Below are 81,295 nucleotides of genomic sequence, written 5' to 3'. Positions count from 1 at the left end.
CTTGTCGTGGTGCAGCTGCATGATCTTGCCGCTGATGTGCGGCTCGAGGGCGGCGTAGTCGTAAGGGAGGTCGGGCAGCGTGTACTCAGTCATATGTCCAACGTAGAACCTCAACTACAGTCGAGGTCAAGGAGGATGCAGTCGATGCCCAGCGTGAACCCAGGCCGCAGTCTGCTGGCCATCGGCCAGCTCTCGGAACGCAGCGGGGTGAGCGTGTCGGCACTGCGCTTCTACGAGCAGAACGGCCTCATCGCGTCGGAGCGCACGGCGGGCAACCAGCGGCGGTACCGGCGCGACGTGCTGCGACGGGTGGCGTTCATCCGCACCTCGCAGCGGGTGGGCATCTCGCTCGCGCAGATCCGTGAGGCCCTCGACTCGCTGCCCGAGCGGCGTACGCCGACCCGTGCCGACTGGGTGCGCATCTCGGCGGAGTGGCGCGCCGAGCTCGACGCCCGCATCGCCGACCTGCAGCACCTGCGCGGCGAGCTCGACGGGTGCATCGGCTGCGGCTGCCTCAGTCTCACGGCGTGTGCGCTGCAGAACCCCGACGACGTGCTCGGCACGGAGGGGGAGGGGCCGGTGCGCTGGGGCGCGTGACGCTCCGGATGCGCGGGCCGGCTCACGAGGAGACGTAGGCTCCGGATGCGCGGGGCGGCGGTCGCGCGTAGAGTGCGGCCCATGGTGGTTCGGGTGGAGGATCTCGCGGAGGCGGAGCTCGGCGCGTTCATCGCGCGCAGCAATGCCGAGTACATCCGCGAGCGGGTCGAGGCCGGAGACTCCCTCGACTACGCCAGACAGCGTGCCCGGGAGGCCAACGAGCAGTACTTCCCCGGCGGTGCGCCGGCTCCTGGCCACCGTGTGCTGGCGGTGATCGATGATGATGGCGCCGCCGTCGGGTGGCTTTGGCTGGGGCCGTTCTCGGCCGAGCATCCGGCCGACTGGTGGGTGTTCGACATCGAGATCGAGGCCGAGCGCCGGGGTCGTGGGCTGGGCAGGGCGGCGATGCTGCTGGCGGAGGAGGTCGCCCGTGAGGGCGGCGCCACACGCCTGGGGCTCAACGTGTTCGGGCACAACACGGTGGCCCAGCACTTGTACTCCACACTCGGCTACGGGGTCACAGCCATCAACATGTCCAAACCGCTCTGACCCGTCGCCACGACCTCGTGGCTAGGGTGAGCCCATGAGCAAGCACACCAGCACCCCCACCCCGTGGAGCGACCGCCTTCGCGCGGTCACCCCTGTCGACCTCGCGTCCCTTTCCAGCGGCGCCACCCCGGGCGTGCTCGACAAGGAGGCCGCCGCGACCGAGTCGCCCGGCATCGCGAAGGCTCTCTCCACGTTGCAGGAGAAGCTCTTCGCCGACAGTCTGTTCGGTGGCCGGCGCCGCGTGCTGCTGGTGCTGCAGGGGATGGACACCGCGGGCAAGGGCGGGGTGGTGAAGCGCGTCGCCGGCACCATGGACCCGCAGGGCATCTCGCACCACGCGTTCAAGAAGCCGACCGAGGAGGAACTCGCGCATCCCTTTCTCTGGCGGGTCGAGAAGCGACTGCCGGGGCCCGGCTCGATCGGCATCTTCGACCGCTCCCATTACGAAGACGTGCTCGTTCCGCGGGTGCACGAGTCGGTGCCGTCGGTCGAGCTGGAGTCTCGCTACGAGCAGATCGTCGACTTCGAGAGGGCGCTGGTCGACGACGGGGTGGCCGTGCTCAAGGTCTTTCTGCACCTGGGCTTCGACGAGCAGAAGAAGCGTCTGCTGCGCCGCCTCGACCGCTCCGACAAGCACTGGAAGTTCAGCACCGCCGACGTCGACGACCGCGCCCTCTGGCCGTCGTTCCACGACGCCTACGAGGTCGCGATCGACCGCACCCACACCTCGGAGGCGCCCTGGCACATCGTGCCCGCCGACAACAAGTGGTACTCCGCGCTCGCGGTGCAGAACCTCCTGCTCGAGACCCTGCAGTCCCTCGACCTCACCTGGCCCACCGCCGACTACGACGTCGCCGCCCAACGCGCCCGCCTCCTGGCGACCTGACAGGCCCGGCTCGCATCGGAGCACAAAGTACTCATACCGGGCGGGCCGGGCGTGCTCGTATCGTCGTCTTCCGCAGTGGCATCCGCCAGTGCCGAGACAACGAGAGAAGAGACCCATGAAGACCCGTTCGCGCACCCTCGCGATGACCCTGTGCACCACTGCGGCTGTCGTCGCCCTCGTCGGCGGTGGTGCCGCCGCGGCTAACGCCGAGATGACCAGCCCACCGGCCCAGGCCTACACCGATTGGGATCCGGCTGGGGTGCCCAGCTTCAACACCTACGGTGGCGTGCCCGCAGACATGGTGGGGGTCTGGCAGATGTTCCAGGCCACCGGTGACGGCTTCTACTACGGTCCGATCGGCGGCGGCTACGTCTCCGGCGGCGCCGTCGACCATCTGAACGAGTACAAGGGTGGCACCTGCGTCGTGGTGAACGACGACACAGCCGTCTACTGCGGCTACTGATCGCTGGGTTGCCGACCTTCGACCCACTCAGCGGGGGTGCATCCAGAACGGAATCTCGTGAAGGATGCACCCGCCCCGTATCTACTAGGGGTGGACGGGGGTGGTGGCAGCGGCGCCGACGACGGTGGTCCACGGACGGGCGGTCCACGAGCGCACGACGCCGGCCGTGACGTAGGGGTCGGCCTCGGCGAAGCGGCGGGCCGCCTCGACGGGGTCATCGCCCTGGAAGACGAGCAGGCCGGTGAACCGGCTCGCCTCGGCCGGCGCGCCCGGCATGCCCGACTCGCGGGAGCCGGAACCGGAGCCGTGCCCGGAGCCGGAGCTCGAGTCGGAGCCGTGCTCGGAGTCGGAGCCGTGCTCGGAGTCGGAGCCGTGCCCGGAGTCGGAGCCGTGCCCGGAGTCGGAGCGGGTGGTGGCGTCATCGCCGCGGTTGGAGCCCGAGTCGCCGTCGAAGCTCGCCCCGGCCGCGGGGTCGCCGTCGACGGCGCCGCCGAGCAGCAGCTCCCCGCGCTCGACGGCTGCCCATGCCTTCACCAGGTGCGCCGACCGATGCGCCTGGCGCGCCTCGAGGTAGTCCGGGCCGTACACGTACTCCAGCACCGCGTGCATCCGCGTCACCGCCACCCGAGCGCCGGAGCCACGTGTGTGAGCAGCGACTGCAGCTGCGACGCCACGTAGTCCACGCCCAACTGGTTGGGCACCGTGAGCAGGAGCGTGTCGGCCACCTCGATCGCCTCGTCCTCCCGCAGCAGGTCGATGAGCACGTCGGGTTCCGCCGCGTAGTTGCGCCCGAACACCGCCTTGTAGTCGTCGATCACACCGAAGGTGTCGTCACCGTCCCGACCGCCGCGACCGAAGTAGGCGCGGTCCTGGTCGGAGACCAGCGCGAAGATCGACCGGCTCACCGAGGTGCGCGGCGTGCGCTCGTGACCGGCCTCCTTCCACGCCTCCAGATACTTCTCGATCTGCTTGCGCTGCTGCACGTGGAACGGCTCGCCGCTCTCGTCCTCCTTGAGGGTCGAGCTCTGCAGATTCATTCCCTTCTCGGCCGCCCACACCGCGGTGGCGTCCGACCCGGCGCCCCACCAGATGCGGTCGCGCAGCCCGGGCGACTGCGGTTGCAGCCCCAGCGGCCCCGGATGCGGGTTGGCGAACATCGGTCGCGGGTTGGGTTCGGCGAACCGTGCCCCGTCGATCACCTTGAGGAAAACGTCCGTGTTGCTGCGCGCCACGTCGGCCATGGTCGAGCCCTCGGGTGCGTCGTAGCCGAAGTACCGGTACCCGTCGATGACCTGCTCGGGTGACCCTCGGCTCACGCCGAGCTGCAGTCTCCCGCCGGCGATGAGGTCGGCGGCACCCGCGTCCTCCGCCATATAGAGCGGGTTCTCGTAGCGCATGTCGATCACGCCGGTGCCGAGCTCGATGCGGCTGGTCTTCGCGCCGGCCGCGGCGAGCAGCGGGAAGGGGCTCGCGAGCTGGTTCGCGAAGTGGTGCACGCGAAAGTACGCGCCGTCCATCCCGATCTCCTCCGCCGCCATGGCGAGGTCGATCGACTGGAGCAGCACGTCGGAGGCGCTGCGGGTCTGCGAGCCGACCGTGGCCGACCAGTGTCCGAACGAGAGAAAGCCGATGCGCTTCATGGCTCTAGTGAACCAAAGTATGCATGCGTATGTTCCCGGCCGGTCACCGGATGCGCGCCGCGGCCCCCTGCACCTGCTGCAGCACCGCATCCAGCCCCCGCATGCCCGACGACACCGCGATGTCGTCGCCGATGCGCCGGCTCGCCTCGCGATACCGCGGCGACGCCAGCACCGCGCGCACGCCGCGCTGCACGGCGGCCGCGCTCGGCGTGTTCGACGCGAGGTTGATGCCGGCCCCCGACCAGGCGACCCGAGCGGTGACCTCCACCTTGTCCTCGGTGGCGCCCGCCACCACGAGGGGTACGCCGTGCTCGAGCGCGTAGTGCACCCCGCCGTAGCCCCCGTTGGTCACCATCACATCGGTGAGCGGCAGCAGCTTGTCGTACGGCAGGTAGGCGGCGGCGCGAGCGTTCGTGGGTAGTGTCGGCAGCGTCTCCACCGGTCGCCCGCCCGTGCTCACGACCACGAGCACATCGTCGGCGGTGAGCCCGCGGAGCGTCGGCGCGACGAGCGACTCCCACTCGTCGTTGGCCACCGTGCCCTGGGTGACGTGCACCACGGGGCGCGAGCCGTCGAGCTCGCCCCACCACTCCGGCAGGGGTGTCGAAGAAGGGGTGGTGCGCGAGACCGGTCCGACGAAGTGCACCGTCGAGGGCAGATCGCGCCGCGGGTACTCGAACGACGGCACGGTGAACTGCACGATCGCGTCGGCGAGGCCCGCCGTGCTCATGAAGAAGCGGTCGAGAGGCCTGCCGGTCACCTCGAGCATCATGCGTTCCGCGCTCTGCTGCACCGGCTTGAACACGACCTTCTCGGCGAACGTCGCGAGCGCGCGGTTGCGAACGCGCCCGAGAGGCCCGCGCATCGGCGGGATGCCGAGCCCGAACGGCGCGGTGTCGACGCTCGCGAGCCCGAGCGGCACGATGCCGAGGTTCACGACGGGCGGCCGCTCGCCCAGCGGGCGGGCCAGCAGCAGCATCGCACCGAGGAAGAGGCTCTCCACCAGCACCGCGTCGGCGGGCTCGGCCGCTAGGGCCGCGTCGACGGCCTCGAGCTGTGCGGGGGCCGGCTTCAGGAAGATGGTGGAGAGGTCGTAGCGGATGCCGGCCGGGCCCGAGAGGCCGACCCGCTCGGGGAACGCGGCGGGCAGATCGCTGTCGTCGTAGTCGGCGGATGCAGGCAGCGGCAGGAACGTCGCGCCGCTCGCCTCCACGGCGGGCCGGTATCGCTCGCCGGTGAGGAACCGCACGCGGTGACCGCACGCGGCTAGGTGCCGCGCCACGGCGAGCAGCGGCATGACGTGGCCGTGCACGGGGGTGCTGCAGAGAAGGTAAGACGACATGACACGACCTCGGAGTTCTGTGCTCTAAACTTGAATATACCGAAGTAGTATTCACTACACCGGAAGGATAGTCAATATGCCCCCTCGCAGTTACACCTCCACCCTGCGCGCCGAGCAGGCCGCGAACACCCGCCAGCGCATCCTCGACGCCGCTGCCCTCTGTTTCACCCGCGGGGGATACGCGGGCACCTCGCTCGCCGACATCGCCACCGAGGCGGGGGTGTCGGTCGAGACCGTCAAGCTCAACGGGCCCAAGCGCGAGCTGCTCATGGGGGCGTTCGAGCAGGCGTTCTCGGGTTCGGAGGGCCGTGAGACCATCGCCGAGCGCGAAGTCGGCCGCGACATCCGTTCCGTCTCCGACCACGCCGAGTTCCTGCGCGGGTACATCCACTTCGTGGCCGAGGCCAACCGCCGCACCAGCGGTCTCTGGGCCTCCTTCCTCAGCGCGGCCTCCTCCGATCCCCTCGTGCAGGAGTCGCTCGACGACCTCCTCTCCCGGCGGCGGGTCGACTTCGCCGCCGCCATCTCCGAGCTCGAGCGCCGCAAGCTGGTGCCGGCAGGGCTGACGGATGCGCGCCGCCGCGAGCTCGCCGACGTGCTCTCCTTCATCGTCTCGCCCGAGAGCCACCAGCAACTGGTCGAGCAGTCCGGCTGGAGCATGGAGCGCTACGAGGAGTGGCTGCTCGCCGCGATGGAGCGCTTGGTCTTCGCCGGCTGAAGGCACAGCGCGAGCAGGGCGGCGCCCACGACGAGGCAGCCCACGTAGACGAAGCCGATCGGGGTCTGGGTGTCGTCGGGCAGGCTCGCGGCCGCCCCCATCGTGATGGCCACGAAGAGATAGCACACGGCGCTGGTGAGGCCCCCGATGAGACCCAGGTTGCGGTCGAAGAGCCCGAGGGCGAGGCCGTAGGCGAGCGGGCAGAGGGCGCCGCAGCCGAGCATGACGAACATCCCGCCCAGCGTGATGAGCACGAGGTCCGGGCCGACGGTGAGCCCGCTCACGAGAAGCACGGCGGTGCCGGCCGCGAAAGCCGCGAGGGCCGAGAAGCCCAGGGTGCGCGAGGAGATGCGGGTGGCGAGCGCCCCCGTGGCCAGCTCGCCCCCGAGGTTCGCGGCACCCACGAGCAGGGCGATGAGGCCGTAGGCCGCGGGCGGCACGCCGAGCCCGGTCTCGTAGAGCAGGGGCGCGACGACGCCGAACAGCAGCTGCGCGCTCGCGAATACCGCGAACACGAGGGTGAGCCCCACGAAGAGTTTGCGTCTGAACGCGCTCGCCAGCACTCCGGCGATCACGCGCGGCCGCACCGGAGTGGCCGCGGCCGGGGCGAGCGTCTCGGGCAGCAGCCGCCACACCACGAGGCCGGCCACGACGCCGAGCACCGCCACGAGCACGAAGATGCCCCGCCACGACACGAACTGCACCAGGATGCCCCCGATGGCCGGGGCGATCACGGGAGCCAGGCCCCAGGATGCGCCCAGCCAGCCCGAGAGCGAGGTGAGCTGAGGCCCGCGCGAGGTGTCGGCGGCGATGGCGTACACGACCACCATGCACGCGCATCCGCCCAGCCCCTGCGCGAAGCGGAGTGCGAGAAGCACGGCGATGTCGTTCGTGAATGCGATGCCGATGCTCGCCACCACGAGGAGCGCCAGGCACACCAAGAGGGTCGGCTTGCGGCCGCGCGCGTCGGCGATGACGCCGACCGGGAGCAGGCCGATCGCCATGCCCAGCACGTAGGCCGAGACCGAGTTCTGCACGAGCGTGCTGGTGGTGCCGAGCTCGCGCACCATCGTGGGGATAGCGGGGGAGTAGACGTCGATCGGGAACTGGCTGAGCGGGATGACGCCGAGCAGGATCGCCACCAGCAGGCGCCGGTTCGGCGCGGTCGTCGCAACCATGCGCCCCCCGATCGTCTGGCGTCAGTGTAGCGGCGTGCCCGCATCCGTTCGCTACCGCCCGTCAGGGGGTACTGGCGGAGCCTGGCGGAATTCCCGCGGGGATGGTTCGTTGAGGTGAGTGAAGGATTCGAAGGGAAACACTATGGCTCAGAAGGTGTGGTTCATCACGGGCACGTCGCGCGGCTTCGGCCGGGAATGGGCGATCGCGGCGCTCGAGCGGGGGGACAGCGTCGCGGCGACCGCGCGCGACACCGCTTCGCTGGGAGACCTCGTGGAGCGGTTCGGGGAGCGCATCCTGCCGCTTCAGCTCGACGTCACCGACCGCGAGGCCGACTTCGCGGCCGTGACCGAGGCCTACAACTACTTCGGGCGGCTCGACGTGGTGGTCAACAACGCCGGCTACGGGCAGTTCGGTTTCATCGAGGAGCTGAGCGAGAAGGAGGCCCGCGACCAGATCGAGACGAACGTGTTCGGGGCGCTCTGGATCACGCAGGCGGCGCTGCCGTACCTGCGCGCGCAGGGCAGCGGGCACATCGTGCAGGTGTCGTCGATCGGCGGCATCTCGGCGTTCCAGAACATCGGCATCTACAACGCCTCGAAGTGGGCGCTCGAGGGCTTCTCGCAGTCGCTCGCGCAGGAGGTCGCCTCGTTCGGCGTGAAGGTGACGCTCGTCGAGCCCGGCGGGTTCAGCACCGACTGGGCCGGCGACTCGGCGAAGACCGCGACGCCCCTGCCCGACTACGAGGCCGCGCACGCCGCAGCCGCCGAGCTGCGGCGGACGCGGGTCTCCGACCCGGGCGACCCGCACGCCTCGGCCGCGGCGATCCTGCGGATCGTCGACGCGGAGGAGCCGCCGCTGCGCGTGTTCTTCGGGGCGACTCCGCTGCAGACCGCGAAGGCCGACTACGCGAGCCGCATCGCCGAGTGGGAGAAGTGGAACGAGGTGTCCCTGCTCGCGCAGGGTTAGTCGAGCTCGACGTCCCGGCTGCGCGGGATGCACGGGTGCGGCGGGCAGGGGTCACACGGCGGCAGCGCTGAGGGCCAGCCGGGTGTCGTCGGCGACGAGGTCGGCGTTGACGACCGTCGCGGCGAGCACCCCGCTCCCCACCGCCACGGGCACGAGCGCGCCCGCGAACGCCGAGTTGCCCGCCACCCACACGCCGGGCACCGAGGTCAGTCCCGTGAAGTCGCTCGCCACCCACTCGCCCATCGGGCCGGTGCTGCGCTCGGCGCCGAGTCTGCGCAGCAGCTCGTCGTTGGGCACCATGTCGCCGCCCACGAAGAGCCGGTCGAACTCGCGCACCGAGCCGTCGCCGAGGCGCAGCCCGACCAGCGACCCGGTGGCGTCGGCGACCACCTCGGTCACCTCGGCCCGCTCCACCCGCACTCCTCGCGCATCCAGCCCGGCGAGGGCCTCGGGGTCGACCTCGCCGGCCGCGGGCCCGATGAGCGTCACGTCGTGCGACCACTGCCTCAGCAGCTGAGCCTGGTGCAGATTGCGCGCCGAGGTGCTGAGCACGCCGATACGCAGGTCGCGGGCCTCCCACCCGTCGCAGTAGGGGCAGGCGACGGCCCCGGTGCCCCACTGCTCCGCGAGCCCCGGGATGCGGGGCAGCACGTCGCGCAGGCCCGTCGCGATCACGAGGCGGCGGGCGGTGAGGCGCAGCGATCCGGATGCGCGGGGCGCGTCACCGTCGGCGCGCGCCGGCTCCACCGTCACCGTGAAGTTCCCGGCTTCGCCCGACACGTCGACCGCGCGCCCCTCGAGGATCTGCGCCCCGTACCCGGTCACCTCCGCCCGGCCGAGCTCGAGCAGTTCGAGGGGCGACAGTCCGTCGCGGGTGAGGAAGCCGTGCATGTGCGGGGCGAAACGGTTGCGGGGCTGTCCCGCGTCGACCACGAGCACGCGGCGGCGCGCACGGGCGAGCACGAGTGCCGCACTGAGTCCGGCCGAGCCGCCGCCGACGATCACGACGTCCCAGGGCTGTTCGGTGAAAGAGGTGAAAGAGTCGGAGAGTGTCATGCGTCCATGCTCGATGCTGACTACTCATTCGGCAAAGAAGTGTGCTGAAATAGCAACATGGAGTCGAGTCGTGCCCAGCGCATCGGCGCACGACTGCGTGCCGCCAGGTCGGAGCGCGGCCTCACCCTCGCCGAGCTGGGAGCGACGGCGGAGATTTCGCCGAGCACCGTGTCGCGCCTCGAGTCGGGTAAGCGGCAGCCCAACCTCGACCTCCTCATCCCGCTCGCCGCAGCCCTCGACGTCACGCTCGACCAGCTCGTGAGCGACTCCGTCCCCGACCCGAGGGTCGCACCGCGCATGACGCATCGGCCCGGCGCCTCCATCGAGGTGCTCTCGCGCGAAGACGCCCCCACGCAGACCGTGCGCATGGTGCTCACGCCCGTGGGTGAGACCCCTCAGCTGCGCACGCACGACGGCTTCGAGTGGCTGTACGTGCTGAGCGGCCGGTTGCGGCTGCTGCTCGGCGATCACGACCTGGTGCTGAAGCCGGGCGAGGCGGCCGAGTTCGCCACGCGCATTCCGCACTGGCTCGGCTGCGCCGACGACGAGCCGGTCGAGGCCATGTGCATCTTCAGCCAGTCGGGCGAGCGCATCCACGTGCGCGCGCAGACCGAACCCGATCGGAGGGTCGGGCGATGACGGCGCGGTCGCGGCGAGCCGAACGCTTCACCGGTCGCATCGGGGCGTTCGGAACCGGTTCGGGCACGAGAGTGGTGCTCGGGCTGTGGGAGCGGTCGCCGTTCGGGGCGTTCGCCGACGCCATGATCGAGGATGCGCGGGGGCACCGCACCCTGCTCGCGCCGCGCGCCGAGGTCGCCGACTTCGTCGCGGCGACGTACAGCTTCGACGAGGTGCGCATCGTGCCCCTGCGGGTGTGGCGGATCCGCGGCGGGCTCGCCGTGGGCGACGGGATGCACGATGCCGGTGGCGGGGCCGCGCCCGCGTTCCGCGCCCGCCTGCTGGCCGGGCGCCTCACGCCGCTCGGCCGCGTGCTGAGGGCGGTGCCCTCCCGGCTAGCCACCTCGCCGGCCTGGCTCACCGCGGTCGACCCGGTCGCGCGCATCCTGGTGCCCGGGGTGCGCACGGCCGGGACCGCGGGCGGTGGGCGCCGCGAGTACTACGGGGTCACCGCGGTGCGTTCGATCGTGTGGGCCGAGGCTCACCTCGACGGCCGCGACCTCGGCGCTTTCGGCCCGCTCGCGCCGCCCGTGCGCTTCGGCTTCGGCTCCGCCCCCGCGAGCCCCGCGCTGGTCGACCTCACCACGACCGTCACCCGGTGAGCCCCGGGGCCTGTGCCGGAGGTCAGCCGGCGAAGACGTAGACCCAGGCGCTCTCCCCGCTGTCGAGCTCGACCTCGATCCGGGTGTAGTCGTCGACCTCGTACTCGTCGGCCGCCGCGAGCTCCTCGGGGGTGATGCTGAACACGGTTCCGGCCACCGACGAGACCGTCTCTCCGGATTCGGCCGGCACGAGCAGGGGATGCCGGTCGCTGCCGCTGGTGGCGATGACGTGGGGGTCGGTGATGGTGAGCCACTCCAGCCGGTGGCCGGCGATGGCCGCGTCGCGTCCGTCGAGCAGCCGCCCGAAGGTGGCGAGCTGCACCTCGGGCTGGCGGAGGGTTCCGTAGGAGAAGAGCAGCACGTCCACCCGCCCAGCGTAGGGCAGCGATGGCCTCGTCAGAAGCCGTACAGGGCGCCGATCACCACCACGTAGAGGAGGTTGCCGAACACGCCCACGAGCGTGGCGGCGCCGAGCGCCAGTCCCGCGGCGGCGAGCACCTTCGAGGCGCCGCGGCGGGTCAGCGCCACGATGGCGAGCACGACGGCGGCGATGCCGAACAGCCCGGAGAGCACCGTGTTCGCCGTGCTCACGGAGCCGATGGTCGCAGGATCGCCGACCCCGAGCAGCGCGGCCTGCACGAGGAGGAACACGATGCCGAGCAGCGAGGGCACGGTGCCCATCACGAGCGAGACGAACCCCAGCGGGTTGGCCGCGGCCTTGCCGGAGGGCGGGGCCGGCGCCGCGGGCGTGACGAAGGGCTGTCCGGGGAAGGCGGGCTGGCTCACGAGGGTCCTTTCGAAGCGGATGTCTCCCTCCTGCCTACCGCGATCGGCGCCCTACCGCGATCGCCGCTCCACCGCGATCGCCCCGGTCGCCGGCAGCGGCTCGAGCTCCACCTCGTCGAGACCGGCCGCGGTCCCGCCGGCGGCCGGCTCCTTCTGCAGCTTCACGAGAACCACCCCGCCCACGATCAGCACTCCGCCCAACCCCTGCAGCCAGGTGGGCACCTGCCCGAGCAGCAGCCACGCGAACAGCACCGCGAAGAGCACCTCGACCAGCCCCACGAACGACGCCACGCGCGACCCCAGTCGCACCGCGCCCAGCAGGCTCAGCAGGTAGGCCGCGGCCGTCGCCACGACCACCACCACGCCCATCGGCACCCACCACGGCACCTCGCCCGCCATCGGCAGCACCACGTCATCGAAGCTCATCGCGAACGGCACAACCCCCACGGCTCCGAGCAGACCGAGAAAGACGCCGCCGACCACGAGCCCCGCGCTCACCACCGTCACCGGGGGCAGTTCGCCCGTGGGCATGGCGGCGATGATGTAGTACCCGGCGAGGCACACGGCGGCCAGCAGCGCGAACACGAGACCGAGCGCATCCAGCCCGGCCGCACCCGACGGGTTGATGACGAGCGCGAGACCCGCCACGCTCAGCACCGCGCCGGCGACCGTGAGGAGTGCGGGCGGGATGCGCGTGCGGGCCCAGGCGAGCAGCACCAGCAGCACCGGAGCGGTGTACTCGATGAGCAGCGCCACCCCGATCGGCATGCGCTCGATGGCGGCGAAGTAGAACACCTGCGCACCGATCACCGCGATGAGCCCGTACAGCACGATGAACAGCCACGACCGCGCCAACAGGCCGAAGCGCCCCCGCAGCGCGATGAGCGCCGGCACGAGCAGTACGAGCCCGCCGGCGGCGGCGCGCACGGCGACGGCGGCCGCGGGCGTCCAGCCCGCGTCGAGCAGGGGCTTCACGAAGGCGCCGCTGGTGCCGAAGGCGGCCGAGGCGGCGAGCGCGAAGACGAGTCCGGATGCGCGGCCAGGCACGGCGGGGGCGGTCGCGGCTGCCATGGGGCCACCTCTCGGCTGCGGGCGGGCGGTGAGCTGTTGTCAGGAGTCACGCGTGGTTACACTGATGACAGTATCCGCCGCTCGTGTCAGGAGTCAACATGGTTTTCGCCTATGACACCGAGGCGACCCTCGTGTTCACCGCCACCCTGGTCAACACCGCCGCGGGGGTGGCCGGCTCGCACGACGACGCCCTCGACGACGTCGCCGCGCTGGAACGTCTGCTCGACGAGCATGACTACTCCGGCCGGCGCGACCTCGACGCGGCAGAACTGGCCGAGGTGCAGGCCCTGCGTCCCGAGTTCCGGCGCTTCTGGGAGGTCGACCGCGACACCTCCGTCGACCTGGTGAACCGCATGCTGCGCGAGGCCCGCGCGTTGCCGAGACTCGAGCGGCACGGCGACTGGGACTGGCACCTGCACGCCACCGACGCCGACGCGCCGCTGGCCACCCGCATGCGCGTCGAGGTCGCGATGGCGTTCGTCGACCTGATCCGCGCCGACGAGGGCGAGCGTCTGCGGCACTGCGCCGCCGACGACTGCGACGGCGTGCTCATCGACCTCTCCCGCAACCGCTCGAAGCGCTACTGCGACGCCGGCAACTGCGGCAATCGCATGAACGTGATCGCCTACCGGGCCCGCCAGGCCGAGGGGGCCTGATGGCCTGGCTGCCCGAGGGCTTCGTGCATCCGGAGCGTGCCGAGATCGCCGTCGGCACCCGCGCCGGGGCTGTTCCGCTGTACCTGCACCTGAGGCCCATCCGCGCCGACGACGTCGAGCTCGACCTCATCGCCGTGAGCGGCTCGCGCGAGCGCTTGTTCGAGGTCTACGGCGCCTCGTGGGGCTGGCCTCCCGCCGTGCTGAGCGAAGCCGACGACCGGGCAGACCTCGAGTACCACGAAGACGAGATGCGGGCCGGCAGCTCGTTCAACTACGCGCTCTTCGACGAGGCCGAGACCGCCCTGCTCGGCTGCGTCTACATCGATCCGGCCGACGAGGGCGAGGCCCACGAGATCGATGCCGTGGTGTCGTGGTGGGTGGTCGACGAACTGCTCGGATCGGAGGCCGAAGCGGCGGTCGACGAGTTCGTGCCGAGGTGGCTCGCGAGCGTGTGGCCGTTGCCGCGCATCCGGTTCGGGGTCTCCGGCCCCGCGCAGTAACGCCCGGGGTCAGAGCAGCTTGCGCAGCGTGCGCAGATTGCGCGTGGTGGTCACCGCCTTGAACCGCGGTTTCGCCAGGAACTTCGAGAACGCCGTGTCGGTGCTCGACCCCTTCGGGCAGTCCCAGTACGCGACACCGGCTCCGGATGCGGCCCGCTCCACGGCGGCGTCGAGCCCCTCGGCCTCGGCCGACACCGCCTTCAGCGCCTCGGCGTCGGAGGCGAACACCACGTACGGCTGCCGGTCGACGTGCTCGGCGAAAGGGTAGTCCGCCACGATGCCGGCGAGCCGGTCGTGCTCGACCAGCACGATCCACGCGTCGTACCCGAAGCGCTCGCCGAGGGCCTTCTCGATGCGCGTCTTCAACGCGGCGTCTTTCGCCGGCGTGCCGCCCGAATCCGTCTCGAACAGCACGTTGCCCGAGGCGAGCACCGTCTTCACCGCCTCGAAGCCGAGCTCACCGAAGAGCTCGGCGAGCGGTGCGCTCTTCACCGTGATCCCGCCCACGTTCACTCCGCGCAGCAGCGCGATGTATCTGGCCATGCCCTCGATCAAACACCGAACCGCAGACACCCGGGAATCCCGATGCCTGCGGTGCGGTGGATATCAGGCGGCGAGGTGGTCGCGCTGGAGGCGGCAGCGCTCGTGCGAGAGCGCGAAGACCCGGTCGCCGGTGGCCGCCTGCGATCGCTCGGTGAAGCCGAGCCGTCGTGCGAGGGCAACCGAGCGGCGGTTGCGCGCATCCGTCACCGCGATCACCTCCTGGGCACCCACGGTCTCGAAGGCGAAGTCGATCATGGCCTGCGCCGCCTCGGTGGCGAATCCGCTGCCGCCGTGGGCGGGGTGCAGCACCCAGCCGATCTCGAGGGAGCGGTGTTCGGCGGCGACACGGCGCAGGTGCAGCGAGACGTCGCCGATGAGGGCGCCGTCGAGCTCGACCGCGAGGGCGAGGAAGTCATCGGCCTGCCAGAGCCGGGTGTGCCGCAGGCGGTCGCGCAGGTGCCGTTCGGACTGACGGCGGGTGCGCTCGGGCCAAGGCAGGAACTCGCGCACGGAGGCCTCGGACTGCAGGGCGAACCAGCCGGCGAGGTCGGCCTCGCTCACCCGGTGCGGGCGCAGACGGAGGCGCGAGGTGCGCAGCACGGGCGCGTCGAAGGGCTTCTCCGTGCGCGCACCTCGCATCGCCCGCGGCCGGTGGAGCCCCGCCGAGGCGGCGAGGTCGCGAGCGCTGCGCGCGGTGTTCCGCAGACGCTCGCTCAGCGGGTTGGCCGGTGAGCGGTCGGCGGATGCCGCGTTCCACCTGTCGGCCGGGAGGGAGGCTCTGATCTGAGTCATCCCGTGACCGTACGCAATCGGCACATGACGGCCGTGTGTGAAGATTTGTGGTTTCTATGAATCCGGATGAACTCCTGGCGGCGGCGCGGGGGCCCCGGAACAATGGCAGGATGGCGACTTCTCCGATCTCCGACGAGCTGGCCACCACCGGGCGGCGGAGGGCCGTGCTGGCGAAGCTGCCCCGCATGTACCGCCCCGACGGATCGGCCATCCGCGTGCTCCTCGTCGACGACGAGGTGGTGCTCACCAGCCTCGTGAGCCTCGCGCTGGCCTACGAGGGCTGGACCGTCGACGTCGCCCACGACGGTGCCTCCGCGCTGCAGAGCTACCGCGCCGAGCGCCCCGACGTCGTGGTTCTCGACATCATGCTGCCCGACACCGACGGGGTCTCGCTGCTGCGCCAGTTGCGCGAGCTCGAGGACTCCTCGCCCACGCTCTTCCTCACCGCGCGCGACTCGGTCGACGACCGCATCATCGGCCTCACCGCCGGCGGCGACGACTACATGACCAAGCCCTTCAGCCTCGAAGAACTCGTCGCCCGGCTGCGGGGCCTCCTCCGCCGTTCGATGATGACCACCTCCGACGAGGACTCCCGCATCATCGTGGGCGACCTGCTGCTCGACGAAGCGAGCTACGAGGTGAATCGCGGCGGCGACCCCATCCAGCTCACGACCACCGAGTTCGAGCTGCTGCGGTACTTCATGCGCAACCCGCGCCGGGTGCTCTCGCGCGCGCAGATCCTCGACCGGGTGTGGAACTACGACTTCGCCGGGAAGGCGTCGATCGTCGACCTCTACGTGTCGTACCTGCGCAAGAAGATCGATGCGAACCGCCCGTCGATGATCCACACCGTGCGTGGCGTGGGTTATGTGCTGAGGCCGGCGGAGTGAAGACCGCGCTCGGCCGCCGCCCCTGGACCCTCCGCAGCAGACTCGTCGTCGGCACCGCCGTCGTGGTGGCCGTGGTGCTCGGTCTCATCGGTGTGGCGAGCATCCTCACCCTCAACGCGACCGTCACCCGGGTGGTCGACTCGCAGCTCTCCGGCTCGATGGCCGGATTCAGCTTCTCGGTGGAGAAGTACCGCTACGGCAACTTCGAGACCCCCGAGGGGGTGAAGCAGATCGAGGCCCACCCTGAGAAGCCGTTCACGGAGTACACCGGCAACGGACCGGAGTCGGTCATCGCCCTGCTCGACGACGGTGTGGTGGTCGACTCCGCCTACTTCTCCGACGCCGATGCCGCCGCCCTCCGCCCCGGTGTGGTGGCGCAGCTCGAGTCGCTCCATCTGCAGCCGGGAACCCAGGAGACGGTGGCGCTCGACGGGCTGGGCAGCTACCGGCTCTCGGTGCAGTCCGACAGCGAGGGCGACCTGCTCGTCGCCGGGGTGTCGATGGCCGCCGCCGATGCCGCGGCCACGCGCCAGACGATCGTGATGGCGGTGCTCGCCCTGCTCGCGGTGCTCGTGGTGGTGGTCGGCGTCATCATCGTGGTGCGGCTGGCCCTCCGCCCGCTCGAGCGCGTGGCGGCCACGGCGGTCGACGTGGCGGCGATGCCCCTCGACCGCGGCGAGGTGGCCATCACCTCGCGCGTGCAGGCCGCCGACACCGACCCGCGCACCGAGGTGGGCAAGGTGGGTGAGGCCCTCAACCACCTGCTCGCCCATGTGAACGACGCCCTCGCGGTGCGCGCGGCCACCGACCGGCGGATGCGGCGCTTCGTCACCGACGCCAGCCACGAGCTGCGCACCCCGCTGGCCGCCATCCAGGGCTACGCCGAGCTCACCCGGCAGGAGAACGCCGACCTGCCCGACATCACCGAGTACTCCCTGGCGCGGATCGAGTCCGAGGCCAAGCGCATGAACTCGCTCGTGAGCGACCTGCTGCTGCTGGCCCGGCTCGACGAGGGCCAGGACCTCCACCTCGACGAGGTCGACCTCGGCGAGATCGTGCTCAACGCGGTCAGCGACGCCCGCGCCTCGGCCCCCGGGCACGAGTGGGCCGTCGAGGTGCCCGACTCGCCCGCGCTCGTCTCGGGCGACCGCGAGCGTCTGCACCAGGTGGTGCTCAACCTCCTCTCCAACGCGGCCGTGCACACGCCGGAGGGCACGCACGTGGCCGCGCGCGTCGCGTTCTCGGCCGACGAGCGCTCCGTCGTGCTCACCGTCGACGACGACGGCCCCGGCATCCCCGAGGCGTTCCAGCCCGAGCTCTTCGAGCGTTTCGCGCGAGGCGATTCGTCGCGCTCGCGGCGGTCGGGCAGCTCGGGCCTCGGGCTCGCCATCGTGGCGTCGATCGTGGAGGCGCACGACGGCACGATCGAGGTGGAGTCGACGGATGCGGGAACCCGCTTCACCGTCACGGTCGCCCGGGTGCGGGGTGCGGTCCCCGGTCCGCGGTCCGGCCGGCAGCAGGGCGGGGTGCGCGCGGCGCGCTAGCGTTGCAGCATGGTCTCGAACAGCATCGCGGTCGCGCGCAAGGTGGTGACGGGCCCCAACAAGCCCGCGCTCATCGTCTCCCTCCTGGTGTCGCTGTTCGCGGCCCTCTTCGTCACCTCCTACAGCCTCGCGATGGGCAACCCGCAGCCGCACGACATCCCGATCGGCGTGGTCTCCGAGACGGTCACGCCGGCTCAGCTCACCACGGGGCTCGAGAGCGCCACGTCGACCTCGTTCGTGGTGACGGAGTACGCCACCGCCGAGGCGGCGAAGACGGCCATCGACCAGCAGCAGATCTACGCGGCGCTGGTGACCGCATCCGGCACCGGCTCGGGTTCGGACCCGTCGGCCGAGCTCTACGTCTCCAGCGCATCGGGCGCGTCGATCGCCCGCATCATCGAGACCGACGCCACGAAGCTGGGCCAGGCGCTCGGGGTGACCCTCACCGTCACCGACCTCAACCCCCTGAACCCGACCGACCCGAGCGGGCTCGTGCTGTTCTACGTGGCGCTCGCCTCCACGATCATCGGTTTCGTCGGCGCCATCCAGACCCGCGTGAACGCGGGCGGGCTCACCCTCGCGGGGGAGCTGGGGTGGGATGCGGGCCGCGCGGCCCTGGTAGGGCTGGTGGTGGCGCTCACCACCGGGGTGCTGGGGTTCGAGACCTTCCCGTTCTTCCCGGTGTGGGGCGTGCTGGCCATGTCGGTGTTCATCGCGGGCGCGGTGTACAGCTTCTGGCGGGTGGCGATCGGGGGTCGCTGGGCGCTCGTGCCCACCTGGATCCTGTTCATCCTCATCAGCAATCCGTCGTCGGGCGGGGCGGTGGCGCCGCAGCTGCTGCCGCCGTTCTACGAGTTCATGGGGCGGTGGCTGCCGACCGGGGCGACGGTGAGCGCGTTGCGCGACCTCACGTACTTTCCGGAGGCGCTGCATCCGGAGCCCTACATCGTGCTGGGGGCGTGGCTGGTGGCGTCGACGGTGGCGTTCGCGGTGGTGCGGCGCATCAAGTTCGGGCCGGGGCGGCTCGATCGGGAGGTGCCTGCCGTGCCCGCCGCGCCTGCTGCGCCGCAGTCGGCCGGGGACGCTGCCGCGGGCTAGCGTCAGACGGCGATCGGCTCGATGAGGGTGGGGTCGTCTTTGGCCACAGAGGTGTCGCGCACGTTGTTCACCCGTCTCGACACCGGATAGGTGGTGATGGTGCTCGCCACGGCGAGCGAGGAGCGGTCGAGCATCGCGACCAGGGCGTCTTTGTCGCCGGTGCTCTCGAGCTTGACGGGCTCGATCCAGCTGTCCCAGGTGTCGGGCGTGAGGAAGACGGGCATGCGGTCGTGCACCTCGCCCGAGGCATCGGCCGCCTCGCGGGTGATGATCGTGAAGGTGAGCTCCCACTCGCCCGAGACCTTGCGCACCTCGAACAGGCCGGCCGCCGCGAGGATGCTCTCGGGGGCGTGGATGTAGTGCGGCTGCTTGCCGGTCGGGGTGGCCTCCCACTCGAAGTAGCCGTTCATCGGCACGAGGCACCGGCGCTGGGCGAAGGCACCCCGGAACAGGCCGTTCGTGGCGACGCTCTCCAGGCGGGCGTTGATGGGGGCGGGGCCGCCGGGTTTCGCCCAGGCGGGCTTGAGGCCCCAGGATGCTCCGTCGAGTTCACGCACCACCTCGCCCTCCACGACGCGGTCGCGCACGATGGGGGAGACCTCGGTGGGGGCGACGTTGTACGAGGGGCGCCAGTCTTCGAGGCGGCCACCGCGTGCGACGAACTCGGTGATGAGCTCGTCGGTCTCGGCGCTCATGGTGAATCGACCGCACATGGGGTTCCTCTCGGTCGGGGTGGGGCGGGATGCGGGCGGGCGCTCATGCGGGTTCCGCCATGCCGGGATGCGGGCCTGCGGCGCGGAGCCCCGGCAGGAGGACCTCCAGTACCTCGGGCGAGCGCGACGCGAGCACCACCACGTTGCCCGCCGTGCGCCCGTGCACGACGGAGGTGGGGCCGGTGATCGCGATCCGCCCGAACACGGGCCGGATGGCCTCGAGCTGGCTGCCGAGCGCCGGGAGTCCGTCGTCGTCGGCCACGTTCACCACGAGAACGCCCTCCGGCGCGAGGAGGGCCCCGACGCTCTCGTAGAACGCGCGTGATCGCACGTGTGCGGGCGTGCTGATGCCCACGTAGAGGTCGCACACCACCACGTCGGCCAGCCCCAGCAGGCGCGGTGCGAGGCGGGTCGCCTCGGCCGCGGCGTCTCCGAGGTGCACCGTCACGGAGCTGCCCGAGGGCAGGGGGAGGGTGCCGATCACGAACTCGGGCAGGTTCTCCTCGAGTTCCACGACGTGCTGCACCGAGCCCGGTCGGGTGGCCTGCACGTAGCGCGCCAGGGTCAGGGCGCCGCCCCCGAGGTGCAGCACGGTGAGCGGGATGCGCGGGGCCCGCAGCAGGTCGATGACGGTGCCGATGCGCCGTACGTAGTCGTGCCGGAGCGAGGTGGGGTCGGCGAGGTCGACGTGCGACTGCCCGACACCGTCGATGGCGAGCTCCCAGGCGCCGGGCACGAGCGGGTCGGGCCGCAGCTCGGCGAGTGAGCCGCTCGGCCGCAGCACCGCCTCGAGGCGGGCGCGGCCGCCCTCTCGCACCGTCATGCCGGCACCTCGTCGAGGCGCAGCTCGAGGCCGAGGAAGCGGGCGTATCGCCGGAGCGACCGTTCGAAACCGGCGCGTGCGGTGCCGCTGAGCGACTCGAACGGCTCGAGAGTGACGGTGACGGCGGTGGCGCCGGTGCGGCGCTTCCAGGTGCCCACGATGCGGCCGCGCGAGACGAGCATCGGCAGAAAGACGCCGTTGCCGCCGGGCACGATGCGCTCGGCGAACTCGGGCGCCAGCGCGGGGGAGCGGCTCTGGTACCCGAGGAGGTATTCGTCGAAGCCGGGAAGGGCGTGGTGGCCGGTGGCGCTTCTCGGCGGGGCGGGCGGCACGGGTTCGGGATGCGCGGGTCGCGTGGACTCCGCCACCAGGTACTCGGCTCCACCCACGTCGATGCGCGAGATCGCTTCGCCCGCGTGCACGAGGCCGGCGGTGGCCTCGGCCACGGTGAGCTTCGACCACCAGCAGAAGTCGCGCAGCGTCGCCGGGCCACGACCTCTCAGGTAGCGGGTGAGAAAGCCGCCGGCCAGTTCGCCCGATGCCGCCGCCTCGGAGAGCTCCGCCGGAGCGCGGAGAGCCGGTGCCCACTCGTCGAGCAGCACGAGCGCCTGCTGGGTGCCGGATCGAGGGCCCCAGCACACCAGTGCGTCGTGGGCGAGCCGCCAGATGAGGTGCATGCCGCGCTGGCCCGAGGTGTCGACGCCCGCGCCCTCCAGCAGGTCGAGGAACTCTTGGCGACCGGCTCTTCCGCCGCCGGCGAGCTCGGTACGGGCCACGTCGGAGGCGCGGGAGAAGTCGTCGTCGTGCAGTGCGAGGTCGCGGTGACGGGCGGCCATGCCCCGCACGGTGCGCGCCGAGGTGAGCGCGAGCAGCCCGCGGAGGTCGTCGGGCCCGGTGAAGTGCAGTGTTCCGCGCATCGGCCACGACCGCACCACCGACCGCGACTCCAGCGCGGCATCGACGTCGGCGGTGGTCGTTCCGGGTGCGCGCACCCCGAGGGCCCACAGTGCCTGCCCGAAGTCTTGGGCCTGCACGGCCAGCAGTCGTTCCACCACGGCGGTGATCGCCGCGGCGCGCGCCCGCGCATCCGGAGCCTGCCCACCCGCGCGCCCCCGCGCATTTGGGGTCGCCGCCGGCGTCTGCTCGCCCTCGCTGCGGATGAACGCAGGTTCGATGCCCTGTGCCGCGAGACGACGGCCCAGGAGTTCGCGCTCGGCCGCCGCCCGTGAACCCGGCATGCGCCCAGTATGCCCCCGGCCACCGACACCGCCGAGCGGGGCCGGGCTGCGACTCAGAGTCGCACGGCGCCGGGGGAGTGCAACTCGGTCCAGCGCCGGCCCGCGACCCTCAGTGGGGCGACGAACCGATCCGCAGCGACGAGCGAGCCGAGGTCGAGCCCGGTGTCGCGCGCGATGTCGGCGACCGGCACCTGGAACACCCGGACGTCGCCGCGCCGCGGGCTCGGGTCGGGTCTCCCGCCGTCGCCGAGGTCGAGCCGGCCGAGTCCGGCGGACTGGTCGAGCAGGAAGCCTGCGGACGCCGGCGCCTCCCGTGCGGGATCGAACCAGGCGGCGACCTTCCACAACCGGTCGGGCAGGCGGACTCCCCGGTAGAGGCGATCTGCGGTGCCGAACACCGCGCCCGTGAACACCGCGAACTTCAGCTGGTAGGCCACGGCGTGACCGATGAGGTGGTCTTCGAGCGTGTTCCAGAGGTGTTTCGAGGGGTCTGCCGCGGCCGCCACGGGCACCGCGTTCGTGAAGGCGGCGGTGTCGTGCGCGGCGGAGGCGGCCACCGCATCCGTTCCCCATGCCGCATCACGCCGCCGCACGAGCTCGCCGGGCTCGAGGTCGTGGAGGGCGTACGGCTCGGGGCCGGTCTGCTCGTCGGCGAGGACGCGGGGGTCGAGGTGCCAGCCGTCGTCTCGCGGAAGATCGCGCAGGAGCCGACCGTCGATCATCACCGCGGTCGCGGCGGCGAGCATCCGGCCGGGGTCGAGCACGACTGTGAAGTGCGTGTAGTGGAGTATGCGGAGGCGCCGAGCGGGGTCGGCCGCCCGGGGAAGGGGACAGCCGACCGGCAGGAACTCGGGGTCGAATCCGGTGCTCACGCCACCAGTCGACCACACTCAGCCCGCGCGTCACGCGCGAGAGCAAAAAAGATGCGGGGCCCGGCTCAGCCGAACCCCGCATCACTCCCCCCGCTCGATGAGCGAGACGCCGTTCGCGGTCCCGATTCCGCTTACGACGTGTCCCACCATCTTGCACGATTACCTGCCGAAACCCAAGCCATGACCAGGCATCTTCGACAGATGACGAGATATGACGCCGCTGGGTGTCTTCTCTGAACCCGGTTCCGGTGCGGAAAACCCCAGATGGGAGGCCCTCGCGGTGGCCGGCGAGGGGGTGTGGCACGCCCTCCCACGGGTCCGGCGTCGGTGGGATGCTGCCGTCAGCGTCGCCGGAACGGACCACGGCGAGGAGAGGAAGGCGACATGAGCGACTGGACGGCCGCGGAGCTGCGGCAGCTGAGCGACGTGGGCGAGGTGAGGGTGGCGGGGCGCCGGGCGGACGGGTCGTCGCGCACGCTGGTCATCGTGTGGCACGTGGTCGTGGGCGATGCGGTCTATCTGCGGTCGGTGAAAGGGCCGGCCGGCCAGTGGTACCGAGGGGTGGCGCACACCTTCGAGGGGTTCCTCGACTGGAGCGGCCCGTCGCGGCCGGTGTCGTTCATCCTCGACCCCTCGCCTGACGACGCGATCGACGCCGCCTACGCGGCGAAGTACGGCACAGGCTCTGCGGTGCGGGCCATCACGAGCGACCTCGCCAAGGAGACCACGCTGCGGGTGGAGCCGCGCTGAGGGGGTCTCGTGGTACCCCTCCCGGCAGACACTGCCGGGAGCGCGCGACCGGCGCTTGACTCGGAGTCATGAAAGCGACCTTCATGTACGCGGCGGGAGACGTCCGCGTCGAGTCCGTTCCCGACCCCGAGATCTTCTTTCCCACCGACGCCATCGTGCGCACCACCCGCAGCTGCATCTGCGGGTCCGACCTGCATCCCTATCACTCCCTTCCCGGCACCCCCGACGGCATCTCGATGGGCCATGAGCTCATCGGCGTGGTCGAGGAGATCGGCGCCGAGGTGCGCACCGTGAAGAAGGGCGACTTCGTCATCGTGCCGTTCGCCTTCAGCGACAACATCTGCGTGTTCTGCCGCGAGGGCTTCCACACCGCGTGCGTGCACGGCGGCTGGTACGGCACCGCCGCCGCGGCGGGGCTCCAGGCCGAGTACGGGCGCGTGCCGCTCGCCGACGGCAGCCTCGTCGTGGTGCCGGGTGTCGACCCCGCGACGGCCGACGAGTCGCTGCTGGCCTCGCTGCTCACCCTCTCCGACGTCTACCTCACCGGCTACCACGGCGCCCACATGGGCGAGGTCGCACCCGGCAAGACCGTCACCGTGGTCGGCGACGGCGCGGTCGGTCTCGGTGCCGTGCTCGCCTCGCGCCAGCTGGGCGCCGAGCGCATCATCCTCATGGGCCGCCACAAGGCCCGCACCGACCTCGGTGTGGAGTTCGGCGCCACCGACGTGGTCGCCGCCCGCGGCGAGGAGGGTGTCGCCGAGGTGATGGACCTCACGAACGGGGAGGGCTCGCACGTCGTGATCGAGGCCGTCGGGCATATGCCCGCCTACGAGCAGTCGTTCGGCATCGTGCGCCCCGGAGGCATCATCTCGCGCGTCGGCGTGCCCCAGTACGAGTCGGCGCCGATCGGCTTCGGCTCGCTCTTCGGCAAGAACGCGCGCCTCGCCGGAGGCCCGGCGCCCGTGCGCGCCTACCTCGAGGCCGCGGTGCAGCAGGTGCTCGACGGCGTCATCGACCCCGGACGCGTGTTCGACCGCACGGTCTCCTTCGACGACGTGGCGCTCGGCTACGCCGCCATGGACGAGCGCTCCGCGCTCAAGGTGATGCTCACCCCGTAGTGCTGCTGGCACTTTCCCCGCCGCTGCGCCCGCTGACGCCGCAGGAGGCATGGTCAGCGGGCGCAGTCGGCGAGCAGGTTCATGTAGCTCGTGGCGTCGTTGGTGGAGAAGAGCCGATCGAGGGCGACGTTCTGCTCGTACAGGCGGCTGTAGGGCACCGAGATCGCGTCGTAGCCCGCCGACATAAGAATGCCCGACGCCATGAGCTTCGCCGTGCGCTTGTTGCCGTCGAAGTAGAACTGATGCCGTGTCGCCGACGCGGCATAGACGAGGGCTCGACGCCGGGGGTCGTCGACGCTGTTGAGGTAGTCGACCAAGTCATGGAACGCCTCGACGAGGAGCGAACCCTCGTCGCCGTGCGCTCGTCCTTCCACCACTCCCCCCGACGACAGTCGTACCGACCCGCCGCCGCGTACCGACCCCTCGCCCCGGAAGCGACCGGACTCGATCGCCTCGTAGCGGGCGACAAGGCCGTGCAAGCTGTCCGAGACAGACTTGTTCAGCCTGAACTCGCCCGTCTGCACCAGGCGGTCGAGCTCGTTGTAGGCATCGTTCAGTGCGAGCACCTGCTGCTGCTCTTCGATCTTCTTCCCCTCCACGGTGACGCCGTCGAGGAGCGTCTGCACCTCAGGCAGCGTGAACGTGTTCCCCTCCAGTCGTGCAGCGTCCCAGATGATGACAGCGAGGCCGGCTCGGAAGCGGGTCAGGGCCCGCTCGACGGCGAGCTCGCCATCGCTTTCGCCCATGACGGTGATGTCGACTCCTGACCAGTCCCAGTCGATGCCGAGCAGGTCGAGTCTCTGCCGCCCGCTGAGGTCATCGCCCGGCGTTGCGGTTCGCTGCGAGTCCAGCCGGCCCGCACCCGTACCGCCGACGGGGCGTCGAACGTAGGCGGGGCCGGTGGGCTGGGCGGCTGCTCGCTCTGGCTCGAAGTCGTCGACGGGACCATCCGTTGTGGTACTCATCGGTCACCAGCTTCCCGCGAGTGTCATGGCGATCTCCCGGTCGACGCCGCCCGTGGCGATGGCGTCGATGACGCCCTGGACCGGCGTCACGAGATTCACGTCCTCGATCGTGGTGGAACCCGCGAACACGGTGGGGTGCGCCGGCGCGACGATGACATCGGCAGCCGTCGGGGTCTTGACCCGCCTGTGTGTGCCGGCCAGCAGTTCGGCGACGAGTTTCGCGTCCTGAGCCCAGAACACGACCGTCTTCCCTGGGTCGGCTCCGAGCGCTTCGAGCGATGCCGATCCCGACAGCGCCCACTCCACTCCGGATGCGCGCCCGGCGGAAACGAGGCGATCGGTGTCGTTGCGCCCGCTCAGGAGCACGGCGCCCGCGCGGTGGTGAGGGGCTGAGACGCCCGCCGCTTCGGTGAGGAGGTCGAGGGTGTCGAGGCGGCCGTCGGCATCCGCATCGACATAGCGTGTGAGGCGTGCGATCCACGCGTCGAGATCGCGGTCATCGACGGTGGCTCGGAGATCGGATTCTCCGAGCATGACGCGAGCCGCGGCTGCTGCGAGGGGATCGCTCGCGTGTTCGAGTTCGATCACCAGGTCGTAGCCCAGCGCGAGGGCGAGTTCTCGGAGGGTGTCCACGCGAGCGCGCGATTGATCGACCGTGACAGAGAGCACCGTCGTGCGGGAGACGTCGGCGCGGCGCGCCAGCTCCGACTTGGTCGCGGATGATCGGGCGATGACGTCGCCGAAGATGCTGCGACCCACGATTCCTCCCCGATGAATGATCAGTTAACTGCACATCATAGTGGGTGTGTTCAGAAAAGTGCACACACACAGTCCGAAAAACGCTGCGGCGGCTGGTGATGAAGCTCAGCGAGATCCACGACGAAGACACCGCGATCGGCTTCGGCTCGCTCTTCGGTAAGAACGCGCGCCGCGCTGCGGTCTGGCCCGGCTGCGTGGGGCGACTTGTCTGCCGCCCATGCAACCGGGCCGCAGGTTTCGCTGGCCGCCGCTCACTGGATTCGCGGCGGTCGCGAATCGATGCTCGCGGAGAGCGACTCGTTCGCCTCGACCCAGCGTCCTGCGGCGTCCGAGATCCACCGCGCCAGATCGAGTGCGAGGCTGAGATCGCGAGCGAGATCCCGTTCGTGTATCGGCTCATGGTGGGCGGCGCGGTTGCGGATGAACGTGAGCTACTGCATCCGGAAGGCGACATCCTGTCGGCGGGTGCGGAGGTCGGGCGCTCCGCCTGGGAATGCCGCGTGGAGTGCGGGAACCCAGAGCGCCGTCAGATAGCGGGTCTCCACCAGGTAGCGCCAGAATCCGAGTGGGAGCTCTGCGATCACACGGCCGCGCAGTTCGGCGCGCTTGTCCCGCCTCGTCGCCCTGTCGCGCGCTTTTCGCAGGTCGGCTGTGCCTTGATGATCGAGTGGAATCACATCGAGCCACGACGACCCCGGATGCCGCCGCCGTGCCCACGCGCCCAACTCGCGGTCGAGCGCGTTCCGGACGAGTACTTCGACCATCGAGGAGAGTTCCAGGATGCTCGATGCCGCGCGCATGTTCCACTCGTAGAGGTCGAACGTCGCGACCACGTCATCGCGACAGGCGCGAAGGTATGAGCTGAGACGTTGTGATGTGATCACACGCACGAGGTGTCGATGGAGATCGGCGTGTGCTCGGTGCTGCGGCATTGACATCGAGCCCTCATCAGTTATTGTGGCGGCGAAGACCCCGGAACGATCACTGGCCCAGCCACATCGCCGGGGTTTCGTCTTTCCGCAGGGCGGGTGTCGACGATTATGACTTTATCGAGAGTTGCTCGCTTTAGGCAAGAGCGGTCGGTGGCGGTGACCACCGGGAAACGAGAAGACCCCCGGCGGTGGGCCGGGGGTCTGGTGGTGGCTCCGACCGGCATCGATCCGGTGACCTTTCGATTTTCAGTCGAAGACGGGCGCCGCGCCAGCACGCGGCGATCGCCGTGGAACGGCGGGATCTCCACGATGCCACTTCTCGACCGATGCCCTCGGATTGCACCGTATTGCGGGGGTTTGTGGGCAAAATGTGGGCACACGTCAGGCTGGCCCAGGAGCTTCCTGCGCAGAACCCCCACTCATTTCGCCCTCGGCGGGGCGGACCAACTGGATCACTTCGGGCTCTCCGCCGTCGGGCGTGATGGTGAGCTCGGGCACGCCCTCCTTGAGCGGCGAGCGAATCCCAGTGCTCTGCGTCTCAGGGCTGAATTCCGCCCACGCCTCGCTCACGAGGGCACCGAGCTTCTCAAGGTACTCGGCCGTCAGGTCGTAGGCGTCCACGCGGCCATCAGGCAGGGGCGCTTTGTAGAACGCCATGTAGATGCTGCCATACACAATCGCGTCAGGGTCAGAACGATCGGTCAGCTCATGCTTGCTCACGATGTTGTAGAGCACGGATGCGCCGCGGTGAGCTAGATCGACGCGCATATCCCAGTAAAACTTGGCTAGTGGATCCGCGGCGAGTTCCGCGCTACGAGGTGCCCACCATTCGTCGAAACTGGGCTCCGTGGAACGCAGTGATTGGAGTGCGAGAGTCGTTGAAACTGCGAACACTGATGCGATTCGTAGCCCCATATACAGCCGACGGCCGATGGTTTGTCTGGTCATCGGGGGAACGTCCGTGAACCTGCCGGCTCGGAATTCGTCTATCCACAGTCGCTCGTCGATGATGAAGGGCTCGGGTTGCAGCAGCTCTAGTCCATGGGTGGCCGCCGCGAGCGTGTCGTCGGCATTGAAGAGACGCTGCTCTGTCGTTCGCTTCTTGAGCGTGAAGGTGTCAAGAGGGTCATCGTGGCTCACATGGTTGAGCCTACTGAGAGTGCCAGAGGCCGGATGTGAAGCACGTCCTTCCCGAAGTTCACCCCGCACGACCTGCAGCACACCGCGGCCAGCCTGGCGGTGTCGGCCGGCGCGAACGTGAAGGCCGTGCAGCGGATGCTCGGCCACGCCTCTGCGGCGATGACGCTCGACGTCTACGCCGACCTGTTTGACGACGACCTAGACGCCGTTGCGACGGCGCTCAATGACGGTGCTGCCGCTGCGAATGTGGGCAGAGCCGGCCGGCGAGGTTACCGAGCTCCGGAAATGAAGAAGCCCTCCCCGCGTAATTGCTGGGGAGGGCGGTGGTGGCTCCGACCGGCATCGATCCGGTGACCTTTCGATTTTCAGTCGAACGCTCTACCAACTGAGCTACAGAGCCGAGTGGCGTGGACATCTGACTGCACTCGCCGCTCTAGCGAAAAGCCCTTCCGAGTGGAAGGGCTTCGCGCCTGGCGACCCTGACGGGACTTGAACCCGCGACCTCCGCCGTGACAGGGCGGCACGCTAACCAACTGCGCTACAGGGCCTTACTGGTGTTCCTATTGTATCTGTTGCCGACCCCTGGTTCGCGACCGGAGGCCGTGACCCCAACGGGATTCGAACCCGTGCTACCGCCGTGAAAGGGCGGCGTCCTAGGCCGCTAAACGATGGGGCCGTTGCGACAACTCCACGAGTATGCCACATCCCCTGCACAGCCGCCAATCGAGAGCGAGTTACTCACATGCGAGGGAATGTCCGCGCATCTGGCCGGGGCCCTTGTTAGATTCTCGGCAGGCGCTGTGACAGATGTGACGGATGCGCATCCTGGCATGCGCGCGTTCCGCCGGCACACAGATCCGGCGTCCACGAGCACGGCAGGGGTCCATCATCAGCACGACGAACCGCGGCGCAGGGCGCGCACGCCGACGTCCACGCCCAGGGGCGACCGGGCGCAAGCCTGCATCGCTGCTCACCGCTCTGCTGAGCGTCGTAGCGGTCGTGCTCTCCTTCTCGCTCGGCGCCGGCCCGGCCTTCGCCGACGAGTACCCCACGTGGGACGACGTGAAGAACGCCCAGGCGAACGAGGAGTCGAAGCAGGCCGAGGTCACCCGCATCGAGGGCCTCATCGACGCCATGAACTCCGCCGTGGCCGAGGCGCAGGCGCTCTCGGAGCAACGGGGCACCGAATATCAGGCGGCACAAGAGAAGTACGACACCGCGGCCTACGTCGCCGGCGAGCTCGAGACCCAGGCCGCCGCCGCCGCGGAGGCCGCAGACGAGTCGAACCGCCAGGCTGGGCGGCTCGCCGCCCAGCTGGCCAGGGCCGGGGGCAACGACCTCACGCTCAACCTGTTCGTGGGGGCGGAGACCGTCACCGACGATCTGCTCTACCAGCTCGGCGCCATGTCGAAGCTCACCGAGAGAACGGCGCAGATCTACGCGCAGGCCGAGCAAGACCGCAACACCGCGGATGCGCTCACCGCGCAGGCGGCGGTGGCTCGCGATGCCCTCGGCGCACTCTCCGACGAGGCGGCGCGGCTGCTCGACGAAGCGGTGGCCGCCCAGCTCGCGGCCGAGGTCGCCTTGCAGGAGCAGGAAGACCACCAGGTCGAGCTCGCCGCCCAGCTGCAGGTGCTGAGGGAGAACCGCGCGGCCACCGAGGCCGACTACCAGAAGGGCGTCGACGCCCGCGCCGAGGCGGCACGCCAGGCGGCGGCAGCAGGCCTGCCCACTCTCCCCTTCATCGCGGCGAGCGGCTGGGCGAGCCCGTTCCCGGGGTCGCACTCCTCCGACGAGTACGGCATGCGTGTGAACCCCGTCTCGGGCGCCTACCTGCTCCACTCCGGCATCGACCTCGTCTACAACGGGGGCACCTGCGGTGCCTATGTCTACGCTGCCGCCGAGGGTCTCGTGAACTACGCCGGCTACAACGGCGGCTACGGCAACTTCATCCGCATCGACCACGGCGGGGGCATCGCCACCGCTTACGGTCACAACACGCAGCTGCTCGTCGGCAACGGCGACTACGTGCAGGTCGGGCAGCCCATCGCGCTGGCCGGCACCACCGGCAACTCCACGGGCTGCCACCTCCACTACGAGGTGCGGGTCAACGGCACGGCCGTGAACCCGCGCCCCTTCATGGCCAACGTCGGAATCGACTTCGGCTGACCCCGCACCGCCGCAGAGCATCGCGGCGCACCCACTCGGAAGGCACAGCGACATGCTCCGCGAGCTGACGACCACCCGCCCCGACACCAGACGCCCCGACACCCGGCGCGCGGGCGCCACCGCTCACGCCCGCCAGGCCCGCCTGAGGCGCATCTCGCCCACGCGGCTGCTCGCGGCGGCGGCGCTCGCCGTCGGGCTCGTGGCCGTCGACGTGCTGCGCGGTACGGGCGAGGCGGCGGCGGCCGCCGAGTACCCCACCTGGGAAGACGTGCTCGCCGCCCGCAGCAGCGAGAGCGCCAAGCAGGCCGAGGTCGACCGCATCCAGGGCCTCATCGCCCAGCTGGCCACCGAGGCCGAGGAGGCCGAGGCCTACGCCCTCCAGATGAGCGACGCCTTCATCGAAGCCCAGGATGCGTACGACACCGCCGCCTTCCGCGCCGGCGAGCTCGAGGTGCAGGCCGCCGAGGCCACCGAGGAGGCCGAGCTCACCAACCAGCGCGCGGGCCGCCTCATCACCCAGTTCACCCGAACCGGCGGGGGCGACCTCTCGATCAACCTGTTCGTCTCGGGTGACGACAGTGACGACCTGCTCTACCAGCTCGGTGCGATGAGCCAGCTCTCGCAGAAGGCCGCCCGCCTCTCCGAGCTCGCCGAGCAAGACCGTAACACCGCGTCGGCCCTCACGGCCCAGGCCGAGGTGGCCCGGGCCGAGCGCGAGGAGCTGCGTGCCGCCGCCGAGGCCGCGTTCGCCGCGGCCGAGGAGGCGCAGGCGGCCGCGGAGGCCGCGCTGGCCGAGCAGCAGGCCCAGGGCGTGGTGCTCGAAGAACAGCTCAAGGCGCTCACCGCGGCCACCGCGTCGACCGAGGCCGAGTACCAGAAGGGTGTTGAGGAGCGACGTCGCGCCGAGGAGGCGGCGCGGGCGGCCGCTGCCGCAGCGGCGGCGGCCGCGGCAGCCGCGGCGGCGGAGTCGGGTGGCTACGTGCCCCGCGGTCCGTCGGCCAGCGGCTGGTCGAGCCCGCTCTCCCCGGTGCGCGTGAACGGCGAGTTCGGCATGCGCTTCCACCCCATCCTCAAGATCAACCGGCTCCACGCCGGGATCGACCTCGGCCGTCCGGGTGGCACCTGCGGGGCCCCGGTGATGGCCGCGGCGGCGGGCACGGTCACCCAGTCCGGCTACAACGGCGGACTCGGCTACTCGGTCACCATCGCGCACGGCGGCGGCGTCACCACGGTCTACGGGCACAACAGCTCGCTCAACGTCAGCCGCGGTCAAGACGTCGCCGAGGGTCAGCTCATCGCGCTCGCCGGCACCACCGGCCTCTCCACCGGCTGCCACGTGCACTTCGAGACCCGGGTCAACGGCACCGCGCAGAACCCCCGCAACTGGGTCAACTTCTAACCCGCGGCCGGCCACCCGGCCACCCGGCCGCCCCGGGCCGCAGGGTCCGCACACGCAAGAATCGCCGCATCCGAGCCCCTCACAGGGCCGGATGCGGCGATTCTTGCGTGAACGAACGAACGAACGAACGAACGCGGTCGGTCGGTCGCGACCCGAGTCAGTGCCCCTCGGCCGCGAGCTTCGCGAAGCCCGCCTGCACGATGGCGTCGGCCTCGGCCGCGTCGCCCCAGCCCTCGATCTTCACGAACTTGCCCGGCTCGAGGTCTTTGTAGCGGGCGAAGAAGTGCTCGATCTCCTTGCGGGTCTGCTCCGGAACATCGGAGATGTCCTGGATGTGCGCCCAGCGCGGGTCTTTGAAGGGCACCACGACGACCTTGGCGTCGGAGCCCGCCTCGTCGCTCATGTTGAGCACGCCCACGGGCCGCACCTTCACGCCGACGCCCGGGAACACCGGGTACTCCAGCAGCACCAGCGCGTCGACGGGGTCGCCGTCGAGGCCGAGCGTGTTCTCGAAGTAGCCGTAGTCGGTGGGGTACACGAAGCTCGTGAACAGCACGCGGTCGAGGTACACCCGCCCGGTCTCGTGGTCGACCTCGTACTTGTTGCGGCTTCCCTTGGGGATCTCGACGACGACGTCGTACTCGGCCATGACACTGCTCCTCGATGGTTGGGCTGGAAACTGCACTAACGTTACTTGATGCCCACGACCGACCGCCGACCCCGTCTCACCCCGGCGATCGCCGACGTGCGGCGCGCGGTGCGCGAGAGCCTCGCCGTCGTGGCCGCGAGTGCCCTGCCGGTGGAGGCGCCGGCCCCCACTGACACCACGACTCCGGATGCGCGGCCGGCGGCCCACGTGCTCGTCGCGCTGAGCGGCGGCCCCGACTCGCTGGCCCTCGCCGCCGCCGTGGCCTTCGAAGCCCCCGCGGCCGGCCTCCGGGCCGGTGCGATCGTGGTCGACCACGCTCTCCAATCCGGTTCCGCCGAGGTGGCGGCTCGCGCCGCCGACCAGGCGCGCGCCCTCGGCCTTGCTCCCGTGCTCGTCACCCGTCTCGCCCTCGCGGCGGAGGTCGCCCCCGACTCGGGCGTTCCCACCGCCGCGGGTGCCGGCGGCCCCGAGGCGCGCGCTCGCGCGGGCCGCTACGCCGCCATCGACCGCGCCCTCGCCGACACGGGCGCCCTCGCCGTGCTGCTCGGCCACACCCTCGACGACCAGGCCGAGACCGTGCTGCTCGGCCTCGCCCGCGGCGCCGGCGCCACCAGCCTCTCGGGCATGGCCGCGGTCACGCCCCCGCCCGGCGCCGACGACCCCCACGAGGCCCGCGACCCGGGCGCGCTGGCAGCCGGCTCGCGCATCCGTCCCCTCCTCCGCATCCGCCGCACCACCACCCTGCAGTTCTGCGCCGACTCCGGACTCGACCCGTGGCACGACCCGCACAACCTCAGCGACGACTTCGCCCGGGTGCGCGTGCGCGGCACCGTGCTGCCCGTGCTCGAGGCCGAGCTCGGCCCCGGCATCGCCGAGGCGCTCGCCCGCACGGCCGACCAGCTGCGCGAAGACGACGAGACGCTGCACGCCATGGCGATCGAGACCATCGAAGACCTCGTCGAGCACGCCGAGGCGGGGATCGCGGTCTCGGTGGGCGCGCTCGAGGCGAACCCGCCGGCGCTGCGTCACCGCATCATCCGCTATGTCGCGGCCAGCGAGTTCGGCGTCTCGCTCAGCCGCGCCCAGACCCTCGCCGTGGCCGCCCTGGTGACCGATTGGCACGGCCAGAAGGGCGTCGACCTGCCGGGGATTAGAGTGGTGCGGCAGGGCTCGCGACTGGAGTTCACCGGAGCGGCCCCGCATCGCGCCGAAGGCTAGGGAGGAACGCGCATGGACGTCAGCGACATCGAGGGCGACATCACCGAGGTGCTCCTCACCGAGCAGCAGATCGCCGAGAAGATCGCCGAGCTGGCCCGCCGCATCGAGGCCGACTACGCCGGGCAGAACCTGCTCATCGTGGGCGTGCTGCGCGGCGCCGTGATGGTGATGGCCGACCTCGCGCGCGAACTGCGGATGCACATCGAGATGGACTGGATGGCCGTCTCCTCCTACGGCTCGGGCACCCAGTCCAGCGGCGTGGTTCGCATCCTGAAAGACCTCGACACCGACATCGCGGGGCGCACGGTGCTGATCGTCGAGGACATCATCGACTCGGGACTCACGCTGTCGTGGCTGCTCGCCAACCTGCGCTCGCGCGGGGCGGAGTCGGTGGAGATCTGCGCGCTGCTGCGCAAGCCCGACGCGGTCAAGGTGGAGATCGACGTGAAGTACATCGGTCACGACATCCCGAACCAGTTCGTGGTGGGCTACGGCCTCGATTACGCCGAGCGCTACCGCAACCTCAAGTCGATCGGCATCCTCGCCCCCCACGTCTACTCGTAGGGACGTTCTTGGCGAGCTCGGGTTTCGCCTACGGGGAACATGGAGGCGGCGTCCAGTCGGCGACGGGTAGCCTTTCTTCACCGACACAAGCACCGTGCCACCGCCGCAGGCGGCACCGAAGCGATGAAGAGACATGAACGCCAAACGGATCCTTCGATCTCCCATTCCCTACATCCTCCTGGGTGCGATCGCTCTCTGGATCGGGTTCAGCCTGATCACCGGCGCCGGTTATCAGCAGGTGACCACGCAGGAGGGCCTGTCGATGCTCTCCAGCGGCAAGGTCTCCGAGGCCACCATCATCGACGGCGAGCAGCGTGTCGACATGACGCTCACCAACCCCGACGACGAGTACGGCTCGAAGGTGCAGTTCTACTACGTCGCCCCCCGCGGTGACGAGGTCGTGCAGGCGGTGACGGATGCGGCGCCCGCCGACGGCTACAACGACCAGGTTCCGCAGCCGAACTGGTTCCTCTCGGCGCTCGGGCTGTTCCTGCCCATCATCCTCATCGCGGCGTTCTTCTGGTTCATGCTCTCCGGCATGCAGGGCGGCGGCAACCGCGTCATGCAGTTCGGCAAGTCGAAGGCCAAGCTCGTCACGAAGGAGACCCCGAAGGTCACCTTCGACGACGTGGCCGGCGCAGAAGAGGCGCTGGAGGAGCTCGAGGAGATCAAGGACTTCTTGAAGGAGCCCGCGAAGTTCCTCGCCGTCGGCGCCCGCATCCCGAAGGGCGTGCTGCTGTACGGCCCTCCCGGAACCGGCAAGACCCTGCTCGCCCGCGCGGTCGCGGGTGAGGCCGGTGTGCCGTTCTACTCCATCTCGGGCTCCGACTTCGTCGAGATGTTCGTGGGTGTGGGTGCGAGCCGTGTGCGCGACCTCTTCCAGCAGGCGAAGGAGAACTCGCCCGCCATCATCTTCATCGACGAGATCGACGCCGTCGGCCGCCACCGCGGCGCCGGCATGGGCGGCGGGCATGACGAGCGCGAGCAGACCCTCAACCAGCTGCTGGTCGAGATGGACGGCTTCGACGTGAAGACGAACGTCATCCTCATCGCCGCCACGAACCGCCCCGACATCCTCGACCCGGCGCTGCTGCGCCCCGGTCGTTTCGACCGGCAGATCGGCGTCGACGCCCCCGACCTCGGTGGCCGCCGCAAGATCCTCGAGGTGCACGGCAAGGGCAAGCCGCTGGCCGCCGGTGTCGACCTCGACGTGGTGGCCCGCAAGACCCCCGGGTTCACGGGCGCCGACCTGGCGAACGTGCTCAACGAGGCCGCGCTCCTCACGGCGCGCAGCAACGCGCAGCTCATCGACAACCGCGCTCTCGACGAGGCCATCGACCGCGTCATCGCGGGCCCGCAGCGCCGCACGCGCATCATGCGCGACCAGGAGAAGCTGGTCACCGCCTACCACGAGGGCGGTCACGCCCTGGTGGCGGCGGCGATGAACCACACCGACCCCGTCACGAAGGTCACCATCCTTCCCCGCGGCCGCGCTCTCGGCTACACGATGGTGCTGCCTCTCGAGGACCGCTACTCGGTCAGCCGCAACGAGCTGCTCGATCAGCTGGCCTACGCGATGGGTGGTCGCGTGGCCGAGGAGGTCGTGTTCCACGACCCGACCACGGGTGCCTCCAACGACATCGAGAAGGCCACCGGCACCGCCAAGAAGATGGTGACCGAGTACGGCATGACCTCCTCGCTCGGCGCGGTCAAGCTCGGCAGCGCCTCGGGCGAGATGTTCCTCGGCCGCAACATGGGCCACGAGCGCGACTACTCCGAGAGCCTCGCCCAGCAGGTCGACGCCGAGGTGCGCGGCCTCATCGAGGCGGCGCACGACGAGGCCTGGAAGGTGCTCAACGAGAACCGCGACATCCTCGACAAGCTGGCCGCGGCCCTGCTCGAGAAGGAGACCCTCGACCACGAGCAGCTGGCCGAGATCTTCGCCGACGTGAAGAAGCTCCCGCCGCGACCGCAGTGGCTCTCCAGCGACAAGCGCCCTGTCTCCGAACTGCCCCCGGTGGAGTTCCCGGCCGCCAAGGCGCCGATCGACAGCGCCGCCGTCGACGGCGGGGTCGACTCCGATCCCGAACCCGAGGCCGCGCCCAAGCGCGCACCGCGCATCAATCCCCGCCCCGCCACCGCGTAACGGGCGGGGAGCAGCCGCATGACCGAGATCATGGGCATCCTGAACGTCACTCCTGACTCGTTCAGTGACGGGGGGCACTACACCGACCGGGCCAGCGCCGTCCGCCATGCCGAGGGCATGGTGGCCAGGGGAGCGACCATCATCGACGTCGGCGGCGAGTCGACCCGGCCCGGCGCCGCCCGGGTGGCGATCTCCGAGGAGCAGCGCCGGGTGCTCCCGGTGGTGCGCGAACTGGTGGCGCGCGGCATCACGGTGAGCGTCGACACCATGAACGCCTCCACCGCCGCCGCCGCGATCGAAGCGGGGGCGGCGATCATCAACGACGTCTCGGGTGGCCTGGCCGACCCCGAGATGGACGAACTGGTCGTGGCGTCGGGGGTGCGCTTCGTCGTGATGCACTGGCGGGGCCACAGCGAGTGGATGCAGCAGGCCGCCCGGTACGACGACGTCGTCTCCGAGGTGGCGGGCGAGCTGGAGCTGCGCGCGGCTCAGCTCATCGTCAAGGGCGTCTCGCCCGACCGCCTCGTGCTCGACCCCGGCATCGGATTCGCGAAGACCGCTGAGCACAACTGGAGCCTGCTGGGCCACCTCGGCCGGCTGACGGCCCTGGGCCTGCCGCTGCTCGTGGGCGCCTCGCGCAAACGCTTCCTCGGCGAGCTCGAACCGGGCAGCACCCGGCCGGGCGACCGCGATCTCGCCTCGGCGGTGGTGGCCGCCTTCGCAGCCCGTGAGGGTGCGTGGGGGGTGCGGGTGCACGACATCGATTCCACCCGTCAGGCGCTCGGTGTCGCCCGGGCATGGCAGAGTGGGGCACAGTCATGAGCGCGCCCGGCACCGAAGAACTCGACATCCTCACCCTCACCGGGTTGGAGGTGTTCGCCCATCACGGCGTGTTCGACTTCGAGCGTGAGAACGGCCAGCGCTTCGTGATCGACGTCGCGCTCTGGCTCGACACCACGGCCGCGGCGGCCGGCGACGCGCTCGCCGAGACGGTGCACTACGGCGAGCTCGCCGTCGAGATCTCGGAGTCGGTCGCGGCCGACCCCGTCGACCTCATCGAGACCCTCGCCGAGCGCGTGGCGACCCTCGTGCTCGCCCACCGCCCGGTGCAGCGGGTGCGCGTGGTCGTGCACAAGCCCGGGGCCCCCATCCCGGTGCCCTTCACCGACGTCTCCGTCACCATCACGCGATCCCGACCCGCCAGCCCACCGGAGGGCCCCGCCTCATGATCACGCCGACCGCCTCAGCCCTGCCCCCTGTTCCGGCCGTCCTCGCCTTCGGCGGCAACCTGGGCGACCGCGAAGCGACCATCCTCGCCGCGGTCGACGAACTGAACGCCGCTGAGGGTCTCGAGGTGGTGCGGCTCTCGCGGCTCTACGAGACGGTGGCGGTGAAGCCGGAGGGCATCGACTACGAGGCGCCCGGCTACCTCAACGCCGTCGCGACCGTGCGCACCACCCTCGATCCCGAGGCCCTGCTCGCGCTCGTGAACGACATCGAGGCCCGCCACGGCCGGGTGCGGCTCGAGCGGTGGGGCGACCGCACCCTCGACGTGGACATCATCGCCTATGGCGACCTGCAGCTCGACACGGCGCGGCTCATCCTGCCCCACCCCCGCGCCGCCGAGCGCGACTTCGTGCTGGTGCCGTGGCTCGAGATCGACCCCGATGCCGAGCTCCCGGGCGCCGGCCGCGCGGCCGACCTCGTCACGCGCATCCCGGAGACCACCCTGCGCCCCTACGTCGGAGAGCGCCGGTGAGGCACACCCGGCCGGTGACGGTCGTGCTGTTCGCGCTGCTCGGTGTCGTCATCGGGTTCGTGCTGGAGGTGTCGCTCGCCTCGGCGGGGCTGGCCGTGGTGAACCCGCCGCTCACCATCGCGATCACGCTCGTGGCGGCCGGCGCCATCGTGCTGGCACTGGCCATCCCCATCCGGCGGGCCATCCGTGGCACGTCGACCCGGCGCATCGACCCGTTCCGGGCCATGCGGGTGGTCGTGCTCGCGAAGGCGTCGAGCCTCGTGGGTGCGCTGATGGCCGGTTTCGGGGTCGGGGTGCTGGCGTTCCTGCTCACCCGCCCGGTGATCGCCGACGCCGGGTCGCTCTGGCCGGGCATCGCCACCGCCGTGGCGGGAGCGGTGCTGCTCGTGGCCGGTCTCGTGGCCGAGCGGCTCTGCACGCTCCCGCCCGACGAGCCCGAGGCGAAGTGAGGCGGTGGCGGCGATGGCGGCGGCGTTGATCTCGGGGCAGGAGTGGAGCCGGGTGAGCCCACGCTACGTGGGCGTGGAGCTCGTCTCCAGCCTCATCACCGGGCTCGTGCTCTGTGGGGCCACAGTGCCGTTCATCGTGCTCGGCACCTGGTTCGGCTGGCCGGCGCTCGCGGTGGCGATCGTGGTGGCGGTGCTGCTGCTGGCACTTGCGCCGCGCCGCGTGCGGGCGATCGGGTACCGGATGCGCGACGACGACCTGCTGTTCACCCGCGGCATCATGTTCCAGCGCGTCGTGGCCGTGCCGTACGGCCGCATGCAGCTCATCGACGTGAACCGCGGGCCGGTGGCGCGCGCCCTCGGGCTCGCCGAGCTGAAGTTCGTCACGGCGGCCGCCTCGACCGGGGTAACCATCCCCGGGCTGCCCGAGGCCGAGGCGGCCGAGCTGCGCGACCGGCTGGTCGCCCTCGCGGAGTCGCGCCGTGCAGGCCTCTGACCCGGCCACGGCCCCGGATGCGGTGACGGGGGAGTTGCAATGACGGGGGCGCGAGGGTGACACACGACCTCGCCGACGGCGGCTGGCACCGGCTCCACCCCGCCACGCCCCTGCTGCGCGGGGGGATCGTGCTCATCGCCATCCTCGGCTTCGTGGTGGCGAACTTCCGCGAACGCCTCATCGACTGGCTGTTCGGCGCCCCGGAGCTCCCCGGCGACCCCCTTCAGACCGCCTATGAGCGGGGCCAGCTCGGCTGGGCGGCCCTCGTCGTCGCCGGTCTCCTGCTGCTCGGCATCGCCTCGTTCTTCCTCTCCTGGCGTCTGCACACCTTCCGCATCGGCGACGACGTGGTGGAGGTGCGCAGCGGCGTGCTGTTCCGCACGCACCGTCGGGCTCGCATCGACCGCATCCAGGGCGTGGCGATCGACCGGCCGTTCTTCGCGCGCCTGTTCGGCACCGCCCGAGTCGACATCAGCGTCGCGGGTCAGGATGCGAAGGTCCAGCTGGCCTACCTGGGCGGCGCCGATGCCGACGCCCTCCGCGGCGAGGTGCTGCGACTCGCCTCGGGCGCGCGGGCGGCGGAAGCGCAGGTCGACACCGCACATCCGTCGCCCCCGGGTGAGCGCGAGGGTATCGTCAACCAGCGTGTGCGCGAACTCCTGGCGCCCGAGCTCGACCCCTCGCTGGCGGCGCCGGAATCGGTCGTGAAGATCCCCCCGGGCCGGTTGATCGGCTCGCTCGTGCTGAGCGGCTTCACCGTGATGGTGGTGCTCGCCGTGGCGCTGCTGCTCACCACCTCGATGCTCGGGCGCCGCGAGTTCCTCGCCTTCATCGTGCTGCCGGGGCTGGTGGCCGCGATCGGCTACTACGTCAACCGCTTCACGAAGACCCTGCGCTACAGCATCGCCGGCACGCCCGACGGCATCCGCGTGGGCTCGGGCCTCCTCTCCACCAACAACGACACGCTCCCGCCCGGCCGCGTCCACGCCATCGAGGTGAGTCAGCCGCTCCTCTGGCGGCCGGCGGGCTGGTGGATGATCCGCATCAACCGCGCGGGCGCGGCGGGCGAGGCGACCGCTCAGGCGAGCACCACCATGCTGCCGGTGGGCACGATCGACGATGCTCGCAGGGTGCTCGAACTGCTCGTGCCCGGGATGGCCGGCTCCGAGACGGGGCGGCTCGTCGACGCCGGCCTCACCGCTCGGCGCGGGGAGGGGTTCACGGATGCGCCGCGTCGCGCCCGACTGCTGCGCCCGTTCTCGTGGCGCCGCACCGGGTTCGCCCGCGGCGAGGCGGCGTTGCTGCTGCGGGGCGGCTTCGTGTGGCGGCGGCTCGTGGTGGTTCCGCTGGCGCGGGTGCAGAGCATCCGGGTATCGCAGGGGCCGGTGCGTCGCGGGCTGGGTCTCGCGGAGCTCACCGTGCACACGGTGGCGGGGCCGGTGCGGCCCGAGCTCGCCGTCGTCGACAGAGAGGTGGCCCGCGAGCAGTTCGAGGAGTGGTCGGCCGCCGTGGTGATCGCCATCGACTCCGACCGCAGCCATCGCTGGGCGGAGCGGCCCGACGACGAAAGGGGGAGATCGGATGAGACCTGACCAGCGATCGGGGCGACTGGGCGTGGGCATCGTGGGCGCCGGCCGGGTGGGCCCCGTGCTCGGCGCCGCACTCGCCGGAGCCGGCCACGCACTCGTGGGTGTCGCCGCCATCTCCGAGTCGAGCCGTGAGCGGGCCGACGCCCTGCTGCCCGGGGTGCCGCTGCTCACCGTGCCCGAGGTCGTGGAGCGCAGCGAGCTCGTGGTGCTCGCCGTGCCCTCGGATCAGCTGCCCGCGCTGATCTCCGGACTCGCCGACACCGGCACCTGGCAGATGGGGCAGCTCGCCCTCCACACCGCGGCCGGGTTCGGGGTGGAGGTGTTCGAGCCCGCCCGGCGGGCCGGCGTCATCCCGTTGGCCGTGCATCCCGCCATGTCGTTCACCGGCACGAGCGTCGACGTGGGGCGGCTGGCCGGCACGCATTTCGCGGTCACCGCCCCCGCACCCGTGCTGCCCATCGCGCAGGCGCTGGTGGTGGAGATGGGCGGCGAGCCCGTCGTCGTGGCCGAGGCCGACCGCGCGGCCTACGCCGAGGCAATCGAGACCGCGAGCGGGTTCTCGGCCGCGATCGTCGATCAGGCGGTCGGGATGCTGCGCGCCGTGGGCGTGGAGGGTGCGGGCCGCCTGCTGGCACCGCTGGTGCGCTCCGCCGTGGAGAACGCGCTGGCTCGCGCCGACGACGGCCCCGCGCTCTGACGGGGTAGCATCGTTGCGGCGGTTCCGTCTCGGCGGGCCGCGAGCACAGCTAAGGAGTACCGGTGGCAGAAGCTTCCGACGCCCTCGCCCCGCACGCTCCCGTCGTCGTGACGACGGTGGCCGAGCTGCGTCGCGAGATCGAGTCCGCCACGGCCCGGGTCGGGCGAGCAGGCGGTGACGCCGCGGGCGACCGTTCCGGTGTGGCCCTCGTGCCGACCATGGGGGCTCTGCACGCCGGCCATCTCGCGCTCGTGGAGCGTGCTGCCGAGCTCGCCGAGGTCGTGGTCGTGTCGATCTTCGTCAACCCCCTGCAGTTCACCGACCCCGCCGACCTCGAGCGCTACCCGCGCGACCTCGACGCCGATGTGCGCATCCTCACCGGCCGCGGGGCCGACATCGTGTTCGCGCCCGAGGTGGGTGAGCTCTACCCGCACGGCGACATCGCCACCCGCATCACCGCGGGCCGGGTGGGCGGCATGTTCGAGGGCCGCAGCCGGCCGGGGCACTTCGACGGCGTGCTCACCGTGGTGGCCAAGCTGCTGAACGCGGTGGGGCCGCAGGTGGTGCTGTTCGGCGAGAAGGATGCGCAGCAGGTCTTCCTGGTCACCCGCATGGTGGCCGAGCTGAACATGCCCGTGCGGGTGGAGGTGGTGGAGACCGTGCGCGACAGCGACGAGCTGGCGCTCTCGAGCCGCAACCGCTTCCTCGACGCCCGGGAGCGCCGTGCCGCGGTGACCCTCCCGCACGTGCTCGAGGCCGCCGAGTCGGCCGCCGACCGGGGCATCGACGCGGTGCTCGCCGCGGCCCAGTCGGCGGCGATGGGCGAGCAGCTCGTCGATCTCGACTACCTGGCGGTCGTGCATCCCGACACCTTCCTCCCGGTCGACGACGACTACCGCGGCCGCGCCCGGGTCGTCATCGCCGCGAAGGTGGGCGACACCCGGCTCATCGACACCACCGCCATCTACCTGGGCTGAGCGAGCTCGGGCTGACGGCATCCGGGCCGAGAAGCGGCCCACCCGGCTAGGCTTGTCGGGACTTCTAGGAGAGACACCCCACCATGACCGACGCGCCCGCCGCCACCCTCACGCCCGCCGAGCCCACCGACGACGAGGTGTCGGAGCAGAAGGCCGTGCGGCTGGCCAAGCGCGAGCGGCTCAACGAGTCGGGCATGGAGGCCTATCCGGTGTCGGTGCCGGTCACCACCACCATCCCGGCCGTGCGCGCGAAGTGGGGTCACCTGCAGGCCGACGAGGTCTCCGGCGAGACCGTCGGCCTCGCCGGGCGGGTGGTGCACCTGCGCAACACCGGCAAGCTCTGCTTCGTGTCGCTGCAGTCGGGTGACGGCTCGCGCATCCAGGCCATGATCTCGCTGGCGAACGTGGGCGAGCAGTCGCTGGCCGACTTCAAGGAGTACGTCGACCTCGGCGACCACCTCTTCGTGTCGGGCGAGGTCATCTCCTCGCGCCGCGGCGAGCTCTCGGTGATGGCCACGGGCTGGAAGATCGCCTCGAAGGCCGTGCTGCCGCTGCCCAACCTGCACAGCGAGCTCTCGGAGGAGACCCGTATGCGCAGCCGCTACCTCGACCTCATCGTGCGCGAGCAGGCCCGCCAGGTGGTGCGCACGCGCGCGCTCACCATGGCCTCGCTGCGTTCCACCTTCGCCGGCCGCGACTTCCTCGAGGTCGAGACGCCGATGCTGCAGACCATCCACGGCGGTGCCGCGGCCCGCCCCTTCGTCACCCACTCCAACGCCTTCGACACCGAGCTCTACCTCCGCATCGCGCCCGAGCTCTTCCTCAAGCGTGCGGTGGTCGGCGGCATCGACCGGGTGTTCGAGATCAACCGCAACTTCCGCAACGAGGGTGCCGACTCCACCCACTCCCCGGAGTTCGCGATGCTCGAGGCCTACGAGTCGTACGGCGACTACACCTCGATCGCCGAGCTCACCCAGACGCTGGTGCAGAACGCGGCGCTCGCCGTGGCGGGCTCGCACGTGGTGACCTGGGCCGACGGCACCGAGTACGACCTCGGCGGCGAGTGGGACCGCATCAGCATGTACGAGTCGCTCTCCGCCGCGGCGGGCCTGTCGATCACCCCCGAGACCCCGGTGGCCGAGCTGCAGGCCCTCGCCGACCGCGAGGGCGTCGAGGTGCACCTGCCCAACCACGGCAAGCTCGTCGAGGAGCTGTGGGAGCACTTCGTGAAGGGATCGCTCGTGCGGCCCACCTTCGTGCTCGACTTCCCCGTGGAGACGAGCCCGCTCACCCGGGCCCACCGCAGCATCCCGGGTGTCGTCGAGAAGTGGGACCTCTACGTGCGCGGCTTCGAGCTGGCCACCGGCTACTCCGAGCTGGTCGACCCCGTCATCCAGCGCGAGCGCTTCGTCGAGCAGGCGAAGCAGGCGGCCGCGGGCGACGACGAGGCGATGCGGCTCGACGAGGAGTTCCTGCGGGCGCTCGAGTTCGGCATGCCGCCCTCGGGCGGGATGGGGATGGGCATCGACCGCCTGCTGATGGCGCTCACGGGTCTCGGCATCCGCGAGACGATCCTGTTCCCCCTGGTGAAGTGACGGGATGGTGAACTGATGAGTCTCTTCGGTGGCGGTCGCAAAGACGACCCGTTCGAGCCCGGCAAGACCGAGCGCGAGAACCAGCAGAAGAAAGCCGAGGAGCGCGGCGACGGCGACCCCTCCACCAAGCCGTCGACCGCGCGCGTGGTGATCTGGGTGGTGGTGGGAGCCATCGGGCTCTACCTGCTCGGTTCGGGGATCTGGGGCATCATCACCCACTAGTGGCGGCGGGTGCCGTTGCATCCGGGTACGGTCGTGCGCATGACCGCCGCTCGAGCGGGCCGCCGCGTGCCCGTGTTCGCTCATGACATCCCGCGGAGCCTGGTCGCGATGGTGCCCGCCGTGGTGGTGGGCTTCGGGCTCCAGCTGGTGGCCCTGGGGCTCTTCGACGTGGGGGTGAGCGAGCTCAGCGCGGCCGGGGTGCTGCTGTTCTGGGGCGCTTACTGCGTGAGCGTCATCGTGATCACCCTCGTCGTGTTCGGTCGCGTGGGCTCGACCGAACTGGCCAGGCGATTGCGGCGCACGGCTCCTCCCGCGAAGCGGTGGCAGCGGGTGCTCGCGGCGTCGTTCGGTGCGGGCGCGATCTCGTGGGCGGTCACGGGATCGAGCTTCGCGATCCTGGCCGTGATCTACCTCGCCCTCAACCCCCAGGTCTCCTCCTCGCCCCTGGTCACCTGGAGCGCGGTCGCGGCGGTCGCCGGCTCCTGGGCGGTCACCATGGTGTCGTTCGCCGTGCACATCGCGCGGCACGACGAGTTGCACGGGGGAGCGGAGTTCCCGGGCGAGACCCGGCCGCTGTTCGGCGACTACCTCTACTTGGCCGCCCAGATCGGCACGACCTTCGGTGGTTCCGATGTCGATCTCACCTCGCGGCCGATGCGCAGGGTCGTGATGAGCTACAGCATCATCGCCTTCACGTTCAACACCGTCATCGTGGCGCTGCTCGTGAGCGTGCTGATCGCCCGCGTCGGATGACGTATCGTGGAGGGTGATGGACGACTTCTGGCCCGCGGTGTACGCACTGGCCCCGACCGTGCTGGTGGGGCTGGTGTTCTGGTTCATCATGCGCGCCCTCATCCGGGCCGACCGCACCGAGCGCCGCGCCCACGCGAAGATCGAGCGCGAGGAGCGGGCCCGACTCGGCCTGCCGCCCGCGAAGGGCACCGCCGAGTAACCGATACGGTATCCCTGAGGGTTCCACGGGGAATCCGGGGGGAGGCACCGTGTCGAGCGTGGACATCGCGGCATTCGTGGCGCTCATCCTGGTGCTCGTCGATCTCGCCATCCGCATCACCGCCGTGATCGTCGTGCCGCGCAACCGCCGCCCCTCCACCGGCATCGCGTGGCTCATGGCCATCTTCGTGCTGCCCTACGTGGGCTTTCTGCTCTTCCTGCTCATCGGCAGCTACAAGCTCCCCAAGTCGCGGCGCGACAAGCAGCACGCCATCAACGAGTTCATCATCGAGACCACCGAGGGCATCGACCAGGTCAGCGACGATCACCCGTGGCCGCCGTGGTTCAAGAACGTGGTGGAGCTCAACCGCACGCTCGGCGCCATGCCGCTTGTCGGCGGCAATAGTGCCAGCCTGGTGGGCGACTACGACGCGAGCATCCGGATGATGACGGCCGAGATCGAGAACGCGCACCGCTACGTGCACGCCGAGTTCTACATCCTGTCGTACGACACGACCACCGCCCCCTTCTTCGACGCCCTCGGAGCCGCCGTGAAGCGCGGGGTGACGGTGCGGGTGCTGCTCGACCACATCGCCTCGGTGCGGGCCCCCGGCTTCAAGAAGACGGTGAAGCTGCTTACGAAGATGGGCGTGAAGTGGCATTTCATGCTGCCCGTGCAGCCCCTCAAGGGCAAGTGGCAGCGGCCCGACCTGCGCAACCACCGCAAGATCCTCGTGGTCGACGGCGAGGTCGCCTTCATGGGGTCGCAGAACGTGGTCGACCGCAGCTACAACAAGAAGGGCAACATCCGCCGCGGGCTCAAGTGGCAAGACCTCATGACGCGGCTCGAGGGCCCGATCGTGGCCGGCATCAACGCGATCTTCATCACCGACTGGTACAGCGAGTCGAACGAGCTGCTGCTGCGCGAGACCAGGCCCATCACCGACGACATCATCGACGACGAGCCGGATGCGCTCGACATGCAGGTGGTGCCCTCCGGCCCCGGGTTCGAGGGTGAGAACAACCTCCGGCTGTTCCTGGCGCTGCTCTACAGCGCCCAGGAGCGCATCATCATCACGAGCCCCTACTTCGTGCCCGACGACGCGATGATGTACGCCATCACCACCGCCACGCAGCGAGGGGTGGAGGTGCAGCTGTTCGTGTCGGAGATCGGCGACCAGGCGCTGGTGTACCACGCGCAGCGCTCCTACTACGAGGTGCTGCTGCAGGCCGGCGTGCGCATCTACATGTACGAGGCGCCGTACATCCTGCACTCCAAGCACTTCACCATCGACGACGAGGTGGCGGTGATCGGGTCGAGCAACATGGACATGCGTTCGTTCAGCCTCAACATGGAGGTGTCGCTCATGGTGCGCGGGCGCTCGTTCGTGCGGGAGATGCGGGCCATCGAAGACGGCTACCGCGCGGTGAGCCGCGAGCTCACGCTCGACGAGTGGCACAAGCAGCCGCTGCGGTCGACGATCCTCGACAACCTGGCGCGGCTTACCTCGGCCATCCAGTAGCCGCCGCGCCGGGGGTTCGGGCCGTGTTTCGGGTCGCCTGAAAGCTGGGGGTTCGGCAGCCCGAAATGCTGTCAATCGGGGCTTTTCGGCGGTCGGGCGACCGAGCGGTCGGCAGACTGTTCTCTCGTGGCTGTCTGGTCTGTCTTCGTGCTCGCGCTCGGCGTCTCCGCCGACGCCTTCGCGGTGGCGCTCGGCAAGGGGCTGCAGATGCGCCGCTTCGACTGGCGTCGCGCGCTGGTCGTGGCCGTCACCTTCGGGGCCTTCCAGGCGGTGATGCCGCTCATCGGCTGGCTGCTCGGCACCCAGCTCTACGCCTTCATCGAACCGGTCGACCACTGGATCGCGTTCGGGCTGCTCGTGCTCATCGGCGGCAAGATGCTCTGGGACGCCTTCTCCCGCCAGGAGGAGAAGGAGATCGACGCGCGGCTCGACGTGCGGGAGCTGCTCGTGCTGGCGGTGGCGACGAGCATCGATGCGCTGGCCGTGGGCGTGTCGCTCGCGTTCGTCGAGGTGTCGATCGTGTTCGCGATCGCGACCATCGGGCTCACCACGCTGGTGCTGACCTTTGTCGGCATGCTAGTGGGGCACCGCGCCGGGCTGCGGTTCCGCGGGCCGGCCGAGGTCGTGGGCGGGTTGATCCTCCTCGGCATCGGCACGAAGATCCTGCTCGATCACCTCGGCGTGTTCGCCTGAGTGGCGTCAACGTGAGCGCGGCTGCAGCCTGACGCCGGGGAGCTCGGGTGCGGGGAGCGGGCGGCCCGTGTAGTGGTGGTCGGTCGCGCCGAAGCGGGGGCTCGCGGGTTCGCCCTCCCGCGCATCCGCCAGGCCAGGCTCGGCGCCCGACTCCTTCCGCCACTCCTCGCGGAAGGCCACGATCTCGTCGTGGTCGCGGCCCGCGAAGTTCCACCACATGAGCAGCTTCTCGCCGAACGGCGTGCCGCCGATCAGCACGAGCCGCACCGGCTCGACACCGGCGGTGACGCGGACGCTCGCGCGGCCGGTGTCGAGATAGGCGAGTTCCGTGCGCGCCACCGGGTCGCCGTCGAGCAGCACCCGGCCCGTGTCGACCAGCACGCCGTACTCGAAGTCGGGGTTCAGTGGGAGGTCGGCCACGCCGCCCGCGGGCAGCGCGAGCTCGGCGGCGACGAGGGGCGAGTAGGCACCGGCCGCGACCTCGGCGCCCGCGAACGAGCCGACGAAGACGGCCGCCGTCGCGTCGTCGACCGTGGTGCGCGCGGCGTCGTGGCTCTCGAAGTGCGGCGCGGTGTCGCGGGCAGCGTCGGGCAGGGCGACCCAGAGCTGCACGCCGTGCAGGATGCGGGTGGCTGCGGTCGAGACCTCGGAGTGCGAGATGCCGTGCCCGGCCGTCATGAGGTTGAGGGTGCCGGGGTGCACGAAGGCGTGGCTGCCCACGGAATCGCGGTGCTCGATCTCGCCGTCGAAGAGCCAGCTCACGGTCTGCAGGCCGGTGTGCGGGTGGGGTGGCACGTGCATCCCGCCGGTCTCGGAGACGTCGGCCGGGCCATAGTGGTCGATGAAGCACCAGGCGCCGATGGTGGTGCGCTCGCGGCTCGGCAGGGTGCGGTGCACGGTCATCGCGCGCGGGCCGCCGAGCGGCACCTCGCGGGCTTCGATGACGTGGATGCTCATGGGCGCATCCTATTCTGCAATAGGCTCAGGACCGGCGCGCGATTCGCGACGTCCCATCACACGCCTAGGGGGCTCCATCATGTCACTGTCCACCATCAGCGAGACCAGCTACTCGTACAGCTACCAGTTCGACCCGGTCTCCGGGCTCTTCGGCTTCATCGTCGCTGTGCTCGTCATCATCGGGCACTGGGGCACGTTCAAGAAGGCCGGCCTGCACGGCTGGGCCGCGATCATCCCGTTCTACAACATCTGGACCCTGTGCAAGGTGGCCGGCCGCCCGGGATGGTGGTTCATCTGGTACATCATCCCGATCGTCAACATCGTGATCGGCATCATCGTCGCCGTCGAGGTGGCCCGCAAGTTCGGCCGCGGCGGAGCGTTCGGCTTCTTCCTGCTGTTCTGGCCGCTGCCCTTCATCGGCTACCCGATCCTCGCCTTCGGCAGCTCGCAGTACCAGGGCGGCACCGCCCCCGAGGTGCGCGTCTGACGCTCCCTTCCTGACCGGCCGCTCGACCGCGGTCAGCGGTCTCAGCGCCTCACCCGAAGCGCCCGGCTACCCGACCTCCCGTCGGCCGGCCGGGCGCTTCGCTCGTCCCGGCCCCTCGCCGGGCCTGCCGTACCGCTGCCGCGCCGCCTCTCCCGACGTGCCCACGATCGCCCCGATCGTGCCCCAGGTCATGTTGCCGTTCCGCGCGGCGACGACTGCGGCGGCCAGCCGCATTTCGGCAGCAGCCCGCGCTGCCGCGGCCGCAACGAGCTCGTCGTGCGCGCGAATGTCGATCTCGTCGGCGGGATCGGGCTCGTACGCTTCGCAGCGAGCGGAGTAGTACTCATCCAGTGCGGCGATCTCTTCGAGTGATCGGGGCATCATGGCCTCCACAGAAACTTGCGGCGCGCACGCATCGCGTGAATCACGCGAGGTCCGTCGTCGTCCGTCACGATGCACACCTCGAGGAGGCTTCCGCTGCGCGAGGGACCGATGGACATGGTCAACCCATCGTCGAGGTCGATCCGGCGCAGGGGATGTCGTAGTGCGTGCATGAGGTCCTCTCTGGGGATACCGTGCTTGAAGGCGCTTCGCGAGATGCGGATCTCCACGGCACGCTAGCAAGTTAACTTGTGTTGAGCAATGGTCATGAGGGATCTCACCGCATCCGTCGGCCGGGTACCGCCCTGCGGCGCGATCGGTGGAGAGCTGCGTGAGCGTGGTGGCGTGTGCAGGAGGAGTCGGATCGGGTCACGCCCACGGCGAACAGGGGCTGTCCGCCCCCTCCGGGCTGGCTAGTCTCGACGTAACGGTCGCCATCCACCGGCCCTGGCGACCAGGGAGACAGACATGTTCGAGAGATTCACCGACCGCGCTCGCCGCGTCGTCGTCCTGGCCCAAGAAGAGGCCAAGATGCTCAACCACAACTACATCGGCACCGAGCACATCCTGCTCGGCCTGATCCACGAGGGTGAGGGCGTCGCCGCCAAGGCGCTCGAGTCTCTCAACATCTCGCTCGACGCCGTGCGTGAGCAGGTCCAGGACATCATCGGCCAAGGCCAGCAGCAGCCCACCGGGCACATCCCCTTCACGCCGCGCGCGAAGAAGGTGCTCGAGCTGAGTCTCCGTGAGGCGCTGCAGCTCGGCCACAACTACATCGGCACCGAGCACATCCTGCTCGGCCTCATCCGCGAGGGCGAGGGCGTGGCCGCCCAGGTGCTGGTGAAGCTCGGGGCCGACCTCAACCGGGTGCGACAGCAGGTCATCCAGCTGCTCTCCGGCTACCAGGGCAAGGAGCAGGTCGCGGTCGGCGGCAACGACGCGGCGCCCGACAAGGGCTCGCAGATCCTCGACCAGTTCGGCCGCAACCTCACCCAGGCCGCACGCGACAACAAGCTCGACCCCGTGATCGGCCGCGAGAAGGAGATCGAGCGGGTCATGCAGATCCTCTCGCGCCGCTCGAAGAACAACCCCGTGCTGATCGGCGAGCCCGGCGTCGGCAAGACCGCCGTCGTCGAGGGCTTGGCCCAGGCGATCGTGCGCGGCGACGTGCCCGAGACGTTGAAGGACAAGCAGCTCTACACGCTCGACCTCGGTTCGCTCATCGCCGGCAGCCGGTACCGCGGTGACTTCGAGGAGCGCCTGAAGAAGGTCACCAAGGAGATCCGCACCCGCGGCGACATCATCACCTTCATCGACGAGATCCACACCCTCGTGGGTGCGGGTGCCGCCGAGGGCGCGATCGACGCCGCGAGCATCCTCAAGCCGCTGCTCGCCCGCGGTGAGCTGCAGACCATCGGCGCCACCACGCTCGACGAGTACCGCAAGCACTTCGAGAAGGATGCGGCCCTCGAGCGCCGGTTCCAGCCCATCCAGGTGGCCGAGCCGAGCCTGCCGCACGCCATCAACATCCTGAAGGGCCTGCGCGACAAGTACGAGGCGTTCCACAAGGTGTCGATCACCGACGGCGCGATCGTGGCCGCGGCGAACCTCGCCGACCGCTACGTGCAAGACCGCTTCCTGCCCGACAAGGCGATCGACCTGATCGACGAGGCCGGTGCGCGCCTGCGCCTGAGCATCCTCTCGTCGCCGCCCGAGCTCCGCGAGTACGACGAGCGCATCGCCGCGGTGCGCGGCCAGAAGGAAGCCGCCATCGAAGACCAGGACTTCGAGAAGGCCGCGAGCCTGCGCGACGAGGAGAAGAACCTCCTCGGCGAGCGGCTGCGCCTGGAGAAGCAGTGGAAGTCGGGCGAGGTGCAGACCTCCGGCATCGTCGACGAGGGGCTCATCGCCGAGGTGCTGGCCCAGGCCACGGGCATCCCGGTGTTCAAGCTCACCGAGGAGGAGTCGGCGCGCCTGGTGTTCATGGAGAAGGCCCTGCACCAGCGGGTCATCGGCCAGAACGAGGCCATCGCGGCGCTGTCCCGCACCATCCGCCGCACGCGCGCGGGCCTGAAAGACCCGAAGCGCCCCTCGGGCTCGTTCATCTTCGCCGGCCCCACCGGCGTCGGCAAGACCGAGCTCGCCAAGGCGCTCGCCGAGTTCCTCTTCGACGACGAGAACGCGCTCATCTCGCTCGACATGAGCGAGTACGGCGAGAAGCACACCGTCTCGCGGCTGTTCGGTGCCCCTCCCGGGTTCGTCGGCTTCGAAGAGGGCGGCCAGCTCACCGAGAAGGTGCGCCGCAAGCCGTTCTCGGTGGTGCTGTTCGACGAGATCGAGAAGGCGCACCCCGACATCTTCAACTCGCTGCTCCAGGTGCTGGAGGAGGGGCGTCTGACGGATGGTCAGGGTCGCGTGGTCGACTTCAAGAACACGGTCATCATCATGACGACGAACCTCGGCACGAAGGACATCACGGGCAGCCCCATCGGCTTCCAGGTGTCGGGCAACGAGTCCACCTCCTACGACCGCATGAAGGCGAAGGTGTCGGAGGAGCTGAAGAAGAACTTCAAGCCCGAGTTCCTCAACCGCGTCGACGACACGATCGTGTTCCCGCAGCTGAACCAGCAGGAGCTGCTGCAGATCGTCGACCTGTTCATCAAGCGCCTGCGCGACCGCCTGCTCGACCGCGACATGACGATCGAGCTCACGCTCGCCGCCAAGGAGCGCCTCATCCAGGTGGGCTTCGACCCGGCGCTCGGCGCCCGGCCGTTGCGCCGCGCGATGCAGCACGAGGTGGAGGACCAGCTCTCCGAGCGCATCCTGCAGGGTGAGCTCAACGCCGGCGACCACATCCACGTGGACTTCGTCGACGGCAAGTTCACCTTCGAGCAGTCCTCGCGCGAGCCCGTCGCCATCGGCGCGGGCACCGACCCCGAGCAGGTCTCCGCCGCCGCGGCTGCGGCCGCCCTGGGCGATCTCGACTGACACCAGCAGCATCCGATTGAGGGGCCGGGCACCGCACAGGTGTCCGGCCCCTCTGCGTGCGCGGGGTGGGGTGCGCCCGGGCATTACGATTGTGCGATGAGTTCGAGCAAGACGACCGCCGTGACCGTGCGGCGGGCGCGCACCAGTGACGTCCCGTGGATCCAGAGCCTCGTGGAGCCCCTGGTGCAGCGACGAATCCTGCTCGGCAAGGACGCCGTGGTGTTCTACGAGGCGGTGCAGGAGTTCCGCATCGCCGAAGACTCCGAGGGCACGCCCATCGGCTGCGGCGCCCTGCACGTGTTCTGGGAGGACCTCGGCGAGGTGCGCACTCTCGCCGTGCACGACGACTGGCTCGGCCAGGGCGTGGGCCATGCCCTGCTGCAGGCGCTCGAGGCCGATGCGCTCGAGCTCGGCCTGAGCAGGTTGTTCTGCCTCACCTTCGAGGTGCCGTTCTTCGAGCGCAACGGCTACACCGCGTCGCCCCTCTCGCTGGTCGACCCCGAGGTCTATGCCGAGCTCGTGCGCTCGCCCGACGAGGGTGTCGCCGAGTTCCTCGACCTGGCGCGCGTCAAGCCCAACACCCTCGGCAACACGCGCATGCTGAAGCACCTGCGATGAGCTTCAACGAGCGCCTGCGCCGCCGCTTCTTCGGCGAGAAGACCACGGATGCGTCGGTGCTGCCCAAGGGCAATCAGATGGGGTTCTTCGGTCGCGTCGAGCGCCCCGGCGGCTTCGACGAGCCCCCGGCCGAGCCGGTCGAGCTCGAGGGGCCGCTGCCCTGGGAGCTCGCCGCCGACCCGGACGCCCCCGAGGACCCGAGAACGCGCTAGCCCCCGGGCCGGGCGTGCGGCTCAGCCCGCGGGCGCGGGCCCGTCGGTGGGCTCGGCGTCGCCGATGAGCTCGCGGATCTCCTCTTCGACCTGGTGGTCGAAGGAGTCCTGCTGCTCGTCTTCGTCGACCTCGGGGTGCTGACCGTTGTGCTCGAACGACTCGGGGGTCGGGGGATCGATGAAGGTGCTCATGGCTCGAGGGTACGCCCGAAACATCCCGAACACATCCGGCGGCTATCATCCACACGTGTCCCCGGTCTCCCCCTATCAGGTGTGCGTGGTGTTCCTCACACGCGTGGGAGACGACGGTGAGCCCGAGGTGCTGCTGGGGCGCAAGAAGACGGGCCTCGGCTCGGGCAACGTGGTCGGCCTCGGCGGCAAGATCGAGGCGGGGGAGACCGCGGTCGAAGCCGCCGTGCGGGAGGTGTTCGAGGAGTCGAGCCTCGTCGTGGAGGCGGCTGACCTCACCGAGATGGGTCTGGTGAAGTTCGCCTTCCCCTATCGCGAGAACTGGAGCCAGGACTCCACGGTCTTCGTGGGAACCCGCTGGCGGGGCGAACCGCAGGAGTCCGACGAGGTGAACCCCGCCTGGTACCGCATCGACGCTCTGCCGCTCGGCGACATGTGGGACGACGCGAAGTACTGGCTGCCGGCCGTGCTCGCCGGGGAGCGCGTGCTCGGCGACTTCACCTTCGGCGAGGACTGCGCGACGGTCTCGTGGCACGAACTGCACGATCCCGCGTACCACCCCGAGTTCGGCGTCGCGCACGACGCCGGCCACGACCCGCGGGTACACACGCCGGAAACATGACCGTGACATCGTCGTAATCGAGATATTAGATCCTAGATCTCAAGAGGGTCACTCGAGACGGACGGCGGTGCGAGATGGTCGAGCGAGACACACGCGACGCGCGGGGCGCCCGTGACGCGCGGGCTGCAGGCGGCGAGCAGCCGAGCGGCGAGCGGATGCTGCACCTCAACCTCTTCATGCGCCTCTACGGTCACCATCCCGCCGCCTGGCAGCGCGAGTCGGCCACCCGCGAGAGCGCCTTCGACCCCGACACCTTCGTGGGCTTCGCGCAGAGCTGCGAGCGCGGCCTGTTCGACGCCGTCTTCCTCGCCGACGCCCACCTCGCCACCTTCGGCGCCCTGCACAACAGCGCCGCCGCCCTGTTCGAGCCGCTCACCCTGCTCTCCTACATCGCCGCCAAGACCGAGCGCATCGGCCTCATCGGCACCCTCTCCGCCTCCTTCCACGACCCCTTCAACGCCGCGCGCTCGCTCGCCTCGCTCGACCTCATCAGCCGAGGCCGCGCCGGGGTGAACCTCGTCACCTCGCAGAGCGACGCCGAGGCGCCGCTGCACGGGATGCCCGCCCTTCTGCCCCCGGCCGGCCGCTACGCCCGCGCGCAGGAGTTCGCCGAGGTGATGCTCGAGCTCTGGCAGAGCTACCCACACACCGCGCTCGCCATGGACAAGGTGGGCGGCGACTTCATCGCGCCCGGGGAGTTCCGGCCGGTGAGCCACCACGGCGACAGCTTCGACGTGGACGGGGTGCTCAACATCCCCGCGAGCCCGCAGGGCCGCCCGGTGCTGGTGCAGGCGGGCGCCTCGCCGCAGGGCCGCGACCTCGCGGCGCGCTACGCCGAGGCCATCTACGGCATCGGCTCGACCCTCGCCGACGCCCGCGACTACTACGAGGACATCAAGCGCCGCACCCGCGCCCACGGCCGCGACGAGAGCGAGATCGTGGTGCTGCCCGGTGTCGTGACGGTGATCGGCGAGACGCTCGCCGAGGCGCAGGACAAGAAGCGCCACCTCGACTCGCTCAAGTCGCTCGACCGTCAGCTCGAGGTGCTCGGCGGCTACATCGGCATGGACTGCTCGGCTCTCGACCGGAACGACCCGATGCCCGAGCTGCCCCCGCTCGACGACTTCCCGGGCCCGAAGGGACGCTACGTGATGATGCAGACCCTCTCCACCGCCGACGACGGCGGCCGGGTGGCGGTGGGTACCATGCTCGAGCGCATCTCGGCCGGCGGCGGCCACTTCACGAGCGTCGGCACGCCGTCGATGATCGCCGACGAGCTGGCGACCTGGTTCCACGGCCGGGCGGCCGACGGCTTCAACGTGAACGCCAGCACCCTGCCCGAGGGCATCGACGAGTTCGTCGACCTCGTGGTGCCCGAGCTGCAGGAGCGCGGCATCTTCCGCACCGCCTACGAGGGCTCCACCCTGCGCGGCCACTTCGGCCAGCGCCGCCACTCTCCCGCCGCACCGACCGAGGCCGCCGCATGACCACACCCACCGCCGCCCCCACGGCCGCCGCCCCCGCGACCACCGCCGAGCTCCGCGCATCCGTCGGCCCCCTCTGGCAGGCCCTCCTCGAGCACCCCTTCCCCGCGGGCCTCGCCGACGCCTCCCTCCCGCTCGAGCGCTTCCGCTACTACGTCACCCAGAACCTGCTCTACCTGCCCGACTACGCGCGCATGCTCGCAGTGGGCGCCTCCCGGTCCCAGAACGGCGTCGTGCTGGAGGAGTACACCGACGCGCTCGTCAACATCGTGAAGGTCGAGATCCCGCAGAACGAGCGGATGCTCGCGGGCGTCGTGGAGCTCGCGGGCGCGGTTCCGGCCCGAGACGGCGTGCGCGCCCCCGCCACCGTGGCCTACACCTCGTGGCTGCTCTCGATCGCGGCGAACGGCGACGCGAACGACATCGCGGCCGCCCTGCTGCCCTGCGCGTGGAGCTACGGCGAGATCGCCCGCGGCCTCGTCGACGGCGCGGTCGCGCATCCGGTCTACAGCGGCTGGCTCGCCTTCTTCGCCAGCGGCGACTACGCCGCCGTCGTGACCACCCTCCGCGAGTCGTTCGACCGTGAGCTCGCCGGCATGCCGGAGGCCGCGCGCCGCCGCGCCGCCGAGATCTTCCTCACCGGGTGCCGCCTGGAGCGGCAGTTCTGGGATCAGGGCTTCTCCGGCGCCACCTGGTCAGACCTCAGCTAGAGAAAGAGCACCACCCATGACCCTGCAGATCGACGCCCACACCCACATCCTCTCGATGGGCACCGACGCGGCCTTCACCAAGCGCTACGGCCGCGAGGGCTCGCTCACCATCTACCGCGCCGAGGGCAAGCTCCCGAGCCACCGCTGCCCGGTCGACCACGAGTGGGAGGAGATCGAGGCCGCCGAGGGCAAGGACGGCTTCGGCGTGGTGGGCCCGCACGAGAGCGTCGCCGCGCATCCGGGTTTCGACAAGATCGTGGCGCTGGCCGTGAGCCCGCAGTACCTCGAGGGCCGCCTCATGGGCACGGTCGACGTGCTCGGTCAGACCGACGTGGCGGGCGAGCAGCACCCCGAGCGCTGCAACGAGTACATCGCCGGATGCGTGCGGGCCGAACCCGAGAAGATCATCGGCTTCGCCTCGGTGAACCCCGCCTACCGGGGTGTGAAGGCCGCCGTCGACGAGCTGGCCCGCGCCGTGCAGGAGGACGGGCTGAAGGGCGTGAAGCTCTACCCGATGTACCAGCACTGGTCGCCGGTCGACCGTGACCTCGCCTTTCCGGTGCTCGCCGCGGCGCGCGACCTCGGCATCCCGGTCATGATCCACCAGGCGGGATCCACCCGCATCGACGCGAAGATGGAGTACGGCCGCCCGGCGCTGCTCGACGACATCGGCCGCAACTTCCGCGACCTCAAGGTCATCATCGCGCACTGCGGCATCCCGTGGATCGACGAGGCGATGTTCATGCTCACCAAGCACCCGAACTTCTACACCGAGATCAGCTACCACATCGCCACCGTCACGCGGCGCGATCTCTTCCTCTACCTGCACCGTGCGGAGCCCTTCTTCGTGCCGCTGGAGAAGATCATGTTCGGCACCGACTTCCCCGGCTTCCTCTACGACCCGATCGCGCTGCGTGAGAAGCTGCTCACGGTGAACGAGGAGGCGGCCGCGCTAGGGCTCGACCCCCTCCCGCAGTCCAAGCTCGACGGGGTGATGGGCGGCAACTTCGCGAAGCTGATCGGGCTCGACCCCGAAGACGGCTTGACGAATGCGAAGGCCGCGGCATGAAGATCGTGATCGCGGGCGGCGGCAACGGCGGCCTGCTCGCCGCGCACCGGCTGGCCGACCTCGCCGAGGTGACGCTGATCGAGGCAGGTGCCGACCCCGGAGACCCGGTTCCGCACAACTTCTTGTACGAGCACCACTTCCCCGAGGCCGACTGGGACTACACCGACCTCGACTCGGGCAACCACCTCGTGCGCGGCAAGGTGCTCGGCGGCGGGTCGAGCGTGAACGCGGCCGCCGGCTCGCGCGGACAGCCGAGTGGCTTCGAAGCCTGGGGCGAGGGCTGGCAGTGGGACGACCTGCTGCCCGGCCTCCGCGCCATCGAGACCGACGAGCAGTTCGGCCACCGGCCCTACCACGGTGACTCGGGGCCCATCCGGGTCACCCGTCTGAGCCAGGGCCCGCTCGACGAGGCGTTCGCCGCGGCCTCCCGCGCGGCGGGGCACCCCGACTGCGCCGACCACAACGCGCCGGGCACCCAGGGCGTCGGCCCGTGGCCGACCAACCGCGTCGACGAGGGTCGCTGGGGCGCGCTCGCCGCCGTCGCCCCGCTCGTGCGCTCCCGCGTGACGCTCCGAGACCGTACCTTGGTGCGGCGTGTGCTCATGGAGGGCGACCGCGCCGTGGGCGTCGAGATCGAGGGTCCGGGCGGGGTGGAGACCCTCGCGGCCGACCTCGTCATCGTGGCCGGCGGCGCCTACAGCACCCCCGAGCTGCTCTGGCGCTCGGGCTTCGACCTCCCGGGCATCGGTCAGGGCCTGCAAGACCACCCCTGGCTCATGATGAACGTGCTGGCGCGCGACGAGGCCGACGTGTTCGCCCGCCCGGTGAGCGGCTCGCTGCTGCGCGCCGGCGTCGCCGACGACCCCGCCGACGAGTTCCAGGTGTTCCCCTTCTCCACCTGGCTCTACGACCGCACCGCGCCGCGGGCGAGCTACAGCGTCTCGGTGGCGCTCATGCAGCCGGATGCGCGGGGCAGCATCACCCGCGGCGACGACGACCGCGGCCGCATCCGGCTCGGCCACCTCTCCACCGACAGCGACGCCGAGCGCATGGCCGTGGCGGTGCGGAAGACCGCCGAGGTGATCGACGCGATGGCCGACGAGGGCATCGTGACGGTGCCCGCCGACGCCTGGTGGAAGACCTCCGACCTGGTGCCACGCCTGCGCGAGCGGGTCGAGACCTACAACCACCCCGTAGCGTCGTGCGGCATCGACCGCGTGGTCGACCGGAGGCTGAACGTGCTCGGCACCCGAGGGCTCAAGATCATCGACGCGTCGGTGTTCCCGCGCATCCACGACGCGGGCCCCAACCTCGTGACGATGGCGGTGGGCTGGCTCGGCGGCGGCATCGTGATCGACGACGAGCGTCTCTGACCGGTCGTGTTTCGAGCGTGTTACCGCGTGTGAACACTGATCGAATCGGCTTGAAAGGGCCTTGCGCGGGCCTTAGCCTCTAAATAAGATCTTAGATCTGAAACCCGAACCACTCGGTCTCCACCGCCATCCACCACCCGAAAGGCCGCGCGATGTCCCGCATCATCATCCGCCACGGCATGGTCCTCACTCTCGACGAGGCCGGGACCTACCTCGAGGAGGGCGCGCTCGTCATCGACGGCGACCGGATCGCCTGGATCGGCCCCGACGCCGAGGCCCCGGCGGCCGGCGAGGGGGACGAAGTGATCGACGCGACCGACAAGATCGTGATGCCCGGCCTCGTCGACCTGCACTTCCACACCGCGCTCGGCAAAGGCTACAACGACCACCTCCCGCTCTGGGAGTACCTCGACGAATGCTGGTACCCGCTCATCCGGGCCCTCGACTACGACGCCGCCTACTGGGCGGCGATGGCGAGCTACACCGAGTCGATCAAGTCGGGCTGCACCACGGTCAACGACATGTACCGCAAGCTCGACGCGCTCGCCGACGCCGCCGAGGTCGTGGGCATCCGCGCGGTGCTCTCCAACGACATCGCGCTCGACGAGTACAACCTCGACACGCTGCAGGACAACGTCGACGCCTTCCACCGCAGCCACGGCGCGAACAACGGACTCATCCAGGTGCGCTTCGGCATCGAGTGGCTGCCGCTGGCCTCGCCCGAGCTGCTGCGCGACACCCGGGCGCTCGCCGACGAGCTCGGCATCGGCATCCACATCCACCTCAACGAGTCGATGTCGGAGGTGGAGAACAGCCTGGAGCGCTTCGGCAAGCGGCCCACCGAGCTCGCTTACGAGACCGGCTTCCTCGGCCCCGACGTGGTCGCCGCGCACTGCGTGCACCTCAACGACGACGAGATCCGCATGATGGCCGAGACCGGCACCCACATCTCGCACAACCCCTCGTCGAACGCCAAGCTCGGCAACGGCATCGCCCGGGTGCCCGAGATGCTCGCCGCCGGAATCAACGTGGGCCTCGGGCACGACGCCGTGGAGTGCAACAACTCCGCCGACATGTTCGAGGTCATGAAGTACTCCTCGCTGGTGCACCGCGCCCAGCGGCAGGACGCCTCGCTCATGCCGGCGGCGAACGTGCTGCGCATGGCCACGAACAACGGCGCCCGCGCTCTGGGCCACGACACCGGCCGGCTGGAGGCGGGGGCGAAGGCCGACGTCATCCTGGTGGAGACGAACTCGGTCGAGTTCACCCCGATGCTGCGCGACACCCCGGTGCACATGACCAGCCACCTCGTCTTCGCGGCCAACGGCGGCATGGTCGACACCACCATCGTCGACGGCAAGGTGCTCATGCGCGGCCGCGAGCTCACCACCGTCGACGAGTCGGAGATCGTGCGGAAGGCCAACGAGGCCTTCCGCCGCACCGTCGCCCGCATGGAGGTCGTCACCCGCCCGGCGTGACGCATCCGCATCACCCTCCCCGCATCCCGAACCCGTTCCGAATCCCGATCCCCTTCCCACCGCACGGCCCCCTGCACCGCCCGACCACGAAAGAGGACCCAGCAATGATGAAGACGCGACACCTCGCGACCGGAGTGGCGCTCGTCGCCACCGCCGGCCTGCTCGCCGCCTGCTCCAGCGGCGGCTCCGCCACCGAGTCGACGGCCTCGGCCGACGGCGAGCTCACCCACGTGACCTTCGCCCTCGACTGGACGCCCAACACCAACCACACCGGCCTCTACGTCGCCCTCGAGAAGGGCTACTTCGAGGAGGCCGGGCTGGACGTGGAGATCCTGCCCTACAACGGCTCCTACCCCGAGACGCTGATCGACGCGGGCGCCGCCGACTTCGGCATCGGCTTCCAAGACGTCACCACCTTCTCGATGGCCGCCGGCGCCGACGTGCAGGCGATCATGGCCCCCATCCAGACCTGGGTCACCGCCATCGGCATGCGCGCCGACGACGACAGCATCCAGTCGCCGAAAGACCTCGACGGCCTCACCTACGCCGGCTTCGGCAGCCCCTCCGAGGTGCCGACGCTCCAGGCGGTCATCAAGGCCGACGGCGGCACCGGCGAGTTCGAGAACGTCACCCTCGGCACGAGCGCCTACGAGGCGCTCTACTCCGGAGACGTCGACTTCACCATCCCGTTCGAGACCTGGGAGGGCATCGAGGCGGAGCTCAACGGCACCCCGATGAAGTACTTCCAGTTCACCGACTACGGCTTCCCCGACAACTACGGCCTGCTCGTGCTCGGCAACAAGACCTGGATGGGCGAGAACCCCGAGACCACCAAGGCCTTCACCCAGGCGCTCGCCAAGGGCTACGAGGACGCCATCGCCGACCCCGACGGCTCGGCCGCCATCCTCATGGAGGCCAACCCCGACGTGCTCACCGAGGAGGAGCTCGTGACCAAGAGCCAGGAGCTGCTCTCGAGCGACTTCATGCTCGACGAGAACGGCGAGTTCGGCCTCATGACCGACGAGCAGTGGGCCGGCCTCGGCGAGTTCTACCTCGAGTCGGGCCTGCTCGCCGACGTCGACGGCAACACCCTCACCGAGGCGCCGGACTGGTCGTCGTTCTACACCAACGAGTACCTCACCGACTGATCACCATGACAGACAGCCCAGCCCCCACGCTCTCTGCCGGCCTCTCCGCGACCATCGCGGAGGGCGTGGCGGGCTGGGCCGATCTGCCGATCCTCGCCGGCATCCGCTCCGGCACGCTCGACACCGCGGTGTTCCGCCACTACCTCGAGCAGGACTACCTCTACCTCAAAGCCTACGCCCGGCACTACAGCCGGCTGGCCGCGAACTCCACCGACGACGAGACCCTGGAGTACTTCGTCGCCCTCGCCCACGGCGTGGTGACGGTGGAGCTCGACCACCACAAACGGGCCGCCGAGCCCTTCGGCTGCGACTTCGCGTCGGTGCGGCCCTCCCGCGAGACCCTCGACTACCTCGCGTTCTACGACTCCTTCCACGCCGACGCGGCCGGGATGCTCGTGGCGATGCTGCCGTGCATCCAGGGCTACGGGCTCGCCCTCGACTCGCTGCGGGAGGCCGCATCCGGCCCCTACCGCGACTGGATCGACATCTACACCGGCGCCGACTACGCCGCCCTGGTCGACCGCCACCTCGCCATGATCGACACCGCGCCGCTCACCGTGGAGCGCGCGCACTCGATCGTGGGCGACGCCCTCGAACTCGAACGACGATTCTGGAACCAACACCCCGAGACCGTGGAGGCATCGACGTGAAGACCAAGCGCATGACGCGAGGCGGATTCTGGGGGACGGTGATCCCCCCGGTCGCGATCGTGCTGGTGCTGCTCGTGGGCTGGGAGCTCGCGGTGACCCTCACCGGCATGCGGCCGCAGGTGCTGCCGGCGCCCTCGCGGGTGTTCGTGGAGGGCTTCGAGCGCGCGGACATCATCTGGGGCCACACGCTGGCCACCCTGCAGGTGACGCTCATCGGTTTCGCCTTCTCGCTGATCGTGGCGTGGGCGATCGCCATCGCGATCGACTTCTCCGGGGTGCTGCGCCGCGGCCTCATGCCGCTGCTGGTGGCCTCGCAGACCATCCCGATCATCGCCATCGCCCCGCTCATGATCATCTGGTTCGGCTTCGGGCTGCTGCCGAAGATCCTGGTGGTGGCCCTCGTCACCTTCTTCCCGATCGTGGTGGGGCTCATCGAGGGCTTCAACAAGGCCGACCGCGAGACCAGCAACCTGCTGCGCAGCATGGGGGCGGGGCGCTGGAAGGAGTTCGTCTACGTACGGCTCCCTTCGGCCATGCCCTCGTTCTTCACCGCACTCCGCATCTCCATCACCTACGCGGTGGTCGGCGCCATCTTCGCGGAGTACGTGGGCGCCCAGCAGGGCCTCGGCATCTTCATGAGCACCCAGAAGAACGCCTTCCGCACCGACCTGGTGCTCGCGGCCGTCGCGGTGACGGCGGTGCTGAGCATCAGCCTCTACCTTCTGACCTTCCTCATCGAGCGAGTGGTCATCCCCTGGAGCTTCAAAGAGAGGAAGGCGCGCGGTGCACGCTGAGATGACTCCCAAGATCGAGCTGGTCGGCCTCGACAAGCAGTTCGCCCTCGGCGGCGGCGAGACGCGCGAGGTCGTGCGCGACGTGTCGTTCTCGGTGAAGCCGGGCGAGTTCGTCTCGGTCATCGGGCCCTCCGGATGCGGCAAGAGCACGATGTTCAACATCATCGCCGGGCTCGAACTCCCCACCGAGGGCGAGGTGAAGGTCGACGGCGCCGTGGTGAACGGGCAGCGCGAGCACTTCGCCTACATGCCGCAGAAGGACCTGCTCTTCCCGTGGCGCACCATCGCCGAGAACGGGGCCCTGGGCCTCGAGGTGCAGGGCGTGCCCAAGAAGAAGGCGGTCGAGCGCGCGAAGTCGTTCTTCTCCACCTTCGGGCTCGCGGGCTACGAGAACGCCCACCCGTACGAGCTCTCGGGCGGGATGCGCCAGCGCGCCGCCCTGCTGCGCACGGTCGTGCAGGGCCGCGAGATCCTGCTGCTCGACGAGCCGTTCGGCGCGCTCGACTCGCTCACCAGGATCGAGATGCAGAACTGGCTGCAGGGCGTGTGGTCGGAGTACTCGTGGACGGCGGTGCTCATCACCCACGACATCCGCGAGGCCGTGTACCTCTCGGACCGCGTGATCGTGCTCACCGCGCGTCCCGCATCCGTGCGTCTCGAGCTCGAGATCGACCTCCCCCGGCCGCGCGAGCTGGGGATCGTGACCTCGCCGGAGTTCGCGGCGTACGAGGAGCAGCTCATCGAGGTGCTGCACGAGGAGTCGCGCAAGGCATTCGCCCAGCAGAACGGAGCAGAGAAGCGATGAAGGACATCGAGTACGGCATCTTCATGCCGGTGGGCAGCGGCGGCTGGATCCCGTCGGCGAACATCCCCGAGCTCGACGGCAGCTACGAGTACAACCTCGAGGTGGCGCGGCTGTCGGAGCGCTTCGGCTTCGACTTCACGCTCTCGCAGGCGGTGTGGCGCGGCTACGGCGGCCCCTCGAAGCACTTCGACGTGAACCTCGAGTCGCTCGTCACGGGCGCGGGCCTCGCCCAGGCCACGCAGGACATCGGGGTGTGGTCGACGGTGAACACCGCGATGATGCACCCGGCGATCGTGGCGAAGATGGTGGCCACGCAGAGCCAGATCTCCAACGGGCGCACCGGCCTCAACATCGTGGCCGGCGGCAACCGGGTCTCCGAGACGCAGATGGGCCTCGGCCGCGACCTCGACAGCTCGGTCAAGTACCGCCGCGCCACCGAGTGGGTCGAGGTGGTGAAGGCGCTGTGGACCGAGAAGACGGTCGACTACGACGGCGAGTTCTTCCAGCTCGAGGACTGCCAGTCCGACCCGAAGCCGGTCGGCGGCATCCCCCAGATGATCTGCGCGGCCACCAGCGACACCGGCATGGCCTTCGTGGCCAAGCACCTCGACGGCGTGCTGTTCGAGGGCACCTCGCGCGACTCGGTGGTGAGCACCGCGCTGCGCGCGCGCCGCATCTCGCAGGAGAACGGCGACAACCTCAAGACCTACTGCGTGTTCATGATCATCCCGGGCGAGACCGACGCCGACGCCCAGAAGCGCATCGACTACTACAACGAGGGCCGCGACCTCATCGCGCTCGGCAACATGGCGCGCGAGTGGGGCGCCGTGTCGCACGACGCCACCGCCCTGAACCCCGACAACGAGGGGTGGGCGGATGCGACGGCCATCTCCACGGGCACCGTGGCGGGCTCGCCCGAGACCATCGCCGAGCAGCTGGCCGACATGATCGACACCGGAGACATCGACGGGGCGGTGTTCATCATGCCCGACTTCGTCGACGACCTCACGGTGCTCGGCGAGCAGATCGTGCCGCTGCTGGTGAAGGACGGCTTCGGCCGCGTCGCCGCGGCCTGAGACGCGTCCCGCCGCGGCGACGCCGTCGCGGCGGGACCGGAGTCAGAAGGCGAGCAGGTTCTCGCGCAGGGTGGTGCCCGTGTACTCGGTGCGCACCCGGCCGCGGCGCTGCAGGGCCGGCACCAGCGCATCCGTGATGGTGGTGACGAACCATCGGCTGGGCTGGAAGCCGGGCGCCTCGATGAGGTAGCCGTCGCCTCCCACCTCGTCCATCACCGCACACATCTCCTCGGCCACGGTCTCGGCCGAGCCGATGAGGTCGACGCTGTCGCTCGAGAAGCCCATCTCCACGATGCACTCGCGCAGGGTCTTGCCGCTGCCCCACTGGGCGAGGCGCTCCAGGATGCCCTGGCTGCCCTCGGTGTGGATGCGCGGGAGGGGCTGGTCGAGGTCGTAGACCGAGAGGTCGTGGCCCGTCCAGCCCGACATGCGCGCCAGGATGTCGAGCTGCGAGCGCTTGGTGGCCAGGATGTCGCGGTAGAGCGCCTCGGCCTCCGAGTCGGTGCGGCCCACGATCGGGGTGACCAGGTACATCACCTTGCAGCTGTCGGGGTGGCGGCCCGCGAGCTCGAGCCGGCGGCGCATGTCGTCGCGGAAGGCCCTCATGGCCTCGGGTCCGCGCTCGGTGGCCACGATGCACTCCGCGTGCGCGGCGGCGAAGTCGCGCCCGGCCTCGGAGGAGCCGGCCTGGATGAGCACCGGCCGGCCCTGGGGCGAGCGCACGGTGTTGAGCGGGCCGCGGGAGGCGAAGTGCTCGCCGCGGTAGTTGATCTCGTGCACCTGCGCAGGGTCGGCGTAGACGCCGGTGGCGTGGTCGCGCACGACGGCGGTGGGTGACCAGGAGTCCCAGAGCCCTTTCGCGATCGTGACGGTCTCGTGCGCGATGGCGTAGCGCTCGTCGTGGCCGGGGTAGCTCTCCACCCCGAAGTTCTCGGCGATGCCCGCGCCGGCGGTGGTGACGAGGTTCCAGCCGAAGCGCCCGCCCGTCATGGAGTCGATGGTGGAGGCCAGGCGGGCTACGGAGTAGGGGCGGTTCCAGGTGGTCGACATGGTGGCCGCGACGCCGAGGTGCCTGGTGTGCGAGCCGATGACGGCGGTGAGCGGCACGGGGTCGTGCTTGGGGGCCACGAAGGCGTTCTCGAGGTAGACGTCACGCGAGCCGCCGAAGCTGTCGGGCACCGCGATGGCGTCTTCGAACAGGATGAAGTCGAACTTCGCGCGCTCCAGGTCGCGGGCGATGTCGACGTAGAAGTCGCCCGTCCAGAAGTCGCCGCCGCCCGAGGCGAGTGGGCCGTTCCACTCGTCGGGGGCGAACGCGGTGAAGAAGCCGAGGTGGAACGGTGAAGCCGAGGCCGCCATGGCGCGCTCCCTAGTTTCGGATACCTGATCTGATATCTCAAACGCTAGGGCACGCGTGTTTCGCCCGCGTTTCGGTGCGGGAAACGCCCGTCAGCAGCTCGGCGGCTTCACATCGCCCTTGGGCGCGACGCCCTGGATCTCGCCCCACGCGTATCCGCTCACCGCCTCGCCGTCGATGGTCCCCGAGTAGTCGAAGAGTCCCTCGTAGGCCGAGCGGTGGAGCACGTCGAGCTCCTGATTCTGCGCCGTGGCGGTGAAGACGAGGTCGGCGGCGGGGCGGGTGGCCGAGGCCTCGAGCTGCACGTGGTACTGGAGGTCGTAGACGTAGCAGCTGGTCGGGGAGGTCCACGACTTCGACTTGTCGGGGGTGACCGTGATGGCACCCTGGGGCCAGTTGTCGGTGGGTGCGAGCGTGCCGTTCGCCGACTGGGTGGAGCCCGCGCCGCCGCGCATCGCGTAGTAGAGGCGGCCCACCTCGGGCTGCTCGGTCACGGCGATGAGCATGCCCTGGAGGGTGTCGGGCAGCATCACCGAGAACTCCGTCCAGCTGTAGCCGTTCTTCAGCAGGTAGACGGCGGAGTCGTTGTAGGTCTCGGTGAGGTTGTCGAAGAACAGCAGGCCGTCGGATCCATGCGCCAGGGTCTCCGTGCCGCGCTGCATCGACCACTCCTCGACCTGCACGAGCGGCATGGAGTAGTACTGCGAACCCTGCCCGGTCATCGGATCGCCGGTGGCGGCGAGGTAGGCGCCGATGTCACCGCCGAACGCGTCGGTGATCGGGCCGCGCTGGTCGGTGGTCGCGATGCTGCCGTCCGGCGTCTCGAGCGGTGAGCCGTCGAACATCCAGAGCGGGAAGAAGCCGTTCGGCCCGTAGCCCCACTGGATCATGCCCGTGGTGTCCTTCGCGCGCACGAACAAGGTGGTGGGCACGGCGTCGCTCGCGCCCGAGGCCGTGGTGGGTACGGAGACCTCGAGCTCGTACACGGCCCCCACGGCGCCGATGCTGCCCGAGACGACGCGCATCGTGATGTTCTGGGTGGGCTGACCGGTCACCTCGTGCTGCACGTCGATGCTCCACGGCTGGTAGTCGATCGACACCGGCACGCCGAGATCGGCGAGGCCGTCGATGCCGCCGATGATCGGGCCGTCGCCCTGCTCGAGCCGGTTGAAGATGAGCCCGGCCTCCTCCATGGTGAGCAGGGGCAGCTCGAGGCCGGGGATGAGCGTGTTGCCCTGGGACATGAGGGCGACGGAGTTCACGTCGCCGGCGTCGTCGACCAGGCGCCCGAAGAATTCGTACGACTGGGAGTCGTACTGGGGCAGCCCGGTCGAGAGGAAGGCGCGGAAGCCGGTGCAGTCCTCACCCTGCGGGAGGGCGGCGGTGGAGTACTCGGCGATGGCGCCGAAGGCCTCCGCCGGGATGCCCGGGTCGGTGTCGCTGGTGGGGCACGCGGCGGGCACGGCGGGCTGGGGCGGCTCGGGCGTGGGGGCCGGGGTCGGCGTGGGCGTCGGCTCGGGGGCCGGAGCGGGCGTCGGGGTGACGGAGCCGGACCCGCCGGAGGCGCCCCCTCCCGAGCCGCCCGACGCGGAGCCTCCCGACGCCGAGCCACCACCCGAGCCTGTGCCCGATCCGCCGCCGGCGTCGGCGTCGGGTGACGAGGGGGCGGCGGATGCGGTGGGAGAGGGGGTCGCCGTCGCTCGCGGTGTGGCGGTGGCCGAGGGCCGCGGGGTCGCCGTCGGGCCCGCCGCCTCGGTCTGCGTGGCGGTCGGTGACGGCTCGAGCACGCACGCGGCCAGAGCGATCGAGACGAAGACACCGAGGGCGGACAGGGACCAGAGGCGTCTCGAGTTCACGCTAGAAGTCTTCCACAGGCCTCACCCCCGCTCTTGCGCGATGAGGTTTGCTCGGGTGAGGATGGCTCAATGAGCTTCGTCGTCGACCACACCATCCGCCACGCTCTGGTCGCCGCGGGCGGCTACCGTCCACGAGGGTGGCTGCCTGTGGTGCGATTCACGGTGGGCGGACCGGTGCCGGCGGGCGCGCTGGTGGTGGTCACGGTGCGGCGGCCCGACGGTGAGCTGTGGTTCGAGGTGCGCACCCCGGTTCCTGAGACCGGGGAGGCCGGGCTGGTGGAGTGCGAGGTGCGTCCGCCCGCCGTGACGGCCGAGGGGGCGGCGGTCGAGGAGTGGACCATCGCAGGGGTGGCCGACTACACGGTGCGCGTGGTCTCGGCCCTGGAGGGGGCCGACGAACTTCTGCTGGAGGGGGCGGTGGAGGTGGAGTCCTCCGGCGAGGAGGGCCGATTCGCCCCGGCCGCGAGAACGGGCCGGGCGGCGCTGGCGCTCGATGCGCTCGACGAGCCCGACGCGCCCCGGCTCACGGTGCTGCTGGAGCTCCGGGCCGAGGGCGACCCCTTCGAATACGAGGCCCATCTCTTCTGCGAGGGTGAGCGCGTGCCGGGGCCGGCCACGGCGGTGGCGCGCTCGGTGGATACCGACACGGTCGGCGAGGTGATCTCTTACGAGCTCCTGTTCGCCTTCGATGCCGTGCGGGGGTGGAACAAGCTCGCGGCCACGGGTTGGGGTGGGGACTGGTTCCTGCTCGACCGGCGGGACGGGTCGTACGAGGTGCGGGTGCTGTGCCGGTCCGAGGTCGCGGCCGTCGTCGCGTTCTCGATCGAGAACGGTCGGCTCGTGGCGCCCGGTGGGGTCGAGCCCGATCGGTGGCTCGGCCACATTCTGGTGCTGGGCGAACCGGGCACCGCGCCGGCAGACATGGAGGCCCTGTACAGAGATCGCCGAGGGCGCGAGGAGGCGACGGCCTCCGGCTCGTCGCCGATCGATGCGGAGGCGCTCCAGGCCTACACCGATCGGGCCGAGCGCCTGCTGGCCACGTGGGAGTCCGACTTCGGTGGTCCACCTGCAGGCGGCGGCGCCCACGCCCTCGACAGCGGCCTTCGGCTCGCGGCGGAGGCGCTGGAGCGGGAGCGGGAGGGCTATCTCGACCGCCGGGCAGCACTCGCGCGCGCGGCCGACTCCACTCCGGTGCAGCTGCTCGGTGTGGGCGTCGAGCTCGGTGTCGTGCACGCACGGGTGGAACGCCTGTTCGCCGGTGCGGCGGCCGTGCTGCACGGGGCCGAACGGACGCAGAACGAGGCGCTCGCCGCCTACCGGGCAGTGCTCGGCGCCGACAAGCTCGCAATCTTCGACGAGCATCCGGCCGACGCCTTCCAATACCTCACCACCGACGGCGTGCTGCTGGAGACCCCCGAGCAGCTCGCGGCCGCCGAGTTCTGGTATTTCGAGGGCCCGCTGGATCTGGAGACGCGCGCGACCGTCGACGGCGTTTCGGTCACCGGCACGAGCGAAGGCTGGCGGGTGCTCGGCTACCGATTCGGTCTCGAGGGCGCGCTCGTGGGGCGCCACGAGGCGAGGGGTACCGGCCCGGGCGCCCCGCTCACGGCCTTTCGCTGGCCGCGGTGAGGGGCGGGCCGGTGGCACCGATCAGATGCCGAGGGCCTCGATCTGCTGGCGCTGCACCGAGCGCAGGTGCGCGCGGAGCGCCTCCTCCGCGCCGTCGGGATCGTGGGCGACCACCGCGGCGATGATGGTGCGGTGCTCGGCCAACGACCGTGCCACCGATTCGGGCGTGAGGTTCACCCGGCCGACCCGCCGCAGGTGCATGCTGAGCCGCTGACGGATCTCGTCGAGCAGAGCGTTCTTGAGCTGCTCGAACAGCACCTCGTCGAACTCGTCGAGGCTCGCCGCCCCCGCTGCGAGATCGCCCGCAGCGATCGCGCGCTCGGCGGAGTCGACCGTGGCTGCCAGCCGCTCGCCGATCTCAGGACCGGGAGCTGCCGCCGCGCGCCGCACGCACTCGCACTCGAGGATCTCGCGGGCCTCGAAGATCTCGGCGAGGTCGGCCTCGGTGTACGAGCTCGCGCGTGCACCACGGTAGGCGGCGATCTCGACCAGCCCGTCCTGCTGCAGTCGCACGAGCGCCTCGCGGATGGGGGTCTTGCTCACGCCGTAGAGCTCGGTGAGGGTGGCTTCGCGCAGGGGCTCGCCCGGCGCGAAGACCTGATCGATGAGGGCCTCGCGCAGTCGCTCGTAGACGCGGTCCTTCACCTGCAGGGGCGAGACGCGCTCGTCGCCGCTCAGAGACATGGCTGCTCCCGTGAGGTCAAGAAGGTGTGGGCACCATCCTGACACGCCCGCGACTCAGGAGAGGTCGATCCACACCGTCTTCGTCTGCAGGTACGGCTCCAGAGCCTCGCGGCCCAGCTCCTTGCCGTAGCCGGAGGCCTTGAACCCGCCGTAGGGGATCGCCACGTCGAACATGCCGTAGGTGTTCACCCACACGACGCCGGCGTGCAGGCCCGCCGAGACCCGGTGCGCACGGCCCACGTCGCGCGTCCACACGCCTGAGGCGAGGCCGAACGCGGTGTCGTTGCCCTTTGCCAGCGCCTCCTCCTCGGTGCTGAATCGGCCGACCATGCCCACGGGCCCGAAGATCTCCTTGCGCATGATGTCCATCTCGGGGGAGACGTCGGTGAAGAGCGTGGGCCGCACGAAGTACCCGCCCGCCAGGGACGGGTCGTCGACCGGTGAGCCGCCGACCACGGCCGTGGCGCCCTGGGCGACCCCGGAGGCGATGAGCGAGTCGACCCGGTCGCGCTGCTCCGCGCTCACGAGCGGCCCCATGGTCGTGCCGGCGGCAAGGCCGTTGCCCAGCTGCACGGCCGCCACCTTCGCGGCGAGGCCGTCGACGAACGCGTCGTAGATCGAGTCGTGCACGAACACCCGGGCGCCGGCGATGCAGCACTGACCCTGGTTGAAGTAGACCGCGCCGAAGGTGCCCTCGATCGCCTTCTCGAGGTCGGCGTCCTGGAACACCAGCGAGGGCGACTTGCCGCCGAGCTCGAGCGAGAGCCGCTTCATGTTGCCGCCCGAGGCCTCGAGGATCTTGCGGCCGGTGGCGTTCTCGCCGGTGAAGGTGATCTTGTCCACGTCGAGGTGCCGCGACAGCGGGGCGCCCGCGCCCGGGCCGTCGCCGGTGACGACGTTGACCACTCCGGGCGGGAAGCCGACCTCGAGCATGAGCTCGACCAGGCGGAGGGCCGACAGCGGGGTCTGCTCGGCGGGCTTCAGCACCAGCGTGTTGCCGGCCGCGAGCGCGGGGCCGAGCTTGTAACCGCACATGAGCAGCGGGAAGTTCCACGGGATGATGGCGCCCACCACGCCGACGGGTTCGCGCAGCGTGTAGACGTGGAACGGCATGCCCGAGGCCGGCGCCATGGTCTCGCCCTCGATCTTCGTGGTCCAGCCCGCGTAGTACTTGAACAGCGAGCCGGCCAAGGGCACGTCGAGCACGGTCGACTCCCCGGTGGGCTTGCCGTTGTCGAGGGTCTCGAGCTGGCCGAACTCGTCGGCGCGACGCTCGATCTCCTCGCCCAGGCGCCACAGCAGCTCGCCGCGGCGGGAGGGGGAGAGGGCGTTCCACACCGGGAGCGCGGCGCGCGCGGCGGCCACGGCGTCGTCGACGTCGGCGGCCGTGCCCGCGGCCACCGACGTGAGCACCGCGCCTGTCGCGGGGTCGAGCACGGTGATCGTGCCCCCGTCGCTCGCCGGCCGCTGCACGCCCCCGATGATGAGGCCGTGCTCGCGGTCGAGGAAGCGCCGGACCTCGGGAAGGATGCTGTCGCTGGGCGTCGCCATGGCGTCTCCTGGTTCAAGAAAAGATCTGATATCTCATCTGAGGCTAAAGGAGAGGTCTTCGGGCGGCAATTCTGCACCCGCTCCGTTACAAGGAATTTACGAGCGGGCGTCCACCTGGGGACCGCTCATCGCTGTTCAGGAAAAGATCTGAGATACCATATTGCCTCAGGGCGCCCCAGTCGGAGACGCCGGGGATGGAAGAGTGCACGTGTCGACTGCGATCAGGGATTCGCTCGAGCCGCTGCAGGTGAAGGACGTCGTCTACCTGCGTCTGCGCGACCGCATCGTCGACCACACCTTCACCCCGGGGGAGTCACTGCGGGAGGTCGCCCTCTCCGAGCTCTTCGGGGTGAGCAAGACCCCCATCCGCGAGGCGCTGGTGCGGCTCGAGCAGGACGGGCTGGTCGAGATCGCCCCGTATCGCGGCGCCCGGGTGCGGGTGCACACCGCCGACGACGTGCGCGAGCTCTTCGACGCCCGCGGCATCCTCGAGACCGAGTGCGTGCGCCGCGCCGCGCTCACGGGCGACCCTGACGTGATCGCCTCGCTCGAGCGCAATCTCGCCGAGACGGCCGTGGCGCTCGAGGCCGACGACTTGGCGGCCGCAGCCGCGGGCCTGGATGCCTTCGACGACATCCTCTTCGCGATGCTCGACAACAAACTGCTGGCAGGGGTGTTCGAGCGCCTGAGCCTGCACCTCAGGCTCATCGGTTCGCTCGGAGCGACGGCCGAGCGCTTCGCCGAGTCGCTGGAGTTCCACCGCGCGATCGTCGAGGCGATCCGCGACCACGACGGTGCCGAGGCCGCCCGGGCCATGCGGGCGCACATCGCCTCCGTGCGCGACCGTCAGATCGAGCGGCTCGCGCTCGAGCCGTAACAAGGTGTTTACGTGGCGGGCCCCGTTCGGCCTTGTGCGCCCTCTCGTCAAAGATAAGATCTAATACATCAGATCTAATCAGAGAGAGGGGCACCGGATGCCTGACCTCACCGAGAGCGGTGTCACGAGCGATGTCGACATCGCCGAGGTCGTCGCGGCGCACATCGACGTCGACCGGCTCGTCACGCTCGTGCAGGACGTCTGCCGCATCCCGAGCATCCTCGGCGAGGAGGGGCCCCTCGCCGAGTTCCTCGCCGGCGTGATGGCGGGATCGGGCTTCGACGACGCCCGCACCCAGGACGTGCTGCCGGGCCGCCCCAACGCGATCGGCCTGCTCGACTTCGGCGGCGGCCCCGAGGCCGGCAAGACCGTCGTGTTCACGGGGCACATGGATACCAAGCCGGTCTCGCACGGCTGGAAGCTCACCGAGCCGTTCTCGGGCGAGATCATCGACGGCGCCGTCTACGGCCACGGCATCATGGACATGAAGGCCGCGCTGGTGTGCCAGATCATCGCCATGGAGGCGCTGCGCGCTTCGGGCCTGCCGCTCAAGGGCCGGCTCGCCATGGCCGCCGTCTCCGACCACATGGGCGACCAGCTCGGCTCCATCAAGTATTTCGAGGAGTACACCGCCGACCTCGCCGTGCTCGGCGAGCTCAGCGACAACGAGATCTTCCTCGGCCACCGCGGCCGCTACTACTACGACGTGCACGTGCGAGGCATCTCAGCCCACACCTGCCATAAGCCGCTCGCGGTGAACGCCAACATGCTCGCCGCGCACGCCATCATCGAGCTCGACGCCTCGAAGCTCGAGCCGCAGCTCGAGGAGTGGGTGACGAGCCTGTTCGGCCCCGAGACCTTCATGTCGCCCGGGCGCGTCTACGGTGGACTGCCGCCGGGAGGCCCCTCGATGATCCCCGACGAGTGCGTCATCCGCGTGGACTGCCGTCCGCAGCCCGGTGTCACGCTCGAGGAGGTGCGCGCCGAGGTCGAGCGGTGCCTGGCCAAGGCGAAGGAGCGCGAGCCGCGCTTCGAGGCCGAGGTCGTGCTGGCCGACGTGAAGCCCGGCTACCTCGCCGCCCCCGAGGCCGAGGTGACGCAGCTCATGATCCGCGCCGTGCGCTCGGTGCGCGACGCGGAGCCCGAGCTGCAGGTGGCGGGCTGGCTGGGCGACACCGCGAGCTTCGGCGACCGCATCCCGACCATCATCTTCGGGCCGGGCGGCGAGCCGGTGTACTGCCCCGACGAGCACCTGTCCATCGACGACATCGTCGAGGCCACCAAGGTCTACGCCGCGTTCGCCGCCTACGCGCTGCTGGAAGACTGAGCGGCATGAGATCAGGCGTCGCCCTCCAGCCGGCCTACGACCCCGACACCTTCGGCGACATCGTGCAGAAGAGCGAGGAGTGGGGGCTCGACGAGCTCTGGCTCACCGACTCGTCGCTGCACTCGCGCTACTCCTACTCCTATCTCACGATCGCGGCCCTGCGCACCTCGCGCATGACCCTCGGCACCGCGGTGACGAACCCGGTCACCCGCCACCCGGCGCTCGGTGCCGTGGCCATCTCGACCATCGACGAGATCTCGGGCGGGCGCGCGATCTACGGCATCGGCGCGGGAGACCGACCGCTCGAGGCGCTCGGCTACAAGCCGGCCCGCCTGGCGCTGCTGGAGGACTCCATCGAGGCCGCCCGGCGACTCTGGACGGGCGCGAGCGTCACCTGGCAGGCCCGCGGCTTCGAGCTCGACGACGCCCACATGCGCTTCCCTCCGCAGCGCCCCGACATCCCCGTCTACATCTCCGCGTCGGGGCCGAAGACGCTCGAGCTGGCCGGCCGCGTGGCCGACGGAGTCATCCTGCTCGCGGGCCTGCACCCCGACGGCCTGCAGTACGCGCTCGACCACATCGACCGCGGGGTCGACATGGCCGGCCGCTCCGAGCGCCCGCAGATCACGGTGTTCGCCTACGGGCAGATCTCCGACGATGAGGAGGCGGCGCTCGCCTCGGCGCGCACCATCGCCGCGTGGTTCCCCCAGACGGCACCCATGTACTGCGAGCTCGCCGGGCTCTCGCCCGAGCTCATCGAGCGGGTGCGTGCGCTCTACGCGGGCGGTGAGTTCCAGGAGGCCGAGGAGGCCGCGAAGCTGCTCCCCGACGACTTCGTCTACCGCATGGCTCTGGCCGGCGGAGACGCGACGGTGCGCGAGCACATCGCCACGCTGGAGTCGCTCGGCATCGACTCGATGACCGTCTTCCCCATCGGCGGCACCGTGGAGAGCCGGTTCGCCACGGTCGAGGCCTACGCGCGCATCGTGAGCGGGGCGTGACCGTGTGCGCCATACCCGAGGCCACCGTCGCGCGGGTGCTCGACACCTGCCTCGGCGTGCGCGCGGGGGAGAGGGTGGCGCTGCTGCGCGACCCGGGAACGGATGCGGCCGTGCTCACCGCGCTCGCCGCCGGTCTCGAGGCGCGCCGGGCCGTGCCCGTGCTCGTCGAGGTGCCGGCCTTCGCGGTGCCCGGCACCGAGCCGCCGGCCGCGGTGGCCGAGGCCCTGCTCGCGGCCGACGCGGGCATCGAGCTCACGAGCGCCTTCATCGGCTCCAGCCGGGCGCGCCAGGCGGCGACCGCCGCGGGCCGCCGCTACCTCGCCATGCCCGCGGTCGAGGCCGGCACCTTCCGCCTCGGCGGACCGCTCGACGTCGACTTCGACGGCCTCGTCGCCACCACCCTCGCCCTCGCCCGCGCCTGGGAGGAGGCGGAGGAGTACCGCATCACGACCCCCGGCGGCACCGACCTGCGCGGCTCGGTCGCCGGCCGAAAAGGGCGCGCACTCACCGGCGTGGCCCGCAACCCGGGCGACTACATGGCGCCGCCCGACGTCGAGTCGGGCACCGCTCCGGTGGAGGGCTCGTCGAACGGCGTCGTGGTGATCGACGGCGACTTCCTCTTCATGGGCCGCGGCCCGGTCTCCTCTCCGGTCGAGCTCGAGATCCGCGACGGACAGCTCATCGGGCTCGACGGGGTGGAGGGCGAGCGGCTCACCGAGATGATCGCCCGCGTCGGCGACCCGCGCATGGCCAACCTCGCCGAGGTGGCGGTCGGTCTCAACCCGCAGGGCTCGGTGTGCGGCGTGCCGATGGAGACCGAGTCCACCAAGGGCAGCGCCCACATCGCCTTCGGCAACTCGATCGCCTACGGCGGCACGGTCGCCGCCCCCGCCCACCTCGACTGCGTCATGCGCGACGCGACCGTCTACCTCGACGGGGTGCCGCGCATCGTCGGCGGCGAGCTCGTCGCCGCGTAAGCCGCCCTCGCCGCGCATCCCGACCCCACAGACAGGATCCCCATGACCTCGCCCCGCTCCTCCGGTGCGCCCTCCTTCGAAGCCCTGCTAGGGCGAGACGACATCGTCTGGATGGGTCAGAACACCACCCACCTCGAGCCGGCGCCCGAGGTGGTCGCCGCCCTCGAGGAGGCGACCGCCCGCCACGAGTTCTCGGTCTACGCCCCCGCCGGCGGCTTCGCCGAGCTGCGCGAGCGCATCGTCGACGACCTGCGCGGCCCCGGCTCCACCCTCCCGCTCGACGCCTGGGTGACCGACGGCGCCGTCGGCGGCCTGCACCACATCTGCACCACGCTGGCGCCGAAGCTCTCGCAGATCATCGTGAGCGACCCGGGATGGCCGTGGCCCGCGCGCTTCGTCTCGCTCTCGGGGGTCCCCATCCGGGTGCTCTCGGTCTACGACCAGTCCACCCACCTCATGCAGGCCGAGCAGATCGCCGAGGTGATCTCCCCGAACTCGCTGATCTACCTCATCGACCCGCTCAACCCGCTGGGCTCGAGCTACACCCGCCCCGAACTCGAGGCGATCGTGGCCCTGGCCAGGGAGACCGGCTCGACCATCATCCACGACTGCACCTACCGCCACTTCGCCGACGGGCACTCGCTCGCCGCCGAGCTCTACCCCGAGGGCACCTTCAGCACCTACAGCTTCTCGAAGTGGCTGGGGCTCGCGGGCCTGCGGGTGGGCGCGATCGTGGCCGACCCCGAGCTGCTCTCCACCGTCACCGCAGTGCCGGCCAACCCGCTCGGCGCGGGCATCCTGGGCCAGCGCGCCGCTCTCGCGGGCCTCCGGGTGAAGGACTCCTGGCTGCAGAACCTGCGCGCGACCAACCGCGCGAACCTCGAACGGGTGGAGCAGATCGTCGACGCGAGCGGGCTGGGCTCGGTGATCGTGTCGCCCTCGCAGGGCAACTTCCTCGCCGTCGACCTGGGCGCATCCGGATGGTCGGCCGACGCCCTGTGCGATTCGATGCTCGAGGACGGCGTGTTCATCAGGCCCGGCACCTACCAGTCGCCGCTGCACGGCGAGCGCTTCGTGAAGGTCTCCACCTCGGTGCCGCCGGAGTGGATCGAGCGCTTCGGCGAGGTGTGGAACGATCGCGCGGCCTGGGGGTCCGGCGCATGAGCGGCTACCGCGAGCTCGGCGTCGACGAGTACGAGTCGCTGAGCGCCGTGCAGCTCGGCCGCCGGGTGGCCACCGGCGAGCTCTCGCCCGTGCAGCTCGCCGAGTGCGCCCTCGAACTCGCCCGGGCCGCCGAACCCGCCCTCAACGCCTATGCGGCGTTCATGCCCGAGCGGGCGCTGCGGGATGCGGCGGAGCGCGAGGCCGAGGCCCGCGACGGCCGGGTGCGCGGCCCGCTGCACGGCGTGCCGATCGCCTCGAAGGACAACATCGCGATCGCCGGCGAAACCCTCGGCAAGGGCTCGCTCACGAGCTCCGACGCCCCGCAGCCCACCTCTTCGCCCTTCGCCGCCCGGCTCCTGGACGCCGGCGCGGTCATCATCGGCCGCACCACCACGCCGGAGTTCGGCTGGAAGGGCACCGGCATCTCGCCTCGCACCGGGGTGAGCCGCAACCCCTGGGACGTCACCCGGAACACGGGCGGCTCGAGCGCGGGCTCCGGCGCCACGGTCGCCTCGGGAGCCGTGCCGATCGCCACGGGCACGGATGCGGGGGGCTCGGTGCGCATCCCGGCCGCCTTCTGCGGAGTGGTGGGCCTGAAGCCCACCCTGGGCGCCATCCCGGTGTGGCCGGGCACCGTGAACGAGAACCTCTCGCACGCCGGCCCGCTTGCACGCACCGTGGCCGACGCCAGGGCCGTGTTCGAGCTCGCCCGCGGGGCCGACCCCCGCGACCCCCAGTCGGCGTTCTCGACCGCCGTGCCCGCTGAACCGGGCCGGGTGCACCGGGTGGGCGTCGTGCGCGCTCCCTTCGGCATCGAGCCCTCCGACGAGGTCGGTCGGGTGTTCGACGACTCGCTGCGACTGCTCCGGGACTCCGGCGTGGCCGAGTTCGTGGAGGTGGAGCTGCCCGCCGAGTTGCCGCGCCGCATCTTCGAGTCGCTCTGGGTGACCGGGCGCGGCTACGGCTTCCACGAGCTCATCCGGGAGCACGGCGACATCATGGACCCGGGGCTCGCGCGCCTCGGGGCGCTGGCCGAGGAGTACACCCTGCCAGGCTTCCTGGGCGCGCTGGTCGACCGGCGGGCGTTCAACGCGGCGTTCTTCGCGCTGTTCGACGACCTCGACCTGCTGCTTACCCCCACCATGCCGATCACGGCCTTCGCGGCCGATGCCGAGGTGCCGCCGGGCGGCGAGGCCGACGCTCAGCTGCCGTGGATCACCTGGACGCCCTACACCTACCCGTTCAACATCACCGGTCAGCCCGCCATCACCATCCCCACCCACCTCCGGCCGGGCGCCCTCCCGGTGGGGCTGCAGCTGGTGGGGCCGTGGGCGCACGACCAGCGGGTGCTCGACGTCGCCGAACGCTTCGAGGCGGTGCTCGCGCCCACGCACGAGACCCGGGTGGCTAGGGCAGCGCGATGACGATGCCGGTGATGCCGTGCACGACGGCGGCCACCCCGGCGGAGAGCCCCGCGGCCACGCGGTCGGGAGTGTAGCTCGCGGGGTCGACCGCGTCGTCACCGCTGATGCCGCTGCCGCGGAAGCTGGCCCCCGGCCAGATGACCGAGGTGACGTTCTCGGTGGGTTCGGGCAGTTCGGCGCCCACGACGAGGAAGCGCTGATCGAGGTGCTGCGCCGAGATGAGCGAGAACACGTCGACGATGCCAGCGCCCGCCCCCAGCACGAGGTCGACCCTGGCCGTCGTGGCGTCGACGATCGCCGACTCCACCTCGTCGCCGTCGGCGGCCGTCACCACGTCGAGTTCGACGCCGTCCCGCTCCGCCCATTCCTCGGTCGCCGCCACCACCTGCTCGGCGGTCTCGTCGGCCGTCGCGGCGACGAGGGTGACGCGGTAGCCCCGCGGAACCGCGACGCCGGCCCACGATCCGGCCTCCGGAGTGATGGTCGCCTCCGGCGAGGGTGAGGGGTTGCCACCGAGGAACCCCTCGCCGAGGGGTGACGGCGTCGGAGAGGCCGACGAGACGGCCTGGCTCGCGGCCGTGCATCCGGTGACCAGGAGGAGGACGGCCAGTGCCGCGGTGGCGGATCCGGCGAGGTGGCGGCCGGGCGCCCGGTGTCGCAGCATGTCGTCCTCTCCCGCGCCCCGCGGGCGCCCTGCGGAATGGTGTCAGCTGCGGGCCGGGCCGCGGTGGAGCGCCGGTTCTTCGCGGGTGAACACGACGCGAACGGATGGGGTCGCCGGCATCGTTCTTCTGGGGTTCTCACCGTGTCCTCCGCTCGTTCACCGGCGTGGAGGAGGTTTCGAGGTCGTCAGGAAGGACCCGATGACCCCCACCACCCACCGCGGCAGGCTCGCCACGATCGCCGCTGCCGCCCTCGCCGCCGCGGCGATCGCCGCCGTGCCGCTGGCCGCCGCTGCACCGGCCGCCGCCCACGGCTTCACCTCCACCGCGTACGTCTCGCTCGACCGCCCGGCGGGCACGGCCGACGTGGTCGCCGAGCTCGGGCTCGAGTACGACCTGCTCGTCGTCTCGGCCGCCGATGCCGCCCACGACGACTCGCTGTTCGAAGACGGCATGGCCGTGTTCGAGACCGGTGACGAGGTCACCGCGCTGCGTGCGCATCCGGAACCCGTGATCGACTACGTGACGGAGCGGTTCACCGTCGCCGCCGGCGGAACGGCGTGCGTGCCGCGGCAGTCGGGCGACTTCAGCGTGACCGAACGCGACGGCGTGCCCTACGTCGGACTCGGGCTCGACTACGCCTGCTCCGCCGGTGCGGAGGGTGCGCCGGTCGAGTTCTCGAGCACGCTCTTCGCCGACGACGAGGGGTACGTGACGGGCACCGAGACGATCGTCGACTACGACCTCGACGGGCATGCCGCGAGCGTGGCGCTCGGACAGGGCGACGCGTCGTTCTCCACCGAGCAACCGTGGACGGAGCGGTTCGCCGAGTTCTTCCTGCTGGGAGCGGAGCACCTGCTGGGTGGGCTCGACCACATCCTGTTCCTGCTCGCCCTCATCGTGGGCTCGCGGCGGGTGCGCGACGTGGTGCTGGCCGCCACCACCTTCACCGTGGCCCACTCGGTGACCTTCCTGCTGGCCGCGCTCGGCCTGGTGTCGGTGCCGTCGGCCGTCATCGAGCCGATCATCGCGCTCTCGATCGCGGTGGTGGCGCTCTGGTACCTCTGGGGCGTGTGGCGGCGGCCGGTGTCGGAGATGCTGCCGGAGAGCGCCCGGAAGGGCCGGCTGGGCCTGGACCGGCCCGACCTCGTGCGGCTCGCCGTGGTGTTCGCCTTCGGGCTGGTGCACGGTCTGGGTTTCGCCGAGGCGCTCGGCATCGACGAGCCGTGGTCGTGGACGCTGCTGTGGTCGCTGCTGGTGTTCAACGTGGGCATCGAGGCGGTGCAGCTGGGCATCATCGCGGTGGTGTTCCCCGTGCTGATCCTGCTCAGGCGGCGCCTGCCCAGGGTCGGGTTCTGGGCCGCGGCGGTGGTGGCGGCCGGAGTGGCGATCGTGGGCACGTACTGGTTCGTCGAACGGCTGCTCGGCGTCGGATGATCGCCACCGGTTGACCGCGGTCATTGACCCGGCGGCTACCGCCAGGGCGGCCGGAGTTCACGAGTGGTTCACAGAGGTCAACGAGTTTGAATGAGCGCGACCGCGCACCGATACGCACACGCTTGCGAAAGGCACAGACGAGTTCATGACGATCAGGAAATCGACGCGGGTGACGGCGACCATCGCCGCCGCTGCTCTCGTCGCGGCCGGGGGGATGCTCACCGCAGTCCCCGCGTCCGCGGCGGAAGAGCTTCCCGAGACCTTCCTCAGCACCAGCAGCAGCTGGCGCTACTCCGACAACAACACCGACCCGGCCGCCGGAGACCCCGACCGCCTGGTCTGGACGAAAGCCGGCTACGACGACTCCGCGTGGAAGACGGGCACGGGTGCCTTCGGCGCCAAGAACGGGGCGGCGGTGCCGGATCTCGGCGCGAACTTCCCCGTCACCACCGTGCTGAACCAGTACATCGACCCCACCGCTGCGAGCAAGGTCGACGTCCCCACCTTCCACTTCCGCACCGCGTTCGACGTGACCAGCGGGCAGATCGCCGAGTTGGCGGGCCTCACCGGCTCGATCACCTATGACGACGCCGTGCAGATCTTCGTCAACGGCACCAAGGTCGCGGGCTTCGTCGACGACCGCGTCACCGCCGTCGACGACAGCCAGAAGAACCTCACCTACGCCGGCAACGGCGGCGGCGACCCGGTCAGCTCCACCTTCGTCGTGCCGTCGGCGGTGTTGCAGCCGGGCTCGAACACCATCTCGGTGGCGCTCTACCAGGACCGCGCGACCTCCAGCGACGCCTACCTCGACCTCAAGTCGCTCGTGCCGCTGCCCGTAGACGCGGGCGCGGCCTCGATCTCCGACCTCGTGCTCGGCGTCGGCTCCGACGAGTCGCAGCGCATCGTCACCTGGTACTCCTCGGCCGACACCACCCAGCAGCTGCAGTTCGCCCCCGCCTCCGAGATGGCCGGAGGGGCGTTCCCCGCCTCACCGACCGTGGTCGCGGCCACCGGCGGCGTCACCACGAGCGGTGAGTACAACCGCACGGCGACCATCACCGGGCTCGCCGAGAACACCGCCTACGTCTACCGCGTCGGCGCCGAGGGTGCCTGGTCGGCGGTCAACTCGTTCCGCACCCAGTCCTTCTCGGGCGACTTCGACTTCCTGTTCTTCGGCGACCCGCAGATCGGCTCGTCGGGCAACGTGGCGAGCGACTCGGCCGGCTGGGCCGACACCCTCCAGGTCGCCACCTCCACCTACCCCGACGCCGAGCTGCTGTTCTCGGCCGGCGACCAGGTGGAGAGCGCGAACAGCGAGGCGCAGTACGAGGCGTTCCTCAGCCCGT

At 70.5% G+C, this 81,295-nt stretch carries 85 protein-coding genes, 3 tRNA genes and 2 pseudogenes (1 of these 90 only partly in view); 59 read left to right on the top strand and 31 right to left on the bottom strand.

What is annotated here, in order from left to right; genetic code table 11:
* Positions 1–93, bottom strand: a pseudogene (locus tag N1031_RS18020) (superoxide dismutase); the annotation flags it as partial.
* A gap of 51 nt (positions 94–144) precedes the next feature.
* Between N1031_RS18020 and soxR the strand changes: the two are divergent.
* The 4 genes from soxR (at position 145) to N1031_RS18000 (ending at position 2,495) form a co-directional block, all read left to right on the top strand.
* Positions 145–597, top strand: a complete 453-nt coding sequence (gene soxR / locus N1031_RS18015) for a redox-sensitive transcriptional activator SoxR (protein WP_259481215.1) — start codon at positions 145–147, stop codon at positions 595–597.
* Positions 598–678: 81 nt separating this feature from the next.
* Positions 679–1,146 carry a GNAT family N-acetyltransferase gene (locus N1031_RS18010; RefSeq protein WP_259481214.1) on the top strand — a complete coding sequence of 156 codons (468 nt, stop codon included), beginning with the start codon at positions 679–681 and terminating at the stop codon, positions 1,144–1,146.
* A gap of 34 nt (positions 1,147–1,180) precedes the next feature.
* Positions 1,181–2,032: a PPK2 family polyphosphate kinase gene (locus N1031_RS18005; protein ID WP_259481212.1), complete on the top strand. Its 852-nt coding sequence runs from the start codon at positions 1,181–1,183 to the stop codon at positions 2,030–2,032.
* A gap of 115 nt (positions 2,033–2,147) precedes the next feature.
* Positions 2,148–2,495 carry a hypothetical protein gene (locus N1031_RS18000; RefSeq protein ID WP_259481210.1) on the top strand — a complete coding sequence of 116 codons (348 nt, stop codon included), beginning with the start codon at positions 2,148–2,150 and terminating at the stop codon, positions 2,493–2,495.
* 84 nt (positions 2,496–2,579) lie between these two features.
* Here the strand turns inward: N1031_RS18000 and N1031_RS17995 are convergent, their stop codons facing one another.
* From N1031_RS17995 to N1031_RS17985, 3 genes are read right to left on the bottom strand one after another with little or no spacing between them, the layout of a single operon-like run.
* Positions 2,580–3,104: a YciI family protein gene (locus tag N1031_RS17995; protein WP_259481225.1), complete on the bottom strand. Its 525-nt coding sequence runs from the start codon at positions 3,102–3,104 to the stop codon at positions 2,580–2,582.
* Positions 3,105–3,109: 5 nt separating this feature from the next.
* Positions 3,110–4,135: an LLM class flavin-dependent oxidoreductase gene (locus N1031_RS17990; protein ID WP_259481209.1), complete on the bottom strand. Its 1,026-nt coding sequence runs from the start codon at positions 4,133–4,135 to the stop codon at positions 3,110–3,112.
* 43 nt (positions 4,136–4,178) lie between these two features.
* The gene (locus N1031_RS17985) at positions 4,179–5,477 is read right to left on the bottom strand and encodes a glycosyltransferase (RefSeq protein WP_259481208.1); all 1,299 of its coding nucleotides are present in this window, start codon (positions 5,475–5,477) and stop codon (positions 4,179–4,181) included.
* A gap of 76 nt (positions 5,478–5,553) precedes the next feature.
* Between N1031_RS17985 and N1031_RS17980 the strand changes: the two genes are divergently transcribed.
* Positions 5,554–6,195, top strand: coding sequence for a TetR/AcrR family transcriptional regulator (locus N1031_RS17980; RefSeq protein WP_259481207.1), 642 nt, complete (start codon positions 5,554–5,556; stop codon positions 6,193–6,195).
* Here N1031_RS17980 and N1031_RS17975 read toward each other — a convergent pair.
* Positions 6,144–7,373 carry a Bcr/CflA family efflux MFS transporter gene (locus N1031_RS17975; protein ID WP_259481205.1) on the bottom strand — a complete coding sequence of 410 codons (1,230 nt, stop codon included), beginning with the start codon at positions 7,371–7,373 and terminating at the stop codon, positions 6,144–6,146. The two genes, N1031_RS17980 and N1031_RS17975, sit on opposite strands and share 52 nt — an antisense overlap.
* A 142-nt stretch (positions 7,374–7,515) precedes the next feature.
* On the opposite strand from N1031_RS17975, the gene N1031_RS17970 reads away from it, so the two are divergent.
* Positions 7,516–8,340: an SDR family oxidoreductase gene (locus N1031_RS17970; RefSeq protein WP_259481204.1), complete on the top strand. Its 825-nt coding sequence runs from the start codon at positions 7,516–7,518 to the stop codon at positions 8,338–8,340.
* A gap of 51 nt (positions 8,341–8,391) precedes the next feature.
* Here N1031_RS17970 and N1031_RS17965 read toward each other — a convergent pair whose 3' ends face one another.
* On the bottom strand, positions 8,392–9,396 hold the full coding sequence (locus N1031_RS17965; RefSeq protein ID WP_259481202.1) for an NAD(P)/FAD-dependent oxidoreductase: 1,005 nt from the start codon (positions 9,394–9,396) through the stop codon (positions 8,392–8,394).
* 57 nt (positions 9,397–9,453) lie between these two features.
* On the opposite strand from N1031_RS17965, the gene N1031_RS17960 reads away from it, so the two are divergent.
* A complete protein-coding gene (locus tag N1031_RS17960; protein WP_259481201.1) occupies positions 9,454–10,035 on the top strand; it encodes a helix-turn-helix domain-containing protein in 582 nt (193 codons plus the stop codon).
* Positions 10,032–10,676: a hypothetical protein gene (locus N1031_RS17955; protein ID WP_259481200.1), complete on the top strand. Its 645-nt coding sequence runs from the start codon at positions 10,032–10,034 to the stop codon at positions 10,674–10,676. The genes N1031_RS17960 and N1031_RS17955 overlap by 4 nt, the downstream gene beginning before the upstream one ends.
* Positions 10,677–10,698: 22 nt before the next feature.
* Here N1031_RS17955 and N1031_RS17950 read toward each other — a convergent pair whose 3' ends face one another.
* Genes N1031_RS17950 through N1031_RS17940 form a run of 3 tightly spaced genes read right to left on the bottom strand, consistent with a single transcriptional unit; the run spans position 10,699 to position 12,533 of the window.
* Entirely contained in the window at positions 10,699–11,043 is a 345-nt protein-coding gene (locus N1031_RS17950; RefSeq protein ID WP_259481199.1) for a gamma-glutamylcyclotransferase family protein, read from the bottom strand.
* Between the two features lie 29 nt (positions 11,044–11,072).
* Positions 11,073–11,462: a hypothetical protein gene (locus N1031_RS17945; protein ID WP_259481198.1), complete on the bottom strand. Its 390-nt coding sequence runs from the start codon at positions 11,460–11,462 to the stop codon at positions 11,073–11,075.
* 51 nt (positions 11,463–11,513) lie between these two features.
* Positions 11,514–12,533 (bottom strand): EamA family transporter, encoded by a 1,020-nt coding sequence (locus N1031_RS17940; RefSeq protein ID WP_259481196.1) that lies wholly within the window; start codon positions 12,531–12,533, stop codon positions 11,514–11,516.
* A 98-nt stretch (positions 12,534–12,631) separates the two neighbouring features.
* On the opposite strand from N1031_RS17940, the gene N1031_RS17935 reads away from it, so the two are divergent.
* Both N1031_RS17935 and N1031_RS17930 read left to right on the top strand, forming a co-directional pair.
* Positions 12,632–13,189, top strand: coding sequence for a CGNR zinc finger domain-containing protein (locus tag N1031_RS17935; protein WP_259481195.1), 558 nt, complete (start codon positions 12,632–12,634; stop codon positions 13,187–13,189).
* Complete coding sequence (locus N1031_RS17930) at positions 13,189–13,689, top strand: hypothetical protein (RefSeq protein WP_259481194.1); 501 nt, start codon at positions 13,189–13,191, stop codon at positions 13,687–13,689. Before N1031_RS17935 ends, N1031_RS17930 begins: the two co-directional genes overlap by 1 nt.
* Positions 13,690–13,698: 9 nt before the next feature.
* Here the strand turns inward: N1031_RS17930 and N1031_RS17925 are convergent, their stop codons facing one another.
* Positions 13,699–14,232, bottom strand: a complete 534-nt coding sequence (locus N1031_RS17925) for a DUF1697 domain-containing protein (protein WP_259481193.1) — start codon at positions 14,230–14,232, stop codon at positions 13,699–13,701.
* A gap of 63 nt (positions 14,233–14,295) precedes the next feature.
* The gene (locus N1031_RS17920; RefSeq protein ID WP_259481191.1) at positions 14,296–15,024 is read right to left on the bottom strand and encodes a GNAT family N-acetyltransferase; all 729 of its coding nucleotides are present in this window, start codon (positions 15,022–15,024) and stop codon (positions 14,296–14,298) included.
* Between the two features lie 185 nt (positions 15,025–15,209).
* Between N1031_RS17920 and N1031_RS17915 the strand changes: the two genes are divergently transcribed.
* From N1031_RS17915 to N1031_RS17905, 3 genes are read left to right on the top strand one after another with little or no spacing between them, the layout of a single operon-like run.
* The gene (locus N1031_RS17915) at positions 15,210–15,914 is read left to right on the top strand and encodes a response regulator transcription factor (protein ID WP_259481223.1); all 705 of its coding nucleotides are present in this window, start codon (positions 15,210–15,212) and stop codon (positions 15,912–15,914) included.
* Positions 15,911–17,458, top strand: coding sequence for a sensor histidine kinase (locus N1031_RS17910; protein WP_259481188.1), 1,548 nt, complete (start codon positions 15,911–15,913; stop codon positions 17,456–17,458). Before N1031_RS17915 ends, N1031_RS17910 begins: the two co-directional genes overlap by 4 nt.
* A gap of 9 nt (positions 17,459–17,467) precedes the next feature.
* Complete coding sequence (locus tag N1031_RS17905; protein WP_259481186.1) at positions 17,468–18,556, top strand: ABC transporter permease; 1,089 nt, start codon at positions 17,468–17,470, stop codon at positions 18,554–18,556.
* Between the two features lie 2 nt (positions 18,557–18,558).
* Here the strand turns inward: N1031_RS17905 and N1031_RS17900 are convergent, their stop codons facing one another.
* The 4 genes from N1031_RS17900 to N1031_RS17885 are packed head-to-tail and all read right to left on the bottom strand — an operon-like array spanning position 18,559 to position 22,202.
* On the bottom strand, positions 18,559–19,269 hold the full coding sequence (locus tag N1031_RS17900) for an SOS response-associated peptidase (protein ID WP_259481184.1): 711 nt from the start codon (positions 19,267–19,269) through the stop codon (positions 18,559–18,561).
* 43 nt (positions 19,270–19,312) lie between these two features.
* On the bottom strand, positions 19,313–20,092 hold the full coding sequence (locus N1031_RS17895; protein ID WP_259481181.1) for a spermidine synthase: 780 nt from the start codon (positions 20,090–20,092) through the stop codon (positions 19,313–19,315).
* Positions 20,089–21,330, bottom strand: a complete 1,242-nt coding sequence (locus N1031_RS17890; protein WP_259481179.1) for a winged helix DNA-binding domain-containing protein — start codon at positions 21,328–21,330, stop codon at positions 20,089–20,091. Before N1031_RS17890 ends, N1031_RS17895 begins: the two co-directional genes overlap by 4 nt.
* 53 nt (positions 21,331–21,383) lie before the next feature.
* Positions 21,384–22,202: a DNA/RNA non-specific endonuclease gene (locus N1031_RS17885; protein ID WP_259481177.1), complete on the bottom strand. Its 819-nt coding sequence runs from the start codon at positions 22,200–22,202 to the stop codon at positions 21,384–21,386.
* Between the two features lie 384 nt (positions 22,203–22,586).
* Between N1031_RS17885 and N1031_RS17880 the strand changes: the two genes are divergently transcribed.
* Entirely contained in the window at positions 22,587–22,952 is a 366-nt protein-coding gene (locus N1031_RS17880) for a DUF2255 family protein (protein ID WP_259481175.1), read from the top strand.
* 68 nt (positions 22,953–23,020) lie between these two features.
* Positions 23,021–24,070 carry a zinc-binding dehydrogenase gene (locus N1031_RS17875; RefSeq protein WP_259481173.1) on the top strand — a complete coding sequence of 350 codons (1,050 nt, stop codon included), beginning with the start codon at positions 23,021–23,023 and terminating at the stop codon, positions 24,068–24,070.
* 53 nt (positions 24,071–24,123) lie between these two features.
* Here N1031_RS17875 and N1031_RS17870 read toward each other — a convergent pair whose 3' ends face one another.
* The 4 genes from N1031_RS17870 to N1031_RS17855 all read right to left on the bottom strand — a co-directional run bounded on the left by N1031_RS17870 (position 24,124) and on the right by N1031_RS17855 (position 27,866).
* The gene (locus tag N1031_RS17870; protein ID WP_259481171.1) at positions 24,124–25,035 is read right to left on the bottom strand and encodes a Fic family protein; all 912 of its coding nucleotides are present in this window, start codon (positions 25,033–25,035) and stop codon (positions 24,124–24,126) included.
* Between the two features lie 3 nt (positions 25,036–25,038).
* On the bottom strand, positions 25,039–25,794 hold the full coding sequence (locus tag N1031_RS17865) for a helix-turn-helix domain-containing protein (RefSeq protein ID WP_259481169.1): 756 nt from the start codon (positions 25,792–25,794) through the stop codon (positions 25,039–25,041).
* Positions 25,795–26,225: 431 nt separating this feature from the next.
* Positions 26,226–26,627 (bottom strand): hypothetical protein, encoded by a 402-nt coding sequence (locus N1031_RS17860; RefSeq protein ID WP_259481167.1) that lies wholly within the window; start codon positions 26,625–26,627, stop codon positions 26,226–26,228.
* 480 nt (positions 26,628–27,107) lie between these two features.
* The gene (locus N1031_RS17855; RefSeq protein WP_259481164.1) at positions 27,108–27,866 is read right to left on the bottom strand and encodes a hypothetical protein; all 759 of its coding nucleotides are present in this window, start codon (positions 27,864–27,866) and stop codon (positions 27,108–27,110) included.
* 45 nt (positions 27,867–27,911) lie between these two features.
* Between N1031_RS17855 and N1031_RS17850 the strand changes: the two are divergent.
* Positions 27,912–28,220 (top strand): annotated as a pseudogene (locus N1031_RS17850) (tyrosine-type recombinase/integrase); the annotation flags it as partial.
* Here the strand turns inward: N1031_RS17850 and N1031_RS17845 are convergent.
* The 3 genes from N1031_RS17845 to N1031_RS17835 form a co-directional block, all read right to left on the bottom strand.
* Positions 28,191–28,266 (bottom strand) — tRNA-Phe (locus tag N1031_RS17845). The pseudogene N1031_RS17850 and the gene N1031_RS17845 sit on opposite strands and share 30 nt — an antisense overlap.
* A 71-nt stretch (positions 28,267–28,337) precedes the next feature.
* Positions 28,338–28,414, bottom strand: a tRNA-Asp gene (locus tag N1031_RS17840).
* Positions 28,415–28,469: 55 nt separating this feature from the next.
* Positions 28,470–28,542 (bottom strand) — tRNA-Glu (locus N1031_RS17835).
* 323 nt (positions 28,543–28,865) lie between these two features.
* Between N1031_RS17835 and N1031_RS17830 the strand changes: the two genes are divergently transcribed.
* Together N1031_RS17830 and N1031_RS20470 are read left to right on the top strand one after the other, a co-directional pair.
* Positions 28,866–30,035 (top strand): M23 family metallopeptidase, encoded by a 1,170-nt coding sequence (locus N1031_RS17830; RefSeq protein ID WP_259481162.1) that lies wholly within the window; start codon positions 28,866–28,868, stop codon positions 30,033–30,035.
* A 52-nt stretch (positions 30,036–30,087) separates the two neighbouring features.
* The gene (locus N1031_RS20470; RefSeq protein WP_310795714.1) at positions 30,088–31,434 is read left to right on the top strand and encodes a M23 family metallopeptidase; all 1,347 of its coding nucleotides are present in this window, start codon (positions 30,088–30,090) and stop codon (positions 31,432–31,434) included.
* A 157-nt stretch (positions 31,435–31,591) separates the two neighbouring features.
* Here the strand turns inward: N1031_RS20470 and N1031_RS17815 are convergent, their stop codons facing one another.
* Positions 31,592–32,083, bottom strand: a complete 492-nt coding sequence (locus N1031_RS17815; protein ID WP_259481161.1) for an inorganic diphosphatase — start codon at positions 32,081–32,083, stop codon at positions 31,592–31,594.
* 48 nt (positions 32,084–32,131) lie between these two features.
* On the opposite strand from N1031_RS17815, the gene tilS reads away from it, so the two are divergent.
* From tilS to N1031_RS17730, 17 genes are all read left to right on the top strand, one after another.
* Positions 32,132–33,301 (top strand): tRNA lysidine(34) synthetase TilS, encoded by a 1,170-nt coding sequence (tilS, locus tag N1031_RS17810; protein ID WP_259481160.1) that lies wholly within the window; start codon positions 32,132–32,134, stop codon positions 33,299–33,301.
* Between the two features lie 12 nt (positions 33,302–33,313).
* Positions 33,314–33,865 (top strand): hypoxanthine phosphoribosyltransferase, encoded by a 552-nt coding sequence (gene hpt, locus N1031_RS17805; RefSeq protein ID WP_259481159.1) that lies wholly within the window; start codon positions 33,314–33,316, stop codon positions 33,863–33,865.
* Positions 33,866–33,998: 133 nt separating this feature from the next.
* Positions 33,999–36,011 carry an ATP-dependent zinc metalloprotease FtsH gene (ftsH, locus tag N1031_RS17800; protein ID WP_259481158.1) on the top strand — a complete coding sequence of 671 codons (2,013 nt, stop codon included), beginning with the start codon at positions 33,999–34,001 and terminating at the stop codon, positions 36,009–36,011.
* Positions 36,012–36,029: 18 nt separating this feature from the next.
* The gene (gene folP / locus N1031_RS17795) at positions 36,030–36,833 is read left to right on the top strand and encodes a dihydropteroate synthase (protein WP_259481157.1); all 804 of its coding nucleotides are present in this window, start codon (positions 36,030–36,032) and stop codon (positions 36,831–36,833) included.
* A complete protein-coding gene (folB, locus tag N1031_RS17790) occupies positions 36,830–37,240 on the top strand; it encodes a dihydroneopterin aldolase (RefSeq protein WP_259481155.1) in 411 nt (136 codons plus the stop codon). Before folP ends, folB begins: the two co-directional genes overlap by 4 nt.
* Complete coding sequence (gene folK, locus N1031_RS17785) at positions 37,237–37,770, top strand: 2-amino-4-hydroxy-6-hydroxymethyldihydropteridine diphosphokinase (RefSeq protein WP_259481153.1); 534 nt, start codon at positions 37,237–37,239, stop codon at positions 37,768–37,770. Before folB ends, folK begins: the two co-directional genes overlap by 4 nt.
* Positions 37,767–38,219 (top strand): DUF3180 domain-containing protein, encoded by a 453-nt coding sequence (locus N1031_RS17780; protein WP_259481150.1) that lies wholly within the window; start codon positions 37,767–37,769, stop codon positions 38,217–38,219. Before folK ends, N1031_RS17780 begins: the two co-directional genes overlap by 4 nt.
* A 13-nt stretch (positions 38,220–38,232) precedes the next feature.
* Complete coding sequence (locus N1031_RS17775) at positions 38,233–38,712, top strand: PH domain-containing protein (RefSeq protein ID WP_259481148.1); 480 nt, start codon at positions 38,233–38,235, stop codon at positions 38,710–38,712.
* 56 nt (positions 38,713–38,768) lie between these two features.
* Positions 38,769–40,304, top strand: a complete 1,536-nt coding sequence (locus N1031_RS17770; RefSeq protein ID WP_259481146.1) for a PH domain-containing protein — start codon at positions 38,769–38,771, stop codon at positions 40,302–40,304.
* Positions 40,294–40,998: a Rossmann-like and DUF2520 domain-containing protein gene (locus tag N1031_RS17765; protein ID WP_259481145.1), complete on the top strand. Its 705-nt coding sequence runs from the start codon at positions 40,294–40,296 to the stop codon at positions 40,996–40,998. The genes N1031_RS17770 and N1031_RS17765 overlap by 11 nt, the downstream gene beginning before the upstream one ends.
* A gap of 62 nt (positions 40,999–41,060) precedes the next feature.
* Entirely contained in the window at positions 41,061–41,975 is a 915-nt protein-coding gene (gene panC / locus N1031_RS17760; RefSeq protein WP_259481143.1) for a pantoate--beta-alanine ligase, read from the top strand.
* An 83-nt stretch (positions 41,976–42,058) separates the two neighbouring features.
* Positions 42,059–43,570, top strand: coding sequence for a lysine--tRNA ligase (lysS, locus tag N1031_RS17755; RefSeq protein ID WP_259481141.1), 1,512 nt, complete (start codon positions 42,059–42,061; stop codon positions 43,568–43,570).
* A 15-nt stretch (positions 43,571–43,585) separates the two neighbouring features.
* On the top strand, positions 43,586–43,792 hold the full coding sequence (locus N1031_RS17750; RefSeq protein ID WP_259481139.1) for a hypothetical protein: 207 nt from the start codon (positions 43,586–43,588) through the stop codon (positions 43,790–43,792).
* A 39-nt stretch (positions 43,793–43,831) separates the two neighbouring features.
* Positions 43,832–44,545 carry a DUF1345 domain-containing protein gene (locus N1031_RS17745; RefSeq protein ID WP_259481138.1) on the top strand — a complete coding sequence of 238 codons (714 nt, stop codon included), beginning with the start codon at positions 43,832–43,834 and terminating at the stop codon, positions 44,543–44,545.
* 16 nt (positions 44,546–44,561) lie between these two features.
* On the top strand, positions 44,562–44,744 hold the full coding sequence (locus tag N1031_RS17740) for a hypothetical protein (RefSeq protein WP_259481137.1): 183 nt from the start codon (positions 44,562–44,564) through the stop codon (positions 44,742–44,744).
* A 49-nt stretch (positions 44,745–44,793) separates the two neighbouring features.
* Positions 44,794–46,266 carry a cardiolipin synthase gene (gene cls, locus N1031_RS17735; protein WP_259481136.1) on the top strand — a complete coding sequence of 491 codons (1,473 nt, stop codon included), beginning with the start codon at positions 44,794–44,796 and terminating at the stop codon, positions 46,264–46,266.
* Positions 46,267–46,392: 126 nt separating this feature from the next.
* Positions 46,393–46,959: a manganese efflux pump MntP gene (locus N1031_RS17730; RefSeq protein ID WP_259481134.1), complete on the top strand. Its 567-nt coding sequence runs from the start codon at positions 46,393–46,395 to the stop codon at positions 46,957–46,959.
* Positions 46,960–46,965: 6 nt separating this feature from the next.
* Here N1031_RS17730 and N1031_RS17725 read toward each other — a convergent pair whose 3' ends face one another.
* A complete protein-coding gene (locus N1031_RS17725; RefSeq protein ID WP_259481133.1) occupies positions 46,966–47,916 on the bottom strand; it encodes a pirin family protein in 951 nt (316 codons plus the stop codon).
* Between the two features lie 79 nt (positions 47,917–47,995).
* Here N1031_RS17725 and N1031_RS17720 point away from each other — a divergent pair, with 79 nt between their 5' ends.
* The gene (locus N1031_RS17720) at positions 47,996–48,403 is read left to right on the top strand and encodes a DUF5684 domain-containing protein (protein ID WP_259481132.1); all 408 of its coding nucleotides are present in this window, start codon (positions 47,996–47,998) and stop codon (positions 48,401–48,403) included.
* Between the two features lie 66 nt (positions 48,404–48,469).
* On the opposite strand, the gene N1031_RS17715 is transcribed toward N1031_RS17720, so the two are convergent.
* Entirely contained in the window at positions 48,470–48,784 is a 315-nt protein-coding gene (locus N1031_RS17715) for a hypothetical protein (RefSeq protein ID WP_259481131.1), read from the bottom strand.
* Positions 48,785–49,252: 468 nt separating this feature from the next.
* On the opposite strand from N1031_RS17715, the gene N1031_RS17710 reads away from it, so the two are divergent.
* From N1031_RS17710 to N1031_RS17700, 3 genes are all read left to right on the top strand, one after another.
* Positions 49,253–51,772 (top strand): ATP-dependent Clp protease ATP-binding subunit, encoded by a 2,520-nt coding sequence (locus tag N1031_RS17710; RefSeq protein ID WP_259481129.1) that lies wholly within the window; start codon positions 49,253–49,255, stop codon positions 51,770–51,772.
* Positions 51,773–51,868: 96 nt separating this feature from the next.
* A complete protein-coding gene (locus N1031_RS17705; RefSeq protein WP_259481126.1) occupies positions 51,869–52,390 on the top strand; it encodes an amino-acid N-acetyltransferase in 522 nt (173 codons plus the stop codon).
* Positions 52,387–52,602: a hypothetical protein gene (locus N1031_RS17700; RefSeq protein WP_259481124.1), complete on the top strand. Its 216-nt coding sequence runs from the start codon at positions 52,387–52,389 to the stop codon at positions 52,600–52,602. Before N1031_RS17705 ends, N1031_RS17700 begins: the two co-directional genes overlap by 4 nt.
* A 21-nt stretch (positions 52,603–52,623) precedes the next feature.
* Here the strand turns inward: N1031_RS17700 and N1031_RS17695 are convergent, their stop codons facing one another.
* Positions 52,624–52,794: a hypothetical protein gene (locus tag N1031_RS17695; RefSeq protein ID WP_259481121.1), complete on the bottom strand. Its 171-nt coding sequence runs from the start codon at positions 52,792–52,794 to the stop codon at positions 52,624–52,626.
* Positions 52,795–52,849: 55 nt separating this feature from the next.
* Between N1031_RS17695 and N1031_RS17690 the strand changes: the two genes are divergently transcribed.
* From N1031_RS17690 to N1031_RS17640, 11 genes are all read left to right on the top strand, one after another.
* Positions 52,850–53,413: an 8-oxo-dGTP diphosphatase gene (locus N1031_RS17690; protein ID WP_259481118.1), complete on the top strand. Its 564-nt coding sequence runs from the start codon at positions 52,850–52,852 to the stop codon at positions 53,411–53,413.
* A gap of 74 nt (positions 53,414–53,487) precedes the next feature.
* Positions 53,488–54,900, top strand: a complete 1,413-nt coding sequence (locus tag N1031_RS17685) for an NtaA/DmoA family FMN-dependent monooxygenase (RefSeq protein WP_259481117.1) — start codon at positions 53,488–53,490, stop codon at positions 54,898–54,900.
* A complete protein-coding gene (locus tag N1031_RS17680; protein ID WP_259481115.1) occupies positions 54,897–55,607 on the top strand; it encodes a TenA family protein in 711 nt (236 codons plus the stop codon). Before N1031_RS17685 ends, N1031_RS17680 begins: the two co-directional genes overlap by 4 nt.
* A gap of 16 nt (positions 55,608–55,623) precedes the next feature.
* On the top strand, positions 55,624–56,676 hold the full coding sequence (locus N1031_RS17675) for an amidohydrolase family protein (RefSeq protein ID WP_259481113.1): 1,053 nt from the start codon (positions 55,624–55,626) through the stop codon (positions 56,674–56,676).
* Positions 56,673–58,049 carry a GMC family oxidoreductase gene (locus N1031_RS17670; RefSeq protein ID WP_259481112.1) on the top strand — a complete coding sequence of 459 codons (1,377 nt, stop codon included), beginning with the start codon at positions 56,673–56,675 and terminating at the stop codon, positions 58,047–58,049. The genes N1031_RS17675 and N1031_RS17670 overlap by 4 nt, the downstream gene beginning before the upstream one ends.
* A 152-nt stretch (positions 58,050–58,201) precedes the next feature.
* Positions 58,202–59,527, top strand: a complete 1,326-nt coding sequence (locus N1031_RS17665) for an amidohydrolase family protein (protein WP_259481110.1) — start codon at positions 58,202–58,204, stop codon at positions 59,525–59,527.
* A gap of 104 nt (positions 59,528–59,631) precedes the next feature.
* Positions 59,632–60,675: an ABC transporter substrate-binding protein gene (locus tag N1031_RS17660; protein ID WP_259481108.1), complete on the top strand. Its 1,044-nt coding sequence runs from the start codon at positions 59,632–59,634 to the stop codon at positions 60,673–60,675.
* Between the two features lie 5 nt (positions 60,676–60,680).
* Positions 60,681–61,325 (top strand): TenA family protein, encoded by a 645-nt coding sequence (locus N1031_RS17655; protein ID WP_259481107.1) that lies wholly within the window; start codon positions 60,681–60,683, stop codon positions 61,323–61,325.
* Positions 61,322–62,119: an ABC transporter permease gene (locus tag N1031_RS17650; RefSeq protein ID WP_259481105.1), complete on the top strand. Its 798-nt coding sequence runs from the start codon at positions 61,322–61,324 to the stop codon at positions 62,117–62,119. Before N1031_RS17655 ends, N1031_RS17650 begins: the two co-directional genes overlap by 4 nt.
* Position 62,120: 1 nt before the next feature.
* Positions 62,121–62,924, top strand: coding sequence for an ABC transporter ATP-binding protein (locus N1031_RS17645; protein WP_259481104.1), 804 nt, complete (start codon positions 62,121–62,123; stop codon positions 62,922–62,924).
* The gene (locus N1031_RS17640) at positions 62,921–64,000 is read left to right on the top strand and encodes an LLM class flavin-dependent oxidoreductase (protein WP_259481102.1); all 1,080 of its coding nucleotides are present in this window, start codon (positions 62,921–62,923) and stop codon (positions 63,998–64,000) included. The genes N1031_RS17645 and N1031_RS17640 overlap by 4 nt, the downstream gene beginning before the upstream one ends.
* 42 nt (positions 64,001–64,042) lie before the next feature.
* Here the strand turns inward: N1031_RS17640 and N1031_RS17635 are convergent, their stop codons facing one another.
* Together N1031_RS17635 and N1031_RS17630 are read right to left on the bottom strand one after the other, a co-directional pair.
* Entirely contained in the window at positions 64,043–65,359 is a 1,317-nt protein-coding gene (locus N1031_RS17635) for an NtaA/DmoA family FMN-dependent monooxygenase (RefSeq protein WP_259481101.1), read from the bottom strand.
* A 90-nt stretch (positions 65,360–65,449) separates the two neighbouring features.
* The gene (locus N1031_RS17630; RefSeq protein WP_259481099.1) at positions 65,450–67,213 is read right to left on the bottom strand and encodes a hypothetical protein; all 1,764 of its coding nucleotides are present in this window, start codon (positions 67,211–67,213) and stop codon (positions 65,450–65,452) included.
* A gap of 69 nt (positions 67,214–67,282) precedes the next feature.
* Between N1031_RS17630 and N1031_RS17625 the strand changes: the two genes are divergently transcribed.
* Positions 67,283–68,842, top strand: a complete 1,560-nt coding sequence (locus tag N1031_RS17625) for a hypothetical protein (RefSeq protein WP_259481098.1) — start codon at positions 67,283–67,285, stop codon at positions 68,840–68,842.
* Between the two features lie 21 nt (positions 68,843–68,863).
* Here N1031_RS17625 and N1031_RS17620 read toward each other — a convergent pair whose 3' ends face one another.
* Both N1031_RS17620 and N1031_RS17615 read right to left on the bottom strand, forming a co-directional pair.
* Positions 68,864–69,526 carry a GntR family transcriptional regulator gene (locus tag N1031_RS17620; protein ID WP_259481097.1) on the bottom strand — a complete coding sequence of 221 codons (663 nt, stop codon included), beginning with the start codon at positions 69,524–69,526 and terminating at the stop codon, positions 68,864–68,866.
* A 54-nt stretch (positions 69,527–69,580) separates the two neighbouring features.
* A complete protein-coding gene (locus N1031_RS17615; protein WP_259481096.1) occupies positions 69,581–71,077 on the bottom strand; it encodes an aldehyde dehydrogenase family protein in 1,497 nt (498 codons plus the stop codon).
* Positions 71,078–71,285: 208 nt separating this feature from the next.
* Between N1031_RS17615 and N1031_RS17610 the strand changes: the two genes are divergently transcribed.
* The 6 genes from N1031_RS17610 to N1031_RS17585 all read left to right on the top strand — a co-directional run bounded on the left by N1031_RS17610 (position 71,286) and on the right by N1031_RS17585 (position 77,847).
* Positions 71,286–71,954 carry a GntR family transcriptional regulator gene (locus N1031_RS17610; protein WP_259481095.1) on the top strand — a complete coding sequence of 223 codons (669 nt, stop codon included), beginning with the start codon at positions 71,286–71,288 and terminating at the stop codon, positions 71,952–71,954.
* Between the two features lie 97 nt (positions 71,955–72,051).
* Positions 72,052–73,281, top strand: a complete 1,230-nt coding sequence (locus N1031_RS17605; RefSeq protein ID WP_259481094.1) for a M20 family metallopeptidase — start codon at positions 72,052–72,054, stop codon at positions 73,279–73,281.
* A gap of 5 nt (positions 73,282–73,286) precedes the next feature.
* On the top strand, positions 73,287–74,282 hold the full coding sequence (locus tag N1031_RS17600) for an LLM class flavin-dependent oxidoreductase (RefSeq protein WP_259481093.1): 996 nt from the start codon (positions 73,287–73,289) through the stop codon (positions 74,280–74,282).
* Positions 74,283–74,284: 2 nt separating this feature from the next.
* The gene (locus tag N1031_RS17595; RefSeq protein WP_259481092.1) at positions 74,285–75,259 is read left to right on the top strand and encodes an aminopeptidase; all 975 of its coding nucleotides are present in this window, start codon (positions 74,285–74,287) and stop codon (positions 75,257–75,259) included.
* 42 nt (positions 75,260–75,301) lie between these two features.
* Entirely contained in the window at positions 75,302–76,423 is a 1,122-nt protein-coding gene (locus N1031_RS17590) for an aminotransferase class I/II-fold pyridoxal phosphate-dependent enzyme (protein WP_259481091.1), read from the top strand.
* Positions 76,420–77,847: an amidase gene (locus N1031_RS17585; RefSeq protein ID WP_259481090.1), complete on the top strand. Its 1,428-nt coding sequence runs from the start codon at positions 76,420–76,422 to the stop codon at positions 77,845–77,847. The genes N1031_RS17590 and N1031_RS17585 overlap by 4 nt, the downstream gene beginning before the upstream one ends.
* Here the strand turns inward: N1031_RS17585 and N1031_RS17580 are convergent.
* Positions 77,831–78,511, bottom strand: a complete 681-nt coding sequence (locus tag N1031_RS17580) for a type 1 periplasmic-binding domain-containing protein (protein ID WP_259481089.1) — start codon at positions 78,509–78,511, stop codon at positions 77,831–77,833. The two genes, N1031_RS17585 and N1031_RS17580, sit on opposite strands and share 17 nt — an antisense overlap.
* A 199-nt stretch (positions 78,512–78,710) precedes the next feature.
* Between N1031_RS17580 and N1031_RS17575 the strand changes: the two genes are divergently transcribed.
* Both N1031_RS17575 and N1031_RS17570 read left to right on the top strand, forming a co-directional pair.
* Positions 78,711–79,946, top strand: a complete 1,236-nt coding sequence (locus N1031_RS17575; protein ID WP_259481088.1) for a HupE/UreJ family protein — start codon at positions 78,711–78,713, stop codon at positions 79,944–79,946.
* Positions 79,947–80,091: 145 nt separating this feature from the next.
* Positions 80,092–81,295, top strand: the 5' portion of a protein-coding gene (locus N1031_RS17570) for a purple acid phosphatase family protein (protein ID WP_259481087.1). It continues 1,202 nt past the right edge of the window; only the first 1,204 of its 2,406 coding nucleotides appear in the window; it begins with the start codon at positions 80,092–80,094; the stop codon falls past the right edge of the window.

It is taken from the genome of Herbiconiux moechotypicola (assembly GCF_024979255.1).
Classification (GTDB): Bacteria; Actinomycetota; Actinomycetes; order Actinomycetales; family Microbacteriaceae; genus Herbiconiux; species Herbiconiux moechotypicola.
Note: the sequence above shows the minus strand (reverse complement) of the source record. Positions and strands in the feature narration are given on the sequence as shown.

Coding starts and splice junctions, on each gene's coding strand:
- soxR (WP_259481215.1), top strand. CDS start 145: ATGCCCAGCGTGAACCCAGGCCGCAGTCTGCTGGCCATCGGCCAGCTC.
- N1031_RS18010 (WP_259481214.1), top strand. CDS start 679: ATGGTGGTTCGGGTGGAGGATCTCGCGGAGGCGGAGCTCGGCGCGTTC.
- N1031_RS18005 (WP_259481212.1), top strand. CDS start 1,181: ATGAGCAAGCACACCAGCACCCCCACCCCGTGGAGCGACCGCCTTCGC.
- N1031_RS18000 (WP_259481210.1), top strand. CDS start 2,148: ATGAAGACCCGTTCGCGCACCCTCGCGATGACCCTGTGCACCACTGCG.
- N1031_RS17995 (WP_259481225.1), bottom strand. CDS start 3,104: ATGCACGCGGTGCTGGAGTACGTGTACGGCCCGGACTACCTCGAGGCG.
- N1031_RS17990 (WP_259481209.1), bottom strand. CDS start 4,135: ATGAAGCGCATCGGCTTTCTCTCGTTCGGACACTGGTCGGCCACGGTC.
- N1031_RS17985 (WP_259481208.1), bottom strand. CDS start 5,477: ATGTCGTCTTACCTTCTCTGCAGCACCCCCGTGCACGGCCACGTCATG.
- N1031_RS17980 (WP_259481207.1), top strand. CDS start 5,554: ATGCCCCCTCGCAGTTACACCTCCACCCTGCGCGCCGAGCAGGCCGCG.
- N1031_RS17975 (WP_259481205.1), bottom strand. CDS start 7,373: ATGGTTGCGACGACCGCGCCGAACCGGCGCCTGCTGGTGGCGATCCTG.
- N1031_RS17970 (WP_259481204.1), top strand. CDS start 7,516: ATGGCTCAGAAGGTGTGGTTCATCACGGGCACGTCGCGCGGCTTCGGC.
- N1031_RS17965 (WP_259481202.1), bottom strand. CDS start 9,396: ATGACACTCTCCGACTCTTTCACCTCTTTCACCGAACAGCCCTGGGAC.
- N1031_RS17960 (WP_259481201.1), top strand. CDS start 9,454: ATGGAGTCGAGTCGTGCCCAGCGCATCGGCGCACGACTGCGTGCCGCC.
- N1031_RS17955 (WP_259481200.1), top strand. CDS start 10,032: ATGACGGCGCGGTCGCGGCGAGCCGAACGCTTCACCGGTCGCATCGGG.
- N1031_RS17940 (WP_259481196.1), bottom strand. CDS start 12,533: ATGGCAGCCGCGACCGCCCCCGCCGTGCCTGGCCGCGCATCCGGACTC.
- N1031_RS17935 (WP_259481195.1), top strand. CDS start 12,632: ATGGTTTTCGCCTATGACACCGAGGCGACCCTCGTGTTCACCGCCACC.
- N1031_RS17930 (WP_259481194.1), top strand. CDS start 13,189: ATGGCCTGGCTGCCCGAGGGCTTCGTGCATCCGGAGCGTGCCGAGATC.
- N1031_RS17925 (WP_259481193.1), bottom strand. CDS start 14,232: ATGGCCAGATACATCGCGCTGCTGCGCGGAGTGAACGTGGGCGGGATC.
- N1031_RS17920 (WP_259481191.1), bottom strand. CDS start 15,024: ATGACTCAGATCAGAGCCTCCCTCCCGGCCGACAGGTGGAACGCGGCA.
- N1031_RS17915 (WP_259481223.1), top strand. CDS start 15,210: ATGTACCGCCCCGACGGATCGGCCATCCGCGTGCTCCTCGTCGACGAC.
- N1031_RS17905 (WP_259481186.1), top strand. CDS start 17,468: ATGGTCTCGAACAGCATCGCGGTCGCGCGCAAGGTGGTGACGGGCCCC.
- N1031_RS17900 (WP_259481184.1), bottom strand. CDS start 19,269: ATGTGCGGTCGATTCACCATGAGCGCCGAGACCGACGAGCTCATCACC.
- N1031_RS17895 (WP_259481181.1), bottom strand. CDS start 20,092: ATGACGGTGCGAGAGGGCGGCCGCGCCCGCCTCGAGGCGGTGCTGCGG.
- N1031_RS17890 (WP_259481179.1), bottom strand. CDS start 21,330: ATGCCGGGTTCACGGGCGGCGGCCGAGCGCGAACTCCTGGGCCGTCGT.
- N1031_RS17880 (WP_259481175.1), top strand. CDS start 22,587: ATGAGCGACTGGACGGCCGCGGAGCTGCGGCAGCTGAGCGACGTGGGC.
- N1031_RS17875 (WP_259481173.1), top strand. CDS start 23,021: ATGAAAGCGACCTTCATGTACGCGGCGGGAGACGTCCGCGTCGAGTCC.
- N1031_RS17870 (WP_259481171.1), bottom strand. CDS start 25,035: ATGAGTACCACAACGGATGGTCCCGTCGACGACTTCGAGCCAGAGCGA.
- N1031_RS20470 (WP_310795714.1), top strand. CDS start 30,088: ATGCTCCGCGAGCTGACGACCACCCGCCCCGACACCAGACGCCCCGAC.
- N1031_RS17815 (WP_259481161.1), bottom strand. CDS start 32,083: ATGGCCGAGTACGACGTCGTCGTCGAGATCCCCAAGGGAAGCCGCAAC.
- tilS (WP_259481160.1), top strand. CDS start 32,132: ATGCCCACGACCGACCGCCGACCCCGTCTCACCCCGGCGATCGCCGAC.
- hpt (WP_259481159.1), top strand. CDS start 33,314: ATGGACGTCAGCGACATCGAGGGCGACATCACCGAGGTGCTCCTCACC.
- ftsH (WP_259481158.1), top strand. CDS start 33,999: ATGAACGCCAAACGGATCCTTCGATCTCCCATTCCCTACATCCTCCTG.
- folP (WP_259481157.1), top strand. CDS start 36,030: ATGACCGAGATCATGGGCATCCTGAACGTCACTCCTGACTCGTTCAGT.
- folB (WP_259481155.1), top strand. CDS start 36,830: ATGAGCGCGCCCGGCACCGAAGAACTCGACATCCTCACCCTCACCGGG.
- folK (WP_259481153.1), top strand. CDS start 37,237: ATGATCACGCCGACCGCCTCAGCCCTGCCCCCTGTTCCGGCCGTCCTC.
- N1031_RS17775 (WP_259481148.1), top strand. CDS start 38,233: ATGGCGGCGGCGTTGATCTCGGGGCAGGAGTGGAGCCGGGTGAGCCCA.
- N1031_RS17765 (WP_259481145.1), top strand. CDS start 40,294: ATGAGACCTGACCAGCGATCGGGGCGACTGGGCGTGGGCATCGTGGGC.
- lysS (WP_259481141.1), top strand. CDS start 42,059: ATGACCGACGCGCCCGCCGCCACCCTCACGCCCGCCGAGCCCACCGAC.
- N1031_RS17750 (WP_259481139.1), top strand. CDS start 43,586: ATGAGTCTCTTCGGTGGCGGTCGCAAAGACGACCCGTTCGAGCCCGGC.
- N1031_RS17745 (WP_259481138.1), top strand. CDS start 43,832: ATGACCGCCGCTCGAGCGGGCCGCCGCGTGCCCGTGTTCGCTCATGAC.
- N1031_RS17740 (WP_259481137.1), top strand. CDS start 44,562: ATGGACGACTTCTGGCCCGCGGTGTACGCACTGGCCCCGACCGTGCTG.
- N1031_RS17725 (WP_259481133.1), bottom strand. CDS start 47,916: ATGAGCATCCACGTCATCGAAGCCCGCGAGGTGCCGCTCGGCGGCCCG.
- N1031_RS17720 (WP_259481132.1), top strand. CDS start 47,996: ATGTCACTGTCCACCATCAGCGAGACCAGCTACTCGTACAGCTACCAG.
- N1031_RS17715 (WP_259481131.1), bottom strand. CDS start 48,784: ATGCCCCGATCACTCGAAGAGATCGCCGCACTGGATGAGTACTACTCC.
- N1031_RS17710 (WP_259481129.1), top strand. CDS start 49,253: ATGTTCGAGAGATTCACCGACCGCGCTCGCCGCGTCGTCGTCCTGGCC.
- N1031_RS17705 (WP_259481126.1), top strand. CDS start 51,869: ATGAGTTCGAGCAAGACGACCGCCGTGACCGTGCGGCGGGCGCGCACC.
- N1031_RS17700 (WP_259481124.1), top strand. CDS start 52,387: ATGAGCTTCAACGAGCGCCTGCGCCGCCGCTTCTTCGGCGAGAAGACC.
- N1031_RS17695 (WP_259481121.1), bottom strand. CDS start 52,794: ATGAGCACCTTCATCGATCCCCCGACCCCCGAGTCGTTCGAGCACAAC.
- N1031_RS17685 (WP_259481117.1), top strand. CDS start 53,488: ATGGTCGAGCGAGACACACGCGACGCGCGGGGCGCCCGTGACGCGCGG.
- N1031_RS17680 (WP_259481115.1), top strand. CDS start 54,897: ATGACCACACCCACCGCCGCCCCCACGGCCGCCGCCCCCGCGACCACC.
- N1031_RS17675 (WP_259481113.1), top strand. CDS start 55,624: ATGACCCTGCAGATCGACGCCCACACCCACATCCTCTCGATGGGCACC.
- N1031_RS17670 (WP_259481112.1), top strand. CDS start 56,673: ATGAAGATCGTGATCGCGGGCGGCGGCAACGGCGGCCTGCTCGCCGCG.
- N1031_RS17665 (WP_259481110.1), top strand. CDS start 58,202: ATGTCCCGCATCATCATCCGCCACGGCATGGTCCTCACTCTCGACGAG.
- N1031_RS17660 (WP_259481108.1), top strand. CDS start 59,632: ATGATGAAGACGCGACACCTCGCGACCGGAGTGGCGCTCGTCGCCACC.
- N1031_RS17655 (WP_259481107.1), top strand. CDS start 60,681: ATGACAGACAGCCCAGCCCCCACGCTCTCTGCCGGCCTCTCCGCGACC.
- N1031_RS17645 (WP_259481104.1), top strand. CDS start 62,121: ATGACTCCCAAGATCGAGCTGGTCGGCCTCGACAAGCAGTTCGCCCTC.
- N1031_RS17640 (WP_259481102.1), top strand. CDS start 62,921: ATGAAGGACATCGAGTACGGCATCTTCATGCCGGTGGGCAGCGGCGGC.
- N1031_RS17635 (WP_259481101.1), bottom strand. CDS start 65,359: ATGGCGGCCTCGGCTTCACCGTTCCACCTCGGCTTCTTCACCGCGTTC.
- N1031_RS17625 (WP_259481098.1), top strand. CDS start 67,283: ATGAGCTTCGTCGTCGACCACACCATCCGCCACGCTCTGGTCGCCGCG.
- N1031_RS17620 (WP_259481097.1), bottom strand. CDS start 69,526: ATGTCTCTGAGCGGCGACGAGCGCGTCTCGCCCCTGCAGGTGAAGGAC.
- N1031_RS17615 (WP_259481096.1), bottom strand. CDS start 71,077: ATGGCGACGCCCAGCGACAGCATCCTTCCCGAGGTCCGGCGCTTCCTC.
- N1031_RS17605 (WP_259481094.1), top strand. CDS start 72,052: ATGCCTGACCTCACCGAGAGCGGTGTCACGAGCGATGTCGACATCGCC.
- N1031_RS17600 (WP_259481093.1), top strand. CDS start 73,287: ATGAGATCAGGCGTCGCCCTCCAGCCGGCCTACGACCCCGACACCTTC.
- N1031_RS17590 (WP_259481091.1), top strand. CDS start 75,302: ATGACCTCGCCCCGCTCCTCCGGTGCGCCCTCCTTCGAAGCCCTGCTA.
- N1031_RS17585 (WP_259481090.1), top strand. CDS start 76,420: ATGAGCGGCTACCGCGAGCTCGGCGTCGACGAGTACGAGTCGCTGAGC.
- N1031_RS17580 (WP_259481089.1), bottom strand. CDS start 78,511: ATGCTGCGACACCGGGCGCCCGGCCGCCACCTCGCCGGATCCGCCACC.
- N1031_RS17575 (WP_259481088.1), top strand. CDS start 78,711: ATGACCCCCACCACCCACCGCGGCAGGCTCGCCACGATCGCCGCTGCC.